The sequence below is a fragment of the Streptomyces specialis genome (assembly GCF_001493375.1).
Taxonomy (GTDB): domain Bacteria; phylum Actinomycetota; class Actinomycetes; order Streptomycetales; family Streptomycetaceae; genus Streptomyces; species Streptomyces specialis.
The window spans coordinates 584,808-698,636 of sequence record NZ_LN929896.1 but is presented as its reverse complement, the minus strand read 5'-3'; the positions used below and the strand labels follow the sequence as shown (position 1 = coordinate 698,636).

Here is a 113,829-nt window from a genome sequence, read left to right as displayed (position 1 = left end):
CAGCTCGGCCCGCTCCATACGGGTGATCTGGTGCGACAGTCTGCTCTTGGACTGCAAGGTGGCCGCCGCCAGATCGCTCATCCGCATCCGGTGATCCTCGGATTCGGAGAGGTTGACCAGAATCTCGTAGTCGTTCATCGTCAGTCCGAAGGGCTGAAGATCCCGCTCCAGCTGGTGCATGAGCAGCCTGCTGACGTCGAGGTGCGTACGCCAGGCGCGCTGCTCCTCCTGACTGAGCCAGCGGGTGCCCGTTTCCGTCTCCATGTGTGAACTTTAACGAACGGCCGCCCCGCCCCGGGGCCCGGCGCCGGGGGCTGCGACAATGGCTTGTGCATCCGTTCACATGACCGTCTCACCCAGGAAGACGCACCCGATGGATCTCAAGACCGCCTCCGCCCTGCGCAGGCTCCGCCTGGTGTCCGCTCCCGAAGCGGTCTCCTTCCTCCTCCTGCTCGTCTGCTCCGTGCTGAAGCGGACCACGGAGTTCGACGCCGTTCCCGTCATGGGCATGATCCACGGCCTGCTCTTCATCGGCTACGTGCTGTTCTGGGCCGACGCCTGGAACCGGGCGAAGTGGTCCCTGAAGACGGCCGGCTGGTACCTGCTGATGTGCCTGGTGCCCCTGGGCGGCTTCTTCGCCGAGCGCCGCCTGCGCCGGGACCAGGACGCCGCGGTGATCGCGGCGCGCGCCCGCCGCGAGGGCGTCGTGAACGCCTGACCCGCGCCGGACGGGTCCCTCGCTCGGACCGTCCCGGGTCGACACCGGCCGCGATCTGACATGTCGTTGACGTGTCCGGATCGCGGCTTTTGTCTCCCGAGGAGGGTGTGTGCGGGTCGAGGGAGTCGAGGGAACCGGGACGGAACAGGGCTACGACTACGACACCTACAGCCGTCTCGCGGGCCCCCTCACCGAGGCCGGTCCCGGCTACCGCGTGCGCTACCGCACGCTGCTCTCCCGCGAGCCGCGCCGCGTACCGGCCGCCGCGCTGATGACCCTCGCGCCGCTGCTCTCCGCGGTGCTGCTCCTCCTGCTGATCTGGCCCGGCCACTGGACGGAACGGGACCACGCGCCGTGGTGGCTGCTCGCCGCCGACGCCGTGATGCTGGGCTGCGTCGGCCTCGTCGAGCTGTTCCGGCTGGTCAACGTCGTCTCCATCGCCCACGCCACGATGGTCGCCCGCGATCCGGTGCCGGTCGTCCCCGAGCCCGGCACCCGCGTCGCGTTCCTCACCACCTGCGTGCCGGGCAAGGAGCCGCCGGAGATGGTGCGGGCGACGCTGGAGGCCGCGGTCCGGCTGCGGCACCCGGGGCCGCTGGACGTGTGGCTGCTGGACGAGGGCGACGACCCGGCGGTCCGCGCGCTCTGCGCGGAGCTGGGCGTCCGGCACTTCACCCGCAAGGGCGTGGCCCGGTGGAACCAGCCGGCCGGCCCGCACCGCGCCCGCACCAAGCACGGCAACTACAACGCCTGGCTGGCCGCGCACGGCGACGACTACGACTTCTTCGCCTCCGTGGACACCGACCACGTGCCGCTGCCCGGATACCTGGAACGGATGCTGGGCTACTTCCGCGACCCCGACGTCGCCTTCGTCGTCGGCCCCCAGGTGTACGGCAACTACACGACGCCCGTCACCAAGGCCGCCGAGAGCCAGCAGTTCCTCTTCCACGCCCTCATCCAGCGCGCCGGGAACCGCTACGGCTCCGCGATGTTCGTCGGCACCAACAACGCCGTCCGCGTCTCGGCCGTGCAGGGCATCGGCGGTCTCGTCGACTCCGTCACCGAGGACATGGCCACCGGCTTCGAACTGCACCGCGCGGTCAACCCCGCCACCGGCCGGCACTGGCGTTCCGTCTACACCCCCGACGTGCTGGCCGTCGGCGAGGGCCCCTCCACCTGGACCGACTTCTTCTCGCAGCAGATGCGCTGGTCCCGCGGCACGTACGAGACGATCCTGCGCCAGTACGGCCGCGGCCCGCGCCGCCACCGGCCCGGCGCCCTGTTCAACTACTCGCTGATGCTGGCGTTCTACCCGATGGCCGCCGTCACCTGGACCCTCGGCGCCCTCGGCTGCGCGCTGTACCTGGTGCTCGGCGCCTCCGGCACCCAGGTCGCGTCCTCGGTGTGGACGATGCTGTACAGCGATGTCGCCGCCCTCCAGATCGGCCTCTACGTCTGGAACCGCCGGCACAACGTCTCCCCGCACGAGCCGGAGGGCTCCTCGGGCGCCGCCGGGATGCTGATGTCGGCGCTCTCCGCGCCCGTCTACACCCGCTCGCTGCTGGACGCGCTGCTGCGGCGGCGCAGCACGTTCGTCGTCACGCCCAAGGGCGGCCGGGCGTCGCGGGACCGGCCGGCCACGTTCCGCCTCCATCTGGCCTGGGCGGCGGTGATCGGCGGCTCGCTGCTCGTCTCGCTCTTCCTCGGCCACGCGCACGTCGCGATGCGGACCTGGGCGCTGCTGGCCCTGGCCGTCTGTCTCGGCCCGGTGGCCCTGTGGGCGCTCACCGTCCGGGACGAGGACCGCGCGCCGGCCCGGGAGACGTCCCCCGAGGACGACCGGAACGGGGGCGGGGACCGGCCGGAAGCGCCGGAGCACGGCATCACGCCACGGGAACCAGTGGGAGCTGACGCATGAGGTACCGCCCCAGCAGGCAGATGAGGAAGACGGTCGTCGGCACCGGGGTGACCCTGCTCCTGGCCGGCCTCAACATCCCGGCCGCGCTCACCTTCGCGCAGGACCGGCTCCACGACTACCGGGTCTCCCGGCCCGCCTACCAGGCCCGGTACGGCGCGTGGGAAGTGGTGGACGTCCCCGAGGAGTTCCGCACCAACGCCATCCACGCCGCCCTGCTGCGCACCGGCAAGGTGCTGCTGATCGCCGGATCGGGCAACGAGGAGGAGGAGTTCGACGCGGGCACCTTCCAGTCGGTGCTGTGGGACCCGGCGGACAACTCGTTCACCGAGGTCCCCACCCCCGAGGACCTGTTCTGTGCCGGGCACGCCGCCCTGCCGGACGGGCGGATGCTGGTCGCGGGCGGCACGCTGCGCTACGAGGTGCTGGGTGACGCCGTGACGCACGCGGGCGGCCCGATGCTGATCAAGAACGAGGACCCCGACCGGTCCCGCACGTTCCCCAAGGGCACGCGGCTGCGTTCGCCGTCCGGCCAGGAGTACGTCACGGAGGCCGAGGTCACGGTCCCGGCCGCCAAGAAGGAGACCCTGGAGAACGGCGAGGTGCGGGTCACCGCCGGTGAGACACGGGTCTTCGTGGTGGCGGAGGCGGAGGGCGAGGAAGGCGTGACGGTCAGGCCCGAGCAGTACGCCGTCGTCGGCCTGAAGGGCGAGGACGCCCGGAACCTCTACGGCATGGCCGGGCAGCTCACCCTCGACGACCAGGACTTCCAGGGCATCGACGCCGCCTACGAGTTCGACCCCGAGACGGAACGGTACGTGCCGGTCGAGCCGATGGCCGAGGCCCGCTGGTACCCGACGCTGACGGCGCTGCCGGACGGCCGCGTCCTGACCGTGTCGGGACTCGACGAGGTCGGGCAGGTCGTCCCCGGCATCAACGAGATCTACGACCCGGAGACGAAGACCTGGTCCGAGGGGCCGCAGCGGTACTTCCCCACCTACCCGGCGCTGTTCCTCACCCAGGGCGGCGACATCTTCTACACCGGCTCCAACGCGGGCTACGGCCCGGCCGACGAGGGCCGCGAGCCGGGCCTGTGGGACCTGGACACCAACACCTTCACCGAGGTCGGCGGTCTGACGGACGGCGACCAACTGGAGACGTCCGCCTCGCTGCTGCTGCCGCCGGCCCAGGACCAGCGGTTCATGGTGCTCGGCGGCGGCGGGGTGGGGGAGTCGGAGAAGTCCACGGAGCGGACCGCGATCATCGACCTGACGGAGGACGACCCGCGCTTCCGCGAAGGCCCCTCGCTGCCGCAGGGCACCCGGTACCTGAGCAGCGTGATCCTGCCGGACGACACCGTGTTCACCTCCGGCGGCTCGGAGGACTACCGGGGGCGGGGCGAGAGCGACATCCTCAAGGCCCAGTTCTACGACCCGGCGAGCGACACGTTCCGCCCGGCCGCCGACCCGACGGTGGGCCGCAACTACCACTCCGAGGCCCTGCTGCTGCCGGACGGCCGGGTCGCGACGTTCGGCTCCGACCCGCTGTTCGGCGACGCGGACAACACGCGGATGGGGGAGTTCGAGAAGCGCGTCGAGATCTACACGCCGCCGTACCTCTTCGACGGCCGGGACGAACGCCGCCCGGTCCTCGGCGACGGCCCCGCCCGCGTGGCGCACGGCGGCGAGGCGACGTTCACGACCGGCCACCCCGGACGCGTCGAGCGGGCGCGCCTGATGCGGCCGAGCGCGGTGACCCACACGACGGACGTGGAGCAGCGCTCGATCAGCCTGGAGGTCGAACGCGGCGACGGCGAGGTGACGTTCACGGTCCCCGACGACCCGTCCCTGATCCCGCCCGGCTGGTACATGCTCTTCGCCACCGACGCCGAGGGCACCCCTTCGGAGGCGAAGTGGATCCAGGTCGGCTGATACGCGTCAGGAGGGGTCGCGCCGCGCCAGGTCGAGGGCGTACTCCGGCCACCACCGGCCCGCCGGGGGGCCGCCCCGGCATTCGCCGTCCGATTCGCCGGGGCGCTTGATCCACAGGTAGGCGTCGATCAGCGGGTCGTCCGTCGCGGTCGTCGGCGGGGTGCCCAGCGCGCGGCCCGGCGGGTTGCACCAGGGCTCGTCGTCGCCCTCGTACGGGCCGTTGCCGTTGCGGCTGGTGTCGATCACGAAGTGCGCGCCGTCCAGGAGGGCCGACAGCCGCCGGCCGTAGTCGGCGCTGCTCGGGGACGTCTGGAAGTTCGAGACGTTCAGCGCGAAGCCGTCGGCCCGCGCGATGCCCGAGCGGCGCAGCGGCTCCACCAGATCGGCCGGGTCGGTGATCCAGGTCGGGTTGCCCGCGTCCAGGTAGACCCGCGTGTGGGGCTGCCGCTTCAGCCGGTCCACCGCCGCCGCCAGCAGGTCGAATCGTTCGTCCACGTACTCCGGCGCCGTGCAGCCGTCCGCCGTGTGCGGCACCGCGTCCGGCTCCAGGACGACGATCGCGCGGGCGTCCCCGATGCCGTCGGCGAACGCCCCGATCCACTCCGTGTAGGCCGCGGCGTCGGCGGCGCCGCCGCGCGAGTACTGGCCGCAGTCGCGGTGCGGGATGTTGTACGCCGTCAGCACCGCCGTCCGGTCCGCCTCCGTCGCCGCGGCGGCCACGGCCGCCACCTCCGGGCCCGGGTCCGGGCGGCCCGACGGCCAGTAGGCCATCGGCTGGTCCGCGATGCGCCGCAGCGCCTCGGCGTCCTCGGCGCGTCCGGCGCGCTCCCACTCCGCCACCTGCCGGGCCGCCGCGCTGTCGGGGTCCACCCAGAACGGGCCGGTGCCCGCCGCGACCGGGGCCGCGCCGGGCGGCTCGTCGCCGCCGGAGGAGGAACAGGCCAGGATCAGGGCGCAGCACAGGGCCGTGACGACGCCGCGAAGGAGGGGGAGGGGGCCGCACATGGCGTCATCGTGCCATGACCGAACGTGTCCGCCGGGGATCAGCGCCGCCCGAGGTAGCCCCGCATCGCCCGGTGCAGCGCGCGGTTGACCGTGCCGTCCAGCGTCAGCTCCCACTCGCCGAGCATCTCGGTCACCTCGCCGCCCGTGCCCAGCTTCCAGCGCAGCAGGCCGAACGCCCGTTCCCGCGGGTCCAGGGTGTCCGGCACGCCGCGCATGTCGTAGACCGACGCCCCGGCGCCGTGCGCCTCGCACAGCATCCGCCACTGGAGGGCGTTGCTCGGCCGCACCTCCCGGTGGTGGTCGGCGGACGCGCCGGTCTGGTACCAGACGCGGGCCCGGTCGGGGGAGCGCAGCATCGTGTGGGCGGCGAGCACCTCGCCGTTCCAGCGGGCCGTCCACAGCCCCATCGCGCCGGGCTCCGCCTCGTTGAGCACCTGGTACTGACGCTGGTAGTACGGCAGCGAGCGGCCGAGGCGGAAGCCGTCCCTGCGCTCGGTGACGCCCAGCAGCTCGTGGAAGAGCGGCAGCGCGTCCGGTCCGGCCTCGCCGGTCTCGACGCCCGCCTTGACGGCGCGCTTGATGTTGCGCCGCCACTCCTGGTTCAGGCCGGTCCACAGGTCGTCGCGGTCGCGGCCCGCCAGCGGTATCTCGAAGATCAGCCGGGGCTGCGCGTCGCCGGCGCCCTCCTCGGCGCAGCGCCGCCAGCCCGCCGCCCGCAGCCGGTCGGCGACGGCCGCCCCCAGCGGCTCCACCAGATCCGGCAGCACGTCACCGACCCGGCGGCCGGGACCGGTCGCGTCCTTCAGGGTCCGCGCCGTCCAGCGCCGGTAGACCAGCGGCGGGCCCAGCCGGACGGCGAACGCGCCCGCCGCGCGCAGCCGGTCCAGCAGCGGCGTCAGCAGCCGGTCCAGGTCCGGCGCCGACCAGTCCAGCACGGGCCCCGCCGGGATGTAGGCGAACGACCGCCGCACACCCGGCAGGTGCCGGTACAGCACCAGGGTGGCGCCGACCAGCCGCCCGTCCTCGGTCCACCCCAGGCTCTCCGCCGTCCAGCCCTCCTTCACCCCCTGTCCCTTACACACATTCCCCCCCACACACATCTCCCTTGGTCACTCATCTGACGGCCACCTGCTGTGTGGAGTCTGCGCGCCTCCGCACTCGCCCCTACCCTCTGCGTCGGCGGCGTCAGATGTGTATCAGAGCCAGCCCCTGGAGGAACGCCAGATGCTCCCCGGGCGTCAGCACACGCAGCCCGGTCACCGCGCCCGGCGCCCGGTACTGGTTCGACATCGTCCTCGGCACAGGACTTCCCTCCCTCGATGACGGCGGGCCGGGACAGCCCACTCGCCTCCCTCACGCCCGGGGACGGCGAAAGGTGACGATGAGAAACGCGACACCGGCCGGGGCTTCCCCGCCCGCCCCGGTGCCGGGCAGACTCCCGTGCTCGTGGCACAGCGCACGATCGGCTGTCCGGTGTCCCGCGCCACGGGCTCCGCGCGCCGCGCGCCCGGCGGACCGCGAAGCCCGGGCCGCCCCGGGGGACGGAGGGGGAGATGGTGAGCCCGGACGAGGCGTGGCGGGACCTCGAGGCGTTCTACGCGGCGACCGCCAACCCGCTGGTCGCCGCCGTCTACGCGGTGACCGGCGACGCGGCCGACGCGGAGGACGCCGTGCAGGAGGCGTACGCGCGGGCCTGGCAGCGGTGGTCCGCGCTCAGCGCCGAGGGCGACCCGACCCCCTGGGTCCGCACGGTCGCGCTGCGGCTGGCCGTCAGCACCTGGCGCAAGGCGCGCAACCGGCTGCGCGCCCAGCTCCGGCACGGCCCGCCGCCGCACGCGCCCGCCCTCGCCCCCGACCACGTCGCGCTGGTCGCGGCCCTGCGCGGGCTGTCCGCCGAGCAGCGCACGGCCGTGGTCCTGCACCACCTGCTGGATCTGCCGGTCGCCCAGGTGGCGCGGGAGACGGGCGTCTCCGAGGCGGCCGTGCGCACCCGCCTGAGCCGCGCCCGCAGAACGCTCCGGGCCCGGCTCACCGACGATCCGCCCCACCGCCGCTCCACGACGACCCACGAGAAAGGCGTCCGTCTCCCATGACCGACCCCCTGGACCGCCGGCTCAAGGACCTCGCCCGGGACCTGGAACCCGTCGTCGTGCTGGCCGGGCCCGAGGCCGCCCGGCGGCGCGGCGAGCGGCGCCGCGCCCACCGCCGGGCCGCGACGGCGGCGGTGTCGCCCGCCACCGCGGCGGCCCTGCTCGCCGCCACCTGGCAGCTCGCTCCCTGGCGCGAGGACGACACCGCGCCGCCGCCCGCCGCCACCGGCGGTCCGACCGAGACCCCGACCGCCGTCGTCCTGCCGCCCGCCGCCCTGCCCGGGTACGAGGACCTGCGGTGGACCACCGCCTCCGAGTCCGGGGCATCGCCGCAGACGCTGGAATGGTGGCGGACGGAGTGCGAGTGGGAGGCGTCGCCGACCGGGTCGGCCGGCGCGGAGACCACCGTGCGTTCGTACACCGGCCGGGACGGGGCCTTCGCGATCTTCGAACTGCTGGAGTTCCCCGACGAGAAGTCGGCGCGGGAGATCGAGGAGCGGCTCCGCCTGGAGGTCCTGTGGGGCTGCGGGGCCGTGCAGTGGACGGACATCGCGCCCGGGGCGATCGCGCACGCCCTGGCGGGTACGGAGGCGTCGCTGCACGTCACCGACTTCGGCCCGATCGCCCTCGCCCCCGAGCGGGCCCGGGTGTACCTGGCGCGCGACGGCAACCGGCTGGCGGTGCTGCGGGTGCTGGCCGACCTGCCTCCGTTCCCCGGGTTCGAGGGCACCGCGTCGGACGCGGCGGAGCCGGACCCGACGGCCGACTGCCTCGTCGGCGTGGTGGCCGGGTCCGCCGGGGCCGCGGCGGAAGGAGTCTGCCCGGCCGGGTCCGAGCAGCGGACCCCCGAGTCGCCGGACACCGACCGGGACGCGGAGTCGGGCACCGGCTGACGACCAAGGGCCGGAACGCCTCAACTCCCGTGCTGACCAGCCGGTAGGGTCGCGGATGTGCCGAAACCGCTCAGCCTTCCGTTCGACCCGATCGCCCGCGCCGACGACCTGTGGAAGCGGCGCTGGGGATCGGTGCCCTCGATGTCCGCGATCACCTCGATCATGCGGGCGCACCAGATCCTGCTCGCCGAGGTCGACGCGGTGGTGAAGCCGTACGGGCTGACGTTCGCCCGGTACGAGGCCCTGGTCCTGCTGACCTTCAGCCGGGCGGGCGAGCTGCCGATGTCCAAGATCGGCGAGCGGCTGATGGTGCACCCCACGTCCGTCACCAACACCGTGGACCGGCTGGTCCGCTCCGGGCTGGTCACCAAGCGCCCCAACCCCAACGACGGGCGCGGCACCCTGGCCTCCATCACCGACGAGGGCCGCGCGGTGTGCGACGCGGCGACCCGCGACCTGATGGCGGCCGACTTCGGCCTGGGTGTCTACGACGCCGACGAGTGCCGGGAGATCTTCGCGCTGCTGCGCCCGCTGCGGGTCGCCGCCCGCGACTTCGAGGCCACGGGACCCGGGGAAGATCGCCCCGAATGACCGGATAGGCTCTCCGGCATGAAGCGGAGTGTGCTCACGCGGTACCGCGTCATGGCCTATGTCACCGCCGTGATGCTGCTGGTCCTATGCACCTGCATGATCTTCAAGTACGGCTTCGACACGGGCGAGGACGTCACCCTCGTGGTCTCGCAGGTCCACGGGCTGTTCTACATCGTCTACCTCGTCTTCGCGTTCGACCTCGGCCAGAAGGCCCGCTGGTCGTTCGGGAAGCTGCTGTGGGTGCTGGTCGCGGGGACGATCCCGTTCGCGGCCTTCGTGGTGGAACGCAGAATCGCCGCCGAGACCCTTCCCCTCGTCGCGGCCGAGGACGAGGCCGAGCCCGTCGGGGCGTAACGGCCCCACCGTCATCTCCTCACCCCCGGGGTGCTTCCCCGGGGGTCCTTCCGTGTGCGCTCGACATTTACTAGGACGTCCAAGTAAATTGGGGTCATGGACGACGACCTCATCTCGGCGGGCCGCCGGCGCTGGCAGGCCCGTTTCGACGCGGCCCACACCCGGGACGCCGACTTCACCACGCTCTCCGGCGACCCCGTCGAGCCCGTCTACGGCCCCCGCCCCGGCGACCGGTACGAGGGCTTCGAGCGCATCGGCTGGCCCGGCGAGTTCCCGTTCACCCGGGGGCTGTACCCCACCGGCTACCGGGGGCGGACCTGGACGATCCGCCAGTTCGCCGGCTTCGGGAACGCCGAGCAGACCAACGAGCGGTACCGGATGATCCTCGGCGCGGGCGGCGGCGGGCTCTCCGTCGCCTTCGACATGCCGACGCTCATGGGCCGCGACTCCGACGACCCCCGCTCGCTCGGCGAGGTCGGCCACTGCGGCGTGGCCGTGGACTCCGCCGCCGACATGGACGTCCTCTTCCGGGGCATCCCGCTGGGCGAGGTCACCACCTCGATGACCATCAGCGGCCCCGCCGTCCCCGTCTTCTGCATGTACCTGGTGGCCGCCGAGCGGCAGGGCGTCGATCCCAAGGTCCTCGACGGCACGCTCCAGACGGACATCTTCAAGGAGTACATCGCGCAGAAGGAGTGGCTGTTCGCCCCCGGGCCGCACCTGCGCCTCATCGGGGACCTCATGGAGTTCTGCGCCGCCCGCGTCCCCGCCTACAAGCCGCTGTCCGTCTCCGGCTACCACATCAGGGAAGCGGGGGCCACGGCCGCCCAGGAGCTGGCGTACACCCTCGCCGACGGCTTCGGGTACGTGGAGCTGGGCCTCTCCCGCGGCCTGGACGTGAACGCGTTCGCGCCCGGCCTGTCGTTCTTCTTCGACGCCCACATCGACTTCTTCGAGGAGATCGCCAAGTTCCGCGCCGCCCGCCGCATCTGGGCCCGCTGGCTGCGCGACGTCTACGGCGCGACCAGCGAGCGCGCGCAGTGGCTCCGCTTCCACACGCAGACGGCCGGCGTCTCCCTCACCGCGCAGCAGCCGTACAACAACGTGGTCCGCACCGCCGTCGAAGCCCTCGCCGCCGTCCTCGGCGGCACCAACTCGCTGCACACCAACGCCCTGGACGAGACCCTGGCGCTGCCCAGCGAGCGGGCCGCCGAGATCGCGCTGCGCACCCAGCAGGTGCTGATGGAGGAGACCGGCGTCACCAACGTCGCCGACCCGCTGGGCGGCGCGTGGTACGTGGAGCAGCTCACCGACCGGATCGAGGCCGACGCCGAGAAGATCTTCGCGCGCGTCCTCGAACGCGGCCGGCGGGCCGTCCCCGGCGGGGAGCACCCGATCGGGCCGGTCACCTCGGGGCTCCTCGCCGGCATCGAGGACGGCTGGTTCACCGGGGAGATCGCCGAGTCCGCCTTCCGGTATCAGCAGGCGCTGGAGAAGGGCGAGAAGCATGTCGTCGGCGTCAACCGGCACACCGAGTCCGTCACCGGCGACCTGGAGATCCTCCGCGTCGGCCACGAGGTGGAGCGCGACCAGGTGCGGGCCCTCGCCGCCCGCCGCGCCGCCCGCGACGACGCGGCGGTCCGCGCGGCGCTGGCCGGACTGCTGGACGCCGCGCGTTCCGGGCGGAACATGATCGAGCCGATGCTCGACGCCACCCGCGCCGAGGCCACTCTCGGCGAGATCTGCGGCGTGCTCCGGGACGAATGGGGCAGCTATACGGAGCCGCCGACGTTCTAGCGGCACTGGCTGTACGGCACACCTGGGACGGGGGCGGGTGCGCGTTCCTGAACGCCGTCCGGAGGGGGGAGACTGGACCCATGCAGCCACGCAACATGTCCATGAGCGGAGCCGTCGACCTCTCCGCGGTGAAGGCCGCCGCGGAGGCCAAGCAGAAGGCGGAGCAGGCCCGGGCCCAGCGCGCGGCCCAGGCGTCGGCCGGGCCGCAGGCGGACGCGTCCGCCGTCCGGCTCGTGATCGACGTCGACGAGGCGGGGTTCGAGCAGGAGGTGCTCCAGCGCAGCACCGAGGTGCCGGTCGTCATCGACTTCTGGGCCGAGTGGTGCGAGCCGTGCAAGCAGCTCAGCCCGGTGCTGGAGCGGCTGGCCGCGGAGTACGCCGGCCGGTTCGTGCTCGCCAAGATCGACGTCGACACCAACCAGATGCTCTTCCAGCAGTTCGGGGTGCAGGGCATCCCCGCCGTCTTCGCGGTGATCGCCGGTCAGGCGCTGCCGCTGTTCCAGGGCGCGGCGCCCGAGCCGCAGGTCCGCCAGGTTCTCGACCAGCTCATCCAGGCCGCCGAGCAGCGCTTCGGCATCGTCGGCACGCCCGTCGATCCCGAGAGCGCCGTGGCGGCCCAGCAGGCGCCCGGGCCGGTACAGCCGACCCGGCGCGTAGGCGGCGGCTGATGTGGAGAGGAGACAGCCCCGTCCCCCCGGCCAACCCCACGCTGGCCGCGGCGCACGCGGCGCTGGACAACGGCGACCTCGGCGGCGCCGTACAGGCGTACCGGAACGTGCTGGCCGACGAGCCGGCGAACCTGGAGGCGAAGCTCGGCCTGGCCCAGGCCGAGCTGCTGATCCGGGTGCGGGAACTCGACCCCGAGCGCGTCCGCAAGGAGGCGGCGGAGCGGCCGGACGACGTGGCGGCGCAGCTCGCCGTGGCCGATCTCGACCTGGTCGGCGGCCATGTCGAGGACGCGTTCGGACGGCTGGTGAGCACCGTGCGGCGGACGGCCGGGGAGGACCGGGACACCGCCAGGATCCGGCTGCTGGAGCTGTTCGAAGTGGTCGGTGGTGACGATCCGCGCGTCATCGCGGCCCGGGGCGCGCTCGCGCGCGTGCTCTTCTGAGCCCGGAGCATCCCACACGCGCGCCGCGGCCACGTTTTACCAAAGCTTGGTAAACGTGGCCGCCGTCACTCTCCGTCCAGATCGGTGGAGGTTTCGGGGAGGTTGCGCCCGATTCGGGATTGTGTGTGCTCCCCCGTGGTGTGCACGTTCCGTGAGCGGCCAAGGTCATTTGTCCCGTATCCACCACAGAAGTATTACTCGCAAGTAACGAACCTCTTGTGTCATCTCGTGAGATGGACCACGATCGGCCAAGCCGACGGAGCCACGCGTCGGCCTCGGACCAGGGGGGTTCCCGCCGGCGGTGGGACCTGGTCCGCAGGGAGGCCGTTCATCACTCGCGGACAGTGGCTGTCGCCGGGGTGCAGCCCGGGGGCACTTCTCCTCCCCGGCGCCCGGCGCCCGGCGCGGTTCGCCCGGACGACGATCGCCGGGACGCGGGGGGATGTTGGTCCGAAAAGGAGGAAGTCATGGAGTCACAGGCTCGCGGCGGCACTAGATGGCGGCGATTCGGGCTGGTCATGGTGCCGAGCGTGGCCGCTACCGCGGCCATAGGCGTCGCTCTCGCCCAAGGCGCGCTGGCCGCTTCGTTCAGCGTGTCCGGACAGGAGTTCAAGGTGACGGCGGCGACGCTGGACGGCCGAGGGCTGGTCCAGTACGGCTCGACCGTGGACCCGGCGGGCAAGAGCGATCAGCCGGTCGTGGTGTCCGCGTTCGACCACGCCACCATCACGGACCTCTGCCAGTCCGTCGTCATTCCGGGCATTCCCGTGATCGGGGATGTCACGCTCAGGATCAACGCGGGGACCGACCCGGACAACCCGGTCGAGGCCGACAACCTCTTCATCGATCTCTCGCAGCTCGACACCGATGCCACGTTCACCAACATCGACATCGGTGTCAGCGCCAGCTCCACCTCGGAGGACTACGGTCCGGATCCGGCGGCCGGCAGCTACATTCCCGGTTCCTTCGCCCAGCAGGCGGAGCGGGCCTACCTCGAGGACGTCGAGCAGACGGCGTGGGCCACCTCCGCCGGCACGTTCGAGCTGACCGACCTCAGCCTGAGCCTGCACAGGGGCAAGAACGAGTGCTTCTGACGGCTTGAACCCCGCCCGGGGCGGAAGCGGTGCCCTCCGTCTTCCGTCCCGGGCCCACGCGAGCACCGCAGTACCGCGCGTGCCCGCCAGAGAACCCGCTCCACCAGGGGAGTACGTGCCGTGAGCACCCACACCGCAGAAACGTCGCAGATCTCGCTCGTCACCCGCGGACGCCTCGCGTTCCGCGCCTTCCGGTGGCGGCGGCCGTTCTGGGCCGGCCTCTTCACCATGTTCGCCGGGCTGCCGATCGCGTGGTTCCCGTACCGGGGGGTCAGCTTCGGTGACCTCACGGTACGGATGGCGACCACGGCGGGGGCCGGGTCGATGGTCATCGGGGTTCTGCTGGCGATCCTGGGGCTCACCATGTGGTTCCAGCCGCATGTGCGGATATTCGCCGGCGCGGCGGCGATCCTGCTCTCCCTGGTCTCCCTGATCGTCTCCAACTTCGGCGGCTTCTTCATGGGATTCCTCGCGGGAATGATCGGCGGCGCGCTGAGCGTGGCCTGGGCTCCGGGGGAGCAGCGGGCCGAGGCGGAGCAGGACAGAGGGGACCGGGAGCCGCCGGACCCCGCCCCGGGCACCGGCGGCGCGCCGGCCGGCTTCCTGGGGGTCGCGCCGGATCCGGGGAAGGACCCGGAGAAGGGGAAGCATCGTGCCGAGTGAAGAGATAGCCGCGGGATCCGCGCCCCAGGACGAGGGGGCGGCACGGCACGCCGCCCCGCGCAGATCGGTGCTCACGCGCCTGCGGATGCCCGTGGGGAAGGCCATCGCCCTGGCGGCGATGCCCTCGGCGGCCATGCTGGGGATGGGTTTCACCTCCTCGCTGGCCCGCGCCGACCCCTCGGTGGACAACCCGTTCCAGGACGCCCCCTGCGTCGAGGTGTCGGACACCGCCGGAACGGAGCAGCCCGCCGGGGAGGAGCCCACCGAGGCACCCGCGGAAGAGCCCACTGAAGAACCCACCGAAGAACCCACCGAAGAACCTACGGAGGAGCCCGCCGCCGAAGCGCCCGCGGCGGAGTCCGGGGAGCCCGCGGACGAGGCCCCACAGGACGAGCCCGCCGCCGACGACGGGCAGGCGCCGGAGGAGGAGACTCCGCGCAGCGCCCCCGAGGACACCGCCGCGACCGGGCGGACCAGGGACGAGACCACCGGGGAAGCGACCGCCGAGGAGCAGGCGGCCGGCGAGCCGCCGTCCGGCGAGGAACCGTTGACCGAGGAGCCGGTCGCGGAGAGCGATCCGCTCGATCCCCTGGGGCTCGGGCAGGGGCTGAAGGACCTCGGCAACGGCCTGATCGACCTGCTCACCCCCGGCGACGAGGGCGACGAGGGCGACGGCACCGCGCCCGCCGAGCCGGAGGAGCCGGAACAGCCGGCGGAACCGGAGGAGCCGGATGATCCGGCCGCGCCCGGCGCTCCGGCGGAAGAGCCCGAGGAGCCCCAGGAGACGGCCCCGGCCGACGAGCCGGACCCGTCCCAGCGGTCCGGGCAGCCGGCGGACGCCGAGGGTGACGCGGGTAGCGCGGACACCACCGGTGACGCCGGTGGCGCCACGGCGGGAGCGGCCGGCGGGGAGACCGATCAGGGGTCGGGCGACCCGGCCGGCGAGGAGTCGGCGACCGGCGCGACCGGCGAGGCGGACGCCCCGGCACCGGAGGAGGACGGCGAGGAGCCGTTCCCCTGTCCCGTGGAGCAGCGGGTCGCCGGGACCGACGAGCGGACGCCGTACGTGGTCCCCGACGAGCCCTGGTACCTGGAGGCCAGCGTCCTGACCCTGCGCGACCTCGACTACCACGGCGTCGTCAACATCACGACGGCCGGCGGCGCCACCAAGCAGGTCCTGAAGTTCACCGCCGACCAGGTGGACGTCCTGGACCTGCACCAGATCGTGGGCGCCGGGGAGGGCGTCTACAGTCACGTCGAGACCCAGCGGGGCTCGACCTCGACCTTCCGGGACGGCACGGTCACCATGTACACCGAGCGCCTGGAGGGGAACCTGTTCGGCGCCATCCCGGTCGTCTTCGACCCCGAGCACCAGCCGCCGCTCAACATCCCGCTCGCGGTCTTCACGAACGTCCACGTGACGCAGGCCGCGCAGTTCGGCGGGACGCTGACCCTGCGCGGCATGGATCAGTACTTCTCGGCCCGGGGCCCCTCGTCCACCGGCTGACCGCCGGCCCCGCCGCCGGCCGACCACCGGCGGCGCGGGCGGCCGGGCCCCGGACTCCGGGGTCCGGCCGTCAGATGCCGTGGTCGCCGAGGTGGTGGACCCGGACCATGTTGGTCGTGCCCGCCACACCGGGCGGGGAACCGGCCGTGATGAGCATGATGTCGCCGGGCGCGAAGCGGTTCAGCTTCGACAGCTCGGCGTCCACCAGCTCCACCATCTCGTCGGTGTGGTTCACATGCGGCACCACGAACGTCTCCACGCCCCAGCTCAGCGTGAGCTGGTGGGCGGTGTCGGGCTCCGACGTGAAGGCCAGGATCGGCTGCGCCGCCCGGTAGCGCGACAGGCGCCGGGCCGTGTCGCCGGACTTGGTGAACGCCACCAGCGCCTTGCCGTCGAGGAAGTCCGCCATCTCGGCGGCGGCCCGCGCCACCGAACCGCCCTGGGTGCGAGGCTTCTTGCCGGGCACCAGCGGCTGGAGGCCGCGCGACAGCAGCTCCTTCTCGGCGGCCACCACGATCTTCGACATCGTCTTGACCGTCTCCAGCGGGTACCGGCCGACCGAGGACTCCGCCGACAGCATCACCGCGTCCGCGCCGTCCAGGATCGCGTTCGCCACGTCGGACGCCTCGGCGCGCGTCGGGCGGGAGTTGGTGATCATCGACTCCATCATCTGGGTCGCCACGATCACCGGCTTGGCGTTCCTGCGACACAGGTCGATCAGCCGCTTCTGCACCATCGGCACCCGTTCGAGCGGGTACTCGACCGCCAGGTCGCCGCGCGCCACCATCACGCCGTCGAAGGCGAGGACGACCTGCTCCATGTTGTCCACCGCCTGCGGCTTCTCCACCTTGGCGATCACCGGGACCCGGCGCCCCACCCGGTCCATGACCCGGTGGACGTCGCGCACGTCGTTGGCGTCCCGCACGAACGACAGCGCCACCATGTCCACGCCGAGCCGCAGCGCGAACTCCAGGTCCTCCACGTCCTTCTCCGACAGCGCCGGCACGTTCACCGCGACGCCGGGCAGGTTGATGCCCTTGTGGTCGGAGATCACGCCGCCCTCGATGACGATCGTCCGCACCCGGGGGCCGTCCACCTCGGTGACCTGGAGCGCCACGTTGCCGTCGTTGATCAGGATCGTCTCGCCCTTGGCCACGTCGCCCGGCAGGCCCTTGTACGTGGTGCCGCAGATCGACCGGTCGCCCGCCACGTCCTCGGTGGTGATGGTGAACTCGTCGCCGCGCTTCAGCTCCACCGGCCCGGCGGCGAAGGTCTCCAGCCGGATCTTCGGGCCCTGGAGGTCGGCCAGCACGCCCACCGGCACGCCCGTGTCCTCGCTCGCCTTGCGGAGGCGGTGGTACCGCTCCTCGTGCTCCTCGTGCGAGCCGTGGCTGAAGTTGAAACGGGCGACGTTCATTCCCGCCTCGATGAGGGACTTGAGCTGTTCGAAGGAATCGACGGCGGGGCCGAGGGTGCAGACGATTTTGGAACGGCGCATGGAGGCGATCCTATCGATTTGTTCCGAGGCGGAATAATTGACGGTGTCAGCGTAGCGAAGGTCACGTGCCGATCAGGGCGAAAGTCCGGGTCGCGATCTCCAGCTCCTCGTCCGTGGGCACCACGGCGACGGCGACCCGAGCGTACTGCGGGGAGATGAGCCGAGGCCCTTGTGTACGCGCGGAGTTCAGCCGTTCGTCGATCTGGGGGCCCAGGCCGGAAAGCCCCGCGACGGCCGCCGCGCGGACCGGGGCCGCGTTCTCCCCGACACCGGCGGTGAACGCGATGGCGTCCACCCGGCCGAGCACCGCGAAGTAGGCGCCGATGTACTTCCGCAGCCGGTGGATGTACACGTCGAACGCCAACGTCGCCTCCTCGTCGCCCTCGTCCACGCGGCGGAGGACTTCCCGCATGTCGTTGTCGCCGCACAGACCGGCCAGCCCCGAGCGCTTGTTGAGCAGCGCGTCGATGTCCGCCACCGGCATCCCGGCGACCCGCGACAGGTGGAACACCACCGCCGGATCGATGTCCCCGGACCGGGTACCCATCACCAGCCCTTCCAAGGGGGTCAGTCCCATCGACGTGTCCACGCACCGCCCCCCGGCCACCGCCGAGGCGGAGGCGCCGTTGCCGAGATGGAGCACGATCACGTTCACGTCGGCCGGGTCCCGGCCCAGCAGCGCGGCCGTGCGGCGCGAGACGTACGCGTGCGAGGTGCCGTGGAACCCGTAGCGGCGGATGCGGTGCTCCTCGGCGGTCCTGGCGTCGATCGCGTACCGCGCGGCGTACTCCGGCATGGTGGCGTGGAACGCCGTGTCGAACACCGCGACCTGCGGCACGTCCGGGTTAAGCCGCCGCGCCGTCCTGATCCCGGCCAGGTTCGCCGGGTTGTGCAGCGGCGCCAGCGGCACCAGCCGCTCGATCTCCGCCTCCACCGCGTCGTCCACCACCACCGGCTCGGTGAACGACCGGCCGCCGTGCACCACCCGGTGCCCCACGCCCGCCAGTTCGGGCGAGTCCAGCCCGAAACCGTCCGCCGCCAGCTCCCGCGCCGCCGCGCCCAGCGCCGCGCCGTGGTCCGGCACGCGCTCCTCGCGCGTCCGGCGCTCGCCACCGGCGGGCGTGTGCGTCAGGCGGCCGGAGCGCTCGCCGATCCGCTCCACCAGGCCGGTGGCCAGGCGGCTGTCGTCCCGCATGTCGAGCAACTGGTACTTCACCGACGAGGAGCCGGAGTTGAGCACCAGCACCCGGGTCGCCCGCGTCACGTTCCCGCTCCTTGCTCGTGGGGCTTTTGGGCGTCCTGATCCCGCCCGTGGTCCGCCTGCGCCTGGATCGCGGTGATCGCGACCGTGTTGACGATGTCCTGCACCAGCGCGCCGCGCGACAGGTCGTTGACCGGCTTGCGCAGCCCCTGGAGCACCGGGCCGACCGCGATCGCGCCGGCCGACCGCTGCACCGCCTTGTACGTGTTGTTGCCCGTGTTCAGATCCGGGAAGATCAGCACCGTGGCCCGCCCGGCCACCGCCGAGCCCGGCAGTTTCGTCGCCGCCACCGACGGCTCCACCGCCGCGTCGTACTGGATCGGGCCCTCCACCGCCAGGTCCGGCCGCAGCCGCCGCACCAGCTCCGTCGCCTCCCGCACCTTCTCCACGTCGGCGCCCGACCCCGAGGTGCCCGTCGAGTACGACAGCATCGCGATCCTCGGCTCCACCCCGAACCGGGCGGCGGTGGCGGCCGACTGGATGGCGATGTCCGCCAACTGGGCCGCGTCCGGGTCCGGGTTGACGGCGCAGTCGCCGTACACCAGCACCTTGTCGGCCAGGCACATGAAGAACACGGACGAGACGATCGACGCGTCCGGCCGCGTCCTGATCACCTCGAACGCCGGCCTGATCGTCGCCGCCGTCGAGTGCGCCGCGCCCGAGACCATCCCGTCGGCCAGGCCCTCGCGCACCATCAGCGTCCCGAAGTACGACACGTCCGCCACGATGTCGTGGGCCAGCTCGTACGTGACGCCCTTGTGCCCGCGCAGCCCGGCGTACACCTCCGCGAACCGCTCACGCAGCGGCGAGGTCGCCGGGTCCACGATCCGGGCCGTGACCCCCTCGGCGGCGCCGGCCGGCCGCAGGTCCACGCCGAGGTCCGCCGCCCGCTTGCGGACGGCCGCCTCGTCGCCGAGCAGCGTCAGATCGCACACGTTCCGCCGCAGCAGCACCTCCGCCGCCCGCAGCACCCGCTCCTCGGTGCCCTCCGGCAGCACGACGTGGCGGCGGTCGGCGCGGGAGCGCTCGATCAGCTCGTGCTCGAACATCATCGGCGTCACCCGGTCGCCGCGCCGCGCCACCGAGACCCGCCGCAGCAGCGCCGCCGTGTCCACGTGCGACTCGAACAGGCCCAGCGCGATCTCCGCCTTGCGCGGCGTGGCGGCGGTCAGCTTGCCCTCCAGGCCCGACAGCGCGGTCGCCGTGGCGAAGGAGCCCTCCGCCACCGACAACACCGGGGTGCCGGGGCCCAGCCGGGCGGCCAGCGCCATCGTCTCCCGGCCCGGATGCTCGCCCAGCGTCAGCAGCACCCCGGCGATGGGCGGCGCCCCGGCGGAGTGCGCGGCCAGCGCGCCCACCACCAGATCCGCGCGGTCCCCCGGCGTGATGACCAGACAGCCCTCGGTGAGCGCGGGCAGGAACGTCGGCAGCATCGCGCCGCCGAACACGTAGTCGCGCACATCGCGGGCCAGGCCCGTGCCGTGGCCCTGGAGGACGTCGGCGCCCAGCGCGTCCACCACCTGCGCCACGGTCGGCGCGGAGAGCGCGGGCTCCTCGGGCAGCGCGTACACCGGCACCGGCAGGTGGCCGTCCAGCTCCCGCGCGGCCCGCACCGCGTCCGGGTCGCCGACCCGGTTGGCGATCATCGCGACGACGTCGCAGCCCAGCGAGGCGAACGCGTCGTGCGCGTTGCGGATCTCGGCGACGAGCGACTCGGCGCCCTGGCCCAGGCCCGGCACGACCGCCAGGACGCCCGCGCCGAACTCGTTGGCCAGCCGCGCGTTGAGCGTCAGTTCCGCCGGGAGCTGCGTGTCGGCGTAGTCCGTGCCCAGGACGAGGACCACCTCGTAGTCCCTGGCCACCGCGTGGAACCGGTCCACCAGCCGGGTCACCAGCTCGTCCGTGCCCCGCTCCGCCTGGAGCGCCGCCGCCTCCGCGTACCCCATGCCGCGCGCCTGGGGCGCCGGCCGGTCCAGCCGGTAGCGGCTCCGCAGCAGGTCGAGCACCAGATCCGGCCCGTCATGGGCCAGCGGGCGGAACAGCCCGACCCGGTCCACCTGCCGGGACAGCAGCTCCATCACTCCCAGCTCGATCGCCTGGCGGCCGTCGCCCCGGCCGATCCCGGCCACGTACACGCTCCGCGTCACGCCGATGTCCGTCCCCTCCACACGCCTGACCGTTCACAAGCTTGGGCGCGTCAGGTGCGGGCAGCATCCCCTTCGACCAACCCGTGGGCCCACTCCTCGACCGTACCCGCGCCCCGGGGCAGGGCGCTCGGCGGGTGTGGCGCACGTCGTCCGAGCGCCCCTGCGCGTCGTGACACAATTCGGGCGGCGCTCGCGAGGACGCGGCCCACCACCCTCACCCACCCTCACCGTCCGTTCCCCAGTTTCGACAGCGAGCAGGAGAGCATCGCATGCGCATCGGAGTTCTCACCGCGGGCGGCGACTGCCCCGGTCTGAACGCAGTGATCCGGTCGGTCGTGCATCGCGCGGTGGTGGACCGCGGCGACCAGGTGATCGGTTTCGAAGACGGATTCAAGGGTCTGCTGGAGGGCAGGTATCGCGAGCTGGACATCAACGAGGTCAGCGGCATTCTCGCGCGGGGCGGCACCATCCTGGGCTCCAGCCGCCTGGAGCGGCACCGGCTGCGCGAGGCGTGCGACAACGCGGAGGCGTTCCGCCGCGAGCTGAGCCTCGACGCGCTCATCCCGATCGGCGGCGAGGGCACCCTGACGGCGGCCCGCATGCTGTCGGACGCGGGGATCCCCGTGGTGGGCGTGCCCAAGACCATCGACAACGACATCTCGGCCACCGACCGCACCTTCGGGTTCGACACGGCGGTGGGCGTCGCGACGGAGGCCATCGACCGCCTGAAGACCACCGCCGAATCGCACCAGCGGGTGATGGTGGTCGAGGTCATGGGCCGGCACGCGGGCTGGATCGCGCTGGAGGCCGGCATGGCGGGCGGCGCGCACGGGATCTGCGTCCCGGAGCGGCCGTTCCAGGTGGACGACCTGTGCAAGATGATCGAGGAACGGTTCGCCCGCGGCAAGAAGTTCGCGGTGATCTGCGTCGCCGAGGGCGCCCGCCCGGCCGAGGGCTCGATGCCGTACGAGCGCGGCGAGATCGACCCGTACGGGCACGAGCGGTTCATCGGCATCGGCAACCGGCTGGCGAGCGAGCTGGAGCGCCGCCTCGGCAAGGAGGCCCGTGCGATGGTCCTGGGCCACATCCAGCGCGGCGGCACGCCGACCGCGTACGACCGGGTGCTGGCCACCCGCTTCGGCTGGCACGCGGTGGAGGCCGCGCACCGGGGAGAGTTCGGCATGATGACGGCGCTGCGCGGCACGGAGATCGTGATGACGCCGCTGGCGACGGCGACGATGGAGCTCAAGCGCGTTCCGCAGTACCGGATGGACGAGACCGAAGCGGTTTTCTGAGACCGCCCGGGCATTCCACGGGATGACGCCGGGCGGTCCGGGCGCCTCCGGCCCGCCGGCCGGGGGCGCGCACGGCCGGCGCGCACCCCGACCGCCCCCGTCCCCGATCTTGCGGACGTCTTCCGGGGCGCGTCACGCTGAGGGCATGGGCAAACACAGCAAGCCGGACCCGCCTCTCACACAGGGCAACCCCCCACCGGACAACGCCGACAGCCGTGTGGACCTGCCTCCGGCGGGGACGGGCGCGCACGCGAAGCCCAAGGAGAAGAAGGACTGAGCACGGCCCCGGGCCCGTGAAGCCCCGGAGGAGAGGCCCTAGTAGCCGACGGTGAAGTGGGTGTCCCGGTGCGGGGTCTCCAGTTCGTCGAGGATCGCCACCGCGAGGTCCTCGGCCGAGATCCGGGACGTGCCGTCCGTGCCGGTGACGAGCGTGGTGGTGCCGCGCCGGTATCTCGCGGTGCGAGGTCCGGGTTCGAGGACGGCGGGCGGGCTGAGATAGATCCAGTCGGCCGGGTGTGCCCGGCAGGTGTCCAGTTGCGCGGCGCTGGCGGCGGCGATGGCGCGGAACGCCTCCGGCACGTACTCCGGGCTGTCGAGAACGCGCCGGCCGGGGTCTCCCGGTAGCCGCAGCGGCGCGGCGCCGCCGACGACGAGGACGCGCGTCCTGGCGGTCGCCGCCGCGTCGAGCAGGGCTTTGGTGGTCGCCGCGACGGTGTGTTCCCGCCCGGGGGCGGGCCGGGTGGCGGCCACGACCGCGTCGGTGCCGGCGAACAGTCCGCTCATGCGGCCGGGGGCGTTCGCGTCGCCCGCGACGGCCGTCACACCCGGGGGCAGGGCGGCCGGTCGTCCGGTGCGGTATATCGCGACAAGGTCATGGCCCCGGCGCGCTGCTTCGTCGATGACGCGTGAGCCGACCATGCCGGCGGCTCCGACAACGGCGATCCTCATCGGGCTGGTCCTTCCGGAAGGGGCGTGCGAGCGGGCGGGGGGCGGAAGCTGTCCGGCGAGGATCGCGGCGAGGGCGAGCCCGAACCCCAGGAGCTGGACGGGGCCGAGGGTCTGGCCGAGCAGGAGCGCGCCGAGAACGGCGGCGACCAGCGGCGACAGCAGGCCGAGTACCGCGACCGAGGTGACGGGCAGGGTGGTGATGCCCTGGAACCACAGGGCGTAGGTGATCAGGCCGCCGACCAGGCCCAGCCAGAGGTAGCCGAGGGCGGCGGGCGCGTCGATCGCGGGCGGGGATCCCTCGACGAGGAACGTGACGGGCACCAGGAACAGTCCGCCCGCGGTGAGTTGCCAGCCGGCGAAGGCGGTGGGACCGACCCCGGCGGGGCGTCCCCAGCGTTTGGTGAGCGTCATGCCGAGGGCCATCGTGGCCGCGCCGCCGAGACCCGCCGCGATCCCGACGGCGTCGAGCGCCGCGTTCGGCCCGATCACCACCAGACCGATGCCGACGACGCCCGCCACCCCCCACAGGAGGCGCCAGGCGGTGAGGCGCACCCGGAGCACGGGCACGGCCAGGAGAGCGACGACCAGCGGCTGGGCCGCCGTCGAGGTCGCGGCGACGCCGCCCGGCAGGCGTTCGGCCGCGACGAACAGCAGCGGGAGGAACAGCCCGATGCTCAGCACACCGAGCACCGCGGCTTTCCACCACCAGGCCCCGCGCGGCAGCGTCCTGGTGAGCGCCAGCGCGATCACCCCGGCGGGCAGCGCGCGCAGGAGTCCCGCGAACAGCGGGTGTCCCTGCGGGAGAAGCTCGGTGGTGACCACGTACGTCGTGCCCCACACCATGGGGGCGAGCGCTGTCAGGGCGGTGCGGGGCAGGTCTCCCCGGCGGATGCCGCCGGCTGTGGCGGAGACCGCCGGTGCGGTGTGACTGGTCATGCCTCGCAGTCTCACGCCGCCGCGACCAATGAGTCCAACACATGTTTGTCAGCGCATCGATCTGCATTCACGATAGACGCATGGAGCTTCAGCAGATGCGCTACGTCGTCGCCGTCGCCGAGACGAACAGCTTCACCCGGGCCGCCGAACGGTGTCTGGTGGTCCAGTCCGCCCTCAGCCACCAGATCGCCCGCCTGGAGCGGGAACTCGGCGCGAGACTCTTCGAGCGCACCAGCCGCCGGGTGCGGCTGACCCCGGCCGGGGAAGCGTTCCTCCCGGCCGCCCGCCAGTGTCTGGACGCGGCCGAGCGCGCGGCGGCGGAGGTCGCCGCGGCGGTGGGGGAGGTGCGCGGGCGGCTCGCCGTGGGTCTGATCGCCACGGTCACCGCGGCCGACATCCCGGGCGCGCTGCGCGACATCCGCCGCCGGTACCCGCAGGTGCGCGTCAGCCTGCGGGTGGGCGCGAGCGACGATCTGATCGAGCAGGTCAAGGACGGGTCACTCGACGTGGCCTTCCTCGGGCTGCCGACCACGGCGCGGCCCCGGGGCGTCGTCGTCCACGAACTCGCCCGTGACCGGCTCGTCGCCGTGGTCGCGCCGGACCATCCGCTCGCCGCCGAGCCGGCCGTCGACCTGCGCAGGCTCTCCACCGAGGTCTTCGCGGACCTTCCGGCCGGGACGGCCGGCCGCGCGCAGTCCGACCAGGCGTTCTCCGCCGCCGGTCTCGTCCGCGACGTGGCCTTCGAGGTGACCACCGCCGACTACATCGCCCGGCTCGTCAGGCCGGGCCTGGCCGTCGCCCTGCTGCCCTCCGCCTACGTGCCGCAGCTCGCCGGGGTGGTCACGATCGACGTCACCGACGCGCCGGGCCGCGTCGAGTACCTCGTCTGGAGCCGGTTCGGCCGTACCCCGGCGGCGACCGCGTTCCTCGCCGTGCTCGGCATCGCGGCGGAGGACCGGCCGGGCGCGTGAGGCGGTCCGGGGCTCCCGTTCGTGAGGCGGCTCACTGCGTGTAGGTGAACTCCCACCAGCCGGTGCTCGCTCCCGGGGTGCCGTCGCCGTCCGTCGCCGTCACGCGCCAGCGGCCCGGCCCGGCGCCGACGAAGTCGAACGTGTGGCCGGTGTCCGGTGTCTCCTCCTGGAGCAGGGCGTTCCACTGCTCCAACGCGTAGTACTCGACCTCGACGCGGTAACCGGCCGCGCCCGGGACCGGGTCCCAGTCCAGCGTCATCGTGCGCGGGTAGTGGGTGAAGACCGAGCCGTGGGCGGGATACACCTGCGCGGGAGCCGCGAGGCCCGTCGTGTACCGGAAGTACCACCAGTCGCTGGTGACGGCCTCGTCCCCCGCGCGGGCGGTGACGCGCCAGCGGCCCTCGGCGGCGTCCGGCCAGGTGACGTCGTGGCTCGTCGCGGCCGTCACCCCGGCCGCCTGCGACGACCAGTCGCCGCCGCAGCGGCATTCGACCTCGATCCGGTAGTCCGCCGCTCCGGTGACACCCTGCCAGGTGAAGGTGATGGTCCGGGGGGTCGCGTCCAGGACCGCCTCGTTCCCCGGGGCGAGGAGCGTCGGGGCGGACAGGCGGAACGGCTCGGTGGCGGTGCCGCCGCTCGCCGTGTCGCCTCCCGACGCGCCGTCCTCCGGGCCCGTGCCGGGGTCGGTTCCCGACCCCTCGTCGCCGGTGCCGCCGGTGCCGCCGGAGCCGTCCGTGCCGCCCAGGGCGGCTCCGGAGGTGTCCGCGCCGCCGTCCGCCGTGGAGCCGCCGTCCGCGGCGGCTCCCTCGGCGCCGGCTCCGCCGCCGTCGTCGTCGCGCGGTGCCTCACCGGCGGGGTCGGAACGGGAGCCGCCGAAGGGCGGCGTTCCGGTCGCGACGCCCCACGCCACACCGCCCAGCAGGAGCGCGAGCAGGCAGACGATCGCCAGCGCCCTCTTCCGCGACGGGAGACTCCCGGGCAGGAAGACGCCGATGTGCTGGAGCCATGTCAGCGGCCCGTGGCTCTCCTCGTGCCGGTACTGGTGGATGCCGCCGGTCACGCCGCCCGACACCGCGATGCTGTCCGCCGACGCGCTGGCGCCGCCGGTGCCGGATATGCCCATCCGGCCCGTGGCCGCCACGGCGGTCGGCTCCTCGGGGGCGGGCCCGGGACCGTTCCGGGTCTCGGTCATGGCGCGGCGGTCTCCCCTCGCCCGGTGCGGCCGGTGGTGTCGAGGCCGGTGGTCGCGGTGCTGTCGGGGCCGTGGGCCTCGGCGTTCCCGGTGCGCTCCACGCGTGCCCCGGCGCCGCCCGCCGGGCCGGTGAATCCGGTGACGGCGGTCCCGCCCGCCGTGGCGACGGCGTCGCCGGGGCCGACGACCTCGACCACCCCGGCCTGAGCCGTCGGAGTCGGCGGGGCTTGCGGCGGGGGAGCGGGTGAGGGCCGGTGGCGGACCGCGAAGAGGAAGCCCACGACGCCGGTGACGGCCTGGAGACAGGCGGCGGCGACCCCGGCGCTGTCCGCCCCGTCGAGCAGCCAGAACAGCGGGGCGGTGGCGCCCCCGGCGCCCCCGGCCGTCCCGATGGCGACCCGCCGGCCCGGTGTGATGTCCCCCATGCGTCCCCCCGCGTGGCTGACGCGGCATCAGCCGATGGGGTACTGGTTAGCAGAATCCCTTCCACCGCGCGACCGGTTCGTCATGCTCCGTAGCCCTATCGAGACGAACCGCGCGGCGCTCAGGACGCGGCCGGGGTCTGCTCCTTCTTCGGGGAGGGGCCGAGGCGGCGGAGGAGGGTGTAGTAGCTGGCGGGGAAGAGCCGGGCCAGGGTGTCGAGGAAGACCGCGCTGGGGGCGATGAGGATCCGGCCCTTGCGCTTCTCGACGGCGTCGAGGATCCGTTCGGCGGCCTTGTCGGCCGGGTACGTCAGGAACTTCGCGCCGGCCTCCTGCGCCTGCCGGGCCTCGGTCTCGCTGACGGCGGCGCTCACCCGGGCGTTCTCGGCGATGCGGGTGCGGATGCCGCCGGGGTGGACCGTGGTGACGCCGACGCCCCGGTCGTACAGCTCGTGGCGGAGCACCTCGCTGAAGCCGCGCAGCGCGAACTTGCTGGCGGAGTAGGCGCACTGGCCGGGCGGGGCGATCAGCCCGAACACGCTGGACATGTTGACGATGTGGCTGCCGGGGGACTCCGTCAGGCGCGGCAGGAGCAGCCTGGTCAGCGCCACGGGCGCGCGGAAGTTGATGTCCATCAGCCAGTCGAAGTCCTCCGCCGAGACCTGGTCGAACTGGCCGCCCAGCGCGACGCCCGCGTTGTTGACGAGCAGGGTGATCCGGGGGTGGGCCTCGGTGACGCGCGCCGCGAGGGCGTCGAGTGCCGGGGTGTCGGCGAGATCCGCCACCATGGTGTCGATCTGCCGGCCGGGCCGGGCGGCGCGTATCGCGGCGGCGACGGCGTCGAGGCGTTCGGCGTCGCGGTCGATCAGGACCAGATCGCTGCCCCGGGCCGCGAGGCCGTGTGCCATGTGCTCGCCGATGCCGCTCGCGGCGCCGGTCAGGACGGCGGTGCCGCCGGTGAACTGGTAGCGGTCGAGCGCGGCCATGGTGCTCTCCTCGTGCTTCCTCGAACGGTGCGGAGAGCAGCCAACCTACGCCGCGTGGGCGCGCCTGACTTGACCTCTCGCGCCAGATTTCCGGCTGGTACGACTCCTCTACCGGTCGCGCACCGCTCCGCCCCGCCGGACCGCGCTCGGTGTCGTGCCCCACCAGCGGCGGCAGCAGCGGCTGAGCGCTGACTGTTCGGACAGGCCGAGCAGCCCGGCGACCTGGCCCAGCGGCAGGTCCGTGCCGACGAGATAGCGGCGGGCGGCCTGGCGCCGTTCGTCGTCGAGGATCGCGGCGAACGTGGTGCCCTCCTCGCTGAGGCGGCGTTGCAGCGTGCGCGGGTGAACGGTGAGCAGGCGGGCCACGGCGCCGATCTCCGGCGGCGCGGTGCCCAGCGACTGCCGGACCGCGGCCCGGACCCGGGGGACGAGGTCGGAGTGCGACCGTTCGGCCAGGAACGCCAGCGCCAGGTGCCGCAGATGCTCGTCGCCGTGCGCCAGCGAGCGGGCGCCGAGGCTTCGGGGCACCCGCAGCGCGGGGGCCGGGCGGCCGGTGCGGACGGGGGCGCCGAAGAAGTCCTCGTAGACGCTCAGGGGGGCGGCCGGCCGGTAGGGCAGCTCGACGCCGCGCAGCCCGTACGGGCCGGTGAGGTAGAGGATCGCCCGGTGCAGGAAGCCGAGCCCGAGGTCGGTGCCCTGGACCGGCGCGGGCAGGCCGGGCCGCAGCCCGTAGCGCAGGGCGGCGACGCCGGGCGTGCCGTACGGGTCGGGTTCGAGGCTGAGGCTGAGCGACCGGGCGTGGACGAAGAGGTAGCGGGAGGTGCACTCCAGGGCGTCGGCGACCGTCGCCGAGCTCTGGATCGCCAGGGCCAGCGCGCCCAGCATGCCCAGATCCTGGCGGGCGGCGACGCGCAGGCCGAGGTCGGGGCGGTCCAGGTCGCGGGCGGCGATCTCCAGGATCCGCGCGACGGCCTCGTCGGGCACCATCAGGTCGTCCGCGTCGAGCGCGGCCACCGGCAGCCCGGCCCGCGCGGCGTAGCTCTCGGCGTCGCCGCCGAGTTCCGTCACGGTCGCGCGGAAGCCGCGCAGCCCCGCTGATCTGATCACCGACATGGCGCACAGGGTCAAGCGTTTGTCGCGTGAGGTCAAGTGCCGTGCCGTGACCGTTCGCATCCTGGAACCATGGCTCTCCCCGAACACCTCGATGTCGTGATCGTCGGCGCCGGCCTGTCGGGCGTGGGCGCCGCCCACCGCCTGCGGACCGAGTGCCCCGACCGGTCCTTCGCGCTCCTGGAGGCCAGGGCGGCGATGGGCGGGACGTGGGACCTCTTCCGCTATCCCGGCATCCGTTCCGACTCCGACATGTTCACGCTCGGCTATCCGTTCCGGCCGTGGCGGGGGGAGAAGTCGATCGCCGACGGCGCCTCGATCCTGCGGTACATCCAGGAGACGGCCCGGGAGTCGGGGATCGACCGCCACATCCACTACCGCACCAAGGTCGTCTCGGCCGACTGGTCCACGCGCAGCGCGCGGTGGACGCTGACCGTCGAGCGGACCGGCGAGGACGGCGGCACCGAACGGCGCACCCTCACCTGCGACTTCCTCTACTCCTGCGCCGGTTACTACGACTACGAGCGGGGCCACGCGCCGGACTTCCCCGGCGTGGAGCTGTTCCGCGGGCAGGTCGTCCACCCGCAGTTCTGGCCGGAGGACCTGGCGTACGAGGGCAAGCGCGTCGTCGTGATCGGCAGCGGCGCGACGGCCGTGACGCTGGTGCCGTCGATGGCGCGGGACGCCGCGCACGTCACAATGCTCCAGCGGTCGCCGACCTGGATCACGCCGCTGCGCAGCCGGGACAAGGCGGCCGACCGGCTGCGCGCGTTCCTGCCGGAGAATGCCGCGTACCGGGTCATCAGGACCAAGAACATCATGATCAGCACCGGGATCTACCAGCTCTGCCGCCGCCGCCCCGACACCGCCCGCCGCCTGCTGAACAAGCTGGCCGTCCGCTTCCTCGGCGACCCGGATGCGGTCCGGGAGCACTTCACGCCCTCCTACGACCCGTGGGACCAGCGGCTGTGCGCCATCCCCGACGCGGACCTGTTCCGGACGATCCGGAAGGGCCGGGCGAGTGTCGTCACCGACCACATCGACACGTTCGTGCCCGAGGGCATCCGGCTGAAGACCGGCCGGGTGCTGGAGGCGGACGTCGTGGTGACCGCCACCGGGCTGCGGCTGCTCGCCTTCGGCGGCATCACCCCGCACGTGGACGGCCGGGCCGTCGACCTGTCGCGGCAGTTCGTGTGGCGCGGCGCGATGCTGACCGGCGTGCCGAACTTCGCCGTCTGCGTCGGCTACACCAACGCCTCCTGGACGCTGCGCGCGGACCTGACGTCGCGGCTGGTGTGCAAGGTGCTCAACCACATGAAGCGCCACGGCTACGCCGCCGTCGAGCCGCACCCCGACCGCGAGCTGTCGGCACGCCCGCTGCTCGACCTCGCCTCCGGATACGTCCGCCGCTCCATCGACGCCTTCCCCCGCCAGGGCGACCGCGCCCCGTGGAAGGTCCGGCAGAACTACCCGCTGGACGCCGCCACGACGCTGCGGACGAGCCTCAGGTCGCTCCGGGCGACGCCACGCTCCGCGCTGCGCGAGGCGTCCGAGCCGGTGGAGGCCCGCCGGTGAGCGCCGCCGACGCGACCTACCTCGACCTCGGCGGGCTCGCCGTCCGGGTGCGGGTGTCGGGCCCGCAGGACGGGCCGCCGGTGCTGCTGCTGCACGGCATCGGGCGCAGCCTGGAGGACTGGGTGCCCGCGCACGACCTGCTGGCCCGCGAGCACCGGGTCGTCAGCATGGACCTGCCCGGCTTCGGGCTGACCCGCCGGGCGAAGGGCCGCCCGGGGCTGGCGGGCTTCGCGCGGGCGGTGGTGGGTGTCCTCGACGCGCTGGACGAGCGGCGCCCGGTGTACCTGATGGGCAACTCGCTCGGCGGCGCCGTCGCGATGACGGTCGCCGTCGCGCACCCCGGGCGCGTGGCGGGGCTGGTCCTGGCCGGCAGCGCGGGCTTCGGCCGCGAGGCGAACGTCCCGGTGCTGCCGATGGCCTACGCCCTGCTGTCCGCCGCGCCGGTCGTCGGCGGGCGGTTCCGGCCGCGTGCCCGCCGGGCCGGGGCCCAGGTCAACCGGGACCTGTTCTTCGACCCCGCGCACGCCACCGAGGAGATGATCCGGCACGCGGGCACGGTCGGGAGGCAGCCGGACTTCCGCGCCACGTTCCTGGGCACGGCCCTCAGCCTCGGCGTCCCGCTGCTGGGCACGTATCCCGGCTGGCGCCGCAGGCTGCTGACGGCGCTCGCCGAGGCCCGCATCCCGACGCTGGTGCTGTGGGGCGACGCGGACACCGTGCTGCCCGCCCACCACCTCACCGCGGCCCTGGTCGCGCTGCCCCACGCGCGCGGCCACCTGCTGACCGCCACCGGCCACCTGCCGCAGATCGAGCGGGCCGGTGAACTCACCGCCCTGGCCGCCGGGTTCATCCGCGACACCGAGGCGGCCGACCGGTCCGCCGCTTGACGTCCCGCCGGACCGCCACCGGTTCCCCACCAATCCCTCACCTCTCCCGGGCAGCCGCCGGGCCCCTCCCCGCGTCTTACCCTACGCGGTATGCATACGGGGTATGTTCAGGGCGCCGGAAGGCCCGAGGGGAGAAGACACAGGTGAAACGGAAACGACGAACGGGAGCGCGGCTCGGTGCCGCCCTGGTCTGCGCGGCGGTCGGCGCCGGGCTGACCGCTCCCGTCGCGGGGGGACAGGAACCGCTGCCGGGGGGCGGCGGGTCCGGGGAGCCCGCCGCGTCACGCATGATCACGCTGATCACCGGGGACCGGGTCGTCGTCGACGACCAGGGGAAGCTACGGGGGCTGGTCCGCGCCGAGGGACGCGAGGACATACCCGTCCACGTCTCCGACGACGGCGGCCACGTCGAGGTGATCCCGCAGGACGTCGAGCCGATGCTGCGCGACGGCACGCTCGACCGGCGGCTCTTCGACATCACCGAGCTGAGCCGCGAGGAGTACGGCGCCGACACGGCGCTGCCGCTCATCGTCACGTACGAGGAGGGCATGTCCACGAGTTCGCGACGCGGAGGGGGCGACGCGACCTCACTGGACGCCATCGACGGCGAGGCGCTGACCGTCGGAGGCGACGAGGTGGCCGCCCTCTGGGAATCGCTCACGGCCGGCGGCGACGCCAGGACCCTGTCCGCCGCGCCCGGCATCGAGTCCATCGCGCTGGACGGCCTGGTGCGGGCCGACCTCGACGAGAGCGTCCCGCAGATCGGGGCGCCCGAGGCGTGGGAGGCCGGATACGACGGCGAGGGCGTCACCATCGCCGTCCTGGACACCGGCATCAGCGAGCAGCACCCGGACGTGGCCGGCAGCGTCGTCGCCGCCGAGAACTTCACCGACGCCGCCGACACCGACGACCACGTCGGGCACGGCACCCACGTCGCCTCCATCGCCGCCGGGACCGGCGCCGCCTCCGGCGGCACCTACACCGGCGTCGCGCCCGGCGCGGCGCTGCTCAACGGCAAGGTGCTCGACGACAGCGGCCGGGGCTTCGAGTCCGGGATCATCGCGGGCATGGAGTGGGCCGTCGAGCAGGGCGCCGACATCGTCAACATGAGCCTCGGCGCCGAGACGGAGCCCGGGCAGGCCGATCCGCTGGTCGACGCCATCGACGCGCTCTCCGCGGAGACCGACGCCCTGTTCGTCGTCTCGGCGGGCAACGACGGCCCGTACCCGGGCACGGTCGGCAGCCCCGGCACCGCCGAGGCCGCGCTCACCGTGGGCGCGGTCGACAAGTCCGACGTGCTGGCCGACTTCTCGTCCACCGGCGAGCACGCCGACGACACGATCAAGCCGGACATCACCGGCCCCGGCGTGAACATCGCCGCCGCCGCCGCGCCCGGCAGCGAGTACGCGGAGTCCGAGGAGCCGGTCGCGGAGGGCTACCTCGCGCTGTCGGGGACCTCCATGGCGGCGCCCCACGTCGCGGGCGCCGCCTCGCTGCTGGCCCAGCAGCACCCCGACTGGACCGGTGAACAGCTCAAGGCCGCGCTGACCGCCTCCGCCGAGCCGGGTGCGAGCTACGGCGCGTACCAGCAGGGCACCGGCCGGGTGGACGCCGCCTCGGCCCTCGACCAGACCGTCGTCACCGAGTCCGGCACCCTCGACTTCGGCGTCGCGACCTGGCCGCACCAGGACGACGAGCCGGTCACCCGCGAGGTGACCTACCGCAACCTCGGCGAGGACGACGTCACGCTGGACCTGTCCGTCCGGGGCGTGAACCCGGAGGGCGCCGCGGCACCCGACGGCACGTTCACCCTCGGCGCGGACGAGGTGACCGTGCCCGCCTCGGGCACCGCCACGGTCGAGGTCACCGCCGACACCGAGGGCGGCGTCGTGTTCGGCACCTACACCGCGTACGTCACCGCCACCGAGCCCGGCGGCGGGCAGAGCGTCACCACCGCGGGCGTGGTCGAGCACGAGGCGGAGATGTACGACCTCACCGTCGAGGTCATCGGCCGCGACGGCGAACCCGCCCCGTACTGGGAAGCCTTCGCCAACGAACTCGTCGGCCGCTTCGCCGACGAGCCCCGCGTGTCCGGCGACGGCGAGGGCACCCGCACCTTCCGGCTGGCGCCGGGCGACTACCTGGTCGAGACCACGGTCTTCCACGGCGGCACGGGCGTCGCGGACGCCACCGGCGTGGACTGGCTGATCGATCCCGGCGTGTCCCTGACCGAGGACACCACCCTCACCGTCGACACGCGCGAAGCCGCCGAAATCGACGTGACCGTGGACGACCGCCGCGCCGAACTGACCGACCTCAGCGTCGCCTACGAGCTGGACGAACTCGACAGCGACTGGGGCTTCTACGGCATCCTGATGCTGCCCGACCTCCCCGACGGCTTCCGCACCGCGCAGCTCGGACCGATCGGCGACGGCTGGGCGTTCGACCACTCCGTCGTCAGCGCGAAGTGGGAACGGTCAGGCCGGGAGTACTACACCGCCGAGGTACGGGAAGGGGAGCTGTTCCACGGGCTCGACCGCCATGTCGGTCAGGACGACCTGGCCCGGATCACCACCGGCGTGGGCTCGTCGGTCGAGGGCGCGTCCGGCGTGCTCGCCACCTACCCATACGTCCAGTCCCGCATGGTCTTCACGGCCGAGGAGCGGGCGCTGCCCCACACCACGGAGGTGTACGTCGACGCCCGCGCCGGCGCGTACAGCCAGGAGTTCTGGCAGTTCGACGCCGAGGGGAACGAGGTGATCTGGTCCACGTCGTACAGCAACACCTACGAGGCGGGCGAGCGCTACCGCGAGACGTTCAACACCGGCGTCTTCGGCCCGCTCGCCGGGGACGAGGGCCATCTCCTGCGCGAGGGCGACGCGATCTACGGCGAGATCTTCCCGTTCGCCGACGGCGACGGGCACCGGACCTACGCCGCGTACGACAGCGGCACCACCACCCTGTACCGGAACGGCGAGGAGTACGCCACGACCGACACCGGCCTGGACGGCGCGTACTTCGAGGTGCCGCCGGAGGAGGCCGACTACGAGCTGGTGACCGAGTTCCACCGGGGCGAGCCCCTCGCCTCGGTCAGCACCCGGATCACCGCCGCCTTCACCTTCACCTCCGCCGCCGTCCCCGGCCAGGAGTACACCGAACTGCCGTACAGCGTCGTCCGGTTCACCCCGGATCTGGCACTGGACTCCACCGCCCCGGCCGGGCGCGTGACGCGCGTCCCGGTCACCGTGCAGGGCTCGGCGGCCGGGGACAACCTGGACTCGCTGACCGTCTCCGTCTCCTTCGACGGCGGCGACACCTGGCGCGAGACACCTGTCCGCGACGGACGGGTGAAGGTCACCAACCCCGCCGCCGGCGGCACCGTCTCGTTCCGCGCCGAGGTCACCGACCAGCAGGGCAACAGCACGACGCAGACCGTCATCGACGCCTACCGCACCACCGGCTGACCGCCGGACGGCGGTCCTGCCGGCCGATCACCCGTCGGCCGGCAGGGCCGCGCCGCCACGGCGGTTTCAGCGCGCCAGGTCGGAGGGGTCCGTGTTGGCGCCGCACAGGACGACGCACGTCTCCTCGTCCGGGGCCGGGACATGGGCGGCGGTGCGCAGCGCCGCCAGGGCCGTGGCCGCGCTGTGCTCGACCGCGATCCGGTGGGTGCGCCACACCTCCCGCCGGGCCGCCGTGATCGCCTCGTCGGGGACCAGCACCGACCGGACGTGCGGACGGGCGGCCCAGCGCACCGCGTCCGCCGAGGCGCGGCGGGCGCCGAGGGAGTCGGCCGCGACCGAACGGACCGGGACGTCCACCGGCTCGCCCGCCGCCAGCCCGGCGTTCAGGGCCCGGCAGTGCTCCGGCTCGGCCACCACGACCCGCACGCCGCGTTCCGCCGCCGCCGCGGCCACGCCCGCGAACAGCCCGCCGCCGCCCGCCGCCACCACCACCGTCGAGACCCCGGGCCGCGCCGCGAGGATCTCCTCCAGCACCGTGCCCGCGCCCCCCGCGATCCGCGGGTGGCTCCCGCCTCAAGCCCGCGGTACAGGCCCCGGCGGTCCCCCGCGCCGCCCACCACGCCCCCCCCGCCGCCCGCCGCCGCCCCCCCGCCCCCGCCGCCGCCGCGCCCCCCCCCCGCCGCCGCCACCACCACCGTCGAGACCCCGGGCCGCGCCGCGAGGATCTCCTCCAGCACCGTGCCCGCGCCCGCCGCGATCAGCGGGTGGTCGTAGGCGTGCGAGGCAAGCGCGCCGCTCGCGGCGGCGTACGCGGCGCACGCCTCGGCCGCCTCCGCGTACTCGCGGCCCACCTGCCGCACGTCCGCGCCCAGTTCCCGCAGCCGCGCCACCTTCACGGTCGGCGCCGTCTCCGGCACGAACACCGTCGCCGGCAGGCCGTGCAGACCGGCCGCCCAGGCGCAGGCGAGCCCGGCGTTGCCGCCGGAGGCGATCGTGACGCCCGCCGCCGGCATGGTGCCCGACTCCCTGGCCGCCGCCGTGAAGTTGAGCGCGCCCCGCGCCTTGAACGTGCCGGTGTGCTGGAGGAACTCCAGCGCGAACCACAGCCGTTCCCCGCCGGACGCCACCGCGACCGGCCGCACCCGCCCCGCGATCCGCCCGGCGGCGGCCCTCACGTCGTCGTAGCCGATCACCGCTGCTCCCGGTTCGAAGTCCGTCCGGCCGCCCATCGTAGGCCGGGCGGCGGAACGAGACCCGACCCCGGCGCCCGGATCACCGCCGCCGGGGGCACGCCTTCGACCGCGCCCCCGGTCGCGAGGCGCCGGCCCGGGTCCTCGCCGGGGAGCTGCCGTGGTGTCGGCCCACCGCGCCGACGACCTCACCACCGCGCCGCGGGCGGCCGACGAGTCCGGCCACGGGCCCGCGCGTACGACCGGAAGGCGCCGGGGACGGCCGTCAGGTGAGTGTGGCGAACGGCAGCCGCACCCGCTCGTCCGGCACGTCGGTGGCCCCCGCCCGCACCCGTTCCCACTCGTCGGCGGTCAGCGCCCGGCCGTAGATCCGCACGTCGTCCAGCGCGCCGCGGAACAGCTCGGTGTAGTCGGGCCGGGCGCCGATGTGCAGGGTGAACGGCTCGTCCGGCGAGATGTCGCCCACGGGCGCGTCCGCCGTGGCGGGGGCGGCGCCGTCCACCGACAACTGGAGCTGCCCGCCCTGCCGCTGGAACGCGACGTGGTGCCACCCGCCGTCGTTGTGCGCCGCGCCGGTGCTCACCGACGCGGCGGCCGTGCCGGTGTCGATCGCGCCGCTCAGCCGCCCCTCGCCCGGCTCGGCCCGCAGCCAGAACTGCCGCTCGCCGGGGTCGTCGTCGTACCCCCACAGCAGCGGCAGCGCGCCGTCGGTCTCCTCGTGCCGGAACCAGGTGCTGACCGCGAAGTCGCCGTCGCCCAGGTCGAGCGAGGCGGGGCAGTCGATCAGCCGCAGGTAGTCGTCGGCGCCGTCGAACCCCATCGCCGGACCGGGCCGGCCGTCCGCCGTGAGGGCCGCCCCGCCGTGCACCACCGCGTCGTTGTCGTGGCCGCTCTCGTCGGGCGTGCGCGGCAGGACCAGATCGGTGCCGGCGGCGTCCAGCGCGTCGAGGGTGAAGGCGGTGAACGCGATCGAGCCGTGCGGACCGCCGTCCTCCGTCTCGTACAGCAGGCCGATCTCCGCCCCGGCCACCGGGGTCAGGTCCGAGTACCCGGCCCGCCCCGGGTGGATGACGGTGCCGGTCTCCCGCCAGGTCGCGCCGCCGTCCGTCGAGGTGCGGATCGCCATCACCCGCCGGTCCTCGAACGCCTCGGCGCCGGGCCGCGCGGGCGCGGACAGCAGCAGCCGCTCGCCGTCGTCCACCGCGAGCAGCGACGCGGCGACGGGCGGCGCGTCCAGGTCCGGCACGGGCGTGAAACCGCCGGGCGCGAACGTCTCGCCGCCGTCGTCGGCCCCGGCGGCGAGCCGGTGGTCGTGCGTGCCGCAGGTCTGCGAGGAGCGGGCGTTGACGTACAGGGTGCCGTCCGGGCGCTGCGCGACGGTCGGCTCGCCCGGCTGCGGCTCGCCGTCCGGTGCCTCGTGGACCGCGCCGAGCCGCCAGGTGAGGCCGCCGTCGTCGCTGTAGTAGAGCTGGGCGCCGGAGCGGCCGTCGCCGGTGTCGTGGTCGCCGGGCACGATCAGCCGCCCGGCGTGGGCGCCGTGCGTCAGCCGCACGCCGTGCCCGGGGCCGACGGAGACCCAGGTCCAGCCCTCGGGTTTGAGGGCGGTCAGGTCGCCGCCCGCCTCCCAGGTCGCGCCGTGGTCGGTGCTGTGCAGCGCGCGCAGGGTGCGCGGGCCCCGGATCCGCTCGCCGTCGGCGTCCTCGGTCCAGGTGTTGTGCGCGAACAGGAGGGTGACGCGCCCGGTGGCGTCGTCCACGACGGGCGCCGGGTTGCCGTACCCGGCGTCGTCGTCGGCGCCCGCCAGCACGGTGAGCGGCTCCCAGGTCCGCCCGCCGTCGGCCGAGCGGCGCAGCACCAGATCGATGTGGCCGACGTCGGAGCAGTCCTCGACCCGGGCCTCGGCGAAGGCCAGGAGCGTGCCGTCCGGCGCGGTGACGACGGCGGGGACGCGGTAGCAGGCGTAGCCCCCGGTGTCCCGTTCGAACGGCCGGCTCAGCTCGGCCGGCGGCGGTGACGTAGGCGGCGATGACGTCCGCGGCGACGCCGCCGGTGGCGGCAGCGGTGAGGCGGTGGCGGGCGCGGAGGCCCAGAGCGCCATCAGCGCGGAGAGCAGCAGGGTCGCCAGCAGCGCGGGGCTGTGCAGCAGCACGGGTGGTCCGCCGGCCCGGTCAGGCGGGCCGGAGCCAGATGGTGGCCAGCGGCGGCAGCGTCGGCGTGACGCTGGTCCCGTGGCCGTGGCTGGGCGTCGGATCGGACTTCAGCGGGTCGGGATTGGTCACGCCGGAGCCGCCGTAGGCCAGGTCGTCGGTGTTGAGGACCTCCGTCCACGCGGCGACGTCGCCGGGCACGCCGAGCCGGTAGTCGGGCCGGACGACGGGCGCGAAGTTGCACACGGCGAGCAGCGGGGAGCCGTCCGCGGCGAAGCGGAGGAACGCCAGTACGTTGTCGGCGGCGGCGCCCGCGTCCACCCAGGCGAAGCCGGACGGCTCGGTGTCCCGCTCCCACAGGGCCGGGGCGTCCCGGTAGCGGGCGTTGAGGTCCCGCACCAGATCCCGCACGCCCCGGTGGTCGGCGGCGGCCGGCCACTGCGGGTCGAGCACCCACCACTGCGGGCCCTCCTCCTCGGACCACTCGGCGCCCTGCGCGAACTCCTGTCCCATGAACAGCAGTTGCTTGCCCGGGTGGGACCACATGAAGCCGAGGTAGGCCCGCAGACCCGCCCGCTGCCGCCACCAGTCGCCGGGCATCTTCGACACCAGCGACCGCTTGCCGTGCACGACCTCGTCGTGCGAGATCGGCAGCACGTAGTTCTCCGAGTAGGCGTAGACCATGGAGAACGTCATCTCGCCGTGGTGGAACGCGCGGTGCACCGGGTCCTTGGACATGTAGAGCAGCGAGTCGTGCATCCAGCCCATGTTCCACTTGAAGCCGAAGCCCAGGCCGCCGCGGTCCGTCGCCCGGGTCACGCCGTCCCAGGCGGTGGACTCCTCGGCGACGGTGATCACGCCGGGGCAGCGGCGGTAGACGGTGGCGTTCATCTCCTGGAGGAAGCGGACCGCGTCCCAGTTCTCCCGGCCGCCGTCCGCGTTGGGCGTCCACTGCCCCTCGGGCCGCGAGTAGTCCAGGTAGAGCATCGAGGCGACGGCGTCCACCCGCAGCCCGTCGATGTGGTACTCCTCGCACCAGAACACGGCGTTGGCGACCAGGAAGTTCCGCACCTCGCGGCGGCCGTAGTCGAACGTCAGCGTGCCCCAGTCGGGGTGCTCGGCGCGCAGCGGGTCGGCGGGCTCGTAGCAGGGGGTGCCGTCGAAACGGGCCAGCGCCCACGCGTCCTTCGGGAAGTGCGCCGGGACCCAGTCCATCAGGACCGCGATGCCCTCCCGGTGCAGCGCGTCCACCAGGTACTTGAAGTCGTCGGGCGTGCCCAGCCGGGCCGTGGGCGCGTAGTACCCCGTCACCTGGTAGCCCCACGATCCGCCGAACGGGTGCTCGGCCGGGGGCATCAGCTCCACATGGGTGAACCCGAGGTCCTTCACGTACCGCGGCAGCTCCTCGGCGAGCCGCCGGTAGGACAGCCCGGGCCGCCAGGACGCCAGGTGCAGCTCGTAGACGGACATGGGCGCGGCGTGCGCGGGGCGGTCGGCCCGGCGTGCCATCCACTCCGCGTCGCCCCACTGGTAGGCGCTCTCGTGCACCACCGAGGCGGTGGCCGGCGGGTGCTCGGCGCGCTGGGCCATCGGGTCGGCCCGCAGGGTGTGGGTGCCGTCGGCGCCGTGGACGTCGAACTTGTACAGCGTGCCGGGTCCGACGCCGGGCACGAACAGCTCCCACACGCCGCACGAGCCGAGCGACCGCATCGGGAAGCCGGTGGGGTCCCAGGAGTTGAAGTCGCCGGCGACGCGCACGCCCCGCGCGGCGGGTGCCCAGACGGTGAACCGGGTGCCCCGCACCCCCTCGTGCGTCATCGGCCGGGCGCCCAGCGCGTCCCACAGCCGCTCGTGCCGGCCTTCCCCGATCAGGTGCAGGTCCAGCTCGCCGAGGGCGGGCAGGAAACGGTACGGATCGTCCGTCTCGATCGGCGTGCCGTTGTCGTAGGTGATCTCCAGGCGGTACGCGCCGAGGTCGGCGCGCGACACCGGCAGCACGGCGGAGAACAGCCCGTCGCCCTCCGGCGCCAGCTCGGTCCCGCCCACCCGCACCCGCCGCGCGAACGGGCGCAGCACGCGCACCAGGGTGCCCTCCGGGACGGGGTGGGCGCCGAGCAGGGCGTGCGGATCGTGATGGGCCCCGGCCAGCAGCCGGTCGCGGTCCTCGTCGGGCATGGTCGGATGCGCGGCGGAAAGCACGGCGGGGGAGTCCTCTCGATCGGGGTGGTGCGGGGGGGGGGGGGGGGGGGGGGGCCGGTCTCTTATACACCTCTGCCGGTGCCGGCGGGGGGGTGGGTGGGGGCGGGGGGTGGGGGCGGAGCAGCGCGGGCGGTCGGGGGTGGGGTCAGTCCGGCGGGGTGGCCAGGCGGCGGATCGCCGCCATCGGGACGTGCAGCCACGCGGGGCGGTGGCGGGCCTCGTACAGCACCTCGTACACGGCCTTGTCCGTCTCGTGGGCCCGCAGCAGCTCCGGCTGCTCCAGCGGGTCGTGGCCCGACGCCTCCGCGTACCCCCGGCAGTAGGCCGAGCGGTTGGCGCGGTACCAGGCGTCGACCCAGGGCCCGCTGGCGGGGTGCTGGCTGGCGGCGTAGTCGAACGAGCGGAGCATCCCGGCGATGTCCCGCACCACCGGCCCGGGGCGGCGCCGGTCGCTGAGCGGCCGGGCCGGCTCCCCCTCGAAGTCGATCACCGACCACTGGCAGCCGCGCCCCCGCGGGTCCGGGCTGCGCAGCACCTGGCCGAGGTGGAGGTCGCCGTGCAGCCGCTGCACGACGCAGGTCCCGCCGTGCCGCGCGTAGTCCCCGAGGGCCTCGTAGGCGGCGCGCAGCCCCGCCCGGTACGGGCGCAGCGCGGGCACGGCGGACGCGGCCTCGGTGAGCCGCTCGGTCATGGCGGTGGCGGCCTGCTCCAGTTGCGGCCGGCGCAGCACGGAGGTCGGCAGCGCGGCGGCGAGCGCGGTGTGCACCTCGGCGGTGGCCCGGCCCAGGGCGTGCGCGGAGGAGGTGAAGTCGGCGCGGCGGCTGAGGGAGTGCAGCGCGAGCTGCCAGCCGTCCGTCGAGCCGCTGAGGAACGGCGCCAGCACCCCGAGGGTCAGCGGCTCGGTCATGGTGCCCGGCCAGACCGCCTCGAACCACGCGGCCGGCGCCGGGACCCGGGGGGACCCGGCCTCGGCGAGGGCCAGCGGCAGCTCCAGGTCGGGGTTGACGCCGGGGCTGACGCGGCGGAAGAGCTTCAGGATGTACGCGTCGCCGTAGACCACCGACGAGTTGCTCTGCTCGCTGGACAGCAGCCGGGCGGGCAGCCCGGACGGGATGCTGACGCCGGGCGCGCGCCCGAAGTGCAGCGTGCCCAGGGTGCCGGGCGCCCGCAGCCGCTCCAGCAGCAGCCCGGCGAGCCGCGGGTCGTGCAGCGCCTCGTACACCACGCTGCCGCGCAGCGGCCCCTCGGCCGGGCGGCCGACGAGCGCGGGCGCGAGCGAGGGGGGCAGGCTCGGGCGGACCCCGAGCAGGAGCTGGTAGCAGTCGCCGGACGCCGGGCCCTGCGCGCCGGACGCCTGGCTCTGGCGGACGCGGAGGAGGAGGTGCAGCAGTCCGGGGGTCGGGCCGCCCGAGCCGCACGGCAGCAGCTCGGTGGCGGAGACCACGGTCAGACCGCCGAGCGGGCGGCCCTTGCCGGCGAACCACCGCTGCCGGGGCAGCCAGCGGGTGAGGAGGCCCGTGAGAGAGCGCAGCATGGCGCTGCCCTGCGGGACGGCGGTGTCGGAGGGCCGGACCGGCGCCGTCCGGGGCGAGGAGCTGTCCGTCATGGCGTCCTTTCCCCGGGCACGAATAATGTGACGAAGTGTCCCGGATTACGGCGTGGGTTGCCCGGCGGCGCGGGACGTGTCGTGGGAGAACGACGACCGAGCGGGTGAGGCTCGTCACGCATATGGATGGCTTTGGGCAACGCTTGGGGGTATGGGTAGGCTTCCCCCAGCAGGCTGGGGGTAAGCCTGTTTTCATGCCCTCTACGGCTTATGACTCCGAAGCTTTACGCAGCCGGAACCAGTAGAAGCCGTGACCCGCCAGCGTCAGCAGATAGGGGAGTTCCCCGATCGGCGGGAAGCGCACGCCGCCGATGAGCTCGACCGGGACGCGCCCTTCCCAGGGCCGCAGGTCCAGCTCGGTGGGCTGCGAGAAGCGGGAGAAGTTGTTGACGCACATCACCAGGTCGTCCCCGTGCTCCCGCAGGAACGCCAGGACCGCCGGGTTGGATGACGGCAGCTCGGAGTAGGAGCCGAGGCCGAACGCCGGATTCTGCTTGCGGATCTCGACCATCCGCCGCGTCCAGTGCAGCAGCGACGCCGGGGAGCTCATCGCCGCCTCGACGTTCGTCACCTGGTACCCGTGGACCGGGTCCATGATCGTCGGCAGGAACAGCCGGCCCGGGTCGCACGACGAGAAGCCCGCGTTCCGGTCCGGGGTCCACTGCATCGGGGTGCGCACGGCGTCCCGGTCGCCGAGCCAGATGTTGTCCCCCATCCCGATCTCGTCGCCGTAGTACAGGATCGGGGAGCCGGGCAGCGACAGCAGCAGCGCCGTGAACAGCTCGATCTGGTTGCGGTCGTTGTCCAGCAGCGGCGCGAGCCGCCGCCTGATGCCGATGTTGGCGCGCATCCGCGGATCCTTGGCGTACTCCGCGTACATGTAGTCGCGTTCCTCGTCGGTGACCATCTCCAGCGTCAGCTCGTCGTGGTTGCGCAGGAAGATGCCCCACTGGCAGTTCGCCGGGATCGCCGGGGTCTTGGCCAGGATTTCCGAGACCGGATACCGCGACTCCCGGCGGACCGCCATGAAGATGCGCGGCATGACCGGGAAGTGGAACGCCATGTGGCACTCGTCGCCGCCCCGGTCGAAGTCGCCGAAGTAGTCCACGACGTCCTCGGGCCACTGGTTCGCCTCGGCCAGCAGCACGGTGTCCGGATAGTGGGCGTCGATCTCCGCGCGGACCTGCTTCAGGAACGCGTGCGTTGCAGGAAGGTTTTCGCAGTTGGTGCCCTCCTCGGCGTACAGATACGGCACCGCGTCGAGCCGGAACCCGTCGATCCCCAGGTCCAGCCAGAACTTCAGCGCGGAGAGGATCTCCTTCCGCACGGCCGGGCTCTCGTAGTTGAGGTCCGGCTGGTGCGAGAAGAACCGGTGGAAGTAGTACTGCTTGCGGACCGGGTCGAAGGCCCAGTTGGACGCCTCGGTGTCCACGAAGATGATCCGGGCGTCCTCGTACTGCTTGTCGTCGTCGGCCCATACGTAGTAATCGCCGTACGGACCGTCCGGATCGCGGCGCGACTCCTGGAACCAGCGGTGCTGATCGCTGGTGTGGTTCATGACGAAGTCGATGATGACCCGCATGCCGCGCTGGTGCGCGGCGTCGACGAACTCCACGAAGTCGGCGAGGTCGCCGAACTCGGGATGCACGTCGGCGTAGTCGGACACGTCGTATCCGCCGTCGCGCATGGGGGACTTGAAAAACGGCGGAAGCCACAGGCAGTCGATCCCGAGCCACTGCAGGTAGTCCAGCCGGGCGGTGAGGCCCTTCAGATCGCCGATTCCGTCGCCGTTGCTGTCCTGGAAGGACCGGACGAGGACCTCGTAGAAGACCGCGCGCTTGAACCACTCAGGGTCGCGCTCGCGGGCGGGCGTGTCCTCGAATTTGTCGGGGACCGGCTCATTGACGCTCATGGTTTGGGTGACCCTCCGGTCTGTGAGGACGGTCGCAGGGCCAAGATGTGGGCGGACGAGGCGTACGCATCCGCACGGCCCGGCTCAAGCCGCACATAGTTGTCCCTGCCCCAGTAGTAGGTCGCTCCGGTGAGCTCGTCGCACACCGGGAAGGGCTCGGCGCCACTTTCCTGCGCGGGTGTGAGGCCGCACCCCTGGAGTTGCTCCATGTCCAACGAGACCGTCGCTTCGTGGGTGTGGTGAGGATCGAGGTTGACCACGATGAGAACAAGGTCGGCGTCGGGTGTCCGCCTGCGCTTCGAGTAGGCCAGGATGTGGTCGTTGTTCGTGCGGTGAAAGTGCAGATCGCGAAGCTGCTGAAGGGCGGGGTGATTGCGCCGGAGGGTGTTGAGGGTCGTGATGAGGGGCGTGATGCTACGCCCTTCCGCGTCCGCCCCGGTCCAGTCGCGGGGCCGCAGCTCGAACTTCTCGGAGTGCAGGTACTCTTCGCTCCCGGGCGCGGCGGGGGTGCCTTCGCACAGCTCGAATCCCGCATACATGCCCCAGGTCGGTGAAAGCGTCGCCGCGAGGACCGCGCGGGTCTCGAAAGCCGCCCGGCCCCCTTCCTGAAGATAGGCGTGGAGGATGTCGGGCGTGTTGACGAAGAAATTCGGCCGCATGTAAGCGGCGGCCGGGCCGCTCAGCTCGGTGAGGTACTCGGTCAGCTCGTGCTTGGAGTTGCGCCAGGTGAAATAGGTGTACGACTGCTGGAACCCGACCCGCGCCAGCGTGTGCATCATCGCCGGCCGGGTGAACGCCTCGGCCAGGAACAGGACATCGGGGTCGGTGCGGTTGATCTCGGCGATGACCTTCTCCCAGAAGACCACCGGCTTGGTGTGCGGGTTGTCCACGCGGAAGATCCGCACGCCGTGCGCCATCCAGAAACGCAGGACGCGCAGCGTCTCGGTGACCAGGCCGCGGAAGTCCTGCTCGAAGGAGATCGGGTAGATGTCCTGGTACTTCTTCGGCGGGTTCTCGGCGTACGCGATCGTCCCGTCCGCGCGCTTGGCGAACCACTCCGGGTGCTCGGTCACCCATGGATGGTCCGGACTGCACTGGAGGGCGAAGTCCAGGGCGATCTCCAGGCCCAGCTCCCCGGCCACCGCGACGAAGTGGTCGAAGTCCTCGATGGTGCCCAGATCCGGGTGGATCGCGTCATGACCGCCGTCCGGGGAGCCGATGGCCCACGGCGAGCCGACGTCGTGCGGATCGCTGGACAGCGCGCCGCCCGGTCCCTTGCGGAAGGCGGTGCCGATGGGGTGGACCGGCGGCAGGTAGACCACGTCGAAGCCCATCTCGGCGACGGCGGGCAGCCGCTCGGCGGCGGTGCGGAACGTGCCGGAGACCGGCGCCTCGCCCGGCCTGACCTCGGCGCCCTCGGAGCGGGGGAACAGCTCGTACCACGAGCCGAACAGCGCCCGCTCGCGCTCCACCAGCAGCGGCAGCGGCCGGGAGGCGGTCAGCAGTTCGCGCAGCGGGTGGCGGCGCAGGATTTCGGTCACCTCGGGTGTGAGCGCGGCGGCCAGCCGCGCGGTGCCGGGCACCGCCACGTCCGCCAGCGCGTCGGCGGCCTCCAGGACGGCGTCCTTGCCGTCGCTCTTCGGCACGCCCGCGGCGGCCCGGCGCAGCAGGTCCGCGCCCTCGGTGAGCGTCAACTCGACGTCCACGCCCGCCGGTACCTTGATCTGCGCGTGCCGCCGCCAGGTGGCGACCGGGTCGCCCCACGCCTCCACGGCGAACGTCCAGCGGCCCTCCCGGTCCGGCGTGACCTCGGCGCCCCAGCGGTCGGTGCCGGGCGCCAGCTCCCGCATCGGAGTCCACGGCCCGCCGCGGCCGTTGGGGTCGCGCAGCACCACGTTGGCGCCGACCGCGTCGGCGCCCTCGCGGAAGACGGTGGCCGTGACCAGGAACGTCTCGCCCGGTACTGCCTTGGCCGGGCGGCGCCCGCAGTCAACGCTCGGCTGGACGTCGAGGACGGGAATGCGACCGATCATGAGGGGATCACCTGGCTGCGTCGTGGGTGAGTCAAATCCGTCAACAGGGGAGCTTTCCCCCATTGTGCGGGAATCCGTCCTTTGTAGCCGCTTGGCCGTTGCGTGGCTGCTTCCGGGCATGGCCGCTCCGATGCGCGTTCACTCGTCTGGGGGATCCTCGGCGAAGTCTGCCCACGGGAGGGGTCGGGACAATCCGGTTGCGGGTGTCCTACTCGTATCTAGTCAGGAAATCGTCGGTTGCGCGGCTGATGTCACATACGCGCGTCCGGATAACGGCCGGAGCGCGATCCTCTTAGCGCGCCTGCCCGCTCCACTCCGTCTCATGCCCCGGAGTTGCGCCCCGCTCGCGCGCCCCCGCCGCGGTGCGCGCGTGACGTGCGCCGCCCGTTGTGCCGCACGCGTGGGGCCGGGGGACACGCGTGGGGCCACTGGGGTCGGCCGGCGGTCCTCGGGCGGCCAACTCCGCCCGGATGGCGGTGCTTTATCCGTGTAAATTGGGCGAGTCTCAGCTCGATATCGCCGTCCGGTATGCGGTTCACAGCTATGTACATGCGCAGTAATGTGCCGTCCACCGAAACGCCTTACCACCGCCAACCCGTTGAGGTGGAAAATGCGCATCATCAGCCCGCGCACCGCGAAAATCCTCGCGACTGTCGTCACGGCCGGCGTGATCGTGACCGGTTGCGCCAGCGACCGGGACGACGACGGATCAGGGGGCGACTCCGGGACCTTCGTCTTCGGCGCCGCGGGCGACCCGGCGTCGCTGGACCCCGGACTGGCCAGCGACGGCGAGACCTTCCGGGTCACCCGCCAGGCGTTCGAGACGCTGCTCGCCACCGAACCGGGCGGCACCGAACTGGTCGGCGGGCTCGCCGAGACCTGGGAGAGCGACCCCGAGGGCACCGAGTGGACCTTCCACCTCCGTGACGGCGTGACGTTCCACGACGGCGAGCGCCTCACCGGCGAAGCGGTCTGCGCCAACTTCGACCGCTGGTACAACTGGTCGGGCACGTACCAGAACACCACGCTCTCCTACTACTGGCAGGCCGTCTTCGGGGGCTTCGCGGAGAACGAGAGCGAGGAGACCCCCGACCCCAACTACGTGGGCTGCGAGGCCCCGGACGAGCTGACCGCGGTGATCGAGGTCGCCGAGCCGTCGGCCAACTACCCCGGCGGTTTCTCCCTCGACGCGTTCGGCATCCACTCCCCGAAGTCGCTGGAGGCGTACGCACAGGACGAGGCCGCCGGCGAGGGCGAGAACATCACCTTCCCCGACTACAGCCAGCGGGCCGGCACGGTCGCCGGCACCGGCCCGTTCCGCGTCACCGACTGGGACAAGGGCAACGGCGAGGTCACCCTCACCCGCTTCGACGACTACTGGGGCGACCCGGCCGGCGTCGGGGAGCTCGTCTTCCGGACCATCCCGGAGGAGGACGCCCGCCGCCAGGCGCTCCAGGCCGGTGACATCCACGGATACGACCTGGTCGCGCCCGCCGACGTGGCGACGCTGGAGGCCGACGGCTTCCAGGTCCCGACGCGCGACGTGTTCAACATCCTGTACCTCGGCATCACCCAGGACCGGCAGGACGCCCTCGGCGAGCTGGAGGTGCGTCAGGCCATCGCGCACGCCATGGACCGGGAGAACATCGTCGCCACCCAACTGCCCGAAGGTGGCGTCGTCGCCACCCAGTTCGTGCCGCACACCGTCGACGGCCACTCCGAGGACGTCACCACCTACGCGCACGACCCGCAGCGCGCCCGGGACCTGCTGGCCGCGGCCGGACACGAGGACCTCGCCCTCGACTTCTGCTACCCGACCGAGGTCACCCGCCCGTACATGCCGGCCCCTGCCGACATCTACGAACTGCTCCGCTCCGACCTGGAGGACGCCGGCATCACCGTCAACCCGGTGCCGCTGAAGTGGAACCCGGACTACACGGAGACCACCAGGGACGGCGGCTGCGACATCTACCTCCTGGGCTGGACCGGCGACTTCAACGACGCCTACAACTTCCTGGGCACCTGGTTCGCCGACTACTCCAAGGAGTGGGGCTTCGAGAACGAGGAGCTGTTCGCGATGATGGCCGCCGCCTCCTCCGAGCCCGACGTCGAGACCCGCGTCGGCCTCTACCAGGAGATCAACGAGTACGTCATGGACTTCCTGCCCGGCGTGCCGATCTCCAGCTCGCCGCCGTCCATCGCGTTCTCGCCGGACGTCAACCCCCCGACGGTCTCGCCGCTCACCCAGGAGAACTTCGCCGAGGTCTCGTTCCGGTAGCGCCCGGCCACGGCAGACGGAACGGCGAACAGAAAGGGGAACCCCTCGGTGCTCCGTCTCATCGTCCGCAGGCTGCTCCAGCTCGTCCCCACCCTGCTCGGCCTGACGGTGCTGCTGTTCCTCTGGATCCACCGGCTGCCCGGCGGACCGGCCTCGGCGCTGCTGGGCGAACGCGCCACCGAGGCCGACCGGCGGCAGATCGAGGCCGCCCTCGGCCTCGACGAGCCGCTGTGGGTCCAGTACGGCCGCTGGCTCGAACGGCTGGCCCGGCTCGACCTGGGCACCTCGACCCAGACCAGCCGCCCGGTGTGGGAGGAGTTCACCCTCCGCTTCCCCGCCACCGCCGAACTCGCCCTGACCGCCATGCTGATCGCCGTCGTCGTCGGCATCCCCCTCGGCTACGTCGCGGCCCGCCGGCGGGGGAGCTGGCTCGACGCCGCCGCCGTCTCCGGCTCGCTGCTCGGCGTGTGCGTCCCCGTCTTCTTCTTCGCCCTCATCCTCAAGGCGGTCTTCGCCGTCAACCTGGGCTGGCTGCCCAGCGCCGGACGCCGGAGCACCGGCATCGACGCCACCGAGGTCACCGGCTTCTCCGTCCTCGACGGGCTGCTCACCGGCGAATGGGACGCGTCCCTCGACGCCGTGGAGCACCTGATCCTGCCCGGCGTCGCCCTCGCCTCCATCCCGCTGGCCGTCATCGTCCGCATCACCCGCGCCGGTGTCCTGGAGGTGCTCACCGAGGACTACGTCCGCACCGCCGAGTCCAAGGGCCTGCGGCAGCGCGTCGTGCGCGGCCGGCACGTGCTGCGCAACGCCCTGCTGCCCGTGGTCACCACCGTGGGCCTGCTCACCGGCAGCCTCCTGTCGGGCGCGGTGCTCACCGAGTCGGTCTTCGCGTTCGGCGGCATCGGCCGGTTCGTCGCGGACGCCATCGACGCCCGCGACTACCCGACGCTGATGGGGTTCATCCTGCTCATCGCCCTGCTGTACGTGCTCGTCAACCTGATGGTCGATGTCGCCTACAGCGTCATCGATCCGAGGGTGCGGGTGAACTGATGACCATCAGGACGGAGAAGCTGGACCGCCTCGCGGAGCTGACCGCGCGGCGCGACACCACCACCGGCGCCGGCCTGTGGACCGAGGCGCTGCGCCGGCTGCGCGGCAGCAAGATGGCCCTGACCGGCGCGGCCGTCATCACGGTGTTCGTGGTGATCGCCGTCGTCGGCCCGTGGCTCGCCCCGCACGACCCCACCGCCCAGACCTGGCGCGACGAGGTCTTCGTCAACCGCGCGCTCTTCGTCGGCCCCCGCTCCGGGAACTGGCTCGGCCTGGACCACCTCGGCCGCGACCAGTTCTCCCGCCTCCTCGTCGGCGCCCGGCACACCCTGCTGGTCGGCGTCGTCTCCACCCTCATCGGCCTCGTCGCCGGCGCCCTCGTCGGCGGCGTCTCCGGCGCCGCCCTCGCCTTCGGCGGCCGGGCCGGGCGCGGCCTCGACACCGTGCTGATGCGCGGCGTGGACATGCTGCTGGCGCTGCCCTCGCTGCTGCTCGCCGTCAGCGTCGCCGCCGTCATGGGGCAGAGCCTGACCACCGTGATGATCGCGGTCGGCGTCGTGCAGATCCCGGTGTTCGCCCGGCTGCTGCGCGGCTCCATGCTCGCCCAGGCCCACGCCGACTACGTGCTGGCCGCCCGCGCCCTGGGCGTGCGCCGCCGCCGTGTCGTGCTGGCGCACGTGCTGCCCAACTCCCTCGGCCCGGTCATCGTGCAGACCACGCTGGCGCTGGCCACCGCCATCATCGAGGCGGCGGCCCTGTCGTACCTGGGTCTTGGCAACCCGGATGCCGCCCAGCCCGAGTGGGGCGTCATGCTCGCCCAGGCCGAGCGGTTCTTCGTCCCCGAGGACCTCCTCGACCAGGCGTCGCTGATGGCGGTGTGCCCGGCGCTCGGCATCATCGTCACCGCCCTCGGCTTCACCCTGCTCGGCGAGGCCCTGCGGGAAGCACTCGACCCGAAGCTGCGAGGCTGACGCGCCATGACCCTGCTGTCCGTGGAAGAACTGTCGGTCACCTTCACCGGGCGCGACGGCGGCCGGCGCGGCCCCGGCACCGACGCCGTCTGCGGCGTCTCCTTCACCGTCGCCGAGGGCGAGGTCGCCGGACTGGTCGGCGAGTCCGGCTGCGGCAAGAGCGTCACCTCGCTCGCGCTGATGGGCCTGCTGCCCAGGCGGGGCGTACGGGTCGGGGGACGGGCGGTGTTCCGGCACTCCGGCCCGGACCCCGTGGACCTGCTGTCCCTGCCCCCGGCCGCCCTGCGCGACCTGCGCGGCAGACAGCTCGCGATGATCTTCCAGGACCCGCTGTCCTCCCTCAACCCCGTCGTCCCCATCGGCGTCCAGGTCACCGAGGTCCTCACCCGCCACCGCGGCCTGCGCGGCCGGGCCGCCCGCGCCGAGGCCGCGCACCTGCTGGAACGGGGCGGCATCCCCGACCCCACCCGCCGGCTCAAGGAGTACCCGCACCAGCTCTCCGGCGGCATGCGGCAGCGCGCCCTCATCGCGATGGCCGTGGCCTGCGCCCCGCGCCTGCTGATCGCCGACGAGCCGACCACGGCCCTGGACGTGACGATCCAGGCGCAGATCCTGGAGCTGCTGCGGGAGCTGGTCGACGACCAGGGCACCGCGCTGCTGATGATCACCCACGACCTGGGCGTCGTCGCCGGGATCTGCGACTCCGTCCACGTGCTGTACGCCGGCAAGGTGGTCGAGGCCGCCGGGCGGCGCGCGCTGTTCGCCGCCCCCGCCCACCCGTACGCGCACGGCCTGCTCGGCTCCGTCCCGCGCCTGGACGCGCCGCGCGGCGAGCGGCTCCACCCGGTCCGGGGCTCCATCAACGACCGCCTGTCCTGGCCCGACGGCTGCGCGTTCGCGCCCCGCTGCGACCGCTACACCCTGGAGTGCCTGGACGCGACCCCGGAGCTGACCGCGCTGCCCGGCGCCACCGGGGGCCATCTGGTCCGCTGCGTCCACCCGGTGGGGAACGAGGGCTCCGCCGCGGCGGACACCCCGACGGAGAGGGAGGCGTCCGCGTGAGCCTGCTCGAACTGGACGACGTGAAGGTGCACTTCCCGGTCCGGCGGGGCCTGCTCTTCGACCGCGTCGTCGGGTACGTCCACGCCGTGGACGGGGTGTCGCTGACCGTCGAGGCAGGCCGGACGTACGGGCTGGTCGGCGAGTCCGGCTGCGGCAAGACCACCCTCGGCCGGGCCGTGCTGCGGCTGACCGACATCACCTCGGGACGTGTGCTCTTCGACGGCACCGACCTGGCCGCGCTGCCCGGCGAGGCGATGCGCCGCGCCCGCCGCCGGCTCCAGATGATCTTCCAGGACCCGCTGGGCAGCCTCGACCCCCGGCAGAACATCGAGTCCGCCCTCACCGAGGGCATGGCCGCCCACGGCCTCGGCGACGGCCGGGCCGGCCGCCGCGCGAGGATCAGGGACGTCCTGGAGCGGGTCGGCCTGCCCGCCGGCGCCCTGTCCCGCTACCCCCACGAGTTCTCCGGCGGCCAGCGGCAGCGCATCGGCATCGCCCGCGCCCTGGTCCTGGAGCCGGACCTCATCATCTGCGACGAGCCGGTCTCCGCCCTCGACGTCTCCGTCCAGGCGCAGGTGCTGAACCTGCTGGAGGAGCTCCAGGACTCCCTCGGCCTGACCTATGTCGTCATCGCCCACGACCTGGCCGTGGTCCGGCACATCTCCGACCGCGTCGGCGTCATGTACCTGGGCGGGCTGGTGGAGGAGGCGGACAGCGACACCCTGTACGCCGAGCCCCGCCACCCGTACACCCGGGCGCTGATGTCGGCCGTCCCGGTGCCGGACCCCGACCTGGAGGACAACCGCGAACGGATCCTGCTCCGGGGCGACCTGCCGTCCCCGGCGAGCCCCCCGGCCGGCTGCCGCTTCCACACCCGCTGCCCGTGGCGGCAGCCGGAGCGCTGCGACACCGAGCGCCCCGAGCTGACCGACATCGGCGGCGGCCACCGCGTGGCGTGCCACTACGCCGCCGGGATCGCGGACGGCACCGTCCGGCCCACCACCGAGCTGGCCCCGCGCGTCCTGCGCGACGTCCCGCCGCCCCGGGAGGCCGCCGAACCGGCCCGGGAGACGATGACCGACGGGTGAACGGTGGTCCCCGGGGGTGGTTTACCGGTAAGAATCCAGTTGAATCGGCTGGAATCCGACGCGGGGGCCCCCGGGGCCCGGCTACGGTCGTCACCGTGAAGGCCATCCGTCGCTTCTCCGTTCGCCCCGTCCTCCCCGACCCCCTCCGACCTCTCCAGGAGCTGGCGTTCAACCTGCGCTGGTCCTGGCATCCCGAGACCCGCGAGCTCCTGCGGTCCGTCGACCCCGAGAGCTGGCAGGCGTGCGGCGAGGACCCGGTGCGGCTGCTGGGCTCCGTCTCCGCCGACCGGCTGGCGGCGCTCGCCGCCGACCGGGGCTTCCTGCGCCGCCTCGGCGTCGCCGTCGGCGACCTGCGCGACTACCTGACCGAGCCCCGCTGGTACCAGCGGGCCGACGCCCTCGCCGAGGGCGAACTGCCCCGCGCCGTCGCCTATTTCTCGCCCGAGTTCGGCATCACCGCCGCCCTCCCGCAGTACTCGGGCGGCCTCGGCATCCTCGCCGGTGACCACCTGAAGGCCGCCAGCGACCTCGGCGCCCCCCTCATCGGTGTCGGCCTGCTCTACCGGCACGGGTATTTCCGCCAGAGCCTGTCGCCCGACGGCTGGCAGCAGGAGCACTATCCGGTCATCGATCCGCACGAGCTGCCGCTGACCCCGCTCACCGAGGCGGACGGCGCCCGTGCCACCGTCACCCTCGCCCTCCCCGGCGGGCGCACCCTCGCCGCCCAGGTGTGGCAGGTCCGGGTCGGCCGGGTCCCGCTGCTGCTGCTCGACTCGAACGTCGCGGAGAACGGCCCCGCCGAACGGGACGTCACCGACCGGCTCTACGGCGGCGGCAGCGAGCACCGGCTGCTCCAGGAGATGCTGCTCGGCATCGGCGGCATGCGCGCGGTCCGCGCGTTCTGCCGCATCACCGGGCACCCCGCGCCCGAGGTCTGCCACATGAACGAGGGCCACGCCGGTTTCCTCGGCCCCGAGCGGATCCGCGAGCTGGGCGAGGCGGGCATCGGCTTCGACGCCGCCCTGCGCGCCGTGCGGGCCGGCACCGTCTTCACCACCCACACGCCCGTCCCGGCCGGCATCGACCGTTTCCCCGAGGAGCTGGTCGCCCGCCACTTCGGCGAGGGCGGCGAGCTGAGCCGCCTCGACCTCCAGGCGCTGCTGGGCCTGGGCCGGGAGGCGGTGCCCGAGGGGCAGCCCGCGCAGTTCAACATGGCGGTCCTCGGCCTGCGCACCGCGCAGCGCGCCAACGGCGTCTCGGCCCTGCACGGGAACGTCAGCCGAGGCATGTTCGCCGGGCTGTGGCCCGGGTTCGACCCGGGCGAGGCGCCGATCGGCTCCGTCACCAACGGCGTCCACGCGCCGACGTGGACCGCCGACGCGATGCGCCGGGCCCGCGAGAGCGCGCTGAGCGACGCCGAGCTGTGGGAGCTGCGCCGCACCCTGCGCGAACAGCTCGTGCACGAGGTCCGCGCCCGGCTGCGCGCCTCGTGGCGGCAGCGCGGCGCCGGCCAGGCCGAGCTGGGCTGGGTGGACGACGTCCTGGACCCGGACGTGCTCACCGTCGGCTTCGCCCGCCGCGTCCCCTCGTACAAGCGGCTCACCCTCATGCTCCGGGACCGCAAGCGGCTGAAGTCGATGCTGCTCCACCCCGAGCGGCCGGTGCAGATCGTGGTGGCGGGCAAGGCGCACCCGGCGGACGACGGCGGGAAGCGGCTCATCCAGGAGCTGGTGCGGTTCGCCGACGACCCGGCGATCCGGCACCGCATCGTGTTCCTGCCCGACTACGGCATGGCCATGGCCCGTTCCCTGTACGCCGGGTGCGACGTGTGGCTGAACAACCCGCTGCGCCCGCTGGAGGCGTGCGGCACCTCCGGGATGAAGGCCGCGCTCAACGGCTGCCTCAACCTGTCGGTGCGGGACGGCTGGTGGGACGAGTGGTTCGACCCCGACTTCGGCTGGGAGATCCCCACGGCGGACGGGCTCGCCGCCGCCGAGCCGGACCGGCGCGACGCCATCGAGGCCGCCGCGCTGTACACGCTCCTGGACGAGCAGGTCGCCCCCCGCTTCTACGACCGGGGCCTGACGGGCAACGGGCTGCCGACGCGGTGGCTGGAGATGGTCCGCGCCACCCTGGACCGGCTCGGCCCGCTGGTGCTGGCCGACCGGATGCTGCGGGAGTACATCACCGACCTGTACGCCCCGGCCGCGCTCGCCTACCGCGCCATGACGCCGGACGCCGCGCAGGAGCTGGCCGACTTCGCGGCCCGCGTGCGGGCGGCGTGGCCGCGCGTCGCGGTCGAGCACGTGGAGACCGGCGCCGAACCGACGACGCTGGGCGGCTCGGTCTCCCTGCGGGTGCGGGTCGCGCTGGGCGACCTCGACCCGTCGTCGGTGGAGGTGCAGGCGGTGACCGGCCGGGTGGACGGCGACGACACGCTGGCCGACCCGGTGTACGTCCCGCTGAAGCCGCAGAACGGGCCCGACCTGGCCGGCCGCTGGACGTTCGAGGGGGAGCTGACCCTCGACCGGCCCGGACCGTTCGGCTACACGGTCCGCGCCCTGCCCTCGCACCCGCTGCTGGCCCACCGGGCGGAGCTGGGCCTGGTCACCCTCCCCGGCGAGGAGGCGGCGGTCGAGTCGTCCGGCGTCCTCTTCCGCTAGCATCCCCGCCCCCGCCCCGCCCGGCCGTCGAGGCCGGGCGGGGGGGAGCCGTGTCGGGCCAGGCTCTCCCGCCACGCCCGGTGGAGGTCGGAGAAGCGGCCGGTGCCCGCGATCAGGTCGGCGGGCGTGCCGTCCTCCACGATCCGGCCGGACTCCATCACCAGCACCCGGTCCGCGATCTCCACCGTGGACAGCCGGTGCGCGATCACCACGGCGGTGCGCCCGCGCAGCACCGTCTCCATGGCGTCCTGCACCGCCTTCTCGCCCGGGATGTCCAGCGACGACGTCGCCTCGTCCAGGATCACCACCGCCGGGTCGGCCAGCAGGACCCGCGCGAACGCCACCAACTGCCGCTGCCCGGCCGAGATCCGGCCGCCGCGCTTGCGCACGTCCGTGTCGTACCCCTCAGGCAGCGAGGCGATGAAGTCGTGGGCGCCGATGGCCTTCGCCGCCCGTTCCACCTCCTCGCGCGTGGCGTCCGGCTTGCCGATCGCGATGTTCTCCGCCACGGTGCCGGAGAACAGGAACGCCTCCTGCGTCACCATCACCACGCCGCGCCGCAGCTCCGCCGTGCTCAGGTCCCGCAGGTCCGTGCCGTCGAGCAGCACCCGCCCCTCGGTCGGGTCGTAGAAGCGGGCCAGCAGCTTCGCCAGCGTGGACTTGCCCGCGCCCGTCGCCCCCACCAGCGCCGCGGTCCGGCCCGCCGGCAGCGTCAGCGAGAAGCGCGGCAGCACCTCGCCGCCCGTCCGGTACGCGAACCGCACGTCCTCGAAGACCACCTCGCGCCCCGGCCGGCCCGCCGCCCGCGGCGGCAGTTGCACCGGCCGCTCCGGCTCCGGCACGTCCGGCCGCTGGGCGAGCAGCCCGGCGATCTTCTCCAGGGAGGCGACGGCCGACTGGTAGTTGTTCAGGATCATCGCGAACCGGTCCATCGGGTCGTACAGCCGCCGCACGTACAGCGCCCCCGCGGCCAGCGCGCCCAGCTCCAGGTCGCCCGACCGCACCCGCTGGGCGCCCCACAGCACGATCGCCGCCACCGCGACGGCGGCGACCAGCCGCGACAGCACGATGAAGCGCCCCATCTCCAGGACCGTGTCGGCGTTGACCCGCCCGTGGTGGCGGTTCAGCCGGTCGAACCGCGCGTCGTTGGCCTCCTCGCGGCGGAACGCCTTGACCGGGCGTATCCCGTTGAGCGTCTCGGCGAACTGCACGATCACCGAGGCGATCGCCGTGGACCGTTTGCCGAACCGCTCGGCCGACCGCCGCCGGTACCCGCGCACCAGCAGGTACAGCGGGACGAACGACAGCAGCGCCGCGCCGCCGAGGCCCGGATCCAGGTAGCACAGCAGCGCCCCGATGTAGACCACGGAGACCAGGATGACCAGCAGCTCCTGGAGGCCCTCGTTGAGCAGCTCGCGCAGCGACTGCACGTCGCTGGTGGCCCGGGATATCAGGCGGCCGGACGTGTACCGGTCGTGGAAGTCCAGGCTCAGCGCCTGGGCGTGCCGGTGGATCCGGCCGCGCAGGTCCAGCAGCATGCCCTGGTTGATCCGGGCGGCGGCCTGGATGAACGTGTACCGCAGCAGGCCGGCGCCCAGCGCGCACACCACGTACGCCACGGCCACCGCGATCAGCGGCCCGTTGTCGTCGTCGCGGACGGCGGGGACGCCGCTGTCGATGGCGTACGCCACCAGCAGTGGACCGGCCTGCACCGCCGCCTGCTGGGTCAGCAGCAGGAACGCGCCGAGGGCGACCTTCCCCCGGTGCGGGCGCAGCAGCGAGCCGAGGAGCCGGCGCGAGGCGCCGCGGGGCGCGGGCAGGGTGTCGCGGGCGATCGGGTCGGACGCGGCCGGCGGCCCGTCCTCGGCAGGCTCCCGGTCGTGGTCGTGGTCGCGGTCGCGGTCGGGGAGGGTGGTGGTCATCGCGCGGGCACCTCGTTCCGCTCGCCGGTCATCAGGTAGCGGTACTCGGCGCTGGTGCTCAGCAGCTCCGGGTGCGTCCCCACGGCGGCGATCCGCCCGCCGGACATCAGCGCGACCCGGTCGGCGAGCTGGACCGTGGACGGGCGGTGGGCGACGACCAGCGCCGTGGTGGCGGACAGCACGTCGCGCAGCGCCGCCTCGACCCGCGCCTCGGTGTGCACGTCCAGCGCGGACAGCGGGTCGTCCAGCACCAGGAACCTCGGACGGCCGATCACCGCGCGGGCCAGCGCCAGGCGCTGCCGCTGCCCGCCGGACAGGCTCAGGCCCTGTTCCCCGACCTGGGTGCGCGGACCGTGGGGGAGCGCGGCCACGAAACCGGCGGCCTGGCTGACGCGCAGGGCCCGTTCCAGCTCCGCGGGGTCCGCGTCCTCCGCGCCCATCAGCACGTTCTCCGCGACGGTGGCGGAGAACAGGGTGGGGTCCTCGAACGCGACGGCGACCATGGCCCGCACGTCCCGCAGGGGCAGGGTCGCGATGTCGGCGCCGTCGAGGAGGACCCGGCCGGAGGTGACCTCGTACAGCCGGGGGACGAGGGAGAGCAGGGTCGTCTTGCCGCTGCCGGTGCCGCCGACCAGCGCCAGCGTCTCCCCGGGGCGCACCCGCAGGTCGATGCCGTCCAGCACGGGCGGGGCGCCGGGCGGGCTGTCGGGGTAGCGGAAGACGACGTTCTCGAAGCGGATGCCGTCCCGCTCCGGCCCGGCGGGCGCGGGCAGCGGGCGCGCGGCGGGCCCGGCCGGGAGCGCCGGTGGGATGTCCGGCGGTATCTCGGTGTCCAGCACCTCGAAGAAGCGGTCGGTCGCGGTGCCGGCCTCGTTGCACAGCGCGAGCAGGAAGCCGATCGACTCGACGGGCCAGCGCAGCGCCATGGCGGTCGTCATGAAGGCGACCAGCGTGCCCGCGGTCAGGTCGCCGTCCGCGACCCGCACGACGCCGAGCACGAGGGCCGCGCCGAGGAACACCTCGGGCAGGGCGAGGATCACCAGCCAGATGCCGCCCATCAGGCGCGCCTTGCGCAGCTCGGTCTCCACCAGCTCCCCGGACAGCGCCCGGAACGCGCGGGCCTGGCTGCGGTGGCGCCCGAAGCCCTTGATGACGCGGATGCCGAGGATGGACTCCTCGACCACGGTGGTCAGGTCGCCCATCTGGTCCTGGGCGCGGCGGGCGACGACGGAGAACTTGGCCTCGAACAGCACGCACAGCCAGATCAGCGGGGCGATGGGGGCGGCGAGGATCAGGCCGAGCGACCAGTCCTGGACGAGGAGGACGCCGAGGCCGAGGACGATCGTCGCGCTGTTGACGACGAGGAAGGTCAGGCCGAAGGCGAGGAACATACGCAGCAGTTGGAGGTCACCGGTGCCCCGGGACAGGAGCTGTCCGGTGGCCCAGCGGTCGTGGAACGAGACGGGGAGGCGCTGGACGTGCCGGTAGAGCGCGAACCGCATGTCGGCCTCGACGCGGGCCAGGGGGCGGGCCACCAGCCAGCGTCTGAGCCCGAACAGCAGGGCCTCGGCGGTGCCCACGAGCAGCAGCACGGCGCCGCCGAGCCAGACACCGCGGGAGTCGTCGTCCGCGACGGGGCCGTCGACGATCCACTTCAGGACCAGCGGCATGACCAGGCCCATCGAGGCCGCGACGATGGCCACCGCGGCGGCGCTGATCAAACGGGTCTTCACGGGCCGCACGAACGGCCACAGGCGGAGGAGGGAGCGGACCACCTACTTATGCGCTCGCCCGCCTGCTGTTTCGTTTGTATGCCTACGCAGTCCACCGCCCTCTCCCCTATCCTCTCCGCCGGCAGCGTCAGATGTGTTGAAGAGACAGCCCTCCGTCGACGCCCACGGGTTTTCGTCCTAGGTCCGGAGACCGAGAGGGCCGTGCCTCCACCGCGCCGGCCCACCCCGGTCGCCGCCGGCGCGCGGCGGCGACCGGGGCGTCGTCAGCCGTTCGTCGGCGCCTCGCTCCCGGCGCGGTCGGCCTGCGGCAGGGTGCGGAACATCAGCACCGACCGCTCGGGGACGGTGATGGGGGCGCCCGCCGCGTGGAGCGTGCCGGGCGCGGTCTCCTGGTCCTCGCGGGTGGTGTCGACCAGCAGCTCGTAGCCCTCCGCCCATGGCGGCCCCGGCAGCGGGAACTCGACGGGCTCGGGCCCGGCGTGCAGGATCACCAGGAAGCTGTCGTCGACGACCGGCCGGCCCTTGGCGTCGCGCTGCGGGATGTCCCGGCCGGACAGGAACATCCCCAGCGTCGAGCTGGGGGCGTACCAGTCCTCCTCGGTCATCTCCTTGCCCTCGACGGTGAACCAGCCCAGGTCCCTTATGCCCTCCGGCCCCTGGCGGCGGCCGGAGAAGAAGGCGCGGCGGCGGAGCACGGGATGGTCGCGGCGCATCCGGATCAGCCGGCGGGTCAGGTCGAGCAGGGGCCGCCAGGCCGGGTCGGCGATCAGGAACCAGTCGATCCAACTGATCTCGTTGTCCTGGCAGTAGGCGTTGTTGTTGCCGCGCTGGGTGCGGCCCATCTCGTCGCCCGCGACCAGCATGGGGACGCCGGTGGACAGCAGCAGGGTCGTCAGCAGGTTGCGCAACTGGCGGCGGCGCAGCGCGTTCACCTCGGGGTCGGTGGTCTCGCCCTCGGCGCCGCAGTTCCACGCGCGGTTGTCGTTGTTGCCGTCGCGGTTCTCCTCGCCGTTGGCCTCGTTGTGCTTCGTCTCGTAGCTCACCAGGTCCCGGAGGGTGAACCCGTCGTGGGCGGTGATGAAGTTGACCGAGGCGTACGGGCGGCGTCCGCCCCAGGCGTAGAGGTCGCTCGATCCGGACAGCCGGTAGCCGAGGTCCCGCACGTCGGGCAGCGCCCCGCGCCAGTAGTCGCGGACGGTGTCGCGGTAGCGGTCGTTCCACTCCGTCCACAGCGGGGGGAAGGACCCGACCTGGTAGCCGCCGCTGCCGATGTCCCAGGGCTCGGCGATCAGCTTGACGCGGCGCAGCACCGGGTCCTGGGCGATGACGGCGAGGAACGGCGAGAGCATGTCCACGTCGTGGAAGGAGCGGGCGAGGGCGGCGGCGAGGTCGAAGCGGAAGCCGTCGACGCCCATCTCCTGCACCCAGTACCGCAGGGAGTCGGTGATCAGGCGCAGCACCTGCGGCTGGACGACGTGCAGGGTGTTCCCGCAGCCGGTGTAGTCGGTGTAGCGGCGGGCGTCCTCGGCGAGGCGGTAGTAGCCGGGGTTGGCGATGCCGCGCAGGGAGAGGGTGGGGCCCAGCTCGTTGGCCTCGGCGGTGTGGTTGTAGACGACGTCGAGGATGACCTCGATGCCGGCCTGGTGCAGCGCGCTGACCATGGCCTTGAACTCGCCGACCTGCTGGCCCCGGCTGCCGGAGGCGCTGTAGGCGGCGTGCGGGGCGAAGTAGCCGATCGAGTTGTAGCCCCAGTAGTTGCGCAGGCCGCGCCGGAGCAGGTGGTCCTCGTGCGCGAACTGATGGACCGGCAGCAGCTCCACGGCGGTGACGCCCAGCCCGGTGAGGTGCTCGATCGCGGCGGGATGGCCCAGTCCGGCGTAGGTGCCGCGCAGTTCGGGCGGGATGCCGGGGTGGCGCATGGTGAAGCCGCGCACGTGCAGCTCGTAGATGACCGAGTCGGACCAGGGCGTCTTGGGACGGATGTCGTCCACCCAGGTCTCGGTGTCGTGCACGACGATGCCCTTGGGCACGAACGGCGCGGAGTCGCGGTCGTCGCGGACGGTGTCGGCGACCTCCTGGTCGGGGTGGTCCCGGTCGTGCCCGTACACCTCGGGCGGCAGGGAGAACTCGCCGTCCACGGCCCTGGCATACGGGTCCAGGAGCAGCTTCGCGGGGTTCCAGCGGGCGCCGGACGCGGGGTCCCAGCGGCCGTGGACGCGGTATCCGTACCGCTGGCCGGGGCGGATGCCCGGCAGGAAGCCGTGCCAGATCTCATGGGTCAGCTCTTCGAGCGGGCAGCGGGTCTCGCGCCCCTCGTCGTCGAAGAGGCAGACCTCGACCGCTTCGGCACCACCTGCCCAGAGGGCGAAGTTGGTGCCTTCGGTTCCGTCGGGGCCGGCGCCGAACCGGGCGCCGAGCGGCTGCGGATGGCCGGGCCAGACGTCGGTCTTCACGCGCTCGGGTGCCTGGGACACGTGCGCCCTCCAATTGTCTCGATCCCTCAATGATTCCCGCTGGCGCGCGACCCTCACGTGCGGTTTCACACCTTCATGACAATCGATCATCCAAAGCCATGAATGAGGCATTTTGCCATGGTCGGCGCCACGGCCCGCCGTCCGCCCGGGGTGCGGACTGCGACGGAACGGTGACAATCACGCCGGGTCCCACGCTCCTTGCGGTGTGATTACCTGGCCATATTTGGGGCCGGCGAGGGGAGTGGATCAACGGTGAGAACGCGGCCGGGGGGCGGACGGGCCCCGGGAGCGATCGTGGCGCTGCTGCTCGGGATGCTGCTGCTGGTGGTGACGGCGTGCAGCGACGGCGGCGACAAGCCGGAATCCGGCGGCAGTTCGCCGCCAGCGCCCGAGGCGCCCGGCGTCGCGATAGCCATCGCGCCGGGCGACGGCGCGACCGGCGTGGCCACCTCCGGCGCGCTGCGGGTCACCGCCGAGGACGGCACGCTGACCGATGTCACCGTCACCGGCCCCGGGGGCGCCGAGGTGCCCGGCGAACTGGCCGCCGACGGCGCGAGCTGGGAGCCGGACGAACACCTCGCCAACGCCACCGAGTACACCGTGACGGCGGTCGGCGAGAACGCCGACGGCGTGGGCGCGACCGAGACGTCGGCGTTCACCACCGTGGCCGCCGACGCCACGTTCGCCACCGAGTGGAACATCCGGGACGGCGACACGGTCGGCGTCGGCATGATCCTGTCGCTCACCTTCGACACCCCGATCGAGGAGACCTCGGCCGTGCGCGACGCGGTCCGCGTCACCACCGAGCCCGAAGTCGACGTGCGGGGGCACTGGTTCGGCGACCAGCGGCTGGACTTCCGGCCCGAGGAGTACTGGCCGGCGGGCACCGAGGTCACCGTGCGGTTCCGCACCCGGGGCGTGGAGGGCGCCCCCGGCGTCTACGGCACCCTGTACGAGGAGGTGCGGTTCACCGTCGGCCGCAGCCAGGTGTCCACCGTGGACGCCGAGGACAAGACGATGCGGGTGGTGCGCGACGGGGAGACCGTCAAGACCTTCCCGGTCACCACCGGCGCCGAGGCCACCCCGACGTGGAACGGCCGGATGGTCATCAGCGAGAAGCACCTGGAGACCCGCATGGACGGGGCGACGGTCGGCTTCGACGGCGAGTACGACATCCCGGACGTGCCGCACGCCATGCGGCTGAGCACCTCCGGCACCTTCATCCACGGCAACTACTGGGCCGGCGCCTCCGTCTTCGGCGAGCGGAACGTCAGCCACGGGTGCGTGGGCCTCCGGGACACGCGCGGCGCGGGCGACTCCTCGACCCCGGCCGCCTGGTTCTACGAGAACTCGATGATCGGCGACGTGGTCGAGGTCGTCCACTCCGACGACGACGTCATCGCCCCCGACAACGGCCTGAGCGGCTGGAACATGGCGTGGGACGAGTGGGGCGCGGGCCAGTGAAGGACCCCCGGTGAACGGCGGCTAACCTTCCGGCATGACTGTGCATCTCGAGGTGGCGGACGGCGTCGGCACGTTGCGGCTGGACCGTCCGCCCATGAACGCGCTGGACATCGCCACCCAGGACCGGCTGCGCGCGCTGGCCACCGAGGTCACCGAACGGGACGACGTGCGGGCCGTGGTGATCCGGGGCAGCGAGAAGATGTTCGCGGCCGGCGCGGACATCAAGGAAATGCGCGCCATGGACCACGCGGCGATGATCGCCAGGGCACGCGGGCTCCAGGACGCGTTCACCGCGATCGCCCGCATCCCCAAGCCGGTCGTCGCGGCCATCACCGGCTACGCGCTGGGCGGCGGCTGCGAGCTGGCGCTCTGCGCGGACGTCCGGTTCGCCGCCGACGACGCGAAGCTGGGCCAGCCCGAGATCCTGCTCGGCCTGATCCCGGGCGCGGGCGGCACCCAGCGCCTGCCCCGGCTGATCGGGCCGTCCCGCGCCAAGGACCTGATCTTCACCGGCCGCCAGGTCAAGGCCGACGAGGCGCTCGCCATCGGCCTGGTGGACCGGGTCTTCCCGGCCGCCGAGGTCCACGCGGAGGCCCACGCCTGGGCGGCCCGGCTCGCGACCGGGCCCGCCACCGCACTGCGCGCGGCGAAGGAGTCGGTGGACGACGGCCTGGACGCCGGGCTCGACGTCGGGCTGACGATCGAACGCACCTGGTTCGCCGGACTGTTCGCCACCGATGACCGCGCGTACGGCATGCGGAGCTTCGTCGAGGACGGTCCTGGCAAGGCGAGGTTCTGGCCGCGCGACTGATCGGTCACCCGTGGAGGGGCACTTCCCCGGGAACGGCCCACGCGCGGGGCATATGCACGCCATGATGGGGACCATGCGGGACGTCATCGAGGACGACGGGCTCACCGACGCGGCGTGGGACCTCTCCGCCGACCCGTCGGCGGGCGAGGTCCGTCTCGCCTCCCGGCCGGGAGCGGCGGCCGTCGCCAGGCGGCTCACCCAGCGGCAGCTCCAGCACCACTGGATGCTGCCGCACGAGCTGACCGAGAACGCCGTGTTGCTCGTCTCCGAGCTGGTGGGCAACGCGGTCCAGCACGCGGGCGCCCACGTCTTCGGGCTGCGCCTCCGCCGCCGCCGGGGCTGGATCCGCGTCGAAATCCGCGACCCCTCCCGCGCGCTGCCCTGCCATCTCCCCGTGCACGCCATGCCGGTGACGAGCGGCCGGGGCCTGTTCCTGGTCGACACGCTGTCCGACCGCTGGGGCGTCGACCTGCTGCCGCACGGCAAGTCCACGTGGTTCGAGATGCGGGTCGTCGGCCACTGAGCCGCGGCCGTGTCAGGTCCGGAGTGTCCGGTACGTCATATCCGGCGGGCGAGGCCGCGCGTGGCGCGGCGGCGCCGGTCGTTGCACAGCAGGCACTTGCCCCAGCCGGGCGGCAGCGGATCGTCCTTGTCGCCGTACAGCGGATCGACCGCGCCGCGCGGATGCTCGCGGCAGCCCGTCGCACCGGGGACGGCCGTCAGGGCCTGCGCCGAGGCCAGCGCCCGGCGCAGCGCGTCCACCAGCACCTCGGCCTGCTCACCGGTGGGCGTCTCGTGGTCGAACGCGATGTCCGAAGCGGTCCGCAGGGCGGCCTGCAACTCCCGCAGCTCTGACTGCTGACTCATGCTCGCCAGCCTAGATGATAGGTTTCGGGGGCCGGGGGAGTCGATCGGTTAGCCTCCCGTCCATGGAGACGATTCTGCACGGCGCCGAGGTGACGCTCCGACCCGCCGTCCCCTCCGACGTTCCGGCGCTGGCCGCGATCCGGGCGACGCCGGAGGTGTACGCGCGCTGGCGCGGCGACATCGACCTCGCCGCCGAGGTCGCCCGTGACCTCGGCGATCCCGACGTCAGCACGCTGGTCGTCGAGGTGGACGGCCGCACGGTCGGTGCCATCCAGTGGGGCCAGGAAACCGATCCGGACTACCGGCACGCGAACATCGACCTCTACCTGGACCCGGCGGCGCACGGCCGGGGCCTGGGCACCGACGCCGTCCGCACCCTGGCCCGGCACCTCGTCACCGACCACGGTTTCCACCGCCTGGTGATCGACCCGGCGGCGGACAACGCCGCCGCCATCCGCTGCTACACCAAGGCCGGCTTCCGCCCGGTCGGCATCATGCGCGACTACGAACGCGGCCCGGACGGCACATGGCACGACGGCCTCCTGATGGACCTGCTGGCCCACGACCTGACCACCGACGCTCACTGACCCCCGGAACTACAGGTGGGTGGGGGCTCGAACACAGAACCCGGCCGCCGTAGGGAACGGCGGCCAGGGCGGGAGCGTAGGCCCGAGGGCCCGCAGTCAGTGGGTGACGGCGGCATTCACGGCTGACGGGCCGGGGAAGTCCCCGGGCAGTGCGTCCATGAGGATTTCGTCGGTCGGCGTTCCTAGCCAGTATCCGGACTGGCGCAGCCGCCCGGACTGGCGGAATCCGGCTTTCTCGTAGGCGCGGATGCCTGGGGTGTTGGGTTCGAGAACCTTGAGCCACACCATGCGAACAGCGGCGAGATGGAACGCCCAGTCCAGGGTGAGGCGGGTCGCCTCGGCCGCGTATCCCTTCCCACGTTCCTCGGGGGCGATGAGCATGATGTATTCAGCGGTGCGTACGGCTTGGTCGAGGTAGAGCACAGTCATGCCGACAGGCTGTTCGTCTTCGAGACGTACCACCTCGAAAGCGGTACGCAGGGGGCTGTTGGCTTGGCCGTCCCAGCCGGAGGCGCGGGTCTCCCATGACTGCGGCATCTGTGTGCCATAGCCCAGCACCGTGCGGGGATGGTTCTCCCACCGGTGGTAGGTGGGCAGCATGTCGTGGCGGGGCATGCCGAGGCCCAGCAGGTCGCCGCGCAAAAGGATGTGAGGCTGGCTCACGCGGTTGCTCCTCTCGTACCCCGGGCTGCTGTTCCGGGGCCGTCTGGCGTGCAGGTCGTCGTGTAGAGGGATGTATCGACGGGAGTGCGGCGGCTGATTGCTCCAGGCACTATGCTCAACCATCCCTCCTTCCCGGCCTGTCGGGTGCTCAGGCTCGCCTCCCGTCCCGTGGCCGGTTCGGTCTTTTACGGCTCTTCGCGGGGCCGTAATGCCGCGCATGTCCCCAAGGGATAGGTGCGTTTCCGGTCTACAGGTGGGTGGGGGGTGGTGTGCCGGGGGTCCATTCTCCGCGTTCGTGGGCTTGTTTGAGTTGTTCCGCCCTGCGGTGGTCGGCTTCGGTGTAGAGGGCTTCGCCGCCGAGGCAGACCGGCAGGGCCTTTCCTCCTCCGGTGTAGAGGGCGGAGGCGACGGCGTATTTGGTGATGCCTTCGGCGTGCATGATGTCGGGCAGTTCGGCCCAGCGCATCGGGGCGGCCGGGGTGAGGGCGCCGGGTTCGGCGTAGCCGCCGGCGAGGACGTAGGTGAGCGTTTCGGGCTGGTGGGTTTGGGGGTTGCGGGGGGTTTGGTCGAGGGCGACGGCCCGCATCACGGTCCTGCGCAGTCCGGTCTGTTCCGCCAGGAGTTGTGCTCCTCGTTCGAGGATCAGTTGGCCTTCGTGGACGAGGCCGCCGGGCAGGTCCCAGTCCGGTGACCCGGGGTGCCGCAGTTGCAGGACGCCGTACTGGTCGCCTCCTGCCAGGACGAGGATGCTGACCTTCACGGTGCGGGTCGTGCTCATGGTTTGGTGCGCCTTTCGTCAGGTGTTGCGGGGGATGACCAGGACGGGTCGTCGTCCGGGGGGTCGCATGGTGGTGTCGGCTTCGAGGAGGAGGGTGTGCACGTTCTGCGGGCGCCGTCCGTGCCGCCGGGCCAGTTCGCTGAGGGAGGCGCCGTTGTCGTATCCGGTACGGAGCAGGTCCGCGACCTTGGCCCGCCATCCCATCCGCCGCCGCAGCGGCAGGCACGCCCGGCCCGTCCCGGGGTCCAGCCCCTGCCCGGTCAGCATCACCGCGACCTCGGCGGGGTCGATCCCCAGGAAGTGACCGATCTCGTAGGGGGTCACCCCGCAGCGGAACATCCCCGCCGCCTTCCCGCTCACCGTGTCCGCTCCCGGCATGCGCCTTCTTGCCCTGTCGTGGGGTGGGTGGTCTGTTCACCGCAAACGGCCGCCGCATAGATGAGCGCGCCACACACCGCACACCGCTTCCCCTCCGGCGTCACGGCCAGCTCACCGCTGTGCGCACACGGGACGTCGGGGTGTTCTCGTGGTTCCGCACTCTGCTCCACGCTTCCTCATTTCTCATTCCTCACTTCCAGGGGCCGATTTCCCGGATGAGGAATATGAGGCAGCGGCATCCGCGCAGTTCCGGCATCAGGCGGGGCATTACTCCGCCTCCTTCACGCCGCACACGCACGCGACGTGCCGGGGCTCGGTGTCCCACTCGCGCCCGTCACGCCGGAGGAACACCTGCACCTCCTGCCGCCCGTTCCGCTCCCACACCAGAACGTCCGTCAGGACGCCCGTGCGGCCGGTCGCCATGTCGGTCACCTCGTGACCCCGGTGGCACATCACCGGATCACTCACCCCCGAGAGCAGCTTCACCCGCTCAACCACCCCGATAACCGGACTCACCGCTCGCCCGCCGGGGAGAACGGACTCCGGCCGTCCGTATGCTTCGTCATGACTGCCTGTCCTTCGTTCAGGTGGTCCACGCCCCGGACCGACACAGAGCGATCGCGGGGGTGCCTTCGTGTCCGTCTACCGTTCCGTTGTTGTCCGTCTGTGCATAGCGGCCTCCCTGTCGGCCAGGTGTTGGCCAACTGTCGGCCACAATGGGAAGCATGAGCAGCGTTGGAGCCAACATCCGGCGGCTACGGAATGCGCGAGGGTGGAGCCAAGGGCGCTTGGCGCGTGAGACATGCCGTGCCGCAGGCGTCCAGGGTGATCCAGTGGGACGGCAGGAGATCAGCCGGTATGAGACAGGGAAGCGCAACCCTCGCGAGTGGCTTTCCTTCATCGCTACCGCGCTCGGTGTCTCTGTTGAAGAATTGCGATCGATGAATTCGTCACCAGACAGTCACCCGGGGGATACGTCTCTTCGGATGCTGAACGACGCCAGAGGCGATGAGTATGCGGAGGCGATCCGCTCCGTATCGCGGCATCTCATTGTGCTTGACAATCAGACCAATGGGCTGCCGATCGCAGAGATGGCCGCCCGAGCGTTCAAGAAAGTTCATCGCCGCCTGGGCGCTGGCGCGTATGAGCAGAAATACGAGCGCGATATTTTGGCGGCGGCAGCCGAATTGGCCGAGATCGCCGGTTGGGCACTCTTCAATGCCGGAGAGTTCGAGGCTTCTCGCCGGTTCAATCAAGAAGCATTGTTTCTCGCCAGGTTGGCCGGGGATCGCTCGATGGAGCTCTTGGTCCTCCAGAACATGGGCATGTTGGCCGGTTGGGTCGGACGGCCTCGTGAGGAATTGCTCATCGCCCGCTCAGTGATGGGTCAGGAACGTCTGACCCCCAGGATCGAATCCATGTTCAGGGCGCGAGAAGCGCAGGCATTGGCGCGGGTGGGGCAAGAGGCTCAGGCCGCGCTCACCTTTCGACGGGCCCGCTCACTTCTGGAGGAGAGCACACCGGACAACATGCCAGCATGGGCATGGTGGATCACGAAGAGCGAAATTGACAGGCAGCAGGGGAGAGCGCTGCACGAAACCGGGCAGTGGCGGGAAGCGATCCCGATTCTTCGCCAAGCGATGGACCCCCGATCGGAAGCGCAAGTCGGCTATCGGAACGTCGCATCCGTGCGCTTGCTCGCCTGCCTGCTCGCGGTCAAGGACTGGCGCGCAGCGGAACAGGAAACGGAGGAGATCATTCCGGCTGTGGGTGAGATGTCTTCTATCGTGTCGCTCAAACTGCTCGGCTCGACGGCGGCAAAAGGTGCCGCAACGACGGATGCCCCAAGCTCCCTCCGGGACGGACTTCACCAGATCTCCGTCGCCATCAACGAAGATCCCTACACCTTCTGACGTGTGGCGCCAATTAATCGGAACATACTGGTCCTATCTTTTTCGGGATGCTGAGGAAATGGAATGTTATTGAAGGGCATCGTGGCGGCGGTGGCCTGAACCTCATCTTTCAGGCGGGTCGAGAACTGCAACCGTGGTGTAGCATGTCAGTCGTAGGCGATTTGAACGATCGACTCTTCAGCCTGATCGGATCCACTTAGGAAGGGCTCAGATGGACAGCATCCGAGAGGCAAAGCAAGCCGTTCGAGAACGCGTGTGGAAATTGCTGGATCAAGAAAATGCCGCTCCGGATGGGGCGGCAGGGCGTATCCCTTCCTTTGTGGGCGCTGATGCTGCTGCCGCGCTACTTGCTGAACATTCGGCATGGCAGAGGGCAACTGTCATAAAAGCGGTCCCTGACAGGGCGCAGTTGCCCGTCAGAGCGCGGGCGCTCGAAGAAGGGAAACGCGTCTACATGGCAGCGTCAAAGCTGGCTGCCCCCAAGCCCTTCTATCTGCTCGACCCGGAAACACTGACCATACCCGCCCGCGAAGCCGCTGAGCGACGTACGGCGGCGAAGTCTGCCCGTCCCGCAGACCTGGACGAGATGCCCGCTGTCGATCTGATCGTTTGTGGCAGCGTGGCTGTCAATTACGAAGGGGTTCGACTTGGCAAGGGTGCTGGATATGCGGATATCGAGGTGGCACTATTGCAGGAAGCCGGGTTGATCCAGCCGCATACTCTCATCGTGACTACTGTTCATGAGCTACAGATTGTGGACGAATCCCTGCCCGAGGCTGGTCACGACTTCCGAGTCGACCTTATTGTCACGCCGGACAGAATCATTGAGTGCGCTCCATACCGTCGCCCTCCAGGGATCATCTGGCAATCGCTCAGCCCGGAAGCCATCGCGGCAATCCCAGCGTTGGCTGGTCGCAGGCCCCAGGCCCGGCCGAAGTAACGTTCAGGAGGCAAGTGGTGCGGTCACGGCGTAGGAGTCCCGGGCCGGACCCACTACCAGAACGTCCGTCAGGACTGTCAGTGCTCGTGCAACGTGGCTGCGCGTTGGTCGCGTTGGTCGAGGTCGGCGGTGGCGGGGAGGTGGCGGACGCGGGTGAGGCGGGCGCGCATGTCGGTGATGGCGTCGGTGACCTTGATGGAGCGGATGCCGCTCGCGTTGTCCAGGAATTCGCTCCAGGTCGCGAAGGCGGCGTCGGTGTCTCCCCGGCGCAGGTGAAGGGTTCCGAGGTCGGCCAGGACGATGGCGCGGGTGCGCCGGCGGTCCAGGCCGTGGATGTGCAGGGCGAGGCGGAGATGTTCTTCGGCAGCGTCCGTCTCACCGAGTTGGGCGAGGATCATCCCGGACTCGTGGGCCCAGCGGCGGGGGCTGTAGTGGGCGGCCCACGAGGTGCCCGGGGCGGCCGGGGCGCGTTCGATGGCGGTGGCTGAGGCCGTCAGTGCGGCGGTGGCGGTGGCGCGGTCTCCGTCCAGGGCGGCGGCGTTGGCTAGCGTGGCCTGGTAGTAGGCCGTCGCGCGGGGGCCGGTGAGGCTGCGGGCCTCGTGGACGCACGCCTCCGACAGACGTACGGCGGCGGCGCGGTGACCGAGGTCGATGGCCTGGACGGCCATGCCGCGCAGGGCCGTTGCCGCCACTTCGGCGTGCCCGGCCTCGGCGGCCAGGCGGTAGGAGTGGGCGTAGTACCGCTGGGCCAGGCCCTGGTGGCCCTCGTCGCCCGCCATCCATCCGGCCAGGTGGACCAACTCGGCGGCGGCGGCGAAAAGTTCGCGTCCAGTCGCTTCCGTGTAGCGGCCGTTGAGCCAGCGGGCGACATCCTCGGTGAGGTAGCGCACGGCCAGGTACCGGGCGTGGCCGCCTCCGAGTTCGGCGGCGGCGTCGCCAAGCGCTTTCGTCATGCTGCGGATTGCCGCGACTTCCCCTTGGCCGACAGCGGCCGTTGCTCCGGTGGCGACAGCGGAGGAACGCCGGGTGACGGCCTCGGCGTCCGGCAGCGCCAGTGCGCCGAGCGCATACGCGCCTGACGCCATGAAGTGCCGTCGCTCCACCAGGTCTCCCAATCCCAACTCGATGACCGAGGCCACAGTATCCACAGAGTCAGCCGGTGGACTCGGTGTGGGAAAGCCTGTTCGGACCTGCTCGGTCTCGGGAGGAGAAAGGTCGAGAACCTGGATGATCCAGGGCAACCAGTAGTCCGGCAGCCGGGTGCCACGCTCCCAGCGGTAGACCGAACTGCGGTCAAGACCGCGTGGACCACGCCCCTCGGCGATGCCCAACTCCCGGGCGAGACGCGCCTGGCTCCAGCCACGCCTGAGCCGGGCGGCTTTGATGAGGGCACCGATGGCGGCATCCCTCGGCGTCATGGCGTGACCGCCCCTTTCCGTGGTCCTGAATGCCTGACCCATACGAGCCGGTATCGCGCCTACCGGTCGGCGGTTTTCACTGTCTGTGCCCGCACGTTGACTGTAGTGCAGTCGGCTGCCGCAGGGAGACCGCCGACTTGTCCCACCCACCTCCCCGCCAGCCGACTCAGGATGAGGAGGGGAAACGTCCCGCGGAATCCGGTGGCGCCGGGTGGCTGCGGTGCCGAGAATCGCCGGGTGCGTGAAGTGGAGCTGTCCGATGGCGTCGTCACTCTGTCCCCGCTGCGCCTGGACGATGTGGATGCCCACCTCGCGGGCGAGGACGAGCTGCTTGCCCGGTATCTCAACGGCGGTCCCGGCACGCGCGAGGGTGTGGCAGCGTACTTCCGGCACTGTCGGGAGCAGTGGCAACTCGCCGGTCCGCTCCGTGCGTTCGGCATCCGGGCGGGTGCCGACGAGACCCTCGCGGGAACGATCGACCTGCGGTTCGACGGGGAGGGCCTGGCTCGCGGCCAGGTGAATGTCGCGTATGGCCTGTACCCGTTCTGGCGGGGGCGTGGACTGGCCACCCGCGCGGTGCTTCTGGCGTCCCGGTACGCGGCCGGTGAGGGTGGGCGGGAAGCGGTGATCCAGGTGGAGCCGGAGAATCCCGCGTCCGCCGCAGTCGCGCGGCGGGCGGGATTCACCCCCGGCAAGCGCACGCACGGCCAGGACGGCACCCGGCTGGACTGGTACGTCCGGGACCTGATCACCGATCCCGCGTGACGGCCCTGCTGCCCCGGCTCGCACAAGAACGTTCGGCGACGCCTGACCAGCGATCCCGGGACCATGCCGAAGCACCACCGTTCGCGGGGAGTTGCCCGAGTGAGGGCGATGGGGATCAGGCCCCGCCGCGTGATCACTAGCTTGTCCCGATGAGGGCGATCAGGTCGGCGGCGCTGGGCCGATCGTCGGCGGCCGGTGTCATGCAGGCGGCGATGATCTCCTCGAAGACGGGGAAGGACCACGGCCGTGCGTTATCGAGCGGGAGGCACTTACCCCCGGCGATGGCCCGGAGTTTGTCCGTCCGTGGGGTGTCGTCGGCGTAGGGGACCGGGCGGTGTCCGGTCCAGCACCAGAACAGGGAGGCGCCGAGTCCCCAGATGTCGGCCGGTGGTCGGACCTGAATGTGGGTGTCGGCGGGTGTGGTCAGGAGGGCGTGGGCGGTCTCCGGGGCGGTGGTGTGGGTCAGGGCGCCCCGGTACGGAAGCCGACCCGTCGTCTCGGGACCGCACGACAGGGCGAAGTCGAGGAGGAAGGCGCGGCCGTCGGGGGCGACGAGGGTGTTGGTGGGCTGCACATCGGCGTGCGCCCAACCGGTGGCGTGCAACCGTTCAAGCTGCTCCGCCCAAGTTCGGGCGACGCGCAGGAGCCATGGCCGCGCCCCCGGCCGGTCGCCCTCGGGGCTGCGAGCCTGGGCCATGGCCTTCCACAGGGGTGTTCCGTCGACCCAGCGGACCGCCAGCCACCGGCCGCCCTCCCATGCGCCGGCATCGATCCGGTACCCGGGGCTGAGGGCGCCCGCCTCAGCGAGGGCGAGAAGGTGCCGGTCCTCCTGCGCCATCTCCGCCGCCTTGTCGCGTCCAGGTGGGGCGTCGGGGCTGTTGGCCTTCAACGCCGCAGTGCCCCTGGAACCGATGACCTTCCATGCACGGGAGCCTCGCCGGTCACTGAGCAGATCGCAGGTGACCGGTCCCAACAGCTCTTCTAGAGCTGCTACTGCTTCAACGGGAGGTGCTGCGCCCACAGTTTGATGTCCTTCGCTCTGTGCGAACTGCCCGCAGGGCTCGGTGGCCGGGAATGGGGATCAGGCATAACGGGCCTTGGTGGTAGGGGAGATGGTGGCTGCGCGGTGACCGAGGTCGATGGCCTGGACGGCCATGCCGCGCAGGGCCGTTGCCGCCACTTCGGCGTGCCCGGCCTCGGCGGCCAGGCGGTAGGAGTGGGCGTAGTACCGCTGGGCCAAACCCTGATGGCCCTCGTCGCCCGCCATCCATCCGGCCAGGCGGACCAACTCGACGGCATCGGCGAAAAGTTCGCGTCCAGTCGCTTCCGTGTAGCGGCCGTTGAGCCAGCGGGCGACGTCCACCGGGGAAGGCTGGAGGGGGTCAGGCCGCTTCGGTGGGCAGGACGTAGGCGCGGGCGAAGTGGGTCTTGATGGTGGCAGCGTGGAGGTGGCCGGCCATGGCCTTGTCGCCTTCGACGCCCATGACGACGTGGATATGGACGAAGCCGTTCTTGATCTCGCCGGTGCCGGTCATCTCCGCAGGGAGGCTGTAGGTGGTGATGTTGTCCTTCAGGGCGTCGTCGGCGGGCATGGTGGAGATGGTGAAGTCCTCCGTGGCGCCGACCAGGGAAACGATCGCCCCCTCGGTGATCCCGGCTTCGGCGAGCTGGCGGTTGAGGGAGGCAACCAGCTCGTCGTTGCGGACTTCGAAGGTGATCATCCAGGGCTCCATCCGATCATCTGGCTCAGTTGCTGAAGCATGACCGATGAACACCATCTCTGGCCAAACACGCCGCCGGAGCCCCCTTCGTCTGGCTCGACGACGACTTCACCTGCGGTTTGAAGGGGAGGGTCTGGCTCTCGGTCAGGTGGATGTCGTCCGTAACGGGCCTTGGTGGTAGGGGAGATGGTGGCGCCGCTACGGTATGGCTTCGGTGTGGTGGCGAAGGGGAGACGCGCGATGCGGGTCTGGAACGTGCTCGTGGGTGTTGTCGTGGCGGGGGCGCTGGCCGCCTGTGGGCTGTCTCTTTTTCACATCTCCGAGCCCACCCATCTCCGAGCCCACGGGCCATGCACGCAAATGCGATGCCGGCTTCGGCGAGAAACACGCCACAATCAGACAATATAGACCGATTACATAGTTAGAAGGGCGGGAGTGGCGGGGTTTCCCAGGACGGTGGTGGCGACGACGCCGAACCCCAGCGGCCCACCGTCCAGTTGGCCGTCCCCGAGGGATACGACACCGGCCAGGGCTGGCAGTCGGACCTCGCGGGCACCCGGTATGTCCTCCCCGGCACCCCGGCGGTGGCCGTTTTCACCGGTGAGGAGACCGCCGAGGGCGGCTTCACCGTGCTGGACGCGGCCGACGGCACGCCGAGTTGGACGAGTGCGCCCGTGCGGGCCGTCGAGGAGGACGGCACCGTGCACTCCCTGACGGTCTCCACCGGCGACGCCGACCACCTCGTGGCCTGGTCGACGGGGACCAGCGGCGCGGACGCCGTGAGCCGGGGCGAGGAGATCGTCTCCCTCGACATCTTCCCCGCGACCGGCTCAGGCGAGGCGGTCGAGCCCGCCCACCACATCGAGATCGACGGCTCGGGCACGGTCACGGACGGCGGCGCGGCCGTGCTCGTCACGGGCGACGACGGCGTCGCGGTCGCGGTGGACCCCGCGACCGGCGAGCGCACGACGTACGACCCGGAGACCCTGGACGTGCCGGACGGCTGCGACGACTGCCCGGTCAGCGGGGAGATCATCGGGGTGACCGAGGCCGGGCCGCTGCTCGTGGACAGCTACGGCTACTCCGGTTTCTGGGTGCCCGGCGCCTGGTCGAGCGGCACCGCCCGGCCGGAGAACGCCGCCGAGGACAGCGCGTTCGTCGATCAGGTCACCGACACCGCGCTCGTCGCCCGGTGGTACGGCAAGGAGGGCAGCTCCGAGACGGTGTGGGCGGTGCTGGACGGCGCGACCGGCGAGACGCGGGCCACGGTGAGGTGCCCGGAGACCTACGGGGCGAACGACACGCCCGCCGAGGACGAGAACCAGGCCGTCTCCGCCGACGGCCGCTATCTGGCGTACGGGCACCGGGTGTTCGACCTGGAGGAGGGGACCGGCCACTGCTTCGCGGAGACGGAGAACACCAACCCGGTCCGGTTCTTCGCGGTGACCGACGACGGCCGGGCGTTCGGCCTGGCCGGCACGGACGAAGGCGACGCCCCGGTCGAACTCGACATCGCCAGTGGCGAGTTCACCGAGATGGCGGCCGGGACCTCGCTGCCGCTGGCGCACCTGCCCGGGATGGGCGTCTTCACCGAGGAGACGGTCGGGACGCTGGTGGCCTACCCGATCGGCTGAGCCGCCCGGGTCGCCCGGCGGGCGGGCCCGTGCGACGCTGGGGGTATGCGCGCCGTCACCGTCCGCCCGCCCGAGCCCGACTCGCTCGCACTCTCCGACCTGCCCGAACCCGAGCCCACAGACGGCGAGTTGCTCGTGGACGGGCTGGCCGTCGGGGTCTGCGGCACCGACCGGGAGATCATCTCCGGCGCGTACGGCCGGGCACCGGAGGGCCACCGGCGGCTGGTCCTCGGGCACGAGTCGCTCGGCCGGGTCCGCCAGGCCCCGCCCGGCAGCGGGTTCGCCGCCGGGGACCTCGTCGTCGGCGTCGTCCGGCGCCCCGACCCCGAGCCGTGCGGGGCGTGCGCGCACGGGGAGTTCGACATGTGCCGCAACGACGGGTACACCGAGCGCGGCATCAAGGAACGCGACGGCTACGCGGCCGAGGTGTGGACCGTGGAGCCCGGGTACGCCGTCCCGCTCGATCCGGGACTCGAACGGGTCGGGGTCCTGATGGAGCCGGCCAGCGTGGTGGCCAAGGCATGGGAGCAGGTCGAACGCGTCGGCGCCCGCGCCTGGTTCGCGCCGCGCCGGGTGCTGGTCACCGGGGCGGGCCCGATCGGGCTGCTGGCCGCGCTGCTCGGCGCGCAGCGGGGACTCGACGTCCACGTGCTGGACCGGGTCACCGGGGGACCGAAACCCGGCCTGGTCGCGGACCTCGGCGCGACCTACCACACCGACGAACTGGACAAGGTCACCTCGGCGCTCCAGCCGGACATCGTGATCGAAGCGACCGGCGTCGGCCGCCTCGTCCTGGACGCCATGGCGGGCACCGCGCCCTACGGCGTCATCTGCCTGACCGGCGTCTCCCCGTCCGGCCGCCACCTCACCGTGGACGCGGGCTGCCTCAACCGGGAGCTGGTGCTGGAGAACAACGTGGTGGTGGGCTCCGTCAACGCCAACCTCCGCCACTACCGGCAGGCCGCCGAAGCCCTGGCCGGGGCCGACGCCGCGTGGCTGGAACGGCTGATCACCCGCCGCGTGCCGCTGGACCGCTTCGCGGAGGCGTACGCCCCGGCGCCCGAGGACATCAAGGTGGTCCTCACCCTCGGGGAGTGACGTCTCCCCTCCCGCCGCTCCTTTTGCGCGATGCCCCGGACGGGCGCACGCTGGAGGGCGAGGAAGGGAGTCTCACGATGACGCAGCACGCGCACGCCGCCCCGGAGACCGACCGTCCGGTGGTCGGCTCGTACGACACCTACGAGGGGGCGCAGCGCGCGGTGGACTTCCTGTCCGACGACCACTTCCCCGTGGAGCGCACCGCGATCGTCGGCTCGGACCTGCGCATGGTCGAGACGGTCCTCGGGCGGATGACACGCGGCAAGGCCGCGCTGGCCGGGGCCGGCACGGGCGCCTGGTTCGGGCTGCTGGTCGGCCTGCTGCTGTCCGTGTTCGCCGCGGGGGGTCACGCCGTGCTGATCCTGATGCTGAGCGGCCTGCTCTACGGCGCGCTCTTCGGCGCCGTCTTCGGCTTCGCGAGCCACGCCTTCAGCGGGGGGCACCGGGACTTCGCCTCGCGCAGCCGCATCGTCGCCGCCCGCTACGACGTGGTGGCCGACACCGAGGTCTCCGAGGACGCCAGGAACCGGCTGATCAAGCTCGGCTGGCGCGAGAGCTGAGCGCGCCGCACCCGCCGCGCGAGGCGGGCCCGCCCGAGACTCCGGCCCGGCCGAAAACGAGTCCTCGGTCGGGCCGGACGGAAACGGGTCACCCGGGAAAACGCTCCGCCCGCCCGCGCGGTTCCCGTTTGCGCCGATGAATATTTCCGGCCGGTCGGCGGGCCGGTCGGCGGCCGGTCCGCCACGGCTCCGCTACGGCGTCGCGCTGATCCGGCGGACCTCGGCGAGGGCCTCGGTGAGCCAGGCGATCCAGCCGGACTCGAAGCCGATGCCGGCCCGCAGCACCAGCAGCCGCAGCCGGTCCTCCGGCATGTCGCGGTCCGGCGGGAAGTCCCGCTTCTCGATCGCCTCGTACTCGGCCAACTGCCGCTCGTGCTGGGCAAGATGGCGACTCAGCTCGTCCTCGATCCCCTCCGTGCCGACCACGGCCGCCGCCCGCAGCCGCAACAGCAGCGGGTCGCGCATGGGGCGCGGGAGCATGCTCGTGGACGTCCACGACGCCAGTTCCGCGCGGCCGGCGGGCAGCACCTCGTACTCCTTGCGCCCGCCCCGCGCCGGCTGCGCGGACGGCAGCGCCCGGATCAGTCCCGCCTCCTCCAGGCGGCCCAGCTCGCGGTAGATCTGCTGGTGCGTCGCGGACCAGAAGTAGCCGATCGACCGGTCGAAGCGGCGGGTCAGCTCCAGACCGGAGGAGGGCTTTTCGAGCAGGGCGGTGAGGATGGCGTGCGGGAGGGACATGTCAGGCATCCTAGGGACCGGCCGCCGGGGGGTCAGAGGGTCGCGGCCAGCTCCGTTCCCTGCTTGATGGCGCGCTTGGCGTCCAGTTCGGCGGCCACGTCGGCGCCGCCGATGAGGTGCGGGGTCCGGCCGGCGGCGCGCAGCGCCTCGTACAGGTCCCGGCGCGGCTCCTGCCCGGTGCACAGCACGACCGTGTCGACGGGCAGCACGTGGGCGGCGCCGTCCACGGTGATGTGCAGCCCGGCGTCGTCGATCCGGTCGTACGCGGCGCCCGGGACCATGGTGACGCCGCGCTGCCGCAGCTCCGTGCGGTGGATCCAGCCCGTCGTACGGCCCAGACCGGCGCCGACCTTGGAGGTCTTGCGCTGGAGCAGGTGCACGGAGCGCGGGGGACGGGCGCGCTCCGGCGTGCCCAGCCCGCCGCGCGCCCGGTAGGAGGTGTCCACGCCCCAGTGGCGGAAGTACGTCTCCGGGTCCAGGCTCGCCTTCTCGCCGCCGTCGGTGAGGTACTCGGCGATGTCGAAGCCGATGCCGCCCGCGCCGACGACCGCGACCCGTTCGCCGACCTCGGCGCCGCCGCGCAGCACATCGACGTAGCTGACCACCATCGGGTGGTCCACGCCGGGGATCTCCGGCACGCGCGGGGTGACGCCGGTGGCGACGACGATCTCGTCGAACCCGGGCGAGGCTTCCAGGAGTTCGGGTGTGACGGTGGTGTCGAGGCGGACGTCCACGCCGTGGGCGGCGAGCTGGACGCGGTAGTACCGCAGGGTCTCGTCGAACTCCTCCTTGCCGGGCACCCGCCGGGCCATGGTGAGCTGGCCGCCGATCCGGTCGTCCGCGTCGAACAGGGTGACGTGGTGCCCGCGTTCGGCGGCGGCGACGGCGCACGACAGCCCGGCCGGGCCGGCGCCGACGATCGCGATCCGCTTGCGGCGGCGGGTGGGGGAGAGGACCAGCTCGGTCTCGTGCGCGGCGCGCGGGTTCACCAGGCAGGAGGCGATCCGGAGGCTGAACGTGTGGTCCAGGCACGCCTGGTTGCAGCCGATGCAGGTGTTGATCTCCTCGGCGCGTCCGGCGGCGGACTTGGCGACGAAGTCGGGGTCGGCGAGGAACGGCCGGGCCATCGACACCATGTCGGCGCAGCCCGTGGCGAGCAACTCCTCGGCCTTCTCCGGGGTGTTGACGCGATTGCTGGTGATCAGCGGGATGGAGACGGAGCCCATCAGCCGCTGGGTGACCCAGGCGAAGGCGCCGCGCGGCACGGAGGTGGCGATGGTGGGGATGCGGGCCTCGTGCCAGCCGATGCCGGTGTTGAGGAGGGTGGCCCCGGCCGCCTCGATCTCCCGGGCCAGCAGCGTGACTTCCTCCAGCGTGGAGCCACCGGGGACGAGATCGAGCATGGAGAGCCGGTAGACGATGATGAACGCGGGCCCGACGCGCTCGCGCGTGCGGCGGACGATCTCGACGGGGAAGCGGATGCGGTTCTCGTACGGGCCGCCCCAGCGGTCGGTGCGGTGGTTGGTGGCCGCGGCGATGAACTCGTTGATCAGGTAGCCCTCGGAGCCCATGATCTCCACGCCGTCGTACCCGGCGAGCTTGGCCAGCTCGGCCGCGCGGACGAACTCCTCGATCGTCTCCTCGACTTCGTCGTCGGTGAGGGCGCGCGGGGTGTGCATGCTGATGGGCGCCCGGAGCGCGCTGGGCGCCACCAGATCGTCGTGATAGGCGTACCGGCCGAAGTGCAGGATCTGGAGGGCGATCCGGCCGCCCTCGCGGTGAACGGCGCCGGTGACGGTGGTGTGCCGTTCGGCTTCTTCCTCGGTGGTCAGCATGGCGCCGCCCTCCCAGGGTCGGCCGCGCTCGCCGGGCGCGATGCCGCCGGTGACCATCAGACCGACGCCGCCCCGGGCGCGGGCGGCGTAGAAGGCGGCCATCCGCTCGAAGCCGCCCTCGGCCTCCTCGAGCCCGAGGTGCATGGAGCCCATCAGGACCCGGTTGGGCAGCGTGGTGAAGCCCAGGTCCAGCGGGCTCAGCAGGTGCGGGTACGGAGTCATCGGCGCCTCCTCGGGCGTGCGGTCGGCCGAAGCCATTATGCAACGAGTTGCACAAGATGCCAGGGGCCCGCCCCCGGCGTGACCAACGCCTCAATCCGGCACCCTGCCGCCCCACTTCGGCCAACTCCCCTGTGTCGCGCGCTACTTCGTGGAACGATGTGGTCAGCGCCCGCATACGCTGCGTGTGCGCGGGGGCGCGCGATGTGCGGGGGGCCGCGCGAGAAGCAGGAGCCACAGGGGGCGGAAGTGGTCACGCGACCGGAGCATCCACGAGGGATCAGAGGCATCGAGATCCTGTTCGACCAGTGCCGCAGGCGTCCGGGACAGAACCGCGAGGAGCGGCGGCGGGGCCGCGAGCTGCCCCTCATCGTGCTCCTCGGCCGGCGCGGCAGCGGCAAGACGGCGACGCTCAACTGGCTCGGCTGGATCGCCTCCACCCGGCCGCACGCGGCGTACGACTTCGCCTCGGACGCGCCACGAAGGCCCCATGAGGTCGCCGCCCGCCTCGCCTTCGGCCTCTCCTACCGGCACCGCAACCAGCCACCGATCCGCTTCCCCCGCCTCACCCTCGGCCTGATCGTCGTCCGCATGGGCCTCAGCTTCGAACTCGGCGGAAGCGACCCGCGCGACGAGCTCCGCCAGGCGCTGCGCCAGATCAGGAAGGACGGCGCGGGCGAGAACGGACCCGTCCTGCCCGAGGTGGTGGCCCTCCTCCAGGACCTCAACCTCCTCCAGTTCCCCGGCGCGACCCTGCTGCTGAGCCTCGTCCGCAGCGGCCTGCCCCGCCTCCCCGTCGGCCTGCTGTGGCGCACCGGCCTCGCCTGGTACGGCGCCCGGCAGGAGTACGTGGGGCTCGACGCGCTGGTCGCCCTCAACCGGCTCCACCAGAGCGAGACCCACGGCGACCGCGCGGCCGTGGACCGCACCCTGTGCGAGGCATTCGTCGCCGACCTGCGCGCCCACTACGCCCGGTACGACCGCGACCGCGCCTGCGTCCTCCTCCTCGACAACATCGACCGGAACCGGGGCCGGCAGTTCCTCGACCTCCTGGTGGACATCCGCGAGCACGCCACCACCCCCGACGGACGCGAGGAGTTCGACCCGCTGCTCGTCGTCGCCACCGCCTCCGACAGCGGACGCGTCCCCGGCACCTTCGACCCCGCGTCACGCGGCCTGCGGCTGACCGCCCCCGAGGACGCCTCGTACGCGGCGTGGGAGCGGGCCAGGCCGCGCCCCGCCGTGGACCCGGCGTGGCGCTGGTACCCCGTGGTCCTCCGCGACCTGACCGCCGACGAGGTGGGGAAGCTCGCCGAGAGCGTCCCCCGGCTCGCGGGGGCCCCGCCCCTCGTCCACCGCCTCACCTACGGCCACCCGTGGAGCGTGCGGCGGCTCCACGACGTCGTCCGCCGGGCCATCGCCCGGGGCGACGCGGACACCGCGCTCCGCACGGTGCTGGAGGCGGACTGGCCGTCCCCGGAAGCCGACGCGCCGCCCGAACCGTTCGCCCGCGCCGCCCTGCGCTACCTGCTGACGGACGCCACCGACGACCGGCTCGCCGCCCTCACCACCTGCGCGGCGGCCCGCGAACTCGACGCGGCCGTGGACGCCGGGCTCCTCGACGACGCCCGGCACCCGCTGCTGCTGGAGGAGGTCGGCGCCCGGCTGTGGCTGGGACCCCCGGTGCCCGAGGACGCCGGGACCCGCGGCGGCCACGGAAGCGGCTACCTGCCCGAACGCTGCCACCCCGTCCCGCTGCCCGGCCGGCCCGTGCTCCACCCCTGGCTGCGGCTCCTGCTGCTGCGGGAGCTGGCCACCCGCCCGGCGGGCGACGCGCCCGACTGGACGGCCACCCACACCACGCTCCGCGACTGGTACCACACCCAGGGCCAACCGCTCGACGAGTACTACCACCGGCTGGCGCTGGGCGAGCTGGAGACGGTCGTGGACCGGCTGCACGTCAGCCTCGGCACCCTGCCCGACGTGGACGCCTGGCTCTACGAGCTGTACGCGGTCACCGCCGCGCCGTCGCGCGATCCGGTCAACCCCGGCCCGCCCGCGTCGCGCCGGGCGCTGCGGCTCGCCGAGGAACTGGCCCCCCGCTCGTTCCGCGACCACCGCGCGCTCACCGTCCTGGTCACGTCCCTGTGGCTGGCCACCGACCCGCGCAACCGGCTGCCCGTCACCGCCCCCGAGCTGAACCACACCATCGGCGCGATGTTCCGCGAACTGGGCACCCACGCCCAGCCGCGCGCCGCCGGCCTCCTGCACGAGGCCCACCGGTACGCGGAACGCGCGTGACGGGCCGGCGGCGTGCGCTTGGGCAGCGACGGCTTCGGCAGCGACAGATCCGGCAGCGAAGGTTTCGGCAGCGACAGATCCGGCAGCGACAGGAGGGAGCGGCGCGATGACACCGCCCACCGGACCCGATACCCAGGTGCCCTGGCACCGGACGTGGCGGGGCAGGAGCCTGGCCCTGGTCACCGTCCTGGCCGTCTGCGGCGCCGCCCTGTTCTGGTGGCTGCGGTCGGAGGACACGAGGTGCGCCGACGGCGTCGAGCGGATCGGCGAGGGCGACCAGCGCGAGTGCGTCGGCGTCACCGACGGCGCGTTCTCGTTCGACGGCGACCTCGACGGGGTCTTCGGCCTGATCCACGCCGAGAACGAGCGCGTGGTCGCCGAGGCGGAGAGCGGCAACGGCGTCCCCTACGTCAGCGTCGTGTACCTGCTGCCGATGACCCCCGACCCCGGGGAGAGCAACTCCCGTGACTCGATCCGGCACGAACTCGAAGGGGCGTTCACCGCGCAGTGGGAGGCGAACCAGACGTCGGCCCACGGCGAGTCGCCGCAGATCCGCCTCCTGCTCGCCCACCCCGGCCGCACCGACGAGCAGCGCGAGTTCACCATCGGCGAGATCACCGAACGCCGGGACGAGGACCGGATCGTGGCCGTGGCGGGCCGGGGCACCAGCCTCCAGGCCACCCAGCAGATGGTGGCCGACCTGGCCGCGGCGGACATCGCCTCCTTCGGCGCCGTGCTGACCTCCGACCTGCTCGCGGAGACCCGCGGCCTGGTCCGGGTCGCGCCGCCCAACGGCGATGAGGCCGCCGCCGCCGTCCAGTACCTGTCGGACGGCGACCGCGCCGACGACCGGGTGCTGCTGGTGCGCGACGGCAACGTGGAAGACCAGTACACGGCCACCCTCGCCGACGAGTTCGCCCGGCAACTCCCGGAGGACCGGTTCGTGACCGGGCAGCCCATGCAGTTCGACTCCTCGCAGAGCGGCCTTGCCACCTACTTCAGCAACGAGATGGCCAACCTCTGTCTCCAGGAACCCGACGTCGTCTACTTCGCCGGCCGCAGCCGCGACCTCGCCGCGTTCCTCGGCCCGCTGGCGGAACGCCAGTGCCAGGACACGCCGATCACCGTGCTCTCCGGCGACGACGCGTCCCAGACCGTGCAGCAGGAGACGTTCGACAACGTGCGGCAGGCCCTCGACCTCGGGCAGATCGAACTCGTCTACACCGGTCTGGCCCACCCCGGCGCCTGGGAGGAAGCACCCTCCGCGTTCAGCCCGACCGCCATCAGCGCGTTCCTGACGGGCGGCACGTTCGTCACGACCTTCCCCGAGAGCGACCTGGGCGACGGCCAGGCGATCATGGCCCACGACGCGCTCCTCACGGCCGTCACGGCGATCAGGAGCGTCGCCACCCCGGAGTACACGGACATCACCAGCAGCGACGTCTTCCAGCAGATCACGACCCTGCACGACGCCAACGCCGTCGCCGGAGCGAGCGGCTGGATCTCCATCGGCACCGACGGCAGCCCGGAGAGCAAGGCGATCCCAATCATCCGCATCGACGAACACGGCACCCTGACCACAGTCGCCGTCACCTCCTCAACCGGCACCCCCTACACCCCCGCCCCCACGGGCTGACGTCACGAATGAGCGAGGATCTTCCGCTTTCCACAGTCCGGGCCGCAGAGAGAAAGGAGCCAACTTATTTCTGGAGGAACTCCTATGTGGGTGGCCCTTTGTGGCGGTGGCGCTCTTTTATGCCTTCTGTTCGTGGCAATCTTGCACAGGAAGTGCCCTCACTCGGTTCCCCGCAAGGGGCCGAAGCGAGAAGGCGTCCTGTGGTCACCCTGATCTTCGTGCCACGAACATTTCGCGGCGCAGACGTAACCCTCACCGCCGTTGAGGAGAAAGAGGGACCCATGGGTCGGCATCTGTGTCCCGAGACGCCGGACGGCTTCCTCCTCGTCAGCTTGGTGAATGCTCAGAGGCTCATAGCTCGGCTGCAACTTCATCAGCGAGATCGCCGGAAACGCTACGTCGATGCGAGTCTCGTATTTCTGAGGATGATAGCTCCTGAGCAGCAGAACTGAGTGACTAACGGAGTACTGCCATACCTGGAACTTCCTGTTCCAGGACGCGATCTCTTGCACGGTCATCTTCCGGGTCGGGGCGAAGAGTCAGGCTTTGGGGTGCGCTGAACTTCCGTTCTCGTGAAGCGCAATTCATTTCGCCTTGACCTCGTGAAATCCAAGTGCGCGATGATATTGCTGTTGGTTTCCGCTACTAGCCTCCAACCGCCCGGTTGAGCAGTGCTCAGTGCAGAGCCAGCCTCTCTCGTGAGCTGAGCGTGAGGATGTGGGGTAGACGTGGGGTACCCGCGCCCCCGTCACCCGTACTTATCGCGGCTGAACGTCACGGAGGCGAGCAGAACAGGTCTACGAGTGGGCAAGGACCTTCTGCTTCTCGGCTTCGTACACGGCCACAGCCTCAGATTCTCGGTCGTAGAACGCTTCCCAGAACCCCAGGTGGCTCCACGGCTCCGGGCACAGAGAAAAAGAACCGCTCTCCAGTTGGGAATAGATCCAGGACGGTGGAATAGTGGGAGAGGTGATGGTGAACAATCGGCTGTCGAAAATGGCACACGACTCATAAGGCGAATATTCGATGCGGAACGAGGTGTCTCCGTTGTGCTGCGAGAAAATTTCGAGCACGATGTATTCCGCACCTGGCCGCAGGGCGGTCGCACCCTGAAACGCGCGCGGTTCGAGCCCCTCACTCCTGGTGAACTTCACTCGCATACTCTCACCTTCTGTTCATCACTATCTTGTAGTCGTAATCGTAAGCTACTCGTCCGGATTCGCGGTTATAGTAGTAATGCACCTGGAAATCTCCGTACGGGCTTTGATGTGTCTGCGTAGAGTACTTGCCCCAGTCGGTAATATCACTTCCATCGGCGGTCAGATGAGCTCGAAGGTGGGGATTGCCCAACTGCTCGCCACGGATGATTCGCGCTGACTCGGCTATGGCCTGAGAGGTGAGCATGCCGTCCGGGGTGAACACGGATTCGGCTGACTCGCGGCGCAACTGCTCGGCAAGTCTCTGTCCATCACTGGTACCGGACAGGAAGTCCTGGTTTGCGTCCCTTCCCTCTTTTCCCAGGTCGTTCAGACACTTCGGTGCCAGGCCGAGGGGGTCGGGGGTCGTGTAGCGGGCTGTTTCGGGGTCGTAGTGGCGGTGGGGCCGAGGGGGTCGGGGGTGAGGTAGCGGGCTGTTTCGGGGTCGTAGTGACGGTTCAGGTTGTAGTGGAGGCCCGTTTCCGGGTCGTGGTATTGGCCGGGGAAGCGGAGCGGGGTGTAGGCCGTGCTGGTTCTGGCCCAGGTGGTCGTGCCCCAGAGGGTGGCGCGGGTGTGCCAGGCCAGGTTGCCGGTTTCGTCGATGGGTTCGGTGGGCGTGCCGATCAGGTCGGTGGCGATCGCGAAGAAGCGTTCGTCGACGAGGGATTGATCGGCGTCCGCCGTCAGAAGGCGCTCGGTCTGGGCCAGGGGGCTGCGGCCTCGGTGGTCCCAGGTGAGGGTGACGAGGTGCGGCAGGTCGGCTGAGGTGATGGTCTGTTCGATGAGGGTGGTGCCGTCCCAGCCGAACCGGATCTCCTCCGCCACCGATGAACCGTCCGGCGTGAGGCGTTGTTTGGCGGTTCGGCGGCCGAGGGGGTCGTACAGGTAGCGCCAGCGGGTGCCGTCCGGGGTGGTGACGGCGGTGAGGCGGTCCTCGGCGTCCCATTCGTAGCGCCAGGTGTCGGGTTTCCGGGAGAGGCGGGTCTTCTGGCGCAGGACGACGCGTCCGGCGTCGTCGTACGCGTAGCGCATGCGGCCGGCGCGCAGCAGGCGGGTGCCGGTGTAGGCGCGGTCGCCGGTGGCCGCCGCGCCGGGGTGGTCGGTGGGCCACGAGGCCGAGGTCTGGTTCCCGGCCGCGTCGTAGGCGTAGGTCTCGGCCCAGCCGTCCGCGTGGACGCCCGTGACCCGGCCCACGGCATCGAGGTCGAAGGTGCGGTTGTCCTGGGCGATGAGGTGGCCGTCCGGCCGGTAGGTGTAGGTGCGGTGGTGCAGCGGCCGGCCAGGGTCCGGGCCGGTCAGGGATTGGGTGGTGAGGCGGCCGGCCGGGTCCCAGGTCCGGGACAGCGTCAGGGTGTCGCCGATGCGGCGGGTGGTTTCGCGGCCGGTCGCGTCACGGTCGAAGGCGAGGGTGTGGCCGGAGGCGGTCAGGGCGGTGCGGCGCCCGGCCGCGTCGTAGGTGTACGTGGACGTGTGACCGCCGGGGGTGGTGCGGCGGGTCGGGCGGCCCAGGGCGTCGTAGGCGTGGGTGAGGACCCGGCCGTTGAGCATCTCGGTCGTGACCCGGCCCAACCGGTCGCGGGCCAGGACGAGTTCCGCGTCGGGGCCGGTCGCGGAGGTCAGCCGTCCGGCGGGGTCGTAGGTGTAGGTGGTGACCTGCCCGGCGGCGTCCTTGGTGGTGATGCGGCCGAGTGGGTCGCGTTCCAGGGTGACGGTCTGGCCCAACGGGTTGGTGCGGGAGAGGAGTTGGCCCGCTGCGTCGTAGCCGTACCGCAGCGTGCGGCCGTCGAAGTCCGTCTCGGACGTGAGGCGTCCGGCCGGGTCGTAGGTGTAGGTCCAGGCAAGGCCGTGGGGGTTGGTGACCCGGGTGAGGCGGAGCTGGGCGTCGTGGGCGAACTCGTACCGTGCGCCGTCCGGATCGGTGCGGGCGGTGAGCACGTCGAAGTGGCCGTACTCGAACGTGGTGACGCCGCCGTTCGCGTCGGTGTGGCGGACGCAGTTGCCCTCGCCGTCGTAACTCCACGTCTGCTGCGCGCCGTTGGCGTCGACGCGGCGGGCGAGGCGGCCCTCGGCGGTCCATTCCAGGTGCTCGGTCGCGCCTTGGGGATCGGTGAGGGTGACCGGACGGCCGAACGAGTCCCGCTGGTAGCGGGTCACGCCGCCTTGGGGGTACCCCCGGACGGAGTCTGGGGGAGGGTCGGTGATCTCCACCGGCAGCCCGGCCGCGTCGCACCGCACCCGCGTCACCGCGCCCTCCGCGTCGGTGACCGAGGCGAGATGGCCGTGGGCGTCGTAGGCGTAACGGGTCGTGTGGCCGGCCGGATCGGTGACGGCGGTGCGGTTGCCGCGTTCGTCGTACTCCTGCCGCCACACCGCGCCGTCCGGGTCGGTGATCTCCACCGGCAGGCCGAGGTCGTTGTAACGGGCCGTCGCCGCGGTGCCGTCCGGGCGGTGGACGGCCACCACGTTGCCGTGCTCGTCGCGTTCGTAGCGGGTGACATGGCCGAGGGCGTCGGTGCGGGCGGTCACGCGGCCGTCCGCGTCGTAGTCGGTGCGTACGGTGTGCCCGTTGGCGTCGGTGACGGCGACGACGCGGCAGGCGGGGTCGATCAGATACCGGCTGGCGTGGGCCGGGGGAGGGGTGGTGACGGTCGTGGTCCGCAGGCCGGTGGCGGGGTCGGGCTCGCCGTAGGCGATGCGGACCGCCATGTGCCCTTCGGTGCCGCCCTCGGCGACGCAGCGGTCGAGGGCGTCGTAGGCGTAGTCGTAGCGGCGGCCGTTGGTGTCGGTCCAGGCGATGACGCGGTGTTCGTCGTCGTACGCGAACCGCAGGGGCAGACCGGAGGAGTTGACCACCTCCGTCAGGTCACCGCCGGTGTACCCGTACCGGATCAACGGCTGCTCCACGCCCGCCAGATGGAGAGCGGTGACGCGGCCGTCCTGGCAGGTGAACCGCAGGTGGTAGCCGCCGGAGTGCACCAGTCCCAGGGGGGTGCCGTGTTCGTCGTACTCGAACGTGATCCGGTGCCCGTTGCGGTCGGCGATCTCCAGCAGCCGCGCCTCGCCGTCACCGCCCGGACCGGCGAACCACCGGACCTGACCGGTCTCCGGATCGGTCAGCAGGTAGTCGCCGTCCGGGGTGCGCTCCAGCGGCCATCGGGGACCGGACGCGGGCAGGGTCGGCACCCCCGGCGCCGGGTGCGGATACGTCAGTACCAGGCCGTCCTCGGACAGGAACACCACGCCCTCGGCGTCGACTTCGAGCCGCTGGTCGATCGTGCTGGCCCAGGACGGGCCGAACCACCGCCCGGCCCGGTACCCGGACTCCACATGGCGGCGGAACACCAGCGGCAACGCGCCCGGCAGCACCACATCCGTCTGCGGCAGGAACATCCGGCCCGTGGCCAGGTTCACCGGGTCCGTCGGCCCCGACGTCACGTCCTGCTCGGGTGTGTCCCTGGGCCGCTCCGGCCCGTCCTCCCGGACCTGGGCCCGCCCCGACCCGGGGGAATCCGGCGCCCGCCGGGCGGCGTTGGCAGCGGTACGGCCCGCGCCCGCGCCCCTGGTGCCGATCAGTTCCGGAACCAGCCGGCCCAGGCCCTCGGCCGGGTCCTGCCGGAACCCCTCCACCATCGTCCCGGCCGTGCCGACCGGGTCGTTGCTCATCCGCACCAGACCGGCCACCGTGCTGTTCAGGCTGGTCAGATACTCCGCCGGATGCGTCACGTTGTACGGATCGAGCGGATTGACCGAACGGGCGAAGTTCACCAGTCCGGCCGTGCCCCGCACCAACCCGCCCATGAAGTGCGAGGAGTCGAGCTGCACGCCCAGGTAGGCGTCGCCCAACTGCTCGCCGTACGACGGCTTCGGCGGCGCCATGTCCCGCGCGGTCTCCACCGCCGCCTTCGCCTGGTCGTGCGCCGCGTTGCGCTGGCCGCGCGCCTCGGCCAGGATCGCGGCGGCCTCCTCCACCATCGCCACACCCGGATCGCGGAAGTCGGTCGGGCACGGCGGCAGCACCACCGACCCGCGCTGGTCCGCGGGAGTGGCGTTGTAGGTGTCGACCGCCGCGTTGTAGGCCTCCACCCGCGCGTTGTGCTCCGAACGCGCCTCCTCCGACGCCGCCCGCGCGTCCCGGTAGGTGTCGATCGCCACCTGCGCCTGGCCCTGTGCCCACTCCACCACCCCGGCGAAGTCCTCCAGCGCGCTCGCGGCCCGGTCGCACGCGTCGGCGGCCGTGAACCACTTCTCCGGCTCCACCGACACCGTTGCCCGGAACGCGTCGGCCGTCTCACCGCGCAACGCGTCCGCGTCCACCCCACGCAGCCCGTTGCCCACATCCGTGAACGCCGCCCGGAAATCCCGCAGATGCTCCGCCGTGGACCGCAACTTCCCCACACTGCCGTGGATCAGCTTCGTCGGGTCCTCGGTCTGGTCCAACTGCAACTCGTCGGGGGCGGCGCCCATCCGGTTGGCCACCGAGTCGCCGGTCTCCCGCACCCAGTCCGCCGCGCTCTCCAGCCCGACGTCCTCCAGCCGGTCCGCCGTCCAGTCCGACGCCGCGTCAACCGCCCCGCCGACGGCCTCGACACCCTCCTCGACCGCGTCCTCGACCACATCCGGGACGAAATCCCCCAGCCCCACCGGCCGTTACCGCCCTTCCCCGCCCTCGTCACCGGGCGTCAGGTCCACGCCGAGGGCATCCTCGGCGTGGACCTGACGCCCGGTGACGAGGGCTTTTCTTGCTAATCCTCTTCCTCCTCCTCGCGTCCCGCTGCTGCGCGCCTTTGCGCCGCATCTTCCTATTGCTCTTTTGTTTATCTCTGACCGCACCCCCCTATGCCTCCCCTCTCTTCTCCGTCGCCACCGCCAGATTTGTATAGAGCCGCGCCCCCAACACGCCCGCGTACTCCCACTCCCCGGCCGGATCAGCTCCCCGCACCACCGCGAACCGCGCCAGCGCCGCCTCGTCCGTGAACGCGTACAGCCACCGCACCCCGCCGGACACACCCGACAGGAAACGGCCGTCCATCAGCGGCACCAGCACCACCGTCCGGCGCAACTCCCCGACCATCGCCGCCGGGTCGCCCCACCCCGCGCGCACCGCCGCGATCCGGCCCCCCAAGTCCATGACGGGTATGGTCCACCGCCCGGTTCACCACCGCAACTCCCCCCGGAGCGGGGGGAGATCGCGGACGGTGTCAGCGGCCGGGGCGTCGGCCGCCGCGCCGGAAGCGCAGGGCGCCGAACACCAGATCGGCGATCAGGACGACCACGCCGATGAACAGCAGGAACAACAGCCCCTCGGCGAGCACCCCGATGATCCCCAGGATCAGCGCCACCAGGAGCAGCAGCAGGAACAGCGTCATCGCGGTTCTCCTCGCGTCCTCAACGGCGGGCCAGGCGGCGTTCGCCACCCGCGCCCGGCTGGTAGCTCAGTTCGTAGTGGGTGAAGACGGCCGGCTCCTCCTCGGCCGGCAGTTCGCCGTCGGTGTCGATGGCCGGGGCGTCCTTGACCTGGTTCTTCGGGTGGATGACCTTCAGATAGCCCGGCCCCACGGTCGCCCCGGCGAGCGGCACGAACACCAGGCGGCGCCGCGTCGGCATTCCGACCGTGACGGTGGCGAAGGCGGGCCGGTCGGTCGCGGTGTCCACGTAGACGGCCTCCAGGGTCCCGATCTTGTGACCGCCCGGATCGACGACGTCGTGTCCCCGCCAATCCCGGATGTTGTCCGCTTCGAACATCACTGGCCTCCTGCCGCGTGTGCTGGGTGTCCCGCGCCCGGGCCGTCCGGACCGCCCGGCGTCGCGCCGCGCGCCCGGCCGGTCGGGCCCGTGGGAAGAACCCTCCCGAGCATCACGGAACGAGGTCCCCGCGCGGGACCCCGGACCGCCCGGGCAGGGCACTTCCTTCCGAAAAACACCCGAATGCCCTGACCGGCGCGGTCTCACACCTCGCGCCGCGTCCGCCCGCGCGAGCCCGCGCCGACCGGTCCGTCCTCGATGTGCCGCAGCAGGATGCCCTCCCGGACCGCCCATGGGCAGAGGGTGACCGTGTCGATGTCCATGGCTCGCATCGCCGCGTGCGCCACGATCGACCCGGCCAGCGCCTGCTTGGCGCGCGCCGCCGAGATGCCCGGCAGCTCCGCGCGCCGCGCCGCGGGCAGGGCCGCGAGCCGCCGCGTGGCCCGCGCCAGGTCGACCCGGGCCAGGCGGCGCGGCACGGACCAGCCCTGCCGGCCGGGCGGCGCCCCGCACAGCCGGGCGAGCTGCTGGAACGTCCGCGAGGTGGCGACGACGGTGTGCGGCGCCTCGTTCCGGATCCGCGCCCCGACGTCCTCCAGGTGGCGGCGCACATGGCGGCGCAGCTCCTTCCCCGCCCGCGCCGACGGCGGGTCCCCGTCGTCCAGGTACTCCCGCGTCAGCACGCGGGCGCCGAGCGGCAGGGAGGTGGCGAAGTCGGGCAGCCCGCCCCGGCCGAAGGCCACTTCGAACGAGCCGCCGCCGATGTCCAGCACGGCCAGCGGGCCGACCTGCCACCCCATCCACCGCCGGACGGCGAGGTACGTCAGCTCCGCCTCGACCTCCCCCGGCATGGTGTGCGGCAGGACCCCGGTGCGCCGCCGCACCTCGGCCAGCACCTCCGGCGCGTTCGGCGCGTCCCGCACGACGGCCGTGGCGAAGACGAACGGCTCCGGGCATCCCCAGCGGGCCGCCTCCGCCCGCGCCGCCGACCCCGCCCCGGCCACCCGCGAGACCGCGTCGGGCCCCAACCGGCCGCCACGGCCCAGCCGTTCGGCGAGACGCAACGGATACTTGACCGTGCGCACGGCGGACGGCACCCCGTCGTCCACCTCCGCCACCACCAGGGAGGCCGCGTTCGCCCCCACATCCAGCACACCCATCCGCATGGGACCCGCGTACCCCGCCCGGTGCGGGGTACGCCGCCGGTCACCTCACCGGGTGGCGCGGATACGGTCGCGGAGCCGGCGGGCGACCTGTCCCATCAGCGCGTCGGCGGCGGGCTGGCTGCTCGCCGCCACCCGCGACTCGGTCAGCACGGCCACGGCGTACGCCTGGCCGTCGGCGTGCTCGACGACGCCCACCTCGTGGCGCAGGTTGAGCAGGGTGCCCGTCTTGGACGACCAGGTGGAGGAGTCGGAGACGAAGTCCGGGGCGAGACGGTGCCGCAGCAGGTTCTCGGACATGAGGGTGCGCAGGCGCGCGGCGACGTCGGGGTGGATCGCCGTGGGCCCGGTCCACAGGGCCTGGAGGAGATCGACGAACGCGCGGGCCGTGCCGGCGTTGGCGCGCGAGATGTCGAGCTGCGGCACCCGGTGGCCGCGCCCGGCCGTGCCCGCGTCGATCGCGAGCGCGTGGGCGAGGTGCACGTCCGCCGCGTCGAAACGTTCCACCGGGGTCTCGCTCAACTCCCGCGTCGTGTGGCGGACCGCGATGCCGCGCACCCCGAGCCGGTGCAGGATCGCCGCGACCGCGGCCGGCGGGGTGAGCCCGAACAGCGCGTCGGTGGCGACGCCGTCGCTGATGGCCATGGCGAGGTACAGCAGGTCGTCCACGGCGACGCGGGCGGGGTGGCGGAACCGGCTCAGGCCCGTCGGCCCGGGCGTGGTGACGCGTCCGGGCGGCACGTCGAGCGCGGTGGCGCCGTCGAGTTCGCCCAGCCGCACGCGTTCCAGCGTCGCCAGCGCGAGCGGGATCTTCACCAGGGACGCGACGGGGAACTCGGTGTCCGGGTCGATGCCGAGTTCGTCGCCGGTGTGCAGGTCGCGGACGAGGAACGAGCCGTGCAGGCCGCCGTCGTGCAGCGTCCGGCGCAGCTCCCGCAGCAGCCCGTCGTCGTTCACCGGTCCGCTCCGGTGTCCGCTCCGGTGTCCGTCCCGGCGCCCAGGCAGCGGGCGACGGCGTCCGCGCACCGCTCCGCGAGGCGGGCGGCGTCGGCGTCCGTGTCGTCCGCCGTCGCCCGCGCGTAGCCCCGGGCGAGGCCGGGGCCGAGTTCGCCGCCCGGCCGCCGGCCCGGCCGCAGGCGCCGGGCCCCGGCCGGCGACGCCAGCAGCGCGTCGCGGGGGCTCAGCACGCCGGCCGCCGCGGACGCCACGGCGGGCGCGACGGCGAGCTGCGCCGGACGCAGGCCGACGGCGTCGCGCAGACGGGTGAGGCGGTCCCGTATGTGGGGCACGTCGTCCTCGGGCTGGAGCCAGACCCGCCGGGGCCGGCGCTCGCCGCCGGCCGGGCCGGGGCGCAGGGTGTCCGGGTAGATCGGCCCGGCGCGGGGGGCGGTGGCGACCGCCAGGCCCAGCGGCACCGTCCAGGCCGCCTCGGCGGGCGGCACCGCCAGCAGCGCGGCGCGCACCTGCCGGGAGCGGACCAGCTCGGCCCGTTCGGCGGGCGCGGCGGGGCGGGCGGCGGGGGGGTGTCTCCTCCCCCCCCCCCCCCCCCCCCCCGCCCCGGGTGGGCGCGGAATCTCGGCGCCCCGACTCACTTTTTACCACCACTCAGCACCTCACCTGATACGTCCCTGCTCTTTACTGTCACCAGGAGTCACATCATCTGTGGAGATCGTGGTGGAGAGGGAGAGAGGGGGGGTGAGGTGGCTATTGGGTAATGACGCGCGTGCAGCAGGGGAATAGCGTGCGCTCTTGGTCGGCAGCGGCAGAGGAGTATAAGAGACAGGGGGGCGGGAACGGCCAGGCGCAGCGGCCGGTGCCGGGCGGCCTCCGCCTCGTGCTCCAGCTCATCGGCCAGCCGCACGAGTCGGGTCGCCAGCGGCAGCATGTCCCGGCCGAACGGGGTGAGGGTGGCGGCGCGCGAGGAACGTTCGAGCAGCGGCTGACCGAGGTGCCGTTCCAGCGCGGCGACGCGGCGGCTCGCGACGGACTGGGCGATCCGGGCCGCCGCCGCGCCGACGGTGAAACTGCCGCGCTCGCTGACGTGGACGAACGCCCGGCATGCCCCCACAAGATCCACGGACCGGCATTATGCCAAAGCGGCATGGAACCGCGCGTTCGCGACTTGGACGGCGGGCGGCCGCCGGACGGAAGGTGGTTCCCGCTCGTCCACCGACAGCTTGGAGGTTCCATCCCATGACGTACACGTTCCGCATGCGCCGGGGCGCCGCCCGGGTGGCCGGGGTTCTCGTGCTCGTCGCGCTCCCGGCGTGCGGCCAGGACACCGGGGCCGCGTCCGACGCGTCCGCCGAATCCGCGCGGGCCGCGACCACGCAGGCCGCGGTGTCCGCGGAGACAAGCGCCCGCGCGTTCCGAGAGCTGGAGGGCGAGTTCGACGCCCGGCTCGGCGTCTACGCCCTGGACACCGGCACCGGCCGGGAGGTCGCCTACCAGGAGGACGAACGGTTCGCGTTCGCCTCCACGTTCAAGGCGCTGCTGGCGGGGGCCGTGCTCCAGGAGTACGGACTGGACGGTCTGGACGAGGTGGTCACCTACTCGTCCGGCGACCTGATCGCCAACTCGCCCGTGACCGAGAACTTCACCGAGACCGGGATGAGCCTGCGCGAACTGTGCGCCGCCACCCTCTGGTACAGCGACAACACGGCCGCCAACCTGCTTCTCGACGCCCTCGGCGGCCCCGACGCCCTGGAAGCGGTGCTGGAGGAACACGGCGACGACGTCACCGAGATGGACCGGTACGAACCGGAGCTGAGCGACGGCGTACCCGGCGACATCCGCGACACGAGCACCCCCCGCGCGATGGCCGGGAACCTGCGGGCGTTCCTGCTCGGCGACGCCCTGGAACGGGACGAACGCGAGCTTCTCACGCGGTGGATGACGACGAACACCACCGGCGAGACGCTGATCCCCGCCGGCCTGCCGGACGGCTGGACCGTGGCGGACAAGAGCGGCACCGCCGGGTACGGGGGCCGCAACGACATCGCCGTGATCTGGCCGGACGACGGCGGCAACCCCATCGTCATGGCGGTCATGTCCAGCCGCGACGAGGAGGGCGCCGAACGCGACGACGAACTGATCGCCCGGGCCGCCACCGTGGCCCTGGAGGGCCTCGGCCGCGACTGACCTCCCGCCTCGGCGCCCCGCCGCCCCACCGCCTCACCGGCCGTAGGCATGACCGGGCGGGAGGGGCGCGATGTCCGGGTGTCGGCCGGGCCGGACGGCGGCGTGGCGCCGGCCGGGGCCGGGGCCGTTCCGGGCGGCCAGGGCGTCGGCGACGACCCCGGTGACGACGGCGTAGACGGTCTTGTGGAGCAGATCGACGACGAGTTCCCCACGGGGCCAGGTGCCGGGGGGCGCGCCGACGCCGGTGGCGTTCTCCAGGATCTGGTCGTTGGTCACCCGCACCACGGCGAACTGCGCCGACGCCGCGGGCCCGCGCAGGCCGGCCTGGGCCATGACCGAACGCACCACGCCCAGCAGCGCGCCCTGGCCGTAGTGCATGGCCCAGTTGACCGGTGTCGGCCGGGTGGCGCCGGGACGCTCGGACATACCGGTCAGGCGCTGGAGGACGCGGGCGGGGACGTACGAGTCGGGCCGGCCGGTGAGGCCCTGTTCGGCCTTCTCGGTCAGCGTCATCACCAGCGCCCCGGCCGTTCCGGCACAGAGCCCCTGCCACAGTGCGCGTTTCATCATGCCGACGCGAGTACCCGGACCGCCCCCGGCCACGCGCGCCCCGGGGCTCCGGCGGGCGCCGCGGCCGGGGCTCACCCGGCTGCCGCGCCCGGCTGGCCCGCGCGGCCGGGACCCGCTAGGGCCCCGGCCGCGCCGGGCGGGTCAGCGCAGGAGGGGGAGGTCGCCGGTCAGGCGGTTGACCAGCTTGCGCGGGGCGAACAGGCCGAGGCCGACGTACTCCAGGCCGTCGGTGGGAAGCTCGCTCATCTTCTCGATGTACTCGTCGTACGTGCGGCACGACTGGGCCGTGCCGGTGAAGGCGACCGTCACCGCGTCCTCCTCGTCCAGGACCTGCCGGGCCACCTGGGCGATCTTCTCCGAGCCGGCCTTCAGGACGGGGACCGGGATCAGCGTGATGCCCGCGTGCGCGTGACCGTCGGCGTCCTTGACGTCGGGACCGATCAGGCCCTCCACCCGGTTCCCCAGGGTGAGGGAGAGCACGGCGGCGGCGTTCACCGCCAGGCCGGTGGGAAGGTGGTCGGCGACCAGCAGAACGCATTTGGCATCGGTGATCTTCGGCTGCGCCATGGGTGTGTTCACTCCTGTGAGTTCCAACGTGTCGTGCCCGTAGTGGTCTTGCTGGTGCCGCCGGTGTCGCTCGTGCCGGGCGCCCGTTCCTGCCGCTCGTCGTCGCCGATCCGGTGCAGACCGAGCAGCACGCCCACGATGACGATCGCGCCGCCGAGCACCTGGATCATCCCGACCGTCTCGCCGACGAGCACGACCGCGCTGATCAGGCCCATCACCGGTACGAGGTTCAGCAGGTTGACCGCCACGCTGGACGAGACCCGCCGCAGCCCGTAGTTGTACGCCAGGAAAGCCGCCACGGAGCAGAAACCGGCCAGGTACGCCACCCGCAGCAGGTCGTCGGCCGGGGGTGTCTCCCACCGCTCGTACTCGGTCAGCGACAGCAGCAGGAATCCGGCGGCGCCCGCCAGGGTCTGGTAGTAGGTGACGACCAGGGGCGAGCAGCCGGAGCCGTCGCGGCGGGCGACCAGGTTGTAGACCGCCCACACCACCCCGCCCAGGATCAGGATGACGTCGCCCCAGAGCCGGTTGCCCCCGCTCTCGTCCGCGCCCTGCTGGACGATCAGCCACACGCCGACGATCGCGAGCAGCATGCCGACGAGCCTGACCGGCGAGACGCCGGTGCGGTTGACCACGAACTCCAGGGCCAGCGTGATGATCGGGTACGAGGCCACGATCAGCGAGGCGTCGGAGGCGGTGGCCAGCTCCACGCCCACGTTCTCCAGGGCGAAGTAGGCGGTGATGCCCAGCAGTCCCGCCAGGCCCATGAAGGCGCGCCGGCGCGGCGGCGGCGGGCTCCAGCCGGGGCGGCAGCGGACGGCGACGCCCAGCAGGAGGGCCGCGACGGTGAAGCGCATCGCCCCGATCGTCATCGGCGGGACGTGGTCGAGCGCCACCTTGGTCACCGCGAACGAGGTGCTCCAGATCAGGGCGGCCCCGACGATGGCGACGACGGCCAGGGCCGTCGCGCGGTCCACGGACGTCCGGGCCGGGGCCGGCGATGGCCTGTCGGTGCCGCTGGTCACGCTCGCTCCTCGCTCCTGACGGTCCGTGGCCGGTCGTATGTCCGCTGGTGACGCGGTGAGATTCTAGATACTCCTACGACGACCGAGGACAACGACCGAACACCGTTCGGTGAATGAGAGGTTTCACCGGTGCTGGACGAACTTGATTCGGCTCTTGTCGCGCTCCTCCAGCGCAACGCGCGGCACACCAACCGTGACCTGGCCCGTGCCCTCGGCATCGCGCCCTCGACGTGCCTGGAACGGGTCCGCTCCCTGCACGCCCGCGGGGTGATCACGGGTCACCACGCCGAGGTGTCCCTGCCGATGCTCGGACGGCGCGTGCAGGCGCTGGTGGCGGTGCGGCTCAGACCCCCGAACCGGCCCGTGATCGAGTCGTTCCAGGAGTTCGTGACCCAGCTTCCGGAGACCATCTCCGTGTTCGTGGTCTCCGGCGCGGAGGACTTCCTGATCCACGTCGCGGTCCGCGACACCGAGCACCTGCACGCGTTCATCCTCGATCACCTCACGCAGCGGCGTGAGATCGCGGACGTGCGCACGTCCGTGGTGTTCCAGCACATGCAGAAGGCGGTCGTCGAGCCGTTGTCACCGGACCCGTCCGACGCCCGATGAGCCGGTGGTGAACACCGACCAGAGCATGCGGATGTCGCGGGGGCGCGTGATGAACGTCAGCCCGTGCTCGGCCGCGGCCGGCGCGGGGGTCAGGGCCAGGTCCACCTCGCCCTTCCCGGCCGCCGCCGCGGCGGCGCTGGTCGAGTGGGTGGGCACGACCTCCTCGACGCTGAGTCCCGGCAGGATGAGCTGGTCGATCAGCGGAACGGGTGCCGGGTGGCTGGCGACCCGCACCCGGACCCGGCCCTCGGGCCGGGCGTCGGGGCGGGCGGCGAGGCCGTACTGCGGGGTGTCGAAGACGAAGGCCCCGGCCAGGTCCAGGCCGGGGTCCATGTAGAACTGGCTTATCCCCGCATAGGCGTTGGCCACGAGCAGCAGGGAGCCCTCGCCGGAGCGCAGGGCCTCACCGGCGTCCTCGTACCGGTCGTACAGTCCGATGGTGACCTCGCACGCGCGGCGGGCGGTCAGCCGGTTCCTCAGATGCCGGGCCGCGGCCTCGCTGCTGGTGCCGCCCGGGCCGAGGGTGACCACGTGCTCCTCGCGGGGGCGCTGGCGGAGCAGGATGTCGATGAGAAGGTCGGGTGTCGGTGCCTGCGTGGGCGTCGGTGCCTGGGTGGGTGCCTGTGCCTGGGACATGATTCCCCGATTCGAGACGTGTGCTGGGACGTGCCTGGGGCGATCCGGCCTGCGTGTCGTCGTTCGTACCGTTCGTGTCGTCGGTGTCGCCTGTCGTCCGGCGGCGGGCTGACGGTCCCCGTCCGTCACAGCGCGACCGGCGTCAGCCATTCCCGGAACCGTTCGTCCTCGCCGCGCACCGCGCGCGCGTAGACCTCGGCCAGCCGCGTGGTGACGGGGCCGGGCTCGCCCCGGCCGACCGCGCGGCCGTCCACCTCGCGCACCGGCCGGATCTCGACACCGGTCCCGGTGAGGAAGACCTCGTCGGCGGTGTACAGCTCGGACCGGGCGACGTGCCGCTGTGTGACGTCCGCGCCCAGCTCCTCCCGGGCGATCTCGGCGACGCAGCCGCGCGTGATGCCCTCCAGGATGTCGGCGCTCGGCGGCGGGGTGATCAGCTCCCCGCGCCGGACCAGGAACACGTTGGAGGTGCTGGCCTCGGCGACGGTGCCCGCGTGGTTCAGCAGGATCGCGTCGTCGAAACCGGCCGCCTGGACCTCGTCGACGGCCAGCGCGTTGTTGGCGTAGCCGCCGGTGATCTTCGCCCGCGCCGGGAGCGACGTGTCGGGGATCCTGCGCCACGACGAGACGCCGCAGCGGATGCCGGGACCCGTCGGCGCGCTGCCCATCGGCACGGTGTGGATCGACACGGACGTGGTGACGCCGCGCAGTTTCACGCCGAACGGCACACCCGGCTCGAAGGCGCGCTTGAACGCGAGCGGCCGGATGTAGGTGTGCCCCCGGTGGGCGTTGCGCCGCAGCAACTCCACGGTGATGTCCGCCAGATCGCCGGGCCCGGCCCCGCCGGGCAGGTCCAGGCGGAGGAACGCGCAGGAGGCGGCGAACCGTTCGAAGTGCTCCCGCAGCCTGACCACGTACAGCCGTCCGTGATCGCCGTGCCAGTAGCCGCGGATGCCCTCGAAGACGCCGGTGCCGTAGTTGAGCGCCTGGGTCGAGGGGGTGAGGCGGGCGTCGGAGGCCGGGATGACGTCGCCGTCGAGGTACACCCAGGGCGCGGCCGTCGTGGGGGCGCCGGTGGGCGGCGCCGTCGCCTCGGTGGTCAACGGTCCTCCCGCTGGTTCGCGATGGCCAGGGCCGCCAGCCGCTCGGGCTCGGGCTCCCCGACGCGCCGGTCGTGGATACGGGCGGCCTTCCAGCTCACCATCGCGCCGGTGGTGGCGATGGCGCCCAGTTCGGCGAACTCGACCTCGGCGGGCGTGCCGAAGGACGCCAGCAGGCGGTCGCGGATGGCGTCGGCCCGCGCCTCGGCGCGGTCGGCGAACGCGGCCATCTCCAGGCGGACGGTGAGGGTGTCCACGCCGTCCTCGGTCCGGTCGATGACGACCTGGTAGCCCTGGCAGCCCGTCACCTGGTCCAGGACCGACTCCTCCAGGTCGTAGGCGAACACCCGGCGGCCGTTGAGCTCCAGACGGTCCCGCACCCGGCCCAGCGGTCGCAGCAGTGGCGAGGGGTAACGGGCGCCGTCCGCGGCGGGGCTGAGGACGGCCATGTCGCCGGTGCGGTAGCGGACCAGCGGCTTGCAGCCCCGGTACAGGTGGGTGATGACCAACTCGCCCTCCAGCGAGCCGTCCCCGGCCGGTGCGACCCGGGCGCCGGTGTCGGGGTCCACGATCTCGTAGTAGGCGTTGAGGGGGGCGGTGTGCAGCAGCCCGTCGTCGCGGACGGCCGCCAGGATGGACGACTCCTGCGAGGCGTACATGCAGTTGTACGCCTGGGCGTTCCACAGCGAGCCGATGCTCGCGGCGAGGGCGGGGGTGAGCAACTCGCCGACGAGCAGCAGGAATCCGACCGAGAAGTCCTTGCGCGGGTCCAGGCCGGCCCGGTGCGCCTCCTTGGCGAGGGTCATCGCCATGCCCGGGGTGCAGACCAGCCCGGTGAACCGCAGCTCGCGCAGCAGGTGCACGGCGCGGGAGAAGCCGACGACGGGGGAGTGCGGCCACATCTTGGCCACCGTGTGGCCCAGGTTGCGGAACACGTCGCCGAACGTGTCGCCGGTGGAGTGCAGTTCGGTCGGGCCCATGACGGCGATCATGTGCGGGCCCTGGTGCCGGCGCAGGACGCTGTCGTAACAGAGGGTCAGGACCGTGTTGTTGACGAGGGAGTCGACGTTGTTGCGCGGGCAGGGGGTGGACGGGCCCGTGGTGCCGGTCGTCTCGTAGAAGACCCAGCCGTCGGTGAGCTGCTCGGAGAGCATGCCCAGCATGTTCTGCCGCAGATCGTCCTTGGTGGTGAACGGGACGTCGGCGAAGGTGTCGAGCGTCAGGGCGTCGACGCGCCCGGCGTCGTAGGCGGCCAGGTGCTCGCGGTAGAACGGGGAGTTCTCCCGGGTGAAGCGCATGATGTCGCGTACGCCGGCGAGCTGGTGCTCGGCCAGTCGCGGCTCGGTCCACCGGCCCGCTTCGAAGTCCCGGTGCATGAGGAGGGTCCGGCGCGCGAAGGCGTCGAGTTCGTCGTCGAACAGTGTGAACATGGTGGCTTTCCGTGAGTCGGTGCGGAAACCGCGCGGAGGTCGGCGCTTATGTCACTGGGCGGCGGCGCGGGCCAGGTCGATGTCGGTGACCACCCACTCGCTGATCTCTCTCCACAGCCGCACCCCGCGCCGGTGGTCGGGGTGCTCCATGTAACGCCCCAGGGCCGCGTGATCCTCGAAAAGGCCGACGACCGCGAAGTCATAGGCGTTCTCGCGGTCGGCCGAGTTGCGTCCCGCGGTCCATTCGAGGATTTCCGGGATTTCCCGCGGGTGCCCGTGCGTCGCTTTCTCCGCTTCCTGGGCGCGTGGGTCGCTCCAGGTCACTCCATCCCGGAAGCGGAACAGCACGATGTGCTTGATCACAGACTGATTCCCCCTTGTCTTCCCCCTTGTCGCTCCCCCCGCTTTGGTATACTAGATGCATGTTATGCTTCACTTTCAATTTATCTTTTTTTTTTTCAAGCAGAAGTCGGCCTTCCATATTTCTGCCTTTCTCGTTGGCTCCGAGATTTTTATAAGAGACAGGCTTTTCCCCACTGCCCTCCCCGGCGTCGAGCCGGTTCTGCCCCGGGGAACTCCGGGGGGCCGGAAGATGAATGTCGGGAATCCCGGATCCTGCCGGAAATCCCGCTCCACCAGGGGCACTTGCCCTTGCGGGTGCCGCCCGGGATTCAGGGAAACACGGGCCGGCGGACGGCGTCAAGGAAGCCTTTCGGAGAGCGGCGCACACCGCTTCCCCATACATCGTCAAGCGGCCCTTAACCTTCTTGGGCGCGGGTGAATTCCCGGCTCTCTCCTGCGCTGTCCTTAAGACTCCGTTACCGGATTCTTCATCGAAAGCATGGTGACGTCGGCCGGGGGTTCACCGGGTAAACTCGGCACGCGCGCTGTCGGAATCCGAGGGTGAGGGGAACCTGCCGCGATGACCGGTTTGATCGTTCTGGACGGGACGGAGGTGCGCGGCCTGTTCCGTATGCCCGCGGCCATCGCGCTGATGCGCGAGGTCCTGGCGGCCTACAGCACCTCAGGCGTCACCCAGCCGCTGCGCACCGTGGTCCGGCCCGAGGGGCGGGACAGCGTGCTCGGCTCGATGCCCGCGCACCTGGCCACGCCGTCCCTCACCGGCTTCGGCATCAAGACGGTCGTCGTCAACCCCGGCAACGCGGCCCGCGGCCTCGACACCCACCTCGGCGTGGTGATCGTCTACGACCCGGAGACCGGCCTGCCCGCCGCGATGATGGACGCGGCGGCCGTCACCGCCGTCCGCACGGCGGCCGTCACCGCCGTCGCGACCGACGTCCTGGCCCCGCCGGACGCCGGCGACCTGGCCCTCGTCGGCGCCGGCGTCCAGGCCAGGACCCACCTGGAGGCCATCGCGGAGGTCCGCCCGCCGCGGCGGGGGCGGGGGGGGAGCCGCACCGAGGCGGGCGCCGCGCGGCTGGCGGCGGGGGCCGGCCAGCACCTGTCGCTGGACGTCGAGGTGGAGGTGTGCCCGACGGTGACGGAGACCGTGGCCGACGCCGACATCGTGTGCACGCTGACCTCCTCGGAGACCCCCGTCCTGGACCGGGGCCAGCTCCGCGACGGCGCCCATGTGAACGCGGTCGGGGCCTGTTTCCCCCATACGAGGGAGCTGGCGTCGGACGTGGTCGAGAAGGCCGCCGTCTTCGTCGACAGCCTGGAATCGGCCCGCGCCGAGGCGGGCGATCTGCTCGTGCCGATCCGCGAGGGCCGCTTCAGCGAGAACGACATCCGCGCCGAACTGGGCGAGGTCCTCGCGGGCCGCCGACCGGGCCGCGTGTCCCCGGCCGAACTGACCGTCTTCAAGTCCCTCGGCCTCGCCGCGGAGGACGTGGCGGCCGGCCTGCACATCGCCGCCCTGGCCCGCGCGAACGGAAACGGCACGACCGTGGACGTCTACACCCCGCCGCCGGAGGACTGAGACCCCACGCACAACGGGTGGGGCCGAACCCGGCCCCACCCGTCATGTCGCCATGCGCGCCGGCTACGGCACGAAGAACGACCGCACGCCGGCGATCTGCGCCGACTCCCCCGGGTCGAGGTGGCCCTGCACCCCGCCGGCGCAGAACGGCTGCTCGAAGAACTCCACCCGCTGGTCGGTGTGGTTGGCGAAGAACCCGGGCCGCTCGCTGTAGCACCCCGACGGGTTGTCGAGCCTCAGCCCGTCCACCATGACGAAACCGTTCGCGGCCTGGGCCGACGACGGGAGCCCCACCGCGAGCAGTCCGGCCGCGGTGACGACCGCCGCCCTGCCGAGCAAACGCCTCATAGTCTCTCCCCGTGTGTTTGTGGAAGCGTACGAGCTGGACCATATCCGAGGCAGACGCGCCGGTCAGAGCTGCTCACAGGATGCCTACCAGGCTTACGCATTGCAAAGGATGAGAGTTCGCGGAGGCAATCTGGAACGGCGCCTGGCGTCAGCACTCCACCACGTTGACGGCGAGGCCGCCGCGGGCCGTCTCCTTGTATTTGGCGCTCATGTCGGCGCCGGTTTCCTTCATCGTCTTGATCGCCTTGTCCAGCGACACGTGGTGGCGGCCGTCGCCGCGCAGGGACATGCGGGCGGCGGTCACCGCCTTCACCGCCGCCATGCCGTTGCGTTCGATGCACGGGATCTGGACCAGGCCGCCGACCGGGTCGCAGGTCAGGCCCAGGTTGTGTTCGATGCCGATCTCCGCCGCGTTCTCGACCTGTTCGGGGGAGCCGCCGAGGACCTCGGCCAGGCCGCCGGCCGCCATCGAGCAGGCGGAGCCCACCTCGCCCTGGCAACCGACCTCGGCGCCGGAGATGGAGGCGTTCTCCTTGAACAGCATGCCGATCGCCGACGCGGCGAGCAGGAAGCGGACCACGCCGTCCTCGTCGGCGCCGGGCACGAAGTCCAGGTAGTACCGCAGCACGGCGGGGATGATGCCGGCCGCGCCGTTGGTCGGGGCGGTCACCACCCGGCCGCCCGCGGCGTTCTCCTCGTTGACCGCCATCGCGTAGAGCGTGATCCACTCCATGGCCAGCCCGGCCGCGTTCCCCTCGGCGCGCAGCTTCCGCGCGGAGGCCGCCGCCCGGCGGCGGACCTTCAGGCCGCCGGGGAGGACGCCCTCGCGGGCCAGGCCCCGGTCCACGGACGCGGCCATCGCGTCCCAGACGCGGAGCAGCCCGGCGCGGACGTCGGGCTCGGGGCGCCGGGCGAGTTCGTTGCGGAGCATCAGCCCGGAGACCGACAGGCCGGTCTCGCGGGTCAGGCGCAGCAGCTCGTCGCCGGTGCGGAACGGGTGGGGCACCACGGCGGCGTCCGGCCGGCCGGGGTCCGCGTCGGTCGCGTCCGCGTCCACCACGAAGCCGCCGCCGACGGAGTAGTACGTCCGGTCCAGCAGGGGCCGTCCGCCGGCGTCGGCGGCGCGCAGCGTCATGCCGTTGGCGTGGTGGGGCAGGGAACGGCGGCGGTGCAGCACCAGATCGGTGTCCGCGTCGAACCGGACCGGGTGGGTGGCGCCGATCTCGGTGGCCAGCAGGCGCAGTTCGCCGGTGGCCCGGATCCGCGCGACCTCGTCGTCGGCCCGGTCGGGGTCCACGGTGTCGGGGGCGTGCCCCTCCAGGCCGAGCATGACCGCCTTCGGGGTGCCGTGCCCGTGCCCCGTCGCGCCGAGCGAGCCGTACAGCTCGGCGCGGACGGTGGCGGTGTGGGCGAGCTGACCCTCGTCCTTCAGCCGCCGCGCGAACATCAGGGCGGCGCGCATCGGGCCGACCGTGTGCGAGCTGGACGGGCCGATGCCGATGGAGAACAGGTCGAACGCGGAGAGGGCCGTGACCGGCCCGGGTCTGCTCACTCCTCGGTGTAGGCGGTGTACTCGTCGGCGGTCAGCAGATCCGCCGGCTCGCCCGCCGCGTCGTCCAGGCGCACCTTGAACAGCCAGCCCGCCTCGAAGGGCGCGGAGTTCACCAGGGCGGGGTCGTCCACCACGTTCTGGTTGACCTCGGTGACCTCGCCCGAGACGGGCGCGTACAGGTCGCTGACCGACTTGGTCGACTCCAGCTCGCCGCAGGTCTCGCCGCCGGTGACCGTGGCGCCCACCTGGGGGAGGTCGACGTAGACGACGTCGCCGAGCGCGTTGGCCGCGTAGGCGGTGATGCCGATCGTCGCCACGCCGTTGTCGGCGGGCGAGAGCCACTCGTGCTCCTTGCTGTAGCGGAGGTTCTCGGGGTTGCTCATGGCGCTTCTCCTGAACACTGGGGATGGCGGTGGGGGTGTCTCTTATATACCTATGCAGCTGCCGGCGGAGGGGGGAGTGTTGAGGCTGGTGGCTCCACGGTGGCGGGTGGGGGAGGGGGTACGGGCCGGGCGTCATGTCCGGCGCTTGTAGAACGGCAGGGCGACGACGTCGAACGGTTCGCTGGTGCCCCGGATGTCGACGGCCACGCCCTCGGTGCCCGGCGTGGCGTACCCGGGGTCGACGTACGCCATCGCGATGGGTTTGCCGAGGGTCGGGGAGGGCGCGCCCGAGGTGACCCGGCCGATGACCGTGCCCCCGGCGTCCACCACCGCGAACCCGGCGCGGGCGACGCGCCGCCCGCGCGCGACGAGGCCGACGAGCGCGCGCGGCGGGGCGCTCGCGGCGCGTTCGGCGGCGGCGGCGAGGCGTTCGCGCCCGACGAAGTCGCCCGGCTTGTCGAACCGCACCACACGGCCGAGTCCGGCGTCGAACGGGGTGGTGGCGGTGGTGAGTTCGTGCCCGTACAGCGGCATGCCGGCCTCCAGGCGCAGCGTGTCGCGGCAGGCCAGCCCGCACGGCACGAGCCCTTCGGGCCGCCCGGCCTCGGTGATCGCCCGCCACAGCGGCTCGGCGTCGTCCGGGGCGCAGAACAGCTCGAAGCCGTCCTCGCCCGTGTAGCCGGTGCGGGCGATCAGCGCGCGGCGGCCCGCGACGGTGCCGGGCAGGCTCGCGTAGTACCGCAGCCCCGCCAGGTCGGCGTCGGTGAGCCGGCCGAGGACGGCGGGGGACGCCGGGCCCTGGACGGCGATCAGCGCGTACGCGTCGCGGTCGTCGCGGACGGCCGCGTCGAACCCGGCGGCCCGGTCGGTGAGGGCGTCCAGCACGGTGGCGGCGTTGGAGGCGTTGGCGACGACGAGGTACTCGCGGTCGGCGAGCCGGTAGACGATCAGGTCGTCCAGGATGCCGCCGGCCGCGTCGCAGATCATCGTGTAGCGGGCGCGGCCCACGGGGAGCGTGGAGAGCAGGCCGGTCAGCGCGTGGTCCAGCAGCGCGCCCGCGCCGGGGCCGGTGACGGTGATCTCGCCCATGTGGGAGAGGTCGAAGAGCCCGGCGGAGGTGCGTACCGCCTGGTGTTCGGCCCGCTCGCTGCCGTAGCGCAGCGGCATCGACCAGCCGGCGAAGTCCGTCATGGCGGCGCCGAGGGCGCGGTGGACGGCGTCGAGAGCTGTTGGACAGGAAAGCGGGCGGGAGGCGGGAGCGGTGGGCGTGTCGTCCGTCATGGGCTGGCTCCAGGCTGGCGGAAGAGAGGACAGGGGTAGGGGCGTCCCCTCCCCATCTGTCATCGGCACCTGAGAGGTTCGCCGCGACCCTGCCGGGTGGCGCGGCTTGCACCGTGGGTGGGGCCCGTGCCGCGCCGAGACTCCGGCGGCGGCCGGCCCGCTTTCCAGATTCGCCTTCCGCGCGCGGTATCGGGGCCTGAGAGATTCAAGGGAGGACTTGCTCCTTCGGCGCCCCGGGCGGACCGGGGACTCTCCCGCGCATGGTCGAACGGCCGGTATGCGGTTGTTGACGCGGCCCTGCCGCATCGCTGGAACATCATCGCATGAACGGTCGCGAGGCCGCCGCCGGGCCACCCGGCCGGGCGGGCTCAGCCGTTAGGGTGGTCGGGGAGACGGACGGTGACGGCGAGATGGGGGTCGACCGGGATGAGCGTGCCGAGGCCCGGAGCCGGTTACGGCGGCGGCTGGCCGAGCAACGAGCTGGAGGAGACCCTCGCCACCGCGCTCGGCGCCCGCGACGCGGGCCCGCTGCTGCTCCGCGTGCTCTCCCGCAGCCCGGTGTGGATCCCGCTGCCCGAGGGCGGCGGCAAGGAGAGCCGCGAGCTGGACCTGCCGACCATCGACCTGAACGGCGGCGTCTACGTGCCCGTGTTCAGCTCCGCCGAGCAGCTCCACCTCGGCGGCGCCTCGCACCTGTCGTTCGCCGTCGCGCCCGCCTGGGAGTTCGCGCGCGGGCTGCCGCCGCAGGTCGGCATCGCCGTCAACCCCGGCGGCACGGTCGGCATCCCCGTGCCGCCCTCGGCCGTCGCGGAGCTGTGCCGCGCCACGCCGGGGGAGCGCGCGCCGGGCGTGCCGAGCGGTGCGCGGATGCGGCTGTTCCAGCCGGACTGGCAGGAGGAGCCGGTCGATTTCCTCAGCGCCGCGTCGGCGGAGCTGGGCGCGCTGTGGTTCGTGCGGACCGCGCGCCGGGGGCTGGCCAGCGCGGAGGGCGGCCCGCCGTCCCTGTTCGTCGGCGTCGAGCTGGAGCGGCTGGACGACGAGTCCCGCGCCGCCGTCAACGCGGCGCTCGGCCGCGCCCTGGCCGGACGGCCCGTCGTCTGGCCGGTGCAGTTGGTTCTTCTGGATGCAGCCGATGACCCTGTGGTGGACTGGTTGCGGGAGTGCGTGCCCCCCTTCTACGCCCGGAACGCCTGAGCGGCCCGCACCTCGTCCGCGTGGTCCGTGGCTTTCGGAACCGCTGTGACGGGCATGTGAGGGGTGGCTGACGGGCACAGGTGCATCCGAGGTGCGAGGAGGTCCGCCCCCTGTGAGTGCGGCACGAAGCGTCGAGGAGCTGCTGCCCCTGGTCACGGCCGACCGGCTGGACACCTACGAGGAGCTGCTGGCCGCGCTGGCCGGCAGCGACGTGTGGATGCTGCTGTGGCACGGCGGCCCGGGGGAGCCGGAGTCGCAGTACGGCAGCGTCGAGGTCGCCGGCCACGGCTACGCGCCGGGCGTCACCTCCGAGCGGGAGCTGGCGGCCAGCGGCTGGACGCGGCGGCACGAGGTCGTCAGCGGCCGGGACATCGCCGCCGCGCTCTACCCGGAGCACTGGGGCCTGTGGCTCAACCCGCACGCGCCGGGCGGTGGCCTCGGCGTCCCGTGGCTGGACCTGCGGCGGATCGCCGGCGGCCTGGACCGGCTGCCCGCCGGGCCGCTGCGGATCACCGAGCCCAGCATCCGGGCGGACGCGTTCTACGAACGGCTCGTCGCGCTCGCCCGACGCACCCCGGCGCTGCGCAGTCTGCGCCGGGCGGGGGGGCGGCCGGCGCTCGGCGCCGCGTATCGGGTGATCGGGCTGGACGTGGACGACCCCGGCGAGCGGACGGCGGCGGCCGTGCGGTGGATGATGAGCCGGGCGATCGAGGCCGTGCCCGACGGCCTGCCGGTGGGCACGGTGGCCATGGCCGACGCCTTCGACCCGGTGGCGATGTGGCTGCGCGCCAACACCCGCCCGTTCTACGACCGCGACGCCCCGGGCACGCCCGGCCAGGACCCCTCCCGGCTCCACCGGCACGGCTACGGCTACCCGCGCCCCTACTGACCGCGACCGGCCGCGACCGGCACGAGCGCCCCGCGCGTCCCGCCGGTTTCGCGGGCCCGCGCGGGGTACCCGTCCTCATGCCGCTTCAGGACCCCGGAGGTAACCTGACGCTCGGACTTGCATAAATGAGGACAAAAGCTCCGAAAGGGGACGCTGTATGTACGCCATCAAGAGCACGTTGCCGGACGCCACCCTCAAGATCGTCGGGGAGGCGCTCCAGGGCGCGCTGGTGGATCTCATCGATCTCTCCCTGGTCGCCAAGCAGACCCACTGGAACATCATCGGCTCCCGCTTCCGCTCCGTTCACCTCCAGCTCGACGAGGTGGTGGAGACCGCCCGCTCCCACTCCGACATCGTCGCCGAGCGCGCCGCCGCGCTCGGCCTCTCGCCGGACGGACGGGCCTCGACCGTCGCCGCCACCACGGGCATCGCGAAGGTCGCCGACGGCTGGCAGCAGGACACCCAGGCCATCCGCACGATGGTGGACGCCCTCGGCGCGGTGATCGTCCGCATGCGCGAGCGCCTGGACGACGTGGGCCCGGTGGACTCGGTCACCGAGGACGTGCTCATCCAGCTCGTGAAGGAGCTGGAGAAGCACCACTGGATGTTCCAGGCGGAGAACGGCAACGCCTGACACCGCCCGGCGGCCCCGGTGGGCGGCGGGACCCCGGCCCTCGTGACGCGAGGCGCCGGGGTCCTGGCGTGTTCCGGACCCCCGTCCGCGCCTGTGGGGCTGCGGTGCGGCGTGCGGGGGCGCATGCTGGGCGCATGGTCCGAGCGCGCGTCGTCGTCTATCCGCCCACCACGGGCGGGGGCCGGCGCGTGCGCGTCGGCGAGGAGATCCTCGGCCGGGCGCGCTCGGCCGGCGAGCTGCTGGAGTTCCTCCGGCGGGCCGGCCTCGACCCGGACGACGTGGACCTGCGCGACCCCGCGCTCATCGAGTGGCGCGGCGGCGGACCCGGCGTGTGGGACTGAGCGGGACTGAGCGGGGCCGAACGGCAACGGCCCGCCCCGGAACGGGACTTGACTCAACGCGCGTTGAGCGTCGCCCCCCGTTCGGCGCATCTTCAACGAACCCCGGCGCCCGGGGCGCGGCCCCGCCCTTGCGGGGCGGTCGGCGGGACTCGTAGAGCTGGTATGACTACTGTTCGCGAGACCCGTTCGGGGACCGATCATGGCCACACCACTGACCGCCGACCAATTCCTCCACACCCTCGAAGACGAAGGTGTCGACGTCGTCGAGCACGCGTCCTGGAGCACCCACAACCGCGACAGCGCCGGACCCTGGGGACCGGTGCGCGGGGTGATGCTCCACCACACCGCCACCTCCGGCACCGACTCGACCGTCGACCTGTGCTACGAGGGCCGCCCCGACCTGCCCGGCCCGCTGTGCCACGGCGTCATCGCCAAGGACGGCACCGTCCACCTGGTGGGGCACGGCCGCGCCAACCACGCCGGCTCCGGCGACGGCGACGTCCTCGCCGCCGTCGCCGCCGAGAAACCGCTGCCCGGCGCCGGACACGCCGACACCGACGGCAACCCGCACTTCTACGGCTGGGAGTGCGTCAACCTCGGCGACGGCGAGGACTCCTGGCCCGCCGAACAGGTCGAGGCCATCGTCCGCGCCTCGGCCGCCCTGTGCCGCGCGCACGGCTGGGGCAAGACCGGCGAGACCTCCGTCATCGGCCATCTGGAGTGGCAGCCGGGCAAGATCGACCCCCGAGGCCCCGGCCTCTCCCTGGACGACATCCGCGCCAGGGTCAGGGACCGCCTCGGCCACGGCGCCGACTGGAGCCCGGGCAACGCCCCGTCACTTATTCAAACCTGACGCTGCCGCAGACTAAGCAACAACGAGTCGCAGTGTGGGGGTGGCATAGAGGGCCAGGGGCGCCCTCCGCCCTTGCGGAGCCGGCCGGGCGCGCGGGAGGGGGGGCGGGAGCGGGCCCGTGGGCGAGGTGCCCCTCGTGGGCGACGAGGTCCCAACGGGGGGACGCGCTGGGCCGTGCTGGGTGCCGCGGGGCGGTCACCGTAGTGGTGGCGCCCGCTGGCCCGGCACCGCGCGCCACCACTACGGTGACCGCCATGCGGTACGAAGCACGGCACAGCGAGACCCGCGGCTGGTACGTCGTCTCCGACGAGGGGCACCTCGCCCATGTGCCCGATCCGGACACCCATCAGGTGCGCGCGGCGGTCTTCGAACGGGCGGAGGACGCCCAGCGCTGCGCGGCCGAACTGACCCGGCTCGGCACCCTCAGTTGACGGACCCCGGGTTGACGGACCCCGCCGCCCGGCGCACCAGATCCAGATACCGGTCCCAGTCCCAGTGCGGCCCCGGACAGATCCGCACCACGTCCGGCACCTCGTTGTGCCCGACGATGTGCTCCCGGTCGACCGGGATGCCGTACCGGTCGCAGATGCCCGCGACCAGCTCCGCGGACGCCTCGTACAGCGCGTCCGTCAGGTACGACGGGTCGTCCGCCCAGCCCTCGTGCTCGATGCCGACGCTGCGCTCGTTGAAGCCCTGGTTCCCCGCGTGGAACGCCACGTCCAGCTCCCGGGCGAGCTGCGCCACGTGCCCGTCGGAGGACCGCACCACGTAGTGCGTGCAGGCGCCGTGGGACGGGTCCTGGAAGACCCGCAGCGTGATCGGGTACGTCGCCTCCGGCATGTGGACGACGACGCGGTCGATCGTGTAGTCCCGCGGCCGGTTCGCCCGCCGGTAGTTCGCCGAGGAGGCCGGGATCCACTCCGCGCCCGGGTGGTCCACCGCGCCCGCCACCCGCGGCGCCTCGGTGCCCGAGTGCCGCCACCACCACCGGGAGAGCGTGTCCCGCGCGGCGAGGAAACCCACGCCCGCCAGGCCCGCCGCCCCGCCCGCCAGCACGGCCCGGCGACCCGGCCGGGCGGTCGCCGGCCGGGTGGATCGCTCGCCCATCCGTCCCCCCGGTTCCGTCCCGTCCGCGCGCCGTCGGCCGCCCGTGGCCGGCCACCACGTCAACGCCCCGGGCGCGCGGCCGGTTCCGGACCGGCTCGTAGAATCGGCTCACCATGCCGTACCTCGACCACGCCGCGACCACGCCGATGCTCCCCGAGGCCATCGCGGCGATGAGCGCCCACTTCACCGCCACGGGCAACGCCTCGTCGCTGCACGCGTCCGGCCGCCGCGCCAGACGCGCCGTGGAGGAGGGGCGGGAGGCGGTGGCGGCGGCCCTGGGCGCGCGGCCCAGCGAGGTCGTCTTCACGTCCGGCGGCACCGAGGCGGACAACCTCGCGGTCAAGGGCCTGTACTGGGCGCGCCGGGCCGCCGAGCCGCGCCGTACCCGGCTGCTGGTCAGCCCCGTGGAGCACCACGCGGTGCTGGACGCGGCGCGGTGGCTCGCCGACCACGAGGGCGCGCGGGTCGAGTGGCTGCCGGTCGACGGATACGGGCGCGTCCACCCGGACGCGCTGCGCGAGGCGATCGCCCGCGATCCCGGGGACGTCGCCCTGGTCACCGTGATGTGGGCCAACAACGAGATCGGCACCGTCCAGCCCGTGGCGGAGCTGGCCGCCGTCGCCGCCGAGCACGGCATCCCCACGCACGCCGACGCGGTGCAGGCCGTCGGCCAGCTCGACGTCGGCTTCGCCGCCTCCGGCCTGGCCGCCGTCACCGTCTCGGGGCACAAGATCGGCGGCCCGTACGGCATCGGCGCGCTGCTGCTGGGCCGCGACTGGACCCCGACGCCGGTGCTGCGCGGCGGCGGCCAGGAGCGCGACGTCCGCTCCGGCACGCTCGACGTGCCCGCCGTCGCCGGGGTCGCCGCCGCCGCCCGGCTGGCCGCCGCCCGCCGCGAGGACTTCGCCCGCGAGAAAGGCGCGCTGCGCGACGAGCTGATCGCGGCCGTCACCGCCGCCGTGCCGGACGCGGTGCTCGGCGGCGACCCCGACCCGGCCGGACGGCTGCCCGGCAACGCGCACTTCGCGTTCCCCGGCTGCGAGGGCGACTCCCTGCTGCTGCTCCTGGACGCGCAGGGCATCGAGTGCTCCACCGGCTCGGCGTGCACGGCGGGCGTGGCGCAGCCCAGCCACGTGCTGCTCGCCGCCGGGGCCGATCCGGGCCTGGCGCGCGGCACGCTGCGGTTCACCCTCGGCCACACCTCGACCAAGGAGGACGTGGCCGCGGTGGCGGAGGCGATCGGCCCGGCGGTCGCGCGGGCCCGGACGGCGGGGCTCGCCTGACGCGGCCCTTACTCTGGATGGGTTATGACTGACTCCCTTCCCGGCACGGGACACCCCGCCGAGCGCCGCCTGCGCGTGCTGGCCGCGATGTCCGGCGGCGTGGCCCCCGCCGCCGCCGCCGCCCGCGCCGCCGAGGCCGGGCACGAGGTGACCGGCGTCCACCTCGCGCTCTCGTCGAACCCCGCCTCGTTCCGCACCGGCGCCCGTGGCTGCTGCACCGTCGAGGACTCCCGCGACGCGCGCCGCGCCGCCGACGTCATCGGCATCCCGTTCTACGTGTGGGACCTGGCCGAACGCTTCCGGCAGGACGTGGTGGAGGACTTCGTCGCGGAGTACCGCGCGGGCCGCACGCCCAACCCGTGCCTGCGCTGCAACGAGAAGATCAAGTTCGCGGCGCTCCTGGACAAGGCGCTGGCCCTGGGCTTCGACGCCGTCTGCACCGGCCACTACGCCACCGTCGTCCACACCGCGGACGGCCGCCGCGAGCTGCACCGCGCCGCGGACCTCGCCAAGGACCAGAGCTATGTGCTCGGGGTGCTGGACGACCGGCAGCTCGCCCACGCCATGTTCCCGCTGGGCGACACCCGCTCCACCAAGGAGGAGATCCGCGCCGAGGCCGAGCGGCGCGGGCTCGCCGTGGCGAGGAAGCCGGACAGCCACGACATCTGCTTCATCGCGGACGGCGACACCCAGGGCTTCCTGGCCCGCCGGCTGGGCTCCGCCGAGGGCGACATCCTCGACGAGGACGGCCACCGGATCGGCACCCACCAGGGCGCGCACGGCTTCACCATCGGCCAGCGCCGCGGCCTGCGCATCGGCCGGCCCGCCCCGGACGGCAAGCCGCGCTACGTGCTGGACATCTCCCCGGTGGACAACACGGTGACGGTCGGCCCCGCCGAGGCGCTGGACATCGTGGCCCTGACCGCGATCCGGCCGCGCTGGTGCGGCACCGCCCCGGCCGGGCCCGGCGCGTACACGGCGCAGGTCCGGGCACACGGCGCGGAGACCCCGGTGACGGCCGCGATCGTCGGGGACGAGCTGCGGGTGCGGTTCGCCGAGCCCGTGCGCGGGATCGCGCCGGGCCAGGCGATCGTGCTGTACGACGGGACGCGGGTGGTCGGCTCGGCGACCATCGCGACGACCGAGCGGCCCGTCGGCGCCGTCGGCTGACGGGCCGTCACAGGTCGCGGCGGCGGTTGGCCAGCACCGGGACGGTGCGCCGGGCGTGGTCCGCCTCGGCCGGGTCCACGTCCGCGACCAGCAGCCCGGGCGCGGCGCCGAGCCGGGCGCGGACCTCGCCGTAGGGGGAGACCACCATGCTGTGGCCGATGCCGGTCGGGGCCGTGGTCGCGGGCGGTTCGCCGACCGTGGCCGGGTCCGCCTGCCCGGCGGCGACCACCCAGCTCGTGCTGTCCAGCGCGCGGGCCCGGACCAGCAGCTCCCACTGGTCGCGCTTGCCGGGGCCCGCGCCCCAGGAGGCGGGCAGCAGGATCACCCGCGCGCCCTCCTCGGCGAGCCGTGTGAACAGGGCGGGGAACCGTACGTCGTAGCAGGTGGCGAAGCCCAGCGTGACGCCGTCCACCTCGGCGGTGACGGGCCGCGCGCCCGGCTCGACGGTGGCGGACTCGGCGAAGCCGTAGGCGTCGTAGAGGTGCAGCTTGTCGTAGTGGGTGTCCACGCCCCGGCCGGTGACGAGCAGCGTGTTCCCCGTCTCTTATACACATCCGAAGCCGGCGACGAAGAGGATAGTGCTCGCTCTCGCGGAGTCCGGGTTTCTTAAAACAAAAGAACGACAGAAGTAGAGACAACTACGAGATTCGACGTA

The 113,829-nt window shown here is 72.6% G+C and carries 97 protein-coding genes, 8 pseudogenes and 1 riboswitch (1 of these 106 cut by a window edge); of the genes and pseudogenes, 49 read left to right on the top strand and 56 right to left on the bottom strand.

From position 1 onward, the window contains the following. Window positions 1-264 carry the 5' portion of a MarR family winged helix-turn-helix transcriptional regulator gene (locus BN2279_RS21300; RefSeq protein ID WP_059011978.1) on the bottom strand. It extends 213 nt beyond the left edge of the window, so the window shows 264 of its 477 coding nt (coding positions 1-264); the start codon lies at window positions 262-264; the stop codon falls past the left edge of the window. A gap of 109 nt (window positions 265-373) precedes the next feature. Here BN2279_RS21300 and BN2279_RS21295 point away from each other — a divergent pair, with 109 nt between their 5' ends. From BN2279_RS21295 to glxA, 3 genes are all read left to right on the top strand, one after another. Next, on the top strand, window positions 374-718 hold the full coding sequence (locus tag BN2279_RS21295) for a DUF3817 domain-containing protein (RefSeq protein ID WP_059011975.1): 345 nt from the start codon (window positions 374-376) through the stop codon (window positions 716-718). Window positions 719-827: 109 nt separating this feature from the next. Continuing rightward, window positions 828-2,636, top strand: coding sequence for a glycosyltransferase family 2 protein (locus BN2279_RS21290; protein ID WP_079032361.1), 1,809 nt, complete (start codon window positions 828-830; stop codon window positions 2,634-2,636). Further along, a complete protein-coding gene (gene glxA, locus BN2279_RS21285) occupies window positions 2,633-4,564 on the top strand; it encodes a radical copper oxidase GlxA (RefSeq protein WP_059011974.1) in 1,932 nt (643 codons plus the stop codon). Before BN2279_RS21290 ends, glxA begins: the two co-directional genes overlap by 4 nt. Before the next feature lie 6 nt (window positions 4,565-4,570). Here the strand turns inward: glxA and BN2279_RS21280 are convergent, their stop codons facing one another. Together BN2279_RS21280 and BN2279_RS21275 are read right to left on the bottom strand one after the other, a co-directional pair. Beyond that, window positions 4,571-5,569 carry a glycoside hydrolase family 6 protein gene (locus BN2279_RS21280; protein ID WP_059011971.1) on the bottom strand — a complete coding sequence of 333 codons (999 nt, stop codon included), beginning with the start codon at window positions 5,567-5,569 and terminating at the stop codon, window positions 4,571-4,573. A gap of 38 nt (window positions 5,570-5,607) precedes the next feature. After that, the gene (locus BN2279_RS21275) at window positions 5,608-6,651 is read right to left on the bottom strand and encodes a lipid II:glycine glycyltransferase FemX (protein WP_234348030.1); all 1,044 of its coding nucleotides are present in this window, start codon (window positions 6,649-6,651) and stop codon (window positions 5,608-5,610) included. A 471-nt stretch (window positions 6,652-7,122) separates the two neighbouring features. Between BN2279_RS21275 and BN2279_RS21270 the strand changes: the two genes are divergently transcribed. The 9 genes and pseudogenes from BN2279_RS21270 to BN2279_RS21230 all read left to right on the top strand — a co-directional run bounded on the left by BN2279_RS21270 (window position 7,123) and on the right by BN2279_RS21230 (window position 15,669). Next, entirely contained in the window at window positions 7,123-7,662 is a 540-nt protein-coding gene (locus BN2279_RS21270; protein ID WP_059011969.1) for a SigE family RNA polymerase sigma factor, read from the top strand. Then, window positions 7,659-8,552, top strand: coding sequence for a hypothetical protein (locus BN2279_RS21265; protein WP_059011967.1), 894 nt, complete (start codon window positions 7,659-7,661; stop codon window positions 8,550-8,552). Before BN2279_RS21270 ends, BN2279_RS21265 begins: the two co-directional genes overlap by 4 nt. A gap of 57 nt (window positions 8,553-8,609) precedes the next feature. Beyond that, window positions 8,610-9,143 (top strand): MarR family winged helix-turn-helix transcriptional regulator, encoded by a 534-nt coding sequence (locus BN2279_RS21260; RefSeq protein WP_059011966.1) that lies wholly within the window; start codon window positions 8,610-8,612, stop codon window positions 9,141-9,143. Window positions 9,144-9,161: 18 nt separating this feature from the next. Next, window positions 9,162-9,497, top strand: a complete 336-nt coding sequence (locus tag BN2279_RS21255; RefSeq protein ID WP_059011964.1) for a DUF3817 domain-containing protein — start codon at window positions 9,162-9,164, stop codon at window positions 9,495-9,497. A 96-nt stretch (window positions 9,498-9,593) separates the two neighbouring features. Continuing rightward, entirely contained in the window at window positions 9,594-11,294 is a 1,701-nt protein-coding gene (locus BN2279_RS21250; RefSeq protein WP_059011962.1) for a coenzyme B12-dependent isobutyryl-CoA mutase large subunit, read from the top strand. A gap of 80 nt (window positions 11,295-11,374) precedes the next feature. Beyond that, a pseudogene (locus BN2279_RS21245) lies at window positions 11,375-12,405 on the top strand (tetratricopeptide repeat protein). Between the two features lie 467 nt (window positions 12,406-12,872). Further along, window positions 12,873-13,499 (top strand): DUF6230 family protein, encoded by a 627-nt coding sequence (locus BN2279_RS21240; protein ID WP_079032359.1) that lies wholly within the window; start codon window positions 12,873-12,875, stop codon window positions 13,497-13,499. Window positions 13,500-13,619: 120 nt separating this feature from the next. After that, window positions 13,620-14,162: a DUF6114 domain-containing protein gene (locus tag BN2279_RS21235; protein ID WP_059011959.1), complete on the top strand. Its 543-nt coding sequence runs from the start codon at window positions 13,620-13,622 to the stop codon at window positions 14,160-14,162. Next, window positions 14,152-15,669, top strand: coding sequence for an ICP22 family protein (locus BN2279_RS21230; protein WP_159037301.1), 1,518 nt, complete (start codon window positions 14,152-14,154; stop codon window positions 15,667-15,669). Before BN2279_RS21235 ends, BN2279_RS21230 begins: the two co-directional genes overlap by 11 nt. 70 nt (window positions 15,670-15,739) lie before the next feature. Here the strand turns inward: BN2279_RS21230 and pyk are convergent, their stop codons facing one another. The 3 genes from pyk to pta form a co-directional block, all read right to left on the bottom strand. Next, window positions 15,740-17,167, bottom strand: a complete 1,428-nt coding sequence (pyk, locus tag BN2279_RS21225) for a pyruvate kinase (protein WP_059011956.1) — start codon at window positions 17,165-17,167, stop codon at window positions 15,740-15,742. Between the two features lie 61 nt (window positions 17,168-17,228). Beyond that, a complete protein-coding gene (locus tag BN2279_RS21220; RefSeq protein ID WP_059011954.1) occupies window positions 17,229-18,431 on the bottom strand; it encodes an acetate kinase in 1,203 nt (400 codons plus the stop codon). Then, a complete protein-coding gene (gene pta, locus BN2279_RS21215) occupies window positions 18,428-20,575 on the bottom strand; it encodes a phosphate acetyltransferase (protein ID WP_059012644.1) in 2,148 nt (715 codons plus the stop codon). Before pta ends, BN2279_RS21220 begins: the two co-directional genes overlap by 4 nt. Window positions 20,576-20,844: 269 nt before the next feature. Between pta and BN2279_RS21210 the strand changes: the two genes are divergently transcribed. Further along, on the top strand, window positions 20,845-21,870 hold the full coding sequence (locus BN2279_RS21210; RefSeq protein WP_059011952.1) for an ATP-dependent 6-phosphofructokinase: 1,026 nt from the start codon (window positions 20,845-20,847) through the stop codon (window positions 21,868-21,870). Window positions 21,871-22,015: 145 nt separating this feature from the next. Further along, a complete protein-coding gene (locus BN2279_RS31095) occupies window positions 22,016-22,147 on the top strand; it encodes a hypothetical protein (RefSeq protein WP_267887138.1) in 132 nt (43 codons plus the stop codon). A 38-nt stretch (window positions 22,148-22,185) separates the two neighbouring features. On the opposite strand, the gene BN2279_RS31590 is transcribed toward BN2279_RS31095, so the two are convergent. Continuing rightward, entirely contained in the window at window positions 22,186-23,661 is a 1,476-nt protein-coding gene (locus BN2279_RS31590) for an EamA family transporter (RefSeq protein ID WP_407702292.1), read from the bottom strand. A gap of 173 nt (window positions 23,662-23,834) precedes the next feature. On the opposite strand from BN2279_RS31590, the gene BN2279_RS21200 reads away from it, so the two are divergent. Beyond that, the gene (locus tag BN2279_RS21200; RefSeq protein ID WP_059011950.1) at window positions 23,835-24,725 is read left to right on the top strand and encodes a LysR family transcriptional regulator; all 891 of its coding nucleotides are present in this window, start codon (window positions 23,835-23,837) and stop codon (window positions 24,723-24,725) included. A gap of 31 nt (window positions 24,726-24,756) precedes the next feature. Here the strand turns inward: BN2279_RS21200 and BN2279_RS21195 are convergent, their stop codons facing one another. The 4 genes from BN2279_RS21195 to BN2279_RS21180 form a co-directional block, all read right to left on the bottom strand. Beyond that, window positions 24,757-25,917 carry a hypothetical protein gene (locus tag BN2279_RS21195; RefSeq protein WP_059011948.1) on the bottom strand — a complete coding sequence of 387 codons (1,161 nt, stop codon included), beginning with the start codon at window positions 25,915-25,917 and terminating at the stop codon, window positions 24,757-24,759. Then, on the bottom strand, window positions 25,914-26,342 hold the full coding sequence (locus tag BN2279_RS21190; protein WP_059011946.1) for a hypothetical protein: 429 nt from the start codon (window positions 26,340-26,342) through the stop codon (window positions 25,914-25,916). Before BN2279_RS21190 ends, BN2279_RS21195 begins: the two co-directional genes overlap by 4 nt. Window positions 26,343-26,461: 119 nt before the next feature. After that, entirely contained in the window at window positions 26,462-27,325 is an 864-nt protein-coding gene (locus BN2279_RS21185) for an SDR family NAD(P)-dependent oxidoreductase (RefSeq protein WP_059011944.1), read from the bottom strand. A 108-nt stretch (window positions 27,326-27,433) separates the two neighbouring features. Then, window positions 27,434-28,438, bottom strand: coding sequence for an AraC family transcriptional regulator (locus BN2279_RS21180; protein ID WP_059012642.1), 1,005 nt, complete (start codon window positions 28,436-28,438; stop codon window positions 27,434-27,436). 69 nt (window positions 28,439-28,507) lie between these two features. Here BN2279_RS21180 and BN2279_RS21175 point away from each other — a divergent pair, with 69 nt between their 5' ends. The 3 genes from BN2279_RS21175 (at window position 28,508) to BN2279_RS21165 (ending at window position 34,361) form a co-directional block, all read left to right on the top strand. Beyond that, a complete protein-coding gene (locus tag BN2279_RS21175; RefSeq protein WP_059011942.1) occupies window positions 28,508-30,010 on the top strand; it encodes a flavin-containing monooxygenase in 1,503 nt (500 codons plus the stop codon). Next, entirely contained in the window at window positions 30,007-30,897 is an 891-nt protein-coding gene (locus BN2279_RS21170) for an alpha/beta fold hydrolase (protein ID WP_059011940.1), read from the top strand. The genes BN2279_RS21175 and BN2279_RS21170 overlap by 4 nt, the downstream gene beginning before the upstream one ends. A gap of 143 nt (window positions 30,898-31,040) precedes the next feature. After that, a complete protein-coding gene (locus BN2279_RS21165; RefSeq protein WP_159037300.1) occupies window positions 31,041-34,361 on the top strand; it encodes a S8 family serine peptidase in 3,321 nt (1,106 codons plus the stop codon). Between the two features lie 66 nt (window positions 34,362-34,427). On the opposite strand, the gene BN2279_RS21160 is transcribed toward BN2279_RS21165, so the two are convergent. From BN2279_RS21160 to BN2279_RS21130, 7 genes and pseudogenes are all read right to left on the bottom strand, one after another. Next, window positions 34,428-34,895 carry a pyridoxal-phosphate dependent enzyme gene (locus tag BN2279_RS21160; protein WP_234348029.1) on the bottom strand — a complete coding sequence of 156 codons (468 nt, stop codon included), beginning with the start codon at window positions 34,893-34,895 and terminating at the stop codon, window positions 34,428-34,430. Window positions 34,896-34,927: 32 nt separating this feature from the next. After that, window positions 34,928-35,590: pseudogene (locus BN2279_RS21155) on the bottom strand (pyridoxal-phosphate dependent enzyme); the annotation flags it as partial. A gap of 226 nt (window positions 35,591-35,816) precedes the next feature. Further along, on the bottom strand, window positions 35,817-37,700 hold the full coding sequence (locus BN2279_RS21150; RefSeq protein ID WP_059011935.1) for a sialidase family protein: 1,884 nt from the start codon (window positions 37,698-37,700) through the stop codon (window positions 35,817-35,819). 19 nt (window positions 37,701-37,719) lie between these two features. Then, on the bottom strand, window positions 37,720-39,873 hold the full coding sequence (gene glgB / locus BN2279_RS21145; protein ID WP_059012640.1) for a 1,4-alpha-glucan branching enzyme: 2,154 nt from the start codon (window positions 39,871-39,873) through the stop codon (window positions 37,720-37,722). 169 nt (window positions 39,874-40,042) lie between these two features. Further along, entirely contained in the window at window positions 40,043-41,503 is a 1,461-nt protein-coding gene (locus BN2279_RS21140) for a maltokinase N-terminal cap-like domain-containing protein (RefSeq protein WP_059011933.1), read from the bottom strand. 208 nt (window positions 41,504-41,711) lie between these two features. Further along, the gene (gene treS / locus BN2279_RS21135; protein ID WP_059011930.1) at window positions 41,712-43,415 is read right to left on the bottom strand and encodes a maltose alpha-D-glucosyltransferase; all 1,704 of its coding nucleotides are present in this window, start codon (window positions 43,413-43,415) and stop codon (window positions 41,712-41,714) included. Next, window positions 43,412-45,448: an alpha-1,4-glucan--maltose-1-phosphate maltosyltransferase gene (locus BN2279_RS21130; RefSeq protein ID WP_059011928.1), complete on the bottom strand. Its 2,037-nt coding sequence runs from the start codon at window positions 45,446-45,448 to the stop codon at window positions 43,412-43,414. Before BN2279_RS21130 ends, treS begins: the two co-directional genes overlap by 4 nt. Window positions 45,449-46,058: 610 nt before the next feature. Here BN2279_RS21130 and BN2279_RS21125 point away from each other — a divergent pair. From BN2279_RS21125 to glgP, 6 genes are all read left to right on the top strand, one after another. Then, window positions 46,059-47,726 carry an ABC transporter substrate-binding protein gene (locus tag BN2279_RS21125; RefSeq protein ID WP_059011926.1) on the top strand — a complete coding sequence of 556 codons (1,668 nt, stop codon included), beginning with the start codon at window positions 46,059-46,061 and terminating at the stop codon, window positions 47,724-47,726. Window positions 47,727-47,774: 48 nt separating this feature from the next. After that, window positions 47,775-48,779 (top strand): ABC transporter permease, encoded by a 1,005-nt coding sequence (locus BN2279_RS21120; RefSeq protein WP_059011924.1) that lies wholly within the window; start codon window positions 47,775-47,777, stop codon window positions 48,777-48,779. Beyond that, a complete protein-coding gene (locus BN2279_RS21115) occupies window positions 48,779-49,750 on the top strand; it encodes an ABC transporter permease (protein WP_059011922.1) in 972 nt (323 codons plus the stop codon). The genes BN2279_RS21120 and BN2279_RS21115 overlap by 1 nt, the downstream gene beginning before the upstream one ends. A gap of 6 nt (window positions 49,751-49,756) precedes the next feature. After that, window positions 49,757-50,812: an ABC transporter ATP-binding protein gene (locus BN2279_RS21110; protein ID WP_059011920.1), complete on the top strand. Its 1,056-nt coding sequence runs from the start codon at window positions 49,757-49,759 to the stop codon at window positions 50,810-50,812. Then, complete coding sequence (locus BN2279_RS21105; protein WP_059011918.1) at window positions 50,809-51,900, top strand: ABC transporter ATP-binding protein; 1,092 nt, start codon at window positions 50,809-50,811, stop codon at window positions 51,898-51,900. Before BN2279_RS21110 ends, BN2279_RS21105 begins: the two co-directional genes overlap by 4 nt. Before the next feature lie 95 nt (window positions 51,901-51,995). Then, entirely contained in the window at window positions 51,996-54,563 is a 2,568-nt protein-coding gene (gene glgP, locus BN2279_RS21100; RefSeq protein ID WP_059011916.1) for an alpha-glucan family phosphorylase, read from the top strand. Here the strand turns inward: glgP and BN2279_RS21095 are convergent. The 3 genes from BN2279_RS21095 to glgX all read right to left on the bottom strand — a co-directional run bounded on the left by BN2279_RS21095 (window position 54,560) and on the right by glgX (window position 60,692). Then, window positions 54,560-56,485, bottom strand: a complete 1,926-nt coding sequence (locus BN2279_RS21095; RefSeq protein WP_059011914.1) for an ABC transporter ATP-binding protein — start codon at window positions 56,483-56,485, stop codon at window positions 54,560-54,562. The two genes, glgP and BN2279_RS21095, sit on opposite strands and share 4 nt — an antisense overlap. Beyond that, window positions 56,482-58,218, bottom strand: coding sequence for an ABC transporter ATP-binding protein (locus tag BN2279_RS21090; RefSeq protein WP_234348028.1), 1,737 nt, complete (start codon window positions 58,216-58,218; stop codon window positions 56,482-56,484). The genes BN2279_RS21095 and BN2279_RS21090 overlap by 4 nt, the downstream gene beginning before the upstream one ends. Before the next feature lie 263 nt (window positions 58,219-58,481). Further along, window positions 58,482-60,692 (bottom strand): glycogen debranching protein GlgX, encoded by a 2,211-nt coding sequence (gene glgX, locus BN2279_RS21085; RefSeq protein WP_059011911.1) that lies wholly within the window; start codon window positions 60,690-60,692, stop codon window positions 58,482-58,484. A 312-nt stretch (window positions 60,693-61,004) separates the two neighbouring features. On the opposite strand from glgX, the gene BN2279_RS21080 reads away from it, so the two are divergent. The 3 genes from BN2279_RS21080 (at window position 61,005) to BN2279_RS21070 (ending at window position 63,490) form a co-directional block, all read left to right on the top strand. Beyond that, window positions 61,005-62,156: a L,D-transpeptidase gene (locus BN2279_RS21080; protein ID WP_079032414.1), complete on the top strand. Its 1,152-nt coding sequence runs from the start codon at window positions 61,005-61,007 to the stop codon at window positions 62,154-62,156. Between the two features lie 34 nt (window positions 62,157-62,190). Continuing rightward, window positions 62,191-62,967, top strand: a complete 777-nt coding sequence (locus BN2279_RS21075; RefSeq protein WP_059011908.1) for an enoyl-CoA hydratase/isomerase family protein — start codon at window positions 62,191-62,193, stop codon at window positions 62,965-62,967. A gap of 73 nt (window positions 62,968-63,040) precedes the next feature. Further along, window positions 63,041-63,490: an ATP-binding protein gene (locus BN2279_RS21070; RefSeq protein ID WP_324612855.1), complete on the top strand. Its 450-nt coding sequence runs from the start codon at window positions 63,041-63,043 to the stop codon at window positions 63,488-63,490. A gap of 35 nt (window positions 63,491-63,525) precedes the next feature. Here BN2279_RS21070 and BN2279_RS21065 read toward each other — a convergent pair whose 3' ends face one another. Further along, complete coding sequence (locus tag BN2279_RS21065; protein ID WP_059011906.1) at window positions 63,526-63,834, bottom strand: hypothetical protein; 309 nt, start codon at window positions 63,832-63,834, stop codon at window positions 63,526-63,528. Window positions 63,835-63,896: 62 nt separating this feature from the next. Between BN2279_RS21065 and BN2279_RS21060 the strand changes: the two genes are divergently transcribed. Further along, window positions 63,897-64,421 carry a GNAT family N-acetyltransferase gene (locus BN2279_RS21060; protein ID WP_079032352.1) on the top strand — a complete coding sequence of 175 codons (525 nt, stop codon included), beginning with the start codon at window positions 63,897-63,899 and terminating at the stop codon, window positions 64,419-64,421. A gap of 96 nt (window positions 64,422-64,517) precedes the next feature. On the opposite strand, the gene BN2279_RS21055 is transcribed toward BN2279_RS21060, so the two are convergent. From BN2279_RS21055 to BN2279_RS21040, 4 genes are all read right to left on the bottom strand, one after another. Further along, on the bottom strand, window positions 64,518-65,084 hold the full coding sequence (locus BN2279_RS21055) for a GNAT family N-acetyltransferase (RefSeq protein WP_234348027.1): 567 nt from the start codon (window positions 65,082-65,084) through the stop codon (window positions 64,518-64,520). Window positions 65,085-65,331: 247 nt separating this feature from the next. Beyond that, complete coding sequence (locus tag BN2279_RS21050; protein ID WP_059011903.1) at window positions 65,332-65,862, bottom strand: NUDIX hydrolase; 531 nt, start codon at window positions 65,860-65,862, stop codon at window positions 65,332-65,334. An 18-nt stretch (window positions 65,863-65,880) separates the two neighbouring features. Next, window positions 65,881-66,240, bottom strand: a complete 360-nt coding sequence (locus BN2279_RS21045; RefSeq protein WP_159037298.1) for a helix-turn-helix domain-containing protein — start codon at window positions 66,238-66,240, stop codon at window positions 65,881-65,883. Window positions 66,241-66,507: 267 nt separating this feature from the next. After that, a complete protein-coding gene (locus BN2279_RS21040; protein ID WP_059011899.1) occupies window positions 66,508-66,726 on the bottom strand; it encodes a hypothetical protein in 219 nt (72 codons plus the stop codon). A 230-nt stretch (window positions 66,727-66,956) separates the two neighbouring features. Here BN2279_RS21040 and BN2279_RS30780 point away from each other — a divergent pair. The 3 genes and pseudogenes from BN2279_RS30780 to BN2279_RS28005 all read left to right on the top strand — a co-directional run. Continuing rightward, a pseudogene (locus tag BN2279_RS30780) lies at window positions 66,957-67,166 on the top strand (helix-turn-helix transcriptional regulator); the annotation flags it as partial. A gap of 60 nt (window positions 67,167-67,226) precedes the next feature. Continuing rightward, window positions 67,227-68,153: an NsdA family TPR-like regulatory protein gene (locus BN2279_RS21035; protein ID WP_234348058.1), complete on the top strand. Its 927-nt coding sequence runs from the start codon at window positions 67,227-67,229 to the stop codon at window positions 68,151-68,153. A gap of 211 nt (window positions 68,154-68,364) precedes the next feature. Continuing rightward, a complete protein-coding gene (locus tag BN2279_RS28005; RefSeq protein ID WP_079032349.1) occupies window positions 68,365-69,093 on the top strand; it encodes a 5-formyltetrahydrofolate cyclo-ligase in 729 nt (242 codons plus the stop codon). Window positions 69,094-69,170: 77 nt separating this feature from the next. Here BN2279_RS28005 and BN2279_RS21030 read toward each other — a convergent pair whose 3' ends face one another. Together BN2279_RS21030 and BN2279_RS31220 are read right to left on the bottom strand one after the other, a co-directional pair. Continuing rightward, complete coding sequence (locus BN2279_RS21030) at window positions 69,171-70,178, bottom strand: NsdA family TPR-like regulatory protein (protein WP_407702291.1); 1,008 nt, start codon at window positions 70,176-70,178, stop codon at window positions 69,171-69,173. Between the two features lie 120 nt (window positions 70,179-70,298). Continuing rightward, a pseudogene (locus tag BN2279_RS31220) lies at window positions 70,299-70,511 on the bottom strand (helix-turn-helix domain-containing protein); the annotation flags it as partial. 237 nt (window positions 70,512-70,748) lie between these two features. Between BN2279_RS31220 and BN2279_RS21025 the strand changes: the two are divergent. Continuing rightward, the gene (locus BN2279_RS21025) at window positions 70,749-71,276 is read left to right on the top strand and encodes a GNAT family N-acetyltransferase (RefSeq protein WP_234348026.1); all 528 of its coding nucleotides are present in this window, start codon (window positions 70,749-70,751) and stop codon (window positions 71,274-71,276) included. Between the two features lie 136 nt (window positions 71,277-71,412). Here the strand turns inward: BN2279_RS21025 and BN2279_RS21020 are convergent, their stop codons facing one another. From BN2279_RS21020 to BN2279_RS28945, 3 genes and pseudogenes are all read right to left on the bottom strand, one after another. Further along, window positions 71,413-72,165: a protein kinase domain-containing protein gene (locus BN2279_RS21020; protein WP_234348025.1), complete on the bottom strand. Its 753-nt coding sequence runs from the start codon at window positions 72,163-72,165 to the stop codon at window positions 71,413-71,415. A 237-nt stretch (window positions 72,166-72,402) separates the two neighbouring features. Continuing rightward, window positions 72,403-72,639, bottom strand: a pseudogene (locus tag BN2279_RS21015) (tetratricopeptide repeat protein); the annotation flags it as partial. 19 nt (window positions 72,640-72,658) lie between these two features. Next, entirely contained in the window at window positions 72,659-72,997 is a 339-nt protein-coding gene (locus BN2279_RS28945) for a PCC domain-containing protein (protein WP_107115542.1), read from the bottom strand. 497 nt (window positions 72,998-73,494) lie between these two features. Here BN2279_RS28945 and BN2279_RS21005 point away from each other — a divergent pair, with 497 nt between their 5' ends. The 3 genes from BN2279_RS21005 (at window position 73,495) to BN2279_RS20995 (ending at window position 76,289) form a co-directional block, all read left to right on the top strand. Then, complete coding sequence (locus BN2279_RS21005) at window positions 73,495-74,631, top strand: hypothetical protein (RefSeq protein WP_059011890.1); 1,137 nt, start codon at window positions 73,495-73,497, stop codon at window positions 74,629-74,631. 45 nt (window positions 74,632-74,676) lie between these two features. Continuing rightward, entirely contained in the window at window positions 74,677-75,729 is a 1,053-nt protein-coding gene (locus BN2279_RS21000) for a glucose 1-dehydrogenase (RefSeq protein WP_059011889.1), read from the top strand. 77 nt (window positions 75,730-75,806) lie between these two features. Next, window positions 75,807-76,289, top strand: coding sequence for a general stress protein (locus BN2279_RS20995; protein ID WP_059011886.1), 483 nt, complete (start codon window positions 75,807-75,809; stop codon window positions 76,287-76,289). Between the two features lie 192 nt (window positions 76,290-76,481). Here the strand turns inward: BN2279_RS20995 and BN2279_RS20990 are convergent, their stop codons facing one another. Then, window positions 76,482-77,027 carry a PadR family transcriptional regulator gene (locus tag BN2279_RS20990; RefSeq protein WP_059011884.1) on the bottom strand — a complete coding sequence of 182 codons (546 nt, stop codon included), beginning with the start codon at window positions 77,025-77,027 and terminating at the stop codon, window positions 76,482-76,484. 32 nt (window positions 77,028-77,059) lie between these two features. Beyond that, the gene (locus BN2279_RS20985; protein WP_059011882.1) at window positions 77,060-79,084 is read right to left on the bottom strand and encodes an NADPH-dependent 2,4-dienoyl-CoA reductase; all 2,025 of its coding nucleotides are present in this window, start codon (window positions 79,082-79,084) and stop codon (window positions 77,060-77,062) included. Window positions 79,085-79,330: 246 nt separating this feature from the next. Here BN2279_RS20985 and BN2279_RS20980 point away from each other — a divergent pair, with 246 nt between their 5' ends. The 3 genes from BN2279_RS20980 (at window position 79,331) to BN2279_RS29550 (ending at window position 83,470) form a co-directional block, all read left to right on the top strand. Further along, on the top strand, window positions 79,331-81,382 hold the full coding sequence (locus BN2279_RS20980) for a hypothetical protein (RefSeq protein ID WP_159037296.1): 2,052 nt from the start codon (window positions 79,331-79,333) through the stop codon (window positions 81,380-81,382). A 106-nt stretch (window positions 81,383-81,488) separates the two neighbouring features. Next, window positions 81,489-83,018 carry a type 1 periplasmic-binding domain-containing protein gene (locus tag BN2279_RS20975; protein ID WP_059011880.1) on the top strand — a complete coding sequence of 510 codons (1,530 nt, stop codon included), beginning with the start codon at window positions 81,489-81,491 and terminating at the stop codon, window positions 83,016-83,018. A gap of 200 nt (window positions 83,019-83,218) precedes the next feature. Beyond that, window positions 83,219-83,470, top strand: a complete 252-nt coding sequence (locus BN2279_RS29550) for a GAF domain-containing protein (RefSeq protein ID WP_159037295.1) — start codon at window positions 83,219-83,221, stop codon at window positions 83,468-83,470. A gap of 345 nt (window positions 83,471-83,815) precedes the next feature. On the opposite strand, the gene BN2279_RS20965 is transcribed toward BN2279_RS29550, so the two are convergent. The 10 genes and pseudogenes from BN2279_RS20965 to BN2279_RS20930 all read right to left on the bottom strand — a co-directional run. Further along, on the bottom strand, window positions 83,816-84,172 hold the full coding sequence (locus BN2279_RS20965) for a hypothetical protein (protein ID WP_059011876.1): 357 nt from the start codon (window positions 84,170-84,172) through the stop codon (window positions 83,816-83,818). A 10-nt stretch (window positions 84,173-84,182) separates the two neighbouring features. Next, window positions 84,183-84,440: a hypothetical protein gene (locus BN2279_RS29545; RefSeq protein WP_159037294.1), complete on the bottom strand. Its 258-nt coding sequence runs from the start codon at window positions 84,438-84,440 to the stop codon at window positions 84,183-84,185. 104 nt (window positions 84,441-84,544) lie between these two features. Beyond that, window positions 84,545-88,855 carry a putative T7SS-secreted protein gene (locus BN2279_RS20960; protein WP_059011874.1) on the bottom strand — a complete coding sequence of 1,437 codons (4,311 nt, stop codon included), beginning with the start codon at window positions 88,853-88,855 and terminating at the stop codon, window positions 84,545-84,547. A gap of 193 nt (window positions 88,856-89,048) precedes the next feature. Further along, a complete protein-coding gene (locus BN2279_RS20955; protein ID WP_199827768.1) occupies window positions 89,049-89,342 on the bottom strand; it encodes a hypothetical protein in 294 nt (97 codons plus the stop codon). 70 nt (window positions 89,343-89,412) lie between these two features. Next, the gene (locus BN2279_RS30020; protein WP_199827767.1) at window positions 89,413-89,580 is read right to left on the bottom strand and encodes a hypothetical protein; all 168 of its coding nucleotides are present in this window, start codon (window positions 89,578-89,580) and stop codon (window positions 89,413-89,415) included. A 19-nt stretch (window positions 89,581-89,599) separates the two neighbouring features. Next, entirely contained in the window at window positions 89,600-89,956 is a 357-nt protein-coding gene (locus BN2279_RS20950; RefSeq protein ID WP_059011872.1) for a PRC-barrel domain-containing protein, read from the bottom strand. A 203-nt stretch (window positions 89,957-90,159) separates the two neighbouring features. Further along, on the bottom strand, window positions 90,160-91,122 hold the full coding sequence (locus BN2279_RS20945) for a Ppx/GppA family phosphatase (protein WP_059011871.1): 963 nt from the start codon (window positions 91,120-91,122) through the stop codon (window positions 90,160-90,162). A gap of 45 nt (window positions 91,123-91,167) precedes the next feature. Next, window positions 91,168-92,076 carry a serine hydrolase gene (locus tag BN2279_RS20940; RefSeq protein ID WP_059011869.1) on the bottom strand — a complete coding sequence of 303 codons (909 nt, stop codon included), beginning with the start codon at window positions 92,074-92,076 and terminating at the stop codon, window positions 91,168-91,170. Further along, window positions 92,073-92,582 carry a hypothetical protein gene (locus tag BN2279_RS20935; protein ID WP_199827766.1) on the bottom strand — a complete coding sequence of 170 codons (510 nt, stop codon included), beginning with the start codon at window positions 92,580-92,582 and terminating at the stop codon, window positions 92,073-92,075. Before BN2279_RS20935 ends, BN2279_RS20940 begins: the two co-directional genes overlap by 4 nt. A gap of 266 nt (window positions 92,583-92,848) precedes the next feature. After that, window positions 92,849-93,196: pseudogene (locus tag BN2279_RS20930) on the bottom strand (LysR family transcriptional regulator); the annotation flags it as partial. A gap of 134 nt (window positions 93,197-93,330) precedes the next feature. Between BN2279_RS20930 and bla the strand changes: the two are divergent. Next, window positions 93,331-94,260 carry a class A beta-lactamase gene (gene bla, locus BN2279_RS20925; RefSeq protein WP_059012625.1) on the top strand — a complete coding sequence of 310 codons (930 nt, stop codon included), beginning with the start codon at window positions 93,331-93,333 and terminating at the stop codon, window positions 94,258-94,260. 33 nt (window positions 94,261-94,293) lie between these two features. Here the strand turns inward: bla and BN2279_RS20920 are convergent, their stop codons facing one another. The 3 genes from BN2279_RS20920 to BN2279_RS20910 all read right to left on the bottom strand — a co-directional run bounded on the left by BN2279_RS20920 (window position 94,294) and on the right by BN2279_RS20910 (window position 96,422). Further along, window positions 94,294-94,830, bottom strand: a complete 537-nt coding sequence (locus BN2279_RS20920) for a hypothetical protein (RefSeq protein WP_059011867.1) — start codon at window positions 94,828-94,830, stop codon at window positions 94,294-94,296. A gap of 141 nt (window positions 94,831-94,971) precedes the next feature. Next, complete coding sequence (locus BN2279_RS20915) at window positions 94,972-95,397, bottom strand: DUF2000 domain-containing protein (RefSeq protein ID WP_059011866.1); 426 nt, start codon at window positions 95,395-95,397, stop codon at window positions 94,972-94,974. Between the two features lie 8 nt (window positions 95,398-95,405). After that, window positions 95,406-96,422 carry a DMT family transporter gene (locus BN2279_RS20910; RefSeq protein ID WP_234348024.1) on the bottom strand — a complete coding sequence of 339 codons (1,017 nt, stop codon included), beginning with the start codon at window positions 96,420-96,422 and terminating at the stop codon, window positions 95,406-95,408. 132 nt (window positions 96,423-96,554) lie between these two features. Between BN2279_RS20910 and BN2279_RS20905 the strand changes: the two genes are divergently transcribed. Next, on the top strand, window positions 96,555-97,031 hold the full coding sequence (locus BN2279_RS20905) for an Lrp/AsnC family transcriptional regulator (protein ID WP_059012623.1): 477 nt from the start codon (window positions 96,555-96,557) through the stop codon (window positions 97,029-97,031). On the opposite strand, the gene BN2279_RS20900 is transcribed toward BN2279_RS20905, so the two are convergent. The 4 genes from BN2279_RS20900 to BN2279_RS20885 form a co-directional block, all read right to left on the bottom strand. Then, window positions 97,005-97,667: a hypothetical protein gene (locus tag BN2279_RS20900; protein WP_059011863.1), complete on the bottom strand. Its 663-nt coding sequence runs from the start codon at window positions 97,665-97,667 to the stop codon at window positions 97,005-97,007. The genes BN2279_RS20905 and BN2279_RS20900 overlap by 27 nt on opposite strands. Before the next feature lie 125 nt (window positions 97,668-97,792). Beyond that, complete coding sequence (locus BN2279_RS20895) at window positions 97,793-98,770, bottom strand: branched-chain amino acid transaminase (RefSeq protein WP_059011861.1); 978 nt, start codon at window positions 98,768-98,770, stop codon at window positions 97,793-97,795. Further along, window positions 98,767-100,197, bottom strand: a complete 1,431-nt coding sequence (locus tag BN2279_RS20890) for a phenylacetate--CoA ligase family protein (protein ID WP_059011859.1) — start codon at window positions 100,195-100,197, stop codon at window positions 98,767-98,769. Before BN2279_RS20890 ends, BN2279_RS20895 begins: the two co-directional genes overlap by 4 nt. Window positions 100,198-100,248: 51 nt before the next feature. After that, window positions 100,249-100,545 carry a Dabb family protein gene (locus tag BN2279_RS20885; protein WP_234348023.1) on the bottom strand — a complete coding sequence of 99 codons (297 nt, stop codon included), beginning with the start codon at window positions 100,543-100,545 and terminating at the stop codon, window positions 100,249-100,251. 574 nt (window positions 100,546-101,119) lie between these two features. On the opposite strand from BN2279_RS20885, the gene BN2279_RS20880 reads away from it, so the two are divergent. Continuing rightward, window positions 101,120-102,139 carry an ornithine cyclodeaminase family protein gene (locus BN2279_RS20880; protein ID WP_234348022.1) on the top strand — a complete coding sequence of 340 codons (1,020 nt, stop codon included), beginning with the start codon at window positions 101,120-101,122 and terminating at the stop codon, window positions 102,137-102,139. A 63-nt stretch (window positions 102,140-102,202) separates the two neighbouring features. Here the strand turns inward: BN2279_RS20880 and BN2279_RS20875 are convergent, their stop codons facing one another. From BN2279_RS20875 to gcvT, 4 genes are all read right to left on the bottom strand, one after another. Then, on the bottom strand, window positions 102,203-102,487 hold the full coding sequence (locus BN2279_RS20875) for a hypothetical protein (protein WP_159037293.1): 285 nt from the start codon (window positions 102,485-102,487) through the stop codon (window positions 102,203-102,205). 148 nt (window positions 102,488-102,635) lie between these two features. Then, entirely contained in the window at window positions 102,636-104,039 is a 1,404-nt protein-coding gene (locus BN2279_RS20870) for an L-serine ammonia-lyase (protein ID WP_059011853.1), read from the bottom strand. Further along, window positions 104,036-104,422: a glycine cleavage system protein GcvH gene (gene gcvH / locus BN2279_RS20865; RefSeq protein WP_059011849.1), complete on the bottom strand. Its 387-nt coding sequence runs from the start codon at window positions 104,420-104,422 to the stop codon at window positions 104,036-104,038. Before gcvH ends, BN2279_RS20870 begins: the two co-directional genes overlap by 4 nt. 132 nt (window positions 104,423-104,554) lie before the next feature. After that, a complete protein-coding gene (gene gcvT, locus BN2279_RS20860) occupies window positions 104,555-105,703 on the bottom strand; it encodes a glycine cleavage system aminomethyltransferase GcvT (RefSeq protein WP_059011847.1) in 1,149 nt (382 codons plus the stop codon). Between the two features lie 174 nt (window positions 105,704-105,877). Further along, window positions 105,878-105,970: riboswitch (glycine riboswitch) on the bottom strand. Between the two features lie 159 nt (window positions 105,971-106,129). On the opposite strand from gcvT, the gene BN2279_RS20855 reads away from it, so the two are divergent. From BN2279_RS20855 to BN2279_RS29540, 6 genes and pseudogenes are all read left to right on the top strand, one after another. Beyond that, window positions 106,130-106,897 carry an enhanced serine sensitivity protein SseB gene (locus tag BN2279_RS20855; protein ID WP_059011846.1) on the top strand — a complete coding sequence of 256 codons (768 nt, stop codon included), beginning with the start codon at window positions 106,130-106,132 and terminating at the stop codon, window positions 106,895-106,897. 112 nt (window positions 106,898-107,009) lie between these two features. Beyond that, window positions 107,010-107,786, top strand: coding sequence for an enhanced serine sensitivity protein SseB C-terminal domain-containing protein (locus tag BN2279_RS20850; protein ID WP_079032345.1), 777 nt, complete (start codon window positions 107,010-107,012; stop codon window positions 107,784-107,786). Between the two features lie 157 nt (window positions 107,787-107,943). Beyond that, window positions 107,944-108,420 (top strand): Dps family protein, encoded by a 477-nt coding sequence (locus BN2279_RS20845; RefSeq protein ID WP_059011842.1) that lies wholly within the window; start codon window positions 107,944-107,946, stop codon window positions 108,418-108,420. Window positions 108,421-108,554: 134 nt separating this feature from the next. Beyond that, window positions 108,555-108,761, top strand: coding sequence for a hypothetical protein (locus BN2279_RS20840; RefSeq protein WP_059011841.1), 207 nt, complete (start codon window positions 108,555-108,557; stop codon window positions 108,759-108,761). Window positions 108,762-108,960: 199 nt separating this feature from the next. Then, window positions 108,961-109,596 (top strand): annotated as a pseudogene (locus BN2279_RS20835) (N-acetylmuramoyl-L-alanine amidase); the annotation flags it as partial. A 272-nt stretch (window positions 109,597-109,868) separates the two neighbouring features. Beyond that, window positions 109,869-110,045, top strand: a complete 177-nt coding sequence (locus BN2279_RS29540; protein ID WP_159037292.1) for a hypothetical protein — start codon at window positions 109,869-109,871, stop codon at window positions 110,043-110,045. Here the strand turns inward: BN2279_RS29540 and BN2279_RS20830 are convergent. Then, window positions 110,038-110,721, bottom strand: a complete 684-nt coding sequence (locus tag BN2279_RS20830) for an N-acetylmuramoyl-L-alanine amidase (RefSeq protein WP_059011836.1) — start codon at window positions 110,719-110,721, stop codon at window positions 110,038-110,040. The genes BN2279_RS29540 and BN2279_RS20830 overlap by 8 nt on opposite strands. Before the next feature lie 113 nt (window positions 110,722-110,834). Between BN2279_RS20830 and BN2279_RS20825 the strand changes: the two genes are divergently transcribed. Together BN2279_RS20825 and mnmA are read left to right on the top strand one after the other, a co-directional pair. Further along, entirely contained in the window at window positions 110,835-112,004 is a 1,170-nt protein-coding gene (locus tag BN2279_RS20825) for a cysteine desulfurase family protein (RefSeq protein WP_059011834.1), read from the top strand. A gap of 24 nt (window positions 112,005-112,028) precedes the next feature. Then, window positions 112,029-113,174, top strand: coding sequence for a tRNA 2-thiouridine(34) synthase MnmA (mnmA, locus tag BN2279_RS20820; protein WP_059011832.1), 1,146 nt, complete (start codon window positions 112,029-112,031; stop codon window positions 113,172-113,174). A 7-nt stretch (window positions 113,175-113,181) separates the two neighbouring features. On the opposite strand, the pseudogene BN2279_RS20815 reads toward mnmA, so the two are convergent. After that, window positions 113,182-113,709: pseudogene (locus BN2279_RS20815) on the bottom strand (nitrilase-related carbon-nitrogen hydrolase); the annotation flags it as partial. Window positions 113,710-113,829: the final 120 nt, after the last annotated feature.

Excerpts from the sequence above, each read along its gene's own strand:
- BN2279_RS21295 (WP_059011975.1), top strand. The coding sequence starts at position 374 with ATGGATCTCAAGACCGCCTCCGCCCTGCGCAGGCTCCGCCTGGTGTCC.
- glxA (WP_059011974.1), top strand. The coding sequence starts at position 2,633 with ATGAGGTACCGCCCCAGCAGGCAGATGAGGAAGACGGTCGTCGGCACC.
- BN2279_RS21280 (WP_059011971.1), bottom strand. The coding sequence starts at position 5,569 with ATGTGCGGCCCCCTCCCCCTCCTTCGCGGCGTCGTCACGGCCCTGTGC.
- BN2279_RS21270 (WP_059011969.1), top strand. The coding sequence starts at position 7,123 with ATGGTGAGCCCGGACGAGGCGTGGCGGGACCTCGAGGCGTTCTACGCG.
- BN2279_RS21265 (WP_059011967.1), top strand. The coding sequence starts at position 7,659 with ATGACCGACCCCCTGGACCGCCGGCTCAAGGACCTCGCCCGGGACCTG.
- BN2279_RS21255 (WP_059011964.1), top strand. The coding sequence starts at position 9,162 with ATGAAGCGGAGTGTGCTCACGCGGTACCGCGTCATGGCCTATGTCACC.
- BN2279_RS21250 (WP_059011962.1), top strand. The coding sequence starts at position 9,594 with ATGGACGACGACCTCATCTCGGCGGGCCGCCGGCGCTGGCAGGCCCGT.
- BN2279_RS21240 (WP_079032359.1), top strand. The coding sequence starts at position 12,873 with ATGGAGTCACAGGCTCGCGGCGGCACTAGATGGCGGCGATTCGGGCTG.
- pyk (WP_059011956.1), bottom strand. The coding sequence starts at position 17,167 with ATGCGCCGTTCCAAAATCGTCTGCACCCTCGGCCCCGCCGTCGATTCC.
- BN2279_RS21210 (WP_059011952.1), top strand. The coding sequence starts at position 20,845 with ATGCGCATCGGAGTTCTCACCGCGGGCGGCGACTGCCCCGGTCTGAAC.
- BN2279_RS31095 (WP_267887138.1), top strand. The coding sequence starts at position 22,016 with ATGGGCAAACACAGCAAGCCGGACCCGCCTCTCACACAGGGCAACCCC.
- BN2279_RS31590 (WP_407702292.1), bottom strand. The coding sequence starts at position 23,661 with ATGGTGTGGGGCACGACGTACGTGGTCACCACCGAGCTTCTCCCGCAG.
- BN2279_RS21200 (WP_059011950.1), top strand. The coding sequence starts at position 23,835 with ATGGAGCTTCAGCAGATGCGCTACGTCGTCGCCGTCGCCGAGACGAAC.
- BN2279_RS21195 (WP_059011948.1), bottom strand. The coding sequence starts at position 25,917 with ATGACCGAGACCCGGAACGGTCCCGGGCCCGCCCCCGAGGAGCCGACC.
- BN2279_RS21190 (WP_059011946.1), bottom strand. The coding sequence starts at position 26,342 with ATGGGGGACATCACACCGGGCCGGCGGGTCGCCATCGGGACGGCCGGG.
- BN2279_RS21185 (WP_059011944.1), bottom strand. The coding sequence starts at position 27,325 with ATGGCCGCGCTCGACCGCTACCAGTTCACCGGCGGCACCGCCGTCCTG.
- BN2279_RS21180 (WP_059012642.1), bottom strand. The coding sequence starts at position 28,438 with ATGTCGGTGATCAGATCAGCGGGGCTGCGCGGCTTCCGCGCGACCGTG.
- BN2279_RS21175 (WP_059011942.1), top strand. The coding sequence starts at position 28,508 with ATGGCTCTCCCCGAACACCTCGATGTCGTGATCGTCGGCGCCGGCCTG.
- glgB (WP_059012640.1), bottom strand. The coding sequence starts at position 39,873 with ATGCCCGACGAGGACCGCGACCGGCTGCTGGCCGGGGCCCATCACGAT.
- BN2279_RS21140 (WP_059011933.1), bottom strand. The coding sequence starts at position 41,503 with ATGACGGACAGCTCCTCGCCCCGGACGGCGCCGGTCCGGCCCTCCGAC.
- treS (WP_059011930.1), bottom strand. The coding sequence starts at position 43,415 with ATGAGCGTCAATGAGCCGGTCCCCGACAAATTCGAGGACACGCCCGCC.
- BN2279_RS21130 (WP_059011928.1), bottom strand. The coding sequence starts at position 45,448 with ATGATCGGTCGCATTCCCGTCCTCGACGTCCAGCCGAGCGTTGACTGC.
- BN2279_RS21125 (WP_059011926.1), top strand. The coding sequence starts at position 46,059 with ATGCGCATCATCAGCCCGCGCACCGCGAAAATCCTCGCGACTGTCGTC.
- BN2279_RS21115 (WP_059011922.1), top strand. The coding sequence starts at position 48,779 with ATGACCATCAGGACGGAGAAGCTGGACCGCCTCGCGGAGCTGACCGCG.
- BN2279_RS21110 (WP_059011920.1), top strand. The coding sequence starts at position 49,757 with ATGACCCTGCTGTCCGTGGAAGAACTGTCGGTCACCTTCACCGGGCGC.
- BN2279_RS21095 (WP_059011914.1), bottom strand. The coding sequence starts at position 56,485 with ATGACCACCACCCTCCCCGACCGCGACCGCGACCACGACCACGACCGG.
- BN2279_RS21080 (WP_079032414.1), top strand. The coding sequence starts at position 61,005 with ATGCTGCTGCTGGTGGTGACGGCGTGCAGCGACGGCGGCGACAAGCCG.
- BN2279_RS21075 (WP_059011908.1), top strand. The coding sequence starts at position 62,191 with ATGACTGTGCATCTCGAGGTGGCGGACGGCGTCGGCACGTTGCGGCTG.
- BN2279_RS21070 (WP_324612855.1), top strand. The coding sequence starts at position 63,041 with ATGCGGGACGTCATCGAGGACGACGGGCTCACCGACGCGGCGTGGGAC.
- BN2279_RS21065 (WP_059011906.1), bottom strand. The coding sequence starts at position 63,834 with ATGAGTCAGCAGTCAGAGCTGCGGGAGTTGCAGGCCGCCCTGCGGACC.
- BN2279_RS21060 (WP_079032352.1), top strand. The coding sequence starts at position 63,897 with ATGGAGACGATTCTGCACGGCGCCGAGGTGACGCTCCGACCCGCCGTC.
- BN2279_RS21050 (WP_059011903.1), bottom strand. The coding sequence starts at position 65,862 with ATGAGCACGACCCGCACCGTGAAGGTCAGCATCCTCGTCCTGGCAGGA.
- BN2279_RS21045 (WP_159037298.1), bottom strand. The coding sequence starts at position 66,240 with ATGCCGGGAGCGGACACGGTGAGCGGGAAGGCGGCGGGGATGTTCCGC.
- BN2279_RS21035 (WP_234348058.1), top strand. The coding sequence starts at position 67,227 with ATGCTGAACGACGCCAGAGGCGATGAGTATGCGGAGGCGATCCGCTCC.
- BN2279_RS28005 (WP_079032349.1), top strand. The coding sequence starts at position 68,365 with ATGGACAGCATCCGAGAGGCAAAGCAAGCCGTTCGAGAACGCGTGTGG.
- BN2279_RS21030 (WP_407702291.1), bottom strand. The coding sequence starts at position 70,178 with ATGGCGTCAGGCGCGTATGCGCTCGGCGCACTGGCGCTGCCGGACGCC.
- BN2279_RS28945 (WP_107115542.1), bottom strand. The coding sequence starts at position 72,997 with ATGATCACCTTCGAAGTCCGCAACGACGAGCTGGTTGCCTCCCTCAAC.
- BN2279_RS21000 (WP_059011889.1), top strand. The coding sequence starts at position 74,677 with ATGCGCGCCGTCACCGTCCGCCCGCCCGAGCCCGACTCGCTCGCACTC.
- BN2279_RS20995 (WP_059011886.1), top strand. The coding sequence starts at position 75,807 with ATGACGCAGCACGCGCACGCCGCCCCGGAGACCGACCGTCCGGTGGTC.
- BN2279_RS20990 (WP_059011884.1), bottom strand. The coding sequence starts at position 77,027 with ATGTCCCTCCCGCACGCCATCCTCACCGCCCTGCTCGAAAAGCCCTCC.
- BN2279_RS20985 (WP_059011882.1), bottom strand. The coding sequence starts at position 79,084 with ATGACTCCGTACCCGCACCTGCTGAGCCCGCTGGACCTGGGCTTCACC.
- BN2279_RS20975 (WP_059011880.1), top strand. The coding sequence starts at position 81,489 with ATGACACCGCCCACCGGACCCGATACCCAGGTGCCCTGGCACCGGACG.
- BN2279_RS20955 (WP_199827768.1), bottom strand. The coding sequence starts at position 89,342 with ATGGACTTGGGGGGCCGGATCGCGGCGGTGCGCGCGGGGTGGGGCGAC.
- BN2279_RS30020 (WP_199827767.1), bottom strand. The coding sequence starts at position 89,580 with ATGACGCTGTTCCTGCTGCTGCTCCTGGTGGCGCTGATCCTGGGGATC.
- BN2279_RS20950 (WP_059011872.1), bottom strand. The coding sequence starts at position 89,956 with ATGTTCGAAGCGGACAACATCCGGGATTGGCGGGGACACGACGTCGTC.
- BN2279_RS20945 (WP_059011871.1), bottom strand. The coding sequence starts at position 91,122 with ATGCGGATGGGTGTGCTGGATGTGGGGGCGAACGCGGCCTCCCTGGTG.
- bla (WP_059012625.1), top strand. The coding sequence starts at position 93,331 with ATGCGCCGGGGCGCCGCCCGGGTGGCCGGGGTTCTCGTGCTCGTCGCG.
- BN2279_RS20920 (WP_059011867.1), bottom strand. The coding sequence starts at position 94,830 with ATGATGAAACGCGCACTGTGGCAGGGGCTCTGTGCCGGAACGGCCGGG.
- BN2279_RS20915 (WP_059011866.1), bottom strand. The coding sequence starts at position 95,397 with ATGGCGCAGCCGAAGATCACCGATGCCAAATGCGTTCTGCTGGTCGCC.
- BN2279_RS20900 (WP_059011863.1), bottom strand. The coding sequence starts at position 97,667 with ATGTCCCAGGCACAGGCACCCACCCAGGCACCGACGCCCACGCAGGCA.
- BN2279_RS20890 (WP_059011859.1), bottom strand. The coding sequence starts at position 100,197 with ATGTTCACACTGTTCGACGACGAACTCGACGCCTTCGCGCGCCGGACC.
- BN2279_RS20880 (WP_234348022.1), top strand. The coding sequence starts at position 101,120 with ATGACCGGTTTGATCGTTCTGGACGGGACGGAGGTGCGCGGCCTGTTC.
- BN2279_RS20875 (WP_159037293.1), bottom strand. The coding sequence starts at position 102,487 with ATGAGGCGTTTGCTCGGCAGGGCGGCGGTCGTCACCGCGGCCGGACTG.
- gcvH (WP_059011849.1), bottom strand. The coding sequence starts at position 104,422 with ATGAGCAACCCCGAGAACCTCCGCTACAGCAAGGAGCACGAGTGGCTC.
- gcvT (WP_059011847.1), bottom strand. The coding sequence starts at position 105,703 with ATGACGGACGACACGCCCACCGCTCCCGCCTCCCGCCCGCTTTCCTGT.
- BN2279_RS20855 (WP_059011846.1), top strand. The coding sequence starts at position 106,130 with ATGAGCGTGCCGAGGCCCGGAGCCGGTTACGGCGGCGGCTGGCCGAGC.
- BN2279_RS20845 (WP_059011842.1), top strand. The coding sequence starts at position 107,944 with ATGTACGCCATCAAGAGCACGTTGCCGGACGCCACCCTCAAGATCGTC.
- BN2279_RS20840 (WP_059011841.1), top strand. The coding sequence starts at position 108,555 with ATGGTCCGAGCGCGCGTCGTCGTCTATCCGCCCACCACGGGCGGGGGC.
- BN2279_RS29540 (WP_159037292.1), top strand. The coding sequence starts at position 109,869 with ATGCGGTACGAAGCACGGCACAGCGAGACCCGCGGCTGGTACGTCGTC.
- BN2279_RS20830 (WP_059011836.1), bottom strand. The coding sequence starts at position 110,721 with ATGGGCGAGCGATCCACCCGGCCGGCGACCGCCCGGCCGGGTCGCCGG.
- BN2279_RS20825 (WP_059011834.1), top strand. The coding sequence starts at position 110,835 with ATGCCGTACCTCGACCACGCCGCGACCACGCCGATGCTCCCCGAGGCC.
- mnmA (WP_059011832.1), top strand. The coding sequence starts at position 112,029 with ATGACTGACTCCCTTCCCGGCACGGGACACCCCGCCGAGCGCCGCCTG.